General features: G+C 72.0%; 114 protein-coding genes and 1 pseudogene (1 of these 115 cut by a window edge). 64 read left to right on the top strand and 51 right to left on the bottom strand.

The genetic code is table 11. The features are described from left to right. Positions 1 to 355: 355 nt before the first annotated feature. Both NYE39_RS12190 and NYE39_RS12185 read right to left on the bottom strand, forming a co-directional pair. Complete coding sequence (locus tag NYE39_RS12190) at positions 356 to 895, bottom strand: DUF1697 domain-containing protein (RefSeq protein WP_341012845.1); 540 nt, start codon at positions 893 to 895, stop codon at positions 356 to 358. 150 nt (positions 896 to 1,045) lie between these two features. Further along, positions 1,046 to 2,599, bottom strand: a complete 1,554-nt coding sequence (locus tag NYE39_RS12185) for a fatty acyl-CoA synthetase (RefSeq protein WP_072623480.1) — start codon at positions 2,597 to 2,599, stop codon at positions 1,046 to 1,048. A 99-nt stretch (positions 2,600 to 2,698) separates the two neighbouring features. Between NYE39_RS12185 and NYE39_RS12180 the strand changes: the two genes are divergently transcribed. Next, on the top strand, positions 2,699 to 4,462 hold the full coding sequence (locus NYE39_RS12180; protein WP_341012844.1) for an alpha/beta hydrolase: 1,764 nt from the start codon (positions 2,699 to 2,701) through the stop codon (positions 4,460 to 4,462). 93 nt (positions 4,463 to 4,555) lie between these two features. Here NYE39_RS12180 and NYE39_RS12175 read toward each other — a convergent pair whose 3' ends face one another. The 4 genes and pseudogenes from NYE39_RS12175 to NYE39_RS12160 all read right to left on the bottom strand — a co-directional run. Then, complete coding sequence (locus NYE39_RS12175; protein ID WP_341012843.1) at positions 4,556 to 5,452, bottom strand: phosphoribosylaminoimidazolesuccinocarboxamide synthase; 897 nt, start codon at positions 5,450 to 5,452, stop codon at positions 4,556 to 4,558. 92 nt (positions 5,453 to 5,544) lie between these two features. Next, positions 5,545 to 6,039: a hypothetical protein gene (locus tag NYE39_RS12170; RefSeq protein ID WP_341012842.1), complete on the bottom strand. Its 495-nt coding sequence runs from the start codon at positions 6,037 to 6,039 to the stop codon at positions 5,545 to 5,547. A 38-nt stretch (positions 6,040 to 6,077) separates the two neighbouring features. After that, positions 6,078 to 6,332, bottom strand: coding sequence for a MerR family DNA-binding protein (locus tag NYE39_RS12165; RefSeq protein ID WP_341013420.1), 255 nt, complete (start codon positions 6,330 to 6,332; stop codon positions 6,078 to 6,080). A gap of 95 nt (positions 6,333 to 6,427) precedes the next feature. Further along, positions 6,428 to 6,532: pseudogene (locus tag NYE39_RS12160) on the bottom strand (MerR family DNA-binding transcriptional regulator); the annotation flags it as partial. Between the two features lie 54 nt (positions 6,533 to 6,586). On the opposite strand from NYE39_RS12160, the gene NYE39_RS12155 reads away from it, so the two are divergent. Further along, positions 6,587 to 6,829 carry a WhiB family transcriptional regulator gene (locus NYE39_RS12155; RefSeq protein WP_341012841.1) on the top strand — a complete coding sequence of 81 codons (243 nt, stop codon included), beginning with the start codon at positions 6,587 to 6,589 and terminating at the stop codon, positions 6,827 to 6,829. Here NYE39_RS12155 and purD read toward each other — a convergent pair whose 3' ends face one another. Continuing rightward, a complete protein-coding gene (gene purD / locus NYE39_RS12150) occupies positions 6,830 to 8,113 on the bottom strand; it encodes a phosphoribosylamine--glycine ligase (RefSeq protein WP_341012840.1) in 1,284 nt (427 codons plus the stop codon). Between the two features lie 349 nt (positions 8,114 to 8,462). Between purD and NYE39_RS12145 the strand changes: the two genes are divergently transcribed. After that, a complete protein-coding gene (locus NYE39_RS12145) occupies positions 8,463 to 10,670 on the top strand; it encodes a HelD family protein (RefSeq protein ID WP_341012839.1) in 2,208 nt (735 codons plus the stop codon). A gap of 89 nt (positions 10,671 to 10,759) precedes the next feature. On the opposite strand, the gene NYE39_RS12140 is transcribed toward NYE39_RS12145, so the two are convergent. From NYE39_RS12140 to fbaA, 5 genes are all read right to left on the bottom strand, one after another. After that, positions 10,760 to 10,939 carry a DUF5302 domain-containing protein gene (locus tag NYE39_RS12140; protein ID WP_072623472.1) on the bottom strand — a complete coding sequence of 60 codons (180 nt, stop codon included), beginning with the start codon at positions 10,937 to 10,939 and terminating at the stop codon, positions 10,760 to 10,762. 108 nt (positions 10,940 to 11,047) lie between these two features. After that, positions 11,048 to 12,337, bottom strand: a complete 1,290-nt coding sequence (locus tag NYE39_RS12135) for an adenylosuccinate synthase (protein ID WP_341012838.1) — start codon at positions 12,335 to 12,337, stop codon at positions 11,048 to 11,050. 87 nt (positions 12,338 to 12,424) lie between these two features. Then, a complete protein-coding gene (locus NYE39_RS12130; RefSeq protein WP_072623470.1) occupies positions 12,425 to 13,222 on the bottom strand; it encodes a helix-turn-helix transcriptional regulator in 798 nt (265 codons plus the stop codon). Positions 13,223 to 13,421: 199 nt separating this feature from the next. Next, a complete protein-coding gene (locus NYE39_RS12125; RefSeq protein ID WP_192911301.1) occupies positions 13,422 to 13,826 on the bottom strand; it encodes a DUF3151 domain-containing protein in 405 nt (134 codons plus the stop codon). Then, entirely contained in the window at positions 13,826 to 14,860 is a 1,035-nt protein-coding gene (gene fbaA / locus NYE39_RS12120) for a class II fructose-bisphosphate aldolase (protein WP_072623468.1), read from the bottom strand. The genes NYE39_RS12125 and fbaA overlap by 1 nt, the downstream gene beginning before the upstream one ends. Positions 14,861 to 15,006: 146 nt before the next feature. On the opposite strand from fbaA, the gene NYE39_RS12115 reads away from it, so the two are divergent. After that, a complete protein-coding gene (locus tag NYE39_RS12115) occupies positions 15,007 to 15,636 on the top strand; it encodes a hypothetical protein (RefSeq protein WP_341012837.1) in 630 nt (209 codons plus the stop codon). A 31-nt stretch (positions 15,637 to 15,667) separates the two neighbouring features. Here the strand turns inward: NYE39_RS12115 and NYE39_RS12110 are convergent, their stop codons facing one another. After that, on the bottom strand, positions 15,668 to 16,885 hold the full coding sequence (locus NYE39_RS12110) for a pyridoxal phosphate-dependent aminotransferase (protein WP_341012836.1): 1,218 nt from the start codon (positions 16,883 to 16,885) through the stop codon (positions 15,668 to 15,670). A 77-nt stretch (positions 16,886 to 16,962) separates the two neighbouring features. On the opposite strand from NYE39_RS12110, the gene putP reads away from it, so the two are divergent. After that, complete coding sequence (putP, locus tag NYE39_RS12105) at positions 16,963 to 18,489, top strand: sodium/proline symporter PutP (protein ID WP_341012835.1); 1,527 nt, start codon at positions 16,963 to 16,965, stop codon at positions 18,487 to 18,489. Positions 18,490 to 18,512: 23 nt separating this feature from the next. Here the strand turns inward: putP and NYE39_RS12100 are convergent, their stop codons facing one another. Next, a complete protein-coding gene (locus NYE39_RS12100; protein ID WP_083545925.1) occupies positions 18,513 to 19,136 on the bottom strand; it encodes a TrmH family RNA methyltransferase in 624 nt (207 codons plus the stop codon). 93 nt (positions 19,137 to 19,229) lie between these two features. Here NYE39_RS12100 and NYE39_RS12095 point away from each other — a divergent pair, with 93 nt between their 5' ends. The 3 genes from NYE39_RS12095 (at position 19,230) to NYE39_RS12085 (ending at position 21,793) form a co-directional block, all read left to right on the top strand. Continuing rightward, a complete protein-coding gene (locus tag NYE39_RS12095; RefSeq protein ID WP_072623463.1) occupies positions 19,230 to 19,880 on the top strand; it encodes a DedA family protein in 651 nt (216 codons plus the stop codon). 96 nt (positions 19,881 to 19,976) lie between these two features. Beyond that, the gene (locus NYE39_RS12090) at positions 19,977 to 20,942 is read left to right on the top strand and encodes an ATP-binding cassette domain-containing protein (RefSeq protein WP_072623462.1); all 966 of its coding nucleotides are present in this window, start codon (positions 19,977 to 19,979) and stop codon (positions 20,940 to 20,942) included. Further along, positions 20,939 to 21,793 (top strand): ABC transporter permease, encoded by an 855-nt coding sequence (locus NYE39_RS12085; RefSeq protein ID WP_072623461.1) that lies wholly within the window; start codon positions 20,939 to 20,941, stop codon positions 21,791 to 21,793. The genes NYE39_RS12090 and NYE39_RS12085 overlap by 4 nt, the downstream gene beginning before the upstream one ends. Before the next feature lie 97 nt (positions 21,794 to 21,890). Here the strand turns inward: NYE39_RS12085 and NYE39_RS12080 are convergent, their stop codons facing one another. After that, the gene (locus tag NYE39_RS12080) at positions 21,891 to 24,638 is read right to left on the bottom strand and encodes a helix-turn-helix transcriptional regulator (protein ID WP_164513546.1); all 2,748 of its coding nucleotides are present in this window, start codon (positions 24,636 to 24,638) and stop codon (positions 21,891 to 21,893) included. Positions 24,639 to 24,738: 100 nt separating this feature from the next. Continuing rightward, entirely contained in the window at positions 24,739 to 26,067 is a 1,329-nt protein-coding gene (gene serS / locus NYE39_RS12075; RefSeq protein ID WP_341012833.1) for a serine--tRNA ligase, read from the bottom strand. A gap of 92 nt (positions 26,068 to 26,159) precedes the next feature. Here serS and NYE39_RS12070 point away from each other — a divergent pair, with 92 nt between their 5' ends. Next, on the top strand, positions 26,160 to 27,290 hold the full coding sequence (locus tag NYE39_RS12070; RefSeq protein ID WP_341012832.1) for a diacylglycerol/lipid kinase family protein: 1,131 nt from the start codon (positions 26,160 to 26,162) through the stop codon (positions 27,288 to 27,290). Positions 27,291 to 27,420: 130 nt separating this feature from the next. Here the strand turns inward: NYE39_RS12070 and NYE39_RS12065 are convergent, their stop codons facing one another. Both NYE39_RS12065 and NYE39_RS12060 read right to left on the bottom strand, forming a co-directional pair. Beyond that, positions 27,421 to 27,945, bottom strand: a complete 525-nt coding sequence (locus tag NYE39_RS12065; RefSeq protein WP_185221351.1) for a gluconokinase — start codon at positions 27,943 to 27,945, stop codon at positions 27,421 to 27,423. Between the two features lies 1 nt (position 27,946). Further along, positions 27,947 to 29,350, bottom strand: a complete 1,404-nt coding sequence (locus NYE39_RS12060; protein WP_185222245.1) for a GntP family permease — start codon at positions 29,348 to 29,350, stop codon at positions 27,947 to 27,949. 128 nt (positions 29,351 to 29,478) lie between these two features. Between NYE39_RS12060 and NYE39_RS12055 the strand changes: the two genes are divergently transcribed. After that, positions 29,479 to 30,192: a FadR/GntR family transcriptional regulator gene (locus tag NYE39_RS12055; protein WP_341012831.1), complete on the top strand. Its 714-nt coding sequence runs from the start codon at positions 29,479 to 29,481 to the stop codon at positions 30,190 to 30,192. A 7-nt stretch (positions 30,193 to 30,199) separates the two neighbouring features. On the opposite strand, the gene NYE39_RS12050 is transcribed toward NYE39_RS12055, so the two are convergent. Continuing rightward, complete coding sequence (locus NYE39_RS12050) at positions 30,200 to 31,636, bottom strand: HAD-IB family hydrolase (protein ID WP_341012830.1); 1,437 nt, start codon at positions 31,634 to 31,636, stop codon at positions 30,200 to 30,202. Positions 31,637 to 31,698: 62 nt separating this feature from the next. On the opposite strand from NYE39_RS12050, the gene NYE39_RS12045 reads away from it, so the two are divergent. Then, positions 31,699 to 32,361, top strand: a complete 663-nt coding sequence (locus NYE39_RS12045) for a 4a-hydroxytetrahydrobiopterin dehydratase (RefSeq protein ID WP_341012829.1) — start codon at positions 31,699 to 31,701, stop codon at positions 32,359 to 32,361. 9 nt (positions 32,362 to 32,370) lie between these two features. Here NYE39_RS12045 and NYE39_RS12040 read toward each other — a convergent pair whose 3' ends face one another. Next, complete coding sequence (locus NYE39_RS12040; protein WP_341012828.1) at positions 32,371 to 33,195, bottom strand: hypothetical protein; 825 nt, start codon at positions 33,193 to 33,195, stop codon at positions 32,371 to 32,373. An 89-nt stretch (positions 33,196 to 33,284) separates the two neighbouring features. Here NYE39_RS12040 and NYE39_RS12035 point away from each other — a divergent pair, with 89 nt between their 5' ends. The 12 genes from NYE39_RS12035 (at position 33,285) to NYE39_RS11980 (ending at position 45,074) form a co-directional block, all read left to right on the top strand. Beyond that, on the top strand, positions 33,285 to 34,031 hold the full coding sequence (locus tag NYE39_RS12035) for a hypothetical protein (protein WP_341012827.1): 747 nt from the start codon (positions 33,285 to 33,287) through the stop codon (positions 34,029 to 34,031). Beyond that, positions 34,028 to 34,792, top strand: a complete 765-nt coding sequence (locus NYE39_RS12030) for a hypothetical protein (protein WP_341012826.1) — start codon at positions 34,028 to 34,030, stop codon at positions 34,790 to 34,792. Before NYE39_RS12035 ends, NYE39_RS12030 begins: the two co-directional genes overlap by 4 nt. After that, positions 34,789 to 35,523, top strand: a complete 735-nt coding sequence (locus tag NYE39_RS12025; RefSeq protein WP_341012825.1) for a hypothetical protein — start codon at positions 34,789 to 34,791, stop codon at positions 35,521 to 35,523. The genes NYE39_RS12030 and NYE39_RS12025 overlap by 4 nt, the downstream gene beginning before the upstream one ends. Beyond that, positions 35,520 to 36,236, top strand: coding sequence for a hypothetical protein (locus tag NYE39_RS12020; RefSeq protein ID WP_341012824.1), 717 nt, complete (start codon positions 35,520 to 35,522; stop codon positions 36,234 to 36,236). The genes NYE39_RS12025 and NYE39_RS12020 overlap by 4 nt, the downstream gene beginning before the upstream one ends. Further along, positions 36,233 to 37,012, top strand: a complete 780-nt coding sequence (locus NYE39_RS12015) for a hypothetical protein (protein WP_341012823.1) — start codon at positions 36,233 to 36,235, stop codon at positions 37,010 to 37,012. The genes NYE39_RS12020 and NYE39_RS12015 overlap by 4 nt, the downstream gene beginning before the upstream one ends. A 72-nt stretch (positions 37,013 to 37,084) precedes the next feature. After that, positions 37,085 to 40,726 carry a transglutaminase family protein gene (locus NYE39_RS12010; RefSeq protein ID WP_341012822.1) on the top strand — a complete coding sequence of 1,214 codons (3,642 nt, stop codon included), beginning with the start codon at positions 37,085 to 37,087 and terminating at the stop codon, positions 40,724 to 40,726. Positions 40,727 to 40,939: 213 nt separating this feature from the next. Then, on the top strand, positions 40,940 to 41,197 hold the full coding sequence (locus tag NYE39_RS12005; RefSeq protein WP_341012821.1) for a hypothetical protein: 258 nt from the start codon (positions 40,940 to 40,942) through the stop codon (positions 41,195 to 41,197). Continuing rightward, positions 41,194 to 41,775, top strand: a complete 582-nt coding sequence (locus NYE39_RS12000) for a hypothetical protein (protein WP_341012820.1) — start codon at positions 41,194 to 41,196, stop codon at positions 41,773 to 41,775. Before NYE39_RS12005 ends, NYE39_RS12000 begins: the two co-directional genes overlap by 4 nt. 58 nt (positions 41,776 to 41,833) lie before the next feature. Next, on the top strand, positions 41,834 to 42,283 hold the full coding sequence (locus NYE39_RS11995; RefSeq protein ID WP_341012819.1) for a MarR family winged helix-turn-helix transcriptional regulator: 450 nt from the start codon (positions 41,834 to 41,836) through the stop codon (positions 42,281 to 42,283). A 2-nt stretch (positions 42,284 to 42,285) separates the two neighbouring features. Beyond that, a complete protein-coding gene (locus NYE39_RS11990) occupies positions 42,286 to 42,708 on the top strand; it encodes an organic hydroperoxide resistance protein (RefSeq protein ID WP_072623446.1) in 423 nt (140 codons plus the stop codon). Positions 42,709 to 42,714: 6 nt separating this feature from the next. Continuing rightward, on the top strand, positions 42,715 to 43,725 hold the full coding sequence (locus NYE39_RS11985; protein ID WP_341012818.1) for an NADP-dependent oxidoreductase: 1,011 nt from the start codon (positions 42,715 to 42,717) through the stop codon (positions 43,723 to 43,725). Further along, positions 43,725 to 45,074 carry a cryptochrome/photolyase family protein gene (locus NYE39_RS11980; RefSeq protein WP_341012817.1) on the top strand — a complete coding sequence of 450 codons (1,350 nt, stop codon included), beginning with the start codon at positions 43,725 to 43,727 and terminating at the stop codon, positions 45,072 to 45,074. The genes NYE39_RS11985 and NYE39_RS11980 overlap by 1 nt, the downstream gene beginning before the upstream one ends. A gap of 48 nt (positions 45,075 to 45,122) precedes the next feature. Here NYE39_RS11980 and NYE39_RS11975 read toward each other — a convergent pair whose 3' ends face one another. From NYE39_RS11975 to NYE39_RS11960, 4 genes are all read right to left on the bottom strand, one after another. Continuing rightward, a complete protein-coding gene (locus NYE39_RS11975) occupies positions 45,123 to 45,746 on the bottom strand; it encodes a hypothetical protein (RefSeq protein WP_185221334.1) in 624 nt (207 codons plus the stop codon). Further along, the gene (gene egtD / locus NYE39_RS11970; RefSeq protein ID WP_185221333.1) at positions 45,743 to 46,699 is read right to left on the bottom strand and encodes an L-histidine N(alpha)-methyltransferase; all 957 of its coding nucleotides are present in this window, start codon (positions 46,697 to 46,699) and stop codon (positions 45,743 to 45,745) included. The genes NYE39_RS11975 and egtD overlap by 4 nt, the downstream gene beginning before the upstream one ends. Beyond that, a complete protein-coding gene (gene egtB / locus NYE39_RS11965; protein WP_255185016.1) occupies positions 46,696 to 47,946 on the bottom strand; it encodes an ergothioneine biosynthesis protein EgtB in 1,251 nt (416 codons plus the stop codon). The genes egtD and egtB overlap by 4 nt, the downstream gene beginning before the upstream one ends. Positions 47,947 to 48,096: 150 nt before the next feature. After that, positions 48,097 to 48,570, bottom strand: a complete 474-nt coding sequence (locus tag NYE39_RS11960) for a pyridoxamine 5'-phosphate oxidase family protein (protein ID WP_341012816.1) — start codon at positions 48,568 to 48,570, stop codon at positions 48,097 to 48,099. 245 nt (positions 48,571 to 48,815) lie between these two features. Between NYE39_RS11960 and NYE39_RS11955 the strand changes: the two genes are divergently transcribed. The 3 genes from NYE39_RS11955 (at position 48,816) to NYE39_RS11945 (ending at position 50,429) form a co-directional block, all read left to right on the top strand. Next, complete coding sequence (locus tag NYE39_RS11955) at positions 48,816 to 49,607, top strand: isocitrate lyase/PEP mutase family protein (RefSeq protein WP_072623440.1); 792 nt, start codon at positions 48,816 to 48,818, stop codon at positions 49,605 to 49,607. 20 nt (positions 49,608 to 49,627) lie between these two features. Further along, positions 49,628 to 49,813: a hypothetical protein gene (locus NYE39_RS11950; RefSeq protein WP_341012815.1), complete on the top strand. Its 186-nt coding sequence runs from the start codon at positions 49,628 to 49,630 to the stop codon at positions 49,811 to 49,813. 232 nt (positions 49,814 to 50,045) lie between these two features. Next, a complete protein-coding gene (locus NYE39_RS11945; RefSeq protein ID WP_072623438.1) occupies positions 50,046 to 50,429 on the top strand; it encodes a hypothetical protein in 384 nt (127 codons plus the stop codon). A gap of 64 nt (positions 50,430 to 50,493) precedes the next feature. Here the strand turns inward: NYE39_RS11945 and NYE39_RS11940 are convergent, their stop codons facing one another. Both NYE39_RS11940 and NYE39_RS11935 read right to left on the bottom strand, forming a co-directional pair. Beyond that, entirely contained in the window at positions 50,494 to 50,943 is a 450-nt protein-coding gene (locus tag NYE39_RS11940) for a methyltransferase family protein (protein WP_072623437.1), read from the bottom strand. A 167-nt stretch (positions 50,944 to 51,110) separates the two neighbouring features. Then, a complete protein-coding gene (locus NYE39_RS11935) occupies positions 51,111 to 51,923 on the bottom strand; it encodes an AraC family transcriptional regulator (RefSeq protein ID WP_341012814.1) in 813 nt (270 codons plus the stop codon). Positions 51,924 to 52,001: 78 nt separating this feature from the next. On the opposite strand from NYE39_RS11935, the gene NYE39_RS11930 reads away from it, so the two are divergent. Continuing rightward, positions 52,002 to 52,511: a VOC family protein gene (locus NYE39_RS11930; RefSeq protein WP_114204390.1), complete on the top strand. Its 510-nt coding sequence runs from the start codon at positions 52,002 to 52,004 to the stop codon at positions 52,509 to 52,511. Positions 52,512 to 52,529: 18 nt separating this feature from the next. Here the strand turns inward: NYE39_RS11930 and NYE39_RS11925 are convergent, their stop codons facing one another. Both NYE39_RS11925 and NYE39_RS11920 read right to left on the bottom strand, forming a co-directional pair. Next, positions 52,530 to 53,540 (bottom strand): aldo/keto reductase family protein, encoded by a 1,011-nt coding sequence (locus tag NYE39_RS11925; RefSeq protein WP_341012813.1) that lies wholly within the window; start codon positions 53,538 to 53,540, stop codon positions 52,530 to 52,532. 93 nt (positions 53,541 to 53,633) lie between these two features. Further along, positions 53,634 to 54,434: a maleylpyruvate isomerase family mycothiol-dependent enzyme gene (locus NYE39_RS11920; protein WP_341012812.1), complete on the bottom strand. Its 801-nt coding sequence runs from the start codon at positions 54,432 to 54,434 to the stop codon at positions 53,634 to 53,636. Positions 54,435 to 54,465: 31 nt separating this feature from the next. Between NYE39_RS11920 and NYE39_RS11915 the strand changes: the two genes are divergently transcribed. Further along, the gene (locus NYE39_RS11915) at positions 54,466 to 55,302 is read left to right on the top strand and encodes an SDR family NAD(P)-dependent oxidoreductase (RefSeq protein ID WP_341012811.1); all 837 of its coding nucleotides are present in this window, start codon (positions 54,466 to 54,468) and stop codon (positions 55,300 to 55,302) included. Positions 55,303 to 55,328: 26 nt separating this feature from the next. Here the strand turns inward: NYE39_RS11915 and NYE39_RS11910 are convergent, their stop codons facing one another. Next, complete coding sequence (locus NYE39_RS11910; RefSeq protein WP_341012810.1) at positions 55,329 to 56,375, bottom strand: WXG100 family type VII secretion target; 1,047 nt, start codon at positions 56,373 to 56,375, stop codon at positions 55,329 to 55,331. Positions 56,376 to 56,468: 93 nt separating this feature from the next. On the opposite strand from NYE39_RS11910, the gene NYE39_RS11905 reads away from it, so the two are divergent. Beyond that, positions 56,469 to 57,251 (top strand): acyl-CoA thioesterase, encoded by a 783-nt coding sequence (locus tag NYE39_RS11905; RefSeq protein ID WP_341012809.1) that lies wholly within the window; start codon positions 56,469 to 56,471, stop codon positions 57,249 to 57,251. Positions 57,252 to 57,368: 117 nt separating this feature from the next. Here the strand turns inward: NYE39_RS11905 and NYE39_RS11900 are convergent, their stop codons facing one another. Both NYE39_RS11900 and NYE39_RS11895 read right to left on the bottom strand, forming a co-directional pair. After that, positions 57,369 to 58,913: a DEAD/DEAH box helicase gene (locus NYE39_RS11900; protein WP_341012808.1), complete on the bottom strand. Its 1,545-nt coding sequence runs from the start codon at positions 58,911 to 58,913 to the stop codon at positions 57,369 to 57,371. A gap of 280 nt (positions 58,914 to 59,193) precedes the next feature. After that, positions 59,194 to 59,439, bottom strand: coding sequence for a hypothetical protein (locus NYE39_RS11895; protein ID WP_341012807.1), 246 nt, complete (start codon positions 59,437 to 59,439; stop codon positions 59,194 to 59,196). Positions 59,440 to 59,547: 108 nt separating this feature from the next. Here NYE39_RS11895 and NYE39_RS11890 point away from each other — a divergent pair, with 108 nt between their 5' ends. Beyond that, positions 59,548 to 59,808: a hypothetical protein gene (locus NYE39_RS11890; RefSeq protein WP_341012806.1), complete on the top strand. Its 261-nt coding sequence runs from the start codon at positions 59,548 to 59,550 to the stop codon at positions 59,806 to 59,808. 228 nt (positions 59,809 to 60,036) lie between these two features. On the opposite strand, the gene gdhA is transcribed toward NYE39_RS11890, so the two are convergent. Beyond that, a complete protein-coding gene (gdhA, locus tag NYE39_RS11885; RefSeq protein WP_341012805.1) occupies positions 60,037 to 61,392 on the bottom strand; it encodes an NADP-specific glutamate dehydrogenase in 1,356 nt (451 codons plus the stop codon). A 104-nt stretch (positions 61,393 to 61,496) separates the two neighbouring features. Here gdhA and NYE39_RS11880 point away from each other — a divergent pair, with 104 nt between their 5' ends. Genes NYE39_RS11880 through NYE39_RS11860 form a run of 5 tightly spaced genes read left to right on the top strand, consistent with a single transcriptional unit; the run spans position 61,497 to position 64,332 of the window. Then, complete coding sequence (locus NYE39_RS11880) at positions 61,497 to 61,811, top strand: GNAT family N-acetyltransferase (RefSeq protein ID WP_341012804.1); 315 nt, start codon at positions 61,497 to 61,499, stop codon at positions 61,809 to 61,811. Between the two features lie 2 nt (positions 61,812 to 61,813). Then, positions 61,814 to 62,725, top strand: a complete 912-nt coding sequence (locus NYE39_RS11875) for an exodeoxyribonuclease III (protein ID WP_341013417.1) — start codon at positions 61,814 to 61,816, stop codon at positions 62,723 to 62,725. 16 nt (positions 62,726 to 62,741) lie between these two features. After that, on the top strand, positions 62,742 to 63,620 hold the full coding sequence (locus NYE39_RS11870) for a bile acid:sodium symporter family protein (RefSeq protein WP_341012803.1): 879 nt from the start codon (positions 62,742 to 62,744) through the stop codon (positions 63,618 to 63,620). A 9-nt stretch (positions 63,621 to 63,629) separates the two neighbouring features. Continuing rightward, positions 63,630 to 63,986, top strand: coding sequence for an ArsC/Spx/MgsR family protein (locus NYE39_RS11865; protein WP_072623427.1), 357 nt, complete (start codon positions 63,630 to 63,632; stop codon positions 63,984 to 63,986). Between the two features lie 25 nt (positions 63,987 to 64,011). Continuing rightward, positions 64,012 to 64,332: a putative quinol monooxygenase gene (locus NYE39_RS11860; RefSeq protein WP_072623426.1), complete on the top strand. Its 321-nt coding sequence runs from the start codon at positions 64,012 to 64,014 to the stop codon at positions 64,330 to 64,332. 80 nt (positions 64,333 to 64,412) lie between these two features. Here the strand turns inward: NYE39_RS11860 and NYE39_RS11855 are convergent, their stop codons facing one another. Then, positions 64,413 to 65,657 carry a hypothetical protein gene (locus NYE39_RS11855; protein ID WP_125932752.1) on the bottom strand — a complete coding sequence of 415 codons (1,245 nt, stop codon included), beginning with the start codon at positions 65,655 to 65,657 and terminating at the stop codon, positions 64,413 to 64,415. An 89-nt stretch (positions 65,658 to 65,746) separates the two neighbouring features. Here NYE39_RS11855 and NYE39_RS11850 point away from each other — a divergent pair, with 89 nt between their 5' ends. Together NYE39_RS11850 and NYE39_RS11845 are read left to right on the top strand one after the other, a co-directional pair. Next, positions 65,747 to 66,814 (top strand): App1 family protein, encoded by a 1,068-nt coding sequence (locus NYE39_RS11850; RefSeq protein WP_072623424.1) that lies wholly within the window; start codon positions 65,747 to 65,749, stop codon positions 66,812 to 66,814. Beyond that, a complete protein-coding gene (locus NYE39_RS11845; protein ID WP_341012802.1) occupies positions 66,807 to 67,667 on the top strand; it encodes an Fpg/Nei family DNA glycosylase in 861 nt (286 codons plus the stop codon). The genes NYE39_RS11850 and NYE39_RS11845 overlap by 8 nt, the downstream gene beginning before the upstream one ends. Before the next feature lie 3 nt (positions 67,668 to 67,670). Here NYE39_RS11845 and NYE39_RS11840 read toward each other — a convergent pair whose 3' ends face one another. Continuing rightward, positions 67,671 to 68,399, bottom strand: a complete 729-nt coding sequence (locus NYE39_RS11840; RefSeq protein ID WP_341012801.1) for a FadR/GntR family transcriptional regulator — start codon at positions 68,397 to 68,399, stop codon at positions 67,671 to 67,673. A 173-nt stretch (positions 68,400 to 68,572) separates the two neighbouring features. Between NYE39_RS11840 and NYE39_RS11835 the strand changes: the two genes are divergently transcribed. The 5 genes from NYE39_RS11835 to NYE39_RS11815 all read left to right on the top strand — a co-directional run bounded on the left by NYE39_RS11835 (position 68,573) and on the right by NYE39_RS11815 (position 74,658). After that, positions 68,573 to 70,303: an L-lactate permease gene (locus NYE39_RS11835; RefSeq protein ID WP_341012800.1), complete on the top strand. Its 1,731-nt coding sequence runs from the start codon at positions 68,573 to 68,575 to the stop codon at positions 70,301 to 70,303. Then, positions 70,288 to 71,064, top strand: coding sequence for a (Fe-S)-binding protein (locus tag NYE39_RS11830; RefSeq protein WP_407656465.1), 777 nt, complete (start codon positions 70,288 to 70,290; stop codon positions 71,062 to 71,064). The genes NYE39_RS11835 and NYE39_RS11830 overlap by 16 nt, the downstream gene beginning before the upstream one ends. After that, complete coding sequence (locus tag NYE39_RS11825; protein WP_341012799.1) at positions 71,061 to 72,530, top strand: LutB/LldF family L-lactate oxidation iron-sulfur protein; 1,470 nt, start codon at positions 71,061 to 71,063, stop codon at positions 72,528 to 72,530. The genes NYE39_RS11830 and NYE39_RS11825 overlap by 4 nt, the downstream gene beginning before the upstream one ends. Next, positions 72,527 to 73,180: a LutC/YkgG family protein gene (locus tag NYE39_RS11820; protein ID WP_341012798.1), complete on the top strand. Its 654-nt coding sequence runs from the start codon at positions 72,527 to 72,529 to the stop codon at positions 73,178 to 73,180. The genes NYE39_RS11825 and NYE39_RS11820 overlap by 4 nt, the downstream gene beginning before the upstream one ends. A gap of 269 nt (positions 73,181 to 73,449) precedes the next feature. Continuing rightward, positions 73,450 to 74,658, top strand: coding sequence for an IS110 family transposase (locus NYE39_RS11815; RefSeq protein ID WP_341012797.1), 1,209 nt, complete (start codon positions 73,450 to 73,452; stop codon positions 74,656 to 74,658). Between the two features lie 51 nt (positions 74,659 to 74,709). Here the strand turns inward: NYE39_RS11815 and NYE39_RS11810 are convergent, their stop codons facing one another. From NYE39_RS11810 to NYE39_RS11785, 6 genes are all read right to left on the bottom strand, one after another. Then, entirely contained in the window at positions 74,710 to 75,558 is an 849-nt protein-coding gene (locus tag NYE39_RS11810) for a hypothetical protein (RefSeq protein ID WP_341012796.1), read from the bottom strand. A gap of 2 nt (positions 75,559 to 75,560) precedes the next feature. Further along, positions 75,561 to 76,253, bottom strand: a complete 693-nt coding sequence (locus NYE39_RS11805) for a response regulator (protein ID WP_084450788.1) — start codon at positions 76,251 to 76,253, stop codon at positions 75,561 to 75,563. Beyond that, the gene (locus NYE39_RS11800; RefSeq protein WP_341013414.1) at positions 76,250 to 76,828 is read right to left on the bottom strand and encodes a sensor histidine kinase; all 579 of its coding nucleotides are present in this window, start codon (positions 76,826 to 76,828) and stop codon (positions 76,250 to 76,252) included. The genes NYE39_RS11805 and NYE39_RS11800 overlap by 4 nt, the downstream gene beginning before the upstream one ends. Before the next feature lie 33 nt (positions 76,829 to 76,861). Beyond that, complete coding sequence (locus NYE39_RS11795) at positions 76,862 to 77,539, bottom strand: sensor domain-containing protein (protein ID WP_341012795.1); 678 nt, start codon at positions 77,537 to 77,539, stop codon at positions 76,862 to 76,864. An 84-nt stretch (positions 77,540 to 77,623) separates the two neighbouring features. Next, on the bottom strand, positions 77,624 to 78,403 hold the full coding sequence (locus NYE39_RS11790) for a fructosamine kinase family protein (RefSeq protein ID WP_341012794.1): 780 nt from the start codon (positions 78,401 to 78,403) through the stop codon (positions 77,624 to 77,626). 93 nt (positions 78,404 to 78,496) lie between these two features. Continuing rightward, complete coding sequence (locus NYE39_RS11785; RefSeq protein WP_341012793.1) at positions 78,497 to 79,972, bottom strand: NAD-dependent malic enzyme; 1,476 nt, start codon at positions 79,970 to 79,972, stop codon at positions 78,497 to 78,499. A 188-nt stretch (positions 79,973 to 80,160) separates the two neighbouring features. On the opposite strand from NYE39_RS11785, the gene NYE39_RS11780 reads away from it, so the two are divergent. The 7 genes from NYE39_RS11780 to NYE39_RS11750 all read left to right on the top strand — a co-directional run bounded on the left by NYE39_RS11780 (position 80,161) and on the right by NYE39_RS11750 (position 86,198). Further along, positions 80,161 to 81,204, top strand: coding sequence for a WXG100 family type VII secretion target (locus NYE39_RS11780; RefSeq protein WP_341012792.1), 1,044 nt, complete (start codon positions 80,161 to 80,163; stop codon positions 81,202 to 81,204). A 26-nt stretch (positions 81,205 to 81,230) separates the two neighbouring features. Continuing rightward, positions 81,231 to 81,884, top strand: a complete 654-nt coding sequence (locus NYE39_RS11775; protein ID WP_341012791.1) for a hypothetical protein — start codon at positions 81,231 to 81,233, stop codon at positions 81,882 to 81,884. Positions 81,885 to 81,957: 73 nt separating this feature from the next. After that, the gene (locus NYE39_RS11770; protein ID WP_341012790.1) at positions 81,958 to 83,172 is read left to right on the top strand and encodes an ATP-binding protein; all 1,215 of its coding nucleotides are present in this window, start codon (positions 81,958 to 81,960) and stop codon (positions 83,170 to 83,172) included. Beyond that, positions 83,169 to 83,798, top strand: a complete 630-nt coding sequence (locus NYE39_RS11765) for a hypothetical protein (RefSeq protein ID WP_341012789.1) — start codon at positions 83,169 to 83,171, stop codon at positions 83,796 to 83,798. The genes NYE39_RS11770 and NYE39_RS11765 overlap by 4 nt, the downstream gene beginning before the upstream one ends. Before the next feature lie 33 nt (positions 83,799 to 83,831). Continuing rightward, positions 83,832 to 84,434 carry a TetR/AcrR family transcriptional regulator gene (locus NYE39_RS11760; RefSeq protein ID WP_341013412.1) on the top strand — a complete coding sequence of 201 codons (603 nt, stop codon included), beginning with the start codon at positions 83,832 to 83,834 and terminating at the stop codon, positions 84,432 to 84,434. 12 nt (positions 84,435 to 84,446) lie between these two features. Beyond that, positions 84,447 to 85,544 carry an alcohol dehydrogenase catalytic domain-containing protein gene (locus NYE39_RS11755; protein WP_341012788.1) on the top strand — a complete coding sequence of 366 codons (1,098 nt, stop codon included), beginning with the start codon at positions 84,447 to 84,449 and terminating at the stop codon, positions 85,542 to 85,544. 69 nt (positions 85,545 to 85,613) lie between these two features. Continuing rightward, complete coding sequence (locus NYE39_RS11750) at positions 85,614 to 86,198, top strand: dihydrofolate reductase family protein (protein WP_341012787.1); 585 nt, start codon at positions 85,614 to 85,616, stop codon at positions 86,196 to 86,198. Positions 86,199 to 86,399: 201 nt separating this feature from the next. Here NYE39_RS11750 and NYE39_RS11745 read toward each other — a convergent pair whose 3' ends face one another. The 3 genes from NYE39_RS11745 to NYE39_RS11735 are packed head-to-tail and all read right to left on the bottom strand — an operon-like array spanning position 86,400 to position 88,867. Then, positions 86,400 to 87,995, bottom strand: coding sequence for an HNH endonuclease signature motif containing protein (locus tag NYE39_RS11745; RefSeq protein ID WP_341012786.1), 1,596 nt, complete (start codon positions 87,993 to 87,995; stop codon positions 86,400 to 86,402). Between the two features lie 54 nt (positions 87,996 to 88,049). Beyond that, the gene (locus tag NYE39_RS11740; protein ID WP_341012785.1) at positions 88,050 to 88,646 is read right to left on the bottom strand and encodes a hypothetical protein; all 597 of its coding nucleotides are present in this window, start codon (positions 88,644 to 88,646) and stop codon (positions 88,050 to 88,052) included. A 41-nt stretch (positions 88,647 to 88,687) separates the two neighbouring features. Further along, a complete protein-coding gene (locus tag NYE39_RS11735) occupies positions 88,688 to 88,867 on the bottom strand; it encodes a hypothetical protein (protein ID WP_341012784.1) in 180 nt (59 codons plus the stop codon). A gap of 96 nt (positions 88,868 to 88,963) precedes the next feature. Here NYE39_RS11735 and NYE39_RS11730 point away from each other — a divergent pair, with 96 nt between their 5' ends. Both NYE39_RS11730 and NYE39_RS11725 read left to right on the top strand, forming a co-directional pair. Further along, a complete protein-coding gene (locus NYE39_RS11730) occupies positions 88,964 to 89,797 on the top strand; it encodes a sigma-70 family RNA polymerase sigma factor (protein ID WP_341012783.1) in 834 nt (277 codons plus the stop codon). 64 nt (positions 89,798 to 89,861) lie between these two features. Beyond that, a complete protein-coding gene (locus NYE39_RS11725; RefSeq protein WP_341012782.1) occupies positions 89,862 to 90,098 on the top strand; it encodes a hypothetical protein in 237 nt (78 codons plus the stop codon). Between the two features lie 21 nt (positions 90,099 to 90,119). Here the strand turns inward: NYE39_RS11725 and NYE39_RS11720 are convergent, their stop codons facing one another. The 4 genes from NYE39_RS11720 to NYE39_RS11705 form a co-directional block, all read right to left on the bottom strand. After that, positions 90,120 to 90,485, bottom strand: a complete 366-nt coding sequence (locus NYE39_RS11720) for a DUF2809 domain-containing protein (protein WP_341012781.1) — start codon at positions 90,483 to 90,485, stop codon at positions 90,120 to 90,122. Positions 90,486 to 90,733: 248 nt separating this feature from the next. Next, positions 90,734 to 91,360, bottom strand: a complete 627-nt coding sequence (locus NYE39_RS11715; protein WP_341012780.1) for a maleylpyruvate isomerase family mycothiol-dependent enzyme — start codon at positions 91,358 to 91,360, stop codon at positions 90,734 to 90,736. A 94-nt stretch (positions 91,361 to 91,454) separates the two neighbouring features. Next, the gene (locus tag NYE39_RS11710) at positions 91,455 to 92,381 is read right to left on the bottom strand and encodes a hypothetical protein (RefSeq protein ID WP_341012779.1); all 927 of its coding nucleotides are present in this window, start codon (positions 92,379 to 92,381) and stop codon (positions 91,455 to 91,457) included. 96 nt (positions 92,382 to 92,477) lie between these two features. Next, on the bottom strand, positions 92,478 to 93,794 hold the full coding sequence (locus NYE39_RS11705; RefSeq protein WP_341012778.1) for an alpha-hydroxy-acid oxidizing protein: 1,317 nt from the start codon (positions 93,792 to 93,794) through the stop codon (positions 92,478 to 92,480). A gap of 185 nt (positions 93,795 to 93,979) precedes the next feature. Between NYE39_RS11705 and NYE39_RS11700 the strand changes: the two genes are divergently transcribed. The 4 genes from NYE39_RS11700 to NYE39_RS11685 are packed head-to-tail and all read left to right on the top strand — an operon-like array spanning position 93,980 to position 97,472. Continuing rightward, the gene (locus NYE39_RS11700; RefSeq protein WP_341012777.1) at positions 93,980 to 95,671 is read left to right on the top strand and encodes a sodium:solute symporter family protein; all 1,692 of its coding nucleotides are present in this window, start codon (positions 93,980 to 93,982) and stop codon (positions 95,669 to 95,671) included. Positions 95,672 to 95,686: 15 nt separating this feature from the next. Further along, positions 95,687 to 95,818, top strand: coding sequence for a putative transporter small subunit (locus NYE39_RS11695; protein WP_226282847.1), 132 nt, complete (start codon positions 95,687 to 95,689; stop codon positions 95,816 to 95,818). A gap of 33 nt (positions 95,819 to 95,851) precedes the next feature. After that, a complete protein-coding gene (locus NYE39_RS11690; RefSeq protein WP_341012775.1) occupies positions 95,852 to 96,319 on the top strand; it encodes a GNAT family N-acetyltransferase in 468 nt (155 codons plus the stop codon). A 4-nt stretch (positions 96,320 to 96,323) separates the two neighbouring features. Beyond that, positions 96,324 to 97,472 carry a hypothetical protein gene (locus NYE39_RS11685; RefSeq protein WP_341012773.1) on the top strand — a complete coding sequence of 383 codons (1,149 nt, stop codon included), beginning with the start codon at positions 96,324 to 96,326 and terminating at the stop codon, positions 97,470 to 97,472. 124 nt (positions 97,473 to 97,596) lie between these two features. On the opposite strand, the gene NYE39_RS11680 is transcribed toward NYE39_RS11685, so the two are convergent. Next, positions 97,597 to 98,835 (bottom strand): MFS transporter, encoded by a 1,239-nt coding sequence (locus tag NYE39_RS11680; protein ID WP_341012772.1) that lies wholly within the window; start codon positions 98,833 to 98,835, stop codon positions 97,597 to 97,599. Between the two features lie 164 nt (positions 98,836 to 98,999). On the opposite strand from NYE39_RS11680, the gene NYE39_RS11675 reads away from it, so the two are divergent. Genes NYE39_RS11675 through NYE39_RS11645 form a run of 7 tightly spaced genes read left to right on the top strand, consistent with a single transcriptional unit; the run spans position 99,000 to position 107,454 of the window. Further along, positions 99,000 to 100,508, top strand: coding sequence for a pyridoxal phosphate-dependent decarboxylase family protein (locus NYE39_RS11675; RefSeq protein ID WP_341012771.1), 1,509 nt, complete (start codon positions 99,000 to 99,002; stop codon positions 100,506 to 100,508). After that, positions 100,505 to 101,911 (top strand): lysine N(6)-hydroxylase/L-ornithine N(5)-oxygenase family protein, encoded by a 1,407-nt coding sequence (locus tag NYE39_RS11670; protein WP_341012770.1) that lies wholly within the window; start codon positions 100,505 to 100,507, stop codon positions 101,909 to 101,911. Before NYE39_RS11675 ends, NYE39_RS11670 begins: the two co-directional genes overlap by 4 nt. Then, entirely contained in the window at positions 101,908 to 104,313 is a 2,406-nt protein-coding gene (locus NYE39_RS11665) for a GNAT family N-acetyltransferase (protein ID WP_341012769.1), read from the top strand. Before NYE39_RS11670 ends, NYE39_RS11665 begins: the two co-directional genes overlap by 4 nt. Further along, on the top strand, positions 104,300 to 106,210 hold the full coding sequence (locus tag NYE39_RS11660) for a penicillin acylase family protein (RefSeq protein ID WP_341012768.1): 1,911 nt from the start codon (positions 104,300 to 104,302) through the stop codon (positions 106,208 to 106,210). Before NYE39_RS11665 ends, NYE39_RS11660 begins: the two co-directional genes overlap by 14 nt. Beyond that, positions 106,207 to 106,719 carry a GNAT family N-acetyltransferase gene (locus tag NYE39_RS11655; protein WP_341012767.1) on the top strand — a complete coding sequence of 171 codons (513 nt, stop codon included), beginning with the start codon at positions 106,207 to 106,209 and terminating at the stop codon, positions 106,717 to 106,719. Before NYE39_RS11660 ends, NYE39_RS11655 begins: the two co-directional genes overlap by 4 nt. A gap of 52 nt (positions 106,720 to 106,771) precedes the next feature. Continuing rightward, positions 106,772 to 106,948, top strand: a complete 177-nt coding sequence (locus NYE39_RS11650; RefSeq protein WP_341012766.1) for a hypothetical protein — start codon at positions 106,772 to 106,774, stop codon at positions 106,946 to 106,948. Further along, entirely contained in the window at positions 106,945 to 107,454 is a 510-nt protein-coding gene (locus NYE39_RS11645) for a GyrI-like domain-containing protein (protein WP_192911258.1), read from the top strand. The genes NYE39_RS11650 and NYE39_RS11645 overlap by 4 nt, the downstream gene beginning before the upstream one ends. Before the next feature lie 90 nt (positions 107,455 to 107,544). Here the strand turns inward: NYE39_RS11645 and NYE39_RS11640 are convergent, their stop codons facing one another. Together NYE39_RS11640 and NYE39_RS11635 are read right to left on the bottom strand one after the other, a co-directional pair. Continuing rightward, complete coding sequence (locus NYE39_RS11640; protein WP_341012765.1) at positions 107,545 to 108,396, bottom strand: SDR family oxidoreductase; 852 nt, start codon at positions 108,394 to 108,396, stop codon at positions 107,545 to 107,547. Positions 108,397 to 108,408: 12 nt separating this feature from the next. Beyond that, positions 108,409 to 108,723 (bottom strand): hypothetical protein, encoded by a 315-nt coding sequence (locus NYE39_RS11635; RefSeq protein ID WP_072623394.1) that lies wholly within the window; start codon positions 108,721 to 108,723, stop codon positions 108,409 to 108,411. 75 nt (positions 108,724 to 108,798) lie between these two features. Between NYE39_RS11635 and NYE39_RS11630 the strand changes: the two genes are divergently transcribed. Together NYE39_RS11630 and NYE39_RS11625 are read left to right on the top strand one after the other, a co-directional pair. Then, positions 108,799 to 109,977, top strand: coding sequence for a thiolase family protein (locus tag NYE39_RS11630; RefSeq protein ID WP_205703082.1), 1,179 nt, complete (start codon positions 108,799 to 108,801; stop codon positions 109,975 to 109,977). After that, positions 109,977 to 110,726 (top strand): enoyl-CoA hydratase/isomerase family protein, encoded by a 750-nt coding sequence (locus tag NYE39_RS11625; protein ID WP_341012764.1) that lies wholly within the window; start codon positions 109,977 to 109,979, stop codon positions 110,724 to 110,726. Before NYE39_RS11630 ends, NYE39_RS11625 begins: the two co-directional genes overlap by 1 nt. A 90-nt stretch (positions 110,727 to 110,816) precedes the next feature. Here NYE39_RS11625 and NYE39_RS11620 read toward each other — a convergent pair whose 3' ends face one another. Then, positions 110,817 to 111,244: the 3' portion of a DUF4395 domain-containing protein gene (locus tag NYE39_RS11620; protein WP_341012763.1), read on the bottom strand. It continues 79 nt past the right edge of the window; 428 of the gene's 507 nt are visible here — the last part of the coding sequence; its start codon lies off the right edge, out of view; its stop codon occupies positions 110,817 to 110,819.

Raw genomic sequence — 111,244 nt, 5'->3', positions numbered from 1 at the left:
TCCTCCGCTCCCTGAGGAGGAGGCCGCCCGCGGCCGACGTCTCGAAGGGACGAGCCCACCCCTCTCACACCCCGCTCCCTGAGGAGGTCGCGCAGCGACCGTCTCGAAGGGAGCGACATTACCGTTGTCACATGGCACCACACCCACCCTTGGATGAGGGCTCGGCCGAGACGTCGGAGATCGTGGCGGACACCCACCTCCTTCGCGAGATCACCGTGGCCCTGGACGATCTCCGCCGAGGAGACGTGCTGACAACCGAGGATGTCTTGCAGAGCCTGAGGGACGCGGGGCGAGGATGACCGCGTGCCGGTGCTGATCCTGACGCACCGCCGCGGCGCCTACCGCAGCTGACCCCTCACCCCCATCGCTCGGCCAGATCACGGACGACCGTGAGGTTGCGGTTGGTCCACACCCCCATCGCCCGGTCGTGCGCGGCGGGCAGCTTGACCTGGTGGTAGCGGTCCTTGCCGTCGAGCAGGAGGTGGACGGCGCGGCCGCGGACGGCGGTGGCCTCCCCTTCGCCGACGTGGGTGAGCAGCTCGACGGCCTCCGTCGACGGCACCTCCCGCATGAAGGTCACGTAGTGCGCCGCCACGTCGAAGGGCACCTGCCCCGCCACCTCGCCCGCATCCGCGACGACGGCCACCAGCTCGGCCGGCGTGAGCACCACCGTCGGCACCTCGAAGCCCCGGTCGGCGAGGAAGGCCGCCTCGAGCGTCGCCTCGACGGCAGCGGTCGAGCGCTGCCGGCTCGTCAGCCGCACGTTGCCGGTGTTGAGGTGCACCGCGACGTCGCTCGCACCGGTCTCCTCGACGACCCGCTGCAGGTCCGCCTTGGGGAACCTGCGCTTGGCGCCGAGGTTGATCGCGCGGAGGAAGGCGACGTAGGTGGCCATGCGACCATCATGGCGTGCACAAGAGGTCGTTCTGGTGCATCTCGCGGCAATGGATGGGCGTCAATCGCAGCAGGACTACCTGTTGTGCACGGGCGCGGCTTCGAGGCTCGGCCGCGGACGGCCTCACACCTCAGCCAGCGGGCTCGGCCATCAGCTGAAGCGCTCGCGCAGCTCCCGCTTGAGGATCTTGCCGCTCGGGTTCTTGGGCAGGGCGTCGAGGATCTCGATGCGCTTGGGCCGCTTGTAGCTCGCGAGCACCTGCGCGCAGTGCTCCTGGACCGACTCTGCGGTGAGCCCCGAGCCCTCCTTCGGCACGATCGTCGCGGTGACCGCCTCGACCCACGTCGGGTCGGGCAGGGCGAAGACCGCGACCTCGGCGACGTCGGGGTGGGCGTAGATCGCCTCCTCGACCTCGCGGGAGGCAACGTTCTCCCCACCGGTCTTGATCATGTCCTTCTTGCGGTCGACGATCGTGATCCGCCCGTCGTCGTCCGCGATGGCGAGGTCACCGGAGTGGAACCACCCTCCGGCGAACGCTTCGGCCGTCTTCTCCTCGTTGCGCCAGTAGCCGGCCGCGATGTGCGGGCTGCGGTGGACCACCTCGCCGACCTCGCCGACGGGCACCTCGTTGCCGTCGTCGTCGACGAGCCGGGTCTCGACCATGAGCACCGGCCGCCCCGCGGAGCCGGCGTGCGACAGCTGCTCGTGCGGCGGCAGGATCGTCGCGACGGGGGCAAGCTCGGTCTGGCCGTAGAAGTTCCACAGGTCGACATCGGGCAACCGCTCCTGGATCTCCCCCAGCACCTCGACGGGCATCGGCGAGGCCCCGTAGTACCCCTTGCGCAGGCTGCTCAGGTCGGTGCTGTCGAAGTCGGCGTGCCGCAGCAGCGAGATCCACACGGTCGGCGGCGCGAAGTACTTCGTCACCCCGTGCTCGGCGATCTTGGCCAGCACGGTGGCCGGGTCGGGCGCCGGCAGGATGATGCTCGTGGCGCCGAGCATGATGTCCGGCCCGAGGAAGCAGTCGAGCTGCGCGCAGTGGTAGAGCGGCAGCGTGTGCAGGTCGACGTCGTCACCGGTCATGCCGCCGTCGACGATCGCACTGAGGTACTCCGCCTGCAGCGCGCGGGAGGTGAGCAGCGCTCCCTTGGGTCGGGACTCGGTGCCGGAGGTGTACATGAGGCGGATCGGGTCGTCGTCGGCGACGATCGGCGGCTCCCAGCCCGTGGCGTCGGTGGCGACGAGGTCGGCGAAGGGGGTCCACCCGCCGCTCGCGTCGCCGGTCACCACGCGGGTCCCGATCTCGAGCCCGCTGGCGTCGATCGCCGCGTCAGCGGTGGCGACGAACTCCGGCTGGGTCAGCATGGCGACCGGCTCGCTGTTGCCGAGGATGAAGCCGACCTCGTCGGCGGTGAGCATGAAGTTGATCGGCACGAGGATCGCGCCGAGCCGTGCTGCACCCCAGGCGATCGCGGCGAAGTCGGCGCTGTTGCGGCTGAGCAGGGCGACGCGGTCCCCCTTCGTCACGCCGCGCTCGGCGAGGCCGGCGGCCACGGAGGTGACGATCGCGTCGAACTCACGGAAGGTCCAGCGGACGTCACCGTCGATGAACGCGACCTTGTCCCGGTGGCGAGCAGCACTGCGGCGCAACACCTCCCCGAGACCGTTGGCGCGGGCAATGGCCATCTCCGTCTGCGTCGACATGAGCCCGAGTCTGCCAGCGTGTCGAGTCGCGGAGTGATGCGAGTCACCCTAGGTTGTGAGCGGCCCGGTGCGCAGTGCACGGGGAAGACAGGGGAACACATGATGAAGAACGTCCGCACGCGCCTGCTCGCGCTGACCGCCACGGCCGGCCTGGCCCTCAGCCTCGGCTCGGTGACGGCGTCGGCCGCACCCACGCCGGCCGCACCGACGAAGGCCACCACCACGACCTCGACCGAGGACGCCAAGCTCGACAAGGTGGCCACCCCCAGGCTCGGGTGGTTCAGCTGTTACGGCGGCGCGGAGTGCGCCACCGTGAAGCTCCCGCTCGACTACGACAACCCGAAGGGCGCGAAGACCAACGTCGCCGTGCTGCGCCAGAAGGCGACCGGCAAGCGCATCGGCACGCTCTTCGTCAACCCCGGCGGCCCCGGCGGTTCCTCGACGGAGATGGCCTACGCCGCCGGCCAGTGGCTCTCGCCCGAGGTCCGCGAGAAGTTCGACGTCGTCGGCGTCGACCCGCGCGGCATCGGCTTCAGCGACCAGGTCCAGTGCCTGCCGGTCGAGCGCCAGGACGAGGTGATGAAGGACCTGCGCGTCGCCTTCCCGGTGGGGACCACCGAGCAGCGGCGCTTCATCACCGCGACCGAGAAGGTCACTCGCGCCTGCTCGAAGAACTCGCTCGCCACGTCGATGTCGACGGCCGAGGTGGCCCGTGACATGGAGATGGTCCGGCGCGCGCTCGGCAGCGACAAGCTGAGCTACATCGGCTTCTCCTACGGCAGCCACCTCGGGACGACCTACGCCAACATGTTCCCGAAGAACTTCCGCAGCCTGGTCATCGACGGCGTGCTCAGCCCGACCGCGTGGTCCGGCACCCGCAGCACCCAGTCGTCGCCCCTCGAGGAGCGCCTCAGGTCCGGCCGCGGCGCCTCCAAGGCTCTCGACAAGATCCTTCAGGAGTGCGGCAAGGTCGGCCCGTCGAGGTGCGGCTATGCCGAAGGGGGCGACCCCAAGGCGAAGTTCGCGGCCCTGACCGCCGAGCTGAAGAAGAAGCCCGTCGAGGTCACCGACCCCTTCGAGGGAGGGACCTTCACACTCACCTACGCCGACGTCATCGGCACCCTGCTGGGGACCCTCTACGACCCCGAGGCACCCTCGATGGTCGACTTCACCCTGACCGACATCGAGTCGATGATCGAGGTGTCCGAGGCGCCCCAGAGCCGCACCGCCACGTCCCAGCGCACAACGCTGCACCGGGAGGTCGTCGCCGAGCTGAAGAAGGACCGCACCTCCCCGCGGCGCGGGTTCGTCTACGACAACTCGCTCGACGCCTTCCTGTCGGTGACCTGCACCGACAGCCGCGAGACGACCAGGATCGATGACTTCCCCGCGTACGCCACCAAGAGCGACGCCGCCGCGCCGCACTTCGGTCCCGCGTGGCTGTGGAGCTCGGCCGGCTGCGCCGGTGACGCCTTCACCGGCCAGGACGAGGACGCCTACGTCGGGCCGTACAACCGGGTCACCCCCAAGGGTGTGCTCGTCGTCGGCAACTACTGGGACCCGGCGACCAACTACGACGGCGCGGTCCGCACCCGCTCGATCCTCGGACGCTCCCGCCTGATCTCGAGCGACTCGTGGGGCCACACCGCCTACGGCGTCTCGGCCTGCGTGACCCAGCGGGTCGACAGCTACCTGCTGCGCGGCATCTCGCCGCGCATCGACGCCACCTGCCCCGCCGAGACCGAGATGTTCCCCGACTGGGGCGCCCAGTCCGCCCCGGAGAGCGTCCCGCAGCTGCTCGAGCGCACCAGCCTGCCGAAGGGGAAGGGCAAGGGCTTCCCGGCACCGACGGTCGTGCGCTGACGCGTCACGCCGCCTGAGGCACGAGGGGCGAAGGGGGTCACCCCCTTCGCCCCTCGTGCTGCTCCCGGGTGGGGCAAGGGTGAACGCTCCCGATCAGGAGCGGAAGGTCTGCCCCGTCAGCCGCTCGTAGGCCTCGACGTACTTCGCGCGGGTCTGCGCGACGACGTCCTCCGGGAGCGAAGGGGGCGCCTCGCCCGAGGTCTTGTCCCAGCCGCTCGCCGGCGAGGTCAGCCAGTCGCGGACATATTGCTTGTCGAAGCTCGGCTGCTGCCGGCCGGGCTGCCACTGGTCAGCCGGCCAGAAGCGCGAGGAGTCGGGCGTGAGCACCTCGTCCGCCAGGACGATCTCGTCGCCGCGCATGCCGTACTCGACCTTGGTGTCGGCGAGGATGATGCCGCGCTCGGTGGCGATCTCGTTGCCGCGCTTCAGGATGCGCACCGTGAGGTCGCGCACGCGCGAGGCGAGGTCCTCGCCGATCTCGGCGACGACGCCGGCGTAGGGGATCGGCTCGTCGTGCTCGCCGACGGGTGCCTTGGTCGAGGGGGTGAAGATCGGCTCCGGCAGGGGCGAGCCGTCGACCAGGCCGGCCGGCAGCTCGATGCCGCTCACGGCGCCACTCGCCCGGTACTCCCCGAGCCCGCCACCGGTGAGGTAGGCGCGGGCGACGCACTCGACGGGCAGCATCTCGAGTCGCTCGACGAGCACCGCCCGGCCGGCGACGGCCGCGGGGACGTCGGTCGAGACGACGTGGTGCGGCACGAGGTCGGCGAGCTGGTCGAACCACCACAGCGACATCTGCGTGAGCACCGCGCCCTTGTCGGGGATCGGGGTGTCGAGCACGAAGTCATAGGCCGACATCCGGTCGCTCGCGACGAGCAGCAGCTGGTCCTCGCGCGGCTGCCCGTCGGTACCGACCGGCGCGTAGAGGTCGCGCACCTTGCCGGAGTAGACGTGGGCGTAGCCGGGCAGCTGCAGCGGGGTCTCGCTCATGGGCACATCCTCGCAGCAGGCCGACGGGAGCCGCCGCGCGCCTCAGCCTCCGGTCACCGCCGCGAGATGCGTCGAGCCCGGGATCGGTTGGGTCAGGCCCGGCGGCGCCCCAGTCGGCGGGCTCCGGCGGCACCGAGCCCGGTCGCGAGGAGCAGACTGCCGAAGAGCAGGAAGTTCATCGGGGTGAGGATGACGTAGGCGTCACGACCGACGCTCGCCGGCACGAGGTCGTAGATCGAGCGGGCGAGCTGGAGGTCGCCGAGGGCCACGCCGAGGGCCAGGGTGCACAGCCCTGCCACCGTCGTGCCGACGGACGACCACGCCGTGACCGCTGCCCAGAGGAGCGCCGCCAGGACGAGAACCGCGGCACCGGCGAACGTCGCGCCCCACTGGGGTTGGAACTGTTCTGCGTAGGAACGCCATCCCCGCGCGAGCACCCACAGCCCGCCGATCGTCACCCACCACGGCAGCACGGCGACCAGCGGGGTGAGGAGCCACGCGAGGAGGCGACTCGACCCCCCTTCGGTCCGGTCCTCGGCGCGCTGCGCGGCCGTCGTGGCGGTCGTGGTCTCGGGCTCCCCTGTCATGCGGCCATGCTCCCACCGACGGGAGGCCGAAGGGGGTTTCAGCCGTCCCGCAGACCGGCCGGCCAGCGCCGGGCACCGGGGCCTTCGGCACCCCGCTCGTCGCCGGGGTTGTAGATCGGGCAGCTCGACGTCGACAGGCAACCGCAGCCGATGCACCCACTCGTCGTGTCACGCAGCTCGACGAGCGCGTCGATGCGCTCCTGGAGGGCGTCGTGCCAGCGCCGGGAGAGCCGCGCCCAGTCCCGTGCGGTCGGGGGCCGCTGCGCCGGAAGGGAATCGAGCGCCTCGCGGATCTCGTCGAGGGACAGGCCGAAGCGCTGCGCCGCAGGACGAGGGCGAGCCGCCGCAGCGTGTGCCGCGGGTAGCGACGCTGGTTGCCCGCCGTCCGGGTCGCGTGGACGAGCCCCTTGGTCTCGTAGAAGCGCAGCGACGGGACGCTCACCCCGGCCCGGGCCGCCACCTCGCCGATGGTGAGCAGGTCCCGCGTGTCCATGCCCCAACCCTATCGGCTTGACCTCAAGTGAACTTGAGGTTGGAGGGTGGCCGCATGACACCGACGACCCCGCCGTGCCAGACCATGTCTCCCGAGCTGTGGTTCGCCGAGACGCCCGAGGTCCTGGAGTACGCGAAGTCGCTGTGCGCCGACTGCCCGCTGCGCCGCATGTGCCTCGAGGGCGCGCTCGAGCGCGGCGAGCCGTGGGGCGTGTGGGGCGGTGAGATCCTCCACGAGGGAGCGGTGATCCCCCACAAGGTCAAGCGCGGGCGCCCTCGCAAGGACGTCGCCGCCTGATCAGGCGCGGATCTCCCCGCGGGAGGCGCGCAGCGCGATGTCGGTGCGGTGGTGGCCACCGTCGAGCCCCACCTCGGCCACCGCGGCGTAGGCCCGCTCGCGCGCCTGTGCGAGGTCGTCGCCGAGGGCGACGACCGACAGGACCCGGCCGCCCGAGGAGACCAGTCGGCCGTCCTGCGTCGCGGTGCCCGCGTGGAGCACGTGGACGTGCTCGGCGAGGTCGCCGTCGGCGATCGCGTCGAGACCGTCGACCGGGACCCCGATGATCGGCTTCGCCGGGTAGCCCTCGGCCGCGACGACGACGGTCACCGCCGACTCCGGCCGCCAGCGCAGCGGGTCGTGCTCGGCCAGGCGACCCTCGGACGCCGCGGTGAGCAGCACCGCCAGCGGCGACTCGAGCCGGGCGAGCACGGACTGGGTCTCGGGGTCGCCGAAGCGCACGTTGAACTCGATGACCCGCGGACCGCGCGAGGTGAGCGCCAGACCGACGTAGAGCACCCCGACGAAGGGAGTGCCTCGCCGCGCCATCTCGTCGACGACCGGCTGCGCCACCCGGGCGACGACGTCGTCGACGAGGCCCTCCGGCGCCCAGTCCAGCGGGCTGTAGGCGCCCATGCCGCCGGTGTTGGGGCCCTCGTCGCCGTCGAAGACCCGCTTGAAGTCCTGGGCGAGGTCGAGGGGCACGACGGTCGAGCCGTCGCAGATGCAGAAGAGGCTCGCCTCGGGGCCGTCGAGGAACTCCTCGATGACGACGCGACCGTCGTCCCCCTTCGCCAGGCAGGCCAGGCCGTGCGCCATCGCGACCTCGCGGTCCTCGGTCACCACGACCCCCTTGCCGGCGGCCAGTCCGTCGTCCTTGACGACGAAGGGAGCGCCGAAGGCATCGAGGGCCTCGGCCAGCTGCTCCTCGGTCGTGCAGACGTGCGCGAGGGCGGTGGGCACCTCTGCCGCGGCCATGACCTCCTTGGCGTAGGCCTTGCTGCCCTCGAGGCGCGCGGCCTCGGCGCCGGGGCCGAAGCAGCGGATGCCGGCCTCGCGCACCGCGTCGGCGACGCCCGCGACGAGCGGGGCCTCCGGGCCGACGACGACGAGGTCGACCTCGTGGCCACGGGCCAGGTCGACGACCGCCTGCGGGTCCTCCGCGGCGACCGGCAGGTTGCGGGCCAGCGTGTCGGTGCCGGGGTTGCCGGGGGCGGCGATGACGGCCGAGACCGTGGGGTCGAGGGTGAGGGCGCGGACGAGGGCGTGCTCGCGGGCGCCTGAGCCGATGACGAGAACCTTCACGGGGGCGAGCCTACGAGACGCCGACGGGCGCGGACCCTCCCCTTCGGCCGACTGGCCACACAGGCCTCGAGACATAAGGGGGGGCGCAGCTCTCGGCAGGCAGGGGGTATCTGCCGTGAGCTGCGCCCCAAGGTCGCGGGTCCAGACATCAGGGGGGACACCGACCGCGCGACCGTCGACCGAAGCCGACCCCCCGATAGTGGCACTTCGTTGAGGGTGAAATCAAGATGGAACGGACCAGTTCCTCCGGAAGTCCTCTCGACAGGCCCGGCAACCCGTGTCATCGGGCGCGTGCACGGAGGAACTAGACTCAGTCCTTCCGCACAGCCGAAGGGGAGCACGAGGCCCTGTGACCGACACCCACGTCGACGCCGTCGCTGCCGAGATCGCCATCGAGCAGCAGCATCTGGACCGTGTCCACGCCGAGCTCGCCAAGGCCGGGAAGCGCGCCGATCTCGTGGCCGTGGACGGCATGTCGCGCGGCCGCACCGACCGCACCGGCGATGTGCGCGACGAGGAGATGTCCGGGCTCTTCGAGCGCGACGCGCTCGTCTTCAACGCCGCCCGACGCATGGCCACGCTCGAGCACCAGTACGAGGGTCTCGTCTTCGGCCGGCTCGACCTCGGCCACGCGCCGGAGGGAGCAGACCAGTCGGACCGCGAGGTGCGCTACATCGGCCGCCTCGGCGTGCGTGACGACGACTACGAGCCGCTCGTCATCGACTGGCGGGCGCCGGCCGCCTCCCCCTTCTACCGCGCGACGCCGGGCGACAACCAGGGCGTCATCCGCCGCCGCGTGCTGCGCAGCCGCGGTGAGCGGGTCATCGGCGTCGAGGACGACCTCATGGTCCCCGAGGCGCCTGACGACATGGTCGTCGTCGGCGACGGCGCCCTCCTGGCTGCGCTGACCCGCAGCCGCGGGCAGCAGATGCGCGACATCGTCGCGACGATCCAGGCCCACCAGGACGAGGCGATCCGCGCCAACGACCGCGGCATCACCGAGATCAGCGGCGGGCCGGGCACCGGCAAGACGGTCGTCGCCCTGCACCGCGCCGCCTACCTGCTCTACGCCAACCGGCGCCGCTACGAGTCCGGCGGCATCCTCGTCATCGGGCCCTCCGCGGCCTACACCGCCTACATCGAGCGGGTCCTCCCTTCGCTCGGCGAGGAGTCGGTGACCCTGCGCTCCCTCGGCGACGTCGTCGACGTCATCACCGCCGTGCGCCACGAGTCCCCCGAGGTCGCCGCGATCAAGGGATCGCTGCAGATGCGCACCGTGCTCAAGCGACTCGCCGCGCGGGCCGTGCCGGGCGCACCCACGAGCATGCGGGTCATGGTCGGCGGCCTGCCCGTCCACCTCGACGAGGGCCAGCTGGCCGACATCCGACGCCGCGCGCTGCGCGACCGCACGCGCAACCAGGCGACCAAGCACGTGCGCGAGCTGCTCGCCGAGTCCGCGTGGCGGCAGGTGCGCGAGGGCGACCGCGACGAGTTCCTCGACGCCTTCGACGAGTCCCTGGCCGTCGACGACTTCGTCGCCGCGTGGTGGCCGCAGGTCGACCCGCGCGAGGCCCTGCTGTGGCTCGCGGACACCGAGCTCGCCTACGAGGTGTGCCGCTCGGTCCTCAGCCAGGGCGATGCCGCCGCCCTGTCCCACGCAGCCCGCGAGACCCTCGAGCTCGGCTCGTGGACCGTCTCCGACGTCGCGCTCGTCGACGAGCTGTCGGTGCGGGTCGGGCAGGTCGAGGCGCCCGAGGTCGAGGAGCGCTCCTTCTACGAGATCGAGGAGCTCGACGGCGTCGAGGAGCTGCAGGCCATGGGCTCGGCGATCCGCGCCCCCGAGGTCGACCACTCGCTCACGCCGACGTCCGCCCGCGAGCGCCTGCTGCACGGCACCGTCGGCCGCTCCACCGACTACGCCCACGTCCTCGTCGACGAGGCCCAGGACCTCTCCCCCATGCAGTGGCGGATGATCGGCCGCCGTGGCCGCCGCGCCTCGTGGACGGTCGTCGGCGACGTCGCCCAGGCCTCCTGGCCCGACATCGCCGAGGCCGAGCAGGCTCGCGACGAGGCCTACGGCACGCAGCCGCGACAGGCCTTCCACATGACCACCAACTACCGCAACGCGCAGGAGATCTTCGACTACGCGCGCGAGGTGATCCTGCCCGTCGTCCCCGACGCCGACATCCCCGACGCGGTGCGGCAGACCGGGGTGCGGCCCGAGGACGTCACCTTCGGCGACCCGCTCGACGACTCCCGCCCCGACGTCAGCACCGTTGCGGCACAGGCGCTCACGCGCCTCGCCGACGAGGTCGACGGGTCCATCGCGGTCATCACCCCGCAGCGTCACGCCGAGGCGATGCTCGCCCTCGACGGCAGCCACGACGGGCGCGTCGTCGTCATCGACCCGCTGTCGACCAAGGGTCTGGAGTGGGACGCGACGCTCGTCGTCGACCCCGACGCGATCGTGCGCGAGGCCCCCGGTGGCGCCCGCGTCCTCTACGTCGTGCTCACCCGTGCGGCGCACCGGATGACGGTGCTGCGGCCCCTGGACTGAGGCGCCTGCCGTCCGGACGGAGCGGACGGCGGGGCATGCGGAACGGCCCCGGGGCAGGTGCCCCGAGGCCGTCCGTGTGGAGCGAGTGGTCAGCCGCTCTTGCGGCGGAACATCTGCTGGGTCGCACTGGTCTCGGCGCGGTGCGCGTCCTCGACCTTGCCGTGCGAGCCATCGGGCGAGACATTGGCCCCGCCGTGCGACTGCTTCTTCTCCAGCGCTTCCCGGAACTTCGCCTTCACGTCCTCAGGAGCGCTCTCGTGCTTGCTCATGGGACCTCCCTTCGTCGGCGGCCGGGACCGCGGCTGCGACCCCGTGTCACTCCACCCTCCAGCACGAAGGGGGTGAAGGCAACGGCTTTTCGCCGGCGACGGGGCCGCTCAGGCGTCGAGGAGCGGGTGCCGCTGGATGATCTCGTCGCGGCCGGGGCCGACGCCGATCGCCGAGACCCGGGCACCGATGAGCTCCTCGGCCCGCAGGACGTAGGCCTGGGCATTGGCCGGCAGCTCCTCGAAGGTGCGGCAGTGGGTGATGTCCTCCCACCAGCCGTCGAGGTACTCGTAGATCGGCGTCGCGTGGTGCACGTCCGACTGGTTGACCGGCATCTCCTCCACCCGCTCGCCGTCGATCTCGTAGGCGACGCAGATCGGGACCCGCTCCAGGCCGGTGAGGACGTCGAGCTTGGTGATGACGAAGTCGGTGACGCCGTTGATCCGGGTCGCGTAGCGGCCGACGACGGCGTCGAGCCAACCGGTGCGGCGCGGGCGACCGGTCGTCGTGCCGTACTCGTGGCCGGTCTTGCGCAGGAACTCTCCGTCGTCGTCGAAGAGCTCGGTCGGGAAGGGGCCCTCGCCGACACGCGTGGAGTAGGCCTTGAGGATCGCGATGACCCGGCTGACCCGGGTCGGCGGGATGCCCGAGCCGGTGCAGGCGCCACCAGCAGTCGCCGAGGACGAGGTGACGAAGGGGTAGGTGCCGTGGTCGACGTCGAGCAGGGTGGCCTGGCCGGCCTCGAGCAGGACGTTCTTGCCGGCGTCGAGCGCCCGCTCCAGCTCGAGACTGGTGTCGACGACCATCGGGCGCAGCCGGTCGGCGTAGGAGAGCAGCTCGGCGACGACGGCGTCGGCGTCGGCCGCCCGGGTGTTGTAGATCTTGGCCATGACCTGGTTCTTGAAGTCCAGGGCCGCCTCGACCTTCTGGCGCAGGATCCCCTCGTCGAAGATGTCCTGTACGCGGATGCCGATGCGGTTTATCTTGTCGGCGTAGGTCGGTCCGATGCCACGGCCGGTCGTGCCGATCTTGCGCTTGCCGAGGAAGCGCTCGGTGACCTTGTCGAGCGTGCGGTTGTAGGGCGCGATGAGGTGCGCGTTGGCGCTGATGAGCAGCTTGGAGGTGTCGACGCCACGCGCCTCGAGCCCGTCGAGCTCCTGGAAGAGGACCTCGAGGTCGATGACGACGCCGTTGCCGATGACGGGGACGACGCTCGGGGTGAGGATGCCCGACGGCAGCAGGTGGAGTGCGTACTTCTCCCCCTCGATGACGACGGTGTGACCGGCGTTGTTGCCCCCGTTGAACTTCACGACGTAGTCGACGTCGTTGCCCATCAGGTCGGTCGCCTTGCCCTTGCCCTCGTCGCCCCACTGGGCCCCGATCAGCACGATCGCCGGCATCGGTCCTCCTCGCCCACCCCGGTGACGGCAGCGGGTCTCGACAACACATCAGCCGCGGGCGGCCCCGCGGCTGCTGACCCCCACACCCTACCGGCGCGCCACCCCGAGCCGACCGTCGCGCTCGAGGGCGACCCCGAGCTGGAAGCGGGTGCCGACGCCGTACTGGTCCATCAGGGCGGCGACCCGCCGGCGCACGGTGCGCAGCCCGACGTGCAGGGTGCGCGCGATCATCTCGTCCTTGGCCCCGAGGGCGAGCATGCGGATCAGCGCGTCGTCGGCGCCGGTCTCCGACACCTCGACCTCCGGGGAGACCGTCCACATGAGCTCGAACCACGCGGCGAAGCACCGCACCAGCGCGGGGTTGCGGATGAAGACGTAGGGCGAGTGCGGGTCGCCCCACTCGGCGAGGGTCACGACCGCCTCGTCCCCGAGCACGAGGAACTCGGTGGCCACGAGGTCGGACAGGCGCTGCTGCTGGCCGGAGCGCCGCTTGGCCGCGAGCTCGGCCCACGACAGGTCGCCCTGCAGGACATCCGGGTGGATCAGGGCCCGCTGAAGCTGGCCCTCGACGGCCCGGTCCCGCTCGTGCCGCGAGTTGGCCTCCTGCTGCCCCGCACCGGTATCGGTGGTGAGGATGACGTTGTCCGTGCGATCGACGTGGCCGGCGACCCGGTCGATCATCGGCGCCGCCATCTCCTGGGTGAGGACCTGCACACCGGGGTCGTCACCGAGGTCGATGTTGTGCATGCGGGCCCGCAGCGTCATCAGGGCATGGCCGATGTCGACGAGCTTGTCGCGGGCCTCCTCGACCCGGATCGTGTCGGCGGCCAGGTACTGCTCGAGTCGACGAAGCGGGTCGTCGTCGACGTCATCGCTTCGCGCCATGATTGGCATGTTAGTGCCACTGGCCGTCCAGTGCCGTTCTTTCGGGTGTTCATGGGGCACAATGGGCCCTGCGGGGGCGCCGCGCTTGGGAATCAGGGGACTTCTGAGCGGCGCCCCCCGCCTTGTCTTCCGGGCACGGGACACCGGACCGACGACGAAGGGCGTCACGACCACTGGTCGTGACGCCCTTCTGGCCGTCTCAGCCCAGCAGTGCGCGGGCCGCCTCGAGCGAGGAGTCGGCGAGGAAGGTGCGGCAGCGCTGCTCCTCCTCGGTCTCGCCGATCTCGCCGGCGGCCTGGGAGAGCGCGGCGAGCGCCCGCAGGAAACCGCGGTTGGGCACGTGCGCCCACGGCACCGGACCCTGACCCTTCCACCCGGAGCGCCGCAGCGCGTCGAGGCCGCGGTGGTAGCCGGTGCGGGCGTAGGCATAGCCCTCGATGGAGCGGCCACCGTCGAGGGCGGCCTCGGCGAGCACCGCCCACGGCAGGGAGGACGAAGGGAGGTCCGCCGCCACCGCGGCCGCGTCCTCACCGGCCTCGATGCGCGCGGTCGCCGGGTCCTCGGGCAGCTTCGTCTCGGGGATGCCGAGCAGGTTGTCCACCATCAGGCCTTCACCGACGTCCCGGCCGAGCGGAGGTTCTCGCAGGCCTCGACGATGCGGGCGGCCATGGAGGCCTCGGCCTCCTTGCCCCACGCGCGGGGGTCGTACTTCTTCTTGTTGCCGACCTCGCCGTCGATCTTCAGCACGCCCGAGTAGTTCTCGAACATGAAGCCGGCGACCGGGCGGGTGAAGGCGTACTGGGTGTCGGTGTCGACGTTCATCTTCACGACGCCGAAGTCGACGGCATCGCTGATCTCCTGGGCGGTCGAGCCCGAGCCGCCGTGGAAGACGAGGTCGAGGGGGCGCTCGCCGGCGTCGGTGCCGTACTTCGCGACGATCGCGTCCTGGCACTGCTTGAGGATCTCGGGGCGCAGCTTGACGTTGCCCGGCTTGTAGACGCCGTGGACGTTGCCGAAGGTCAGGGCCGTCATGTAGCGGCCCTTCTCACCGAGGCCGAGCGCCTCGACGGTCGCGAGCGCGTCCTCGGGGGTCGTGTAGAGCTGGTCGTTGATCTCGTTGGCGACGCCGTCCTCCTCGCCGCCGACGACACCGATCTCGACCTCGAGGATGATGTCGGCCGCGGCGGAGAGCTCGAGCAGCTCCTGCGCGATCTGGAGGTTCTCCTCGAGCGGCACGGCCGAGCCGTCCCACATGTGCGACTGGAAGATCGGCAGGCCGGTGGCGTCCCGACGCTCCTTGCTCGCGGCGAGCAGCGGGCGGACGAAGCCGTCGAGCTTGTCCTTGGGGCAGTGGTCGGTGTGCAGGGCGATGTTGACGTCGTAGTTCTTCGCCACCTCCTGCGCGTAGGCGGCGAGCGCGAGCGAGCCGGTCACCATGTCCTTGATCGTCGGGCCGGAGAGGTACTCAGCGCCGCCGGTGGAGACCTGGACGATGCCGTCGCTGCCGGCCTCGGCGAACCCGCGGATCGCAGCGTTGAGCGTCTGGCTGGAGGTGACGTTGATCGCGGGGTAGGCGAAGGACCCTGCCTTCGCACGGTCAAGCATGTCGCGATAGACGTCGGGAGTGGCGATGGGCATGGCGTGGAGCCTCCTGGCGCGGTGATCGGTGGTCTTGCCGCCGATCCTCGCAGATCACCCCTCACCCGACCATGCGCCCTTTGCTAGGTTCGGTCGCGCGACCGGGGGGACGCGCCCCTCGCCACGTCACGACGAAGGGGAACCACGTGCACTTCCGTAGCCGACGCCACCTCGCGGCCGCTGCCGCCACCGCCGCCGTCCTCCTGACCGCCGCCTGCGGCTCCGACTCGTCCGGGCAGGAGTCGCCCTCGAGCAGCGAGGCTGCGCCCTCGAGCAGCGAGGCTGCGCCCTCGAGCAGCGGGGCTGCGTCCTCGTCCTCGTCCTCGAGCAGCGCGACCGGCTCCAACACGATCGTCGTGGACGGCACGACGATCGAGGCCACGTGGAAGCCCGCCTGTCAGCGCAGCGAGGACGGCACCAAGGGCGCGATCGACCTGCTCGACCTGCCGAGCCTGGAGGAGATCGAGGAGTCGGGCGAGCTCGACGGCACCATCGTGGGCGCCGACTTCGACCTCGACGGCGACGAGGCGACACTCACCGGCTTCCGGGTGACCAACGGCTTCCAGGAGGACCTCATCGGCGACCGCTTCGGGGACCTCGTCGGCAACCAGGACGACATGACGATCACCTACTCGGACAAAGCCGTTCGCGTCGAGGGCACCGCCAGTGGCGAGGTCGACGGCAAGAAGCGCGAGGACATCCCCTTCGTCATGGACGTCGGGTGCACCACCTGGATGGGCCTGACCAATGAGGGCGACGTCGCCCCGCCGAGCTGATCGCGGACGGGTCCTCAGGGCGCGAGCAGGCTCATCCGCGGGCGCCCGTGGAGCGTCGGGAGTCCTGCCAGGCGATGATCCGCTCGAGCGCCTCGGCGATGGCGTCGGGCCCGGCGGCGAGCGAGAGCCGCACGCAGTGCGACCCGTCGACCGGGTCGAAGTCACCGCCGGGCGTCACCGCGACCCCGGTCGCCTCGAGCAGCGCCGACGCGTACTCCCGCGCATCGGCGAAGCCCGCGAGCTGGTCGCCCAGGTCGGCCCAGTAGTAGAAGGCGCCATCGGCGGGCGCCGCTGCGCCCCAGCCGAGCTCGGGCACCCGGTCGAGCAGCACCTGCCGGGCCCGCCCGAAGTCGACGAGGGCCGCCTCGCCCTGCCGGTAGGACTCCTCGGAGAAGGCCGCGACCGCCGCCTCCTGCGCCGCCGCCGGCGGGCAGAGCGCGATGTTGCCCGCGAGCGCGTCGACCGCGGCCCGCAGGTCCTGCGGCACGAGGAGCCAGCCAAGACGCCACCCGGTCATGCCCCAGTACTTGCTGAAGGAGGAGACGACGATCGCGTGCTCGTCGACCTCCCGGGCGCAGACACCCTTCGCATCGGGGCCGGTGCCGTAGGTGACGCCGTGGTAGATCTCGTCGCTCACGAGCCGCACGCCGTGCGCCCTGCACCAGGCGGCGATCGCGGTGAGCTCACCACGGCCGACCATCGTGCCCGTGGGGTTGGCCGGCGAGGCGAGGACGAGCCCGGCCAGCGGGGCCTGCGCGTGCGCCGCCTCGAGCTGGGCGACGGTCGGCTGGTAGCGCTCCGCCGGACCGGTCTCGATGTCGACGACCTCGCAGCCCAGCCCGGCGAGGATGTTGCGGTAGGCCGGGTAGCCGGGCCGCGCCAGCGCGACCCGGTCGCCGTGGTCGAAGGCCGCGAGGAAGGCCAGGACGAAGCCGCCGGAGCTGCCCGTCGTCACCGCCACCTCGGTCGGGTCGACGTCGAGGCCGTACCACCGCCGGTAGTGGCCGGCGATGGCCGCGCGCAGTGCCGCAGTGCCGAGCGCGGGCGTGTACCCCAGGGCCCTCCCTTCGGCATGGATCGCCGCCGCGGTCTCGTGGACCGGACCGGGCGCGCCCTGGCTGGGCTCGCCGGCACAGAGCGAGATGACCTCACGGCCCTCCGCACGCATCCGGGCGACGGTGGCCAGGACATCCATGACCTCGAAGGGGGCGACCGCGGACCGGGAGGAAGGGGCGAAGGGAGACGTCATGCGGTCATGGTCGCACTGTGATGCAGGCCACGTCCGGGTGTACTGTCTCCCGGCCACACCATCCAGAGAGGACTCCCGTGTCGGAGACGACTTATCAGCTCATCGCGATCGGCGTGTACTTCGCGGCGATGCTCGCGATCGGCTACTACGCCTACACGCGCACCCGCAACATCGACGGCTACATGCTCGCCGAGCGCGGGCTGCACCCGGCCGTCGCGGCCCTGTCCGCCAATGCCGCCGACATGTCCGGCTGGCTGCTCATGGGCCTGCCCGGCGCCATCTACGCCTCCGGCCTCATCGAGTCCTGGATCGCCATCGGCCTGACGGTCGGCGCCTGGCTCAACTGGAAGTTCGTCGCCCCGAGGCTGCGGGCCTACACCGAGATCGCGGGTGACTCGATCACCATCCCGAGCTTCTTCGGGCGCCGGCTGCGTGACCGGACCAACCTGCTGCGCATCGTCGCCGCGCTGGTGATCCTCGCCTTCTTCACCTTCTACGTCTCCTCGGGCATGGTCGCCGCCGGCAAGTTCTTCGAGAGCTCCTTCGGCTGGGAGTACCTGCACGGGGTGCTGCTCGTCGCGGGCGTCACGCTCGTCTACACGCTCTTCGGCGGCTTCCTCGGCGCGACGCTCACCGATGTCGCGCAGGGCCTGCTGATGTTTGCCGCCCTCGTCGCCGTGCCGTTCGTGGCGATCTTCAAGGTCGGCTCGCCGGGCGAGATCGCCGACGGGGCCCGAGCGGTCAACCCCGACGTCTTCAACCTCTTCGCCGGCGACTCGGGCACCGGCCTGATCGTCCTCGGCATCATCTCGACGGCCGCGTGGGGCCTGGGCTACTTCGGCCAGCCGCACATCATCGTGCGCTTCATGGCGCTGCGCACCCCCGCCGACGCGCACTACGGCCGCATCGTCAGCACGACGTGGATGATCATCACCGCGCTCGGCGCGATCACCACCGCGCTCATCGGCGTGGCCTACTTCAACGGCCCCGACCCGGCCAAGCAGATCGACGACCCCGAGACCGTCTTCCTGCTCCTCTCGCAGATCTTCTTCCACCCGCTCGTCGCGGGCTTCGTCCTCGCGGCCGTGCTCGCCGCGATCATGTCGACGATGTCGAGCCAGCTCGTCGTGTGCTCCTCCGCCCTCGTCGAGGACCTCGTCAACCTCACCGGTCGCAAGGCGTCGGACAAGGCGCTGCTCGTCTACGGCCGCGTCGGCGTCCTCGTCGTCGCCCTCGTCGGCCTGGTCCTCGCGCTCGACCCGAGCTCGGCGATCCTCGAGCTCGTCGCCTTCGCGTGGGCCGGCTTCGGTGCCGCCTTCGGCCCGATCGTCCTGCTCGCGCTCTACTGGCGCCGCCTCACCGCGACCGGTGCCCTCGCCGGCATGGTCGTCGGTGCGGTCACCGTCTTCGTCTGGGGCAACATCGACAGCCTGAGCGACCGCCTCTACGAGATCGTCCCGGGCTTCGCGCTCAACCTGCTCGTCGCAATCGTCCTCTCGCTGGTCAAGCCGTCGACCGACCCGCAGATCCAGGCGGAGTTCGAGCGGATGGAGCACGAGCTCGCCGACGGACGCGGCGACATCGACCTCGCCCGTCAGGGCTGAGTCGACAGCGGCGCCTCACTGGTCTACGGCACCTGGCCGAAGGTGTGCCGCCGCACCCAGGCGTGCATCGCGATCGCCGCGGCCGCTCCGGCGTTGATCGAGCGGGTCGAGCCGTACTGAGTGATCTCGAGGACCGCGTCGCACACCGCGAGCATCTCCGGCGAGATCCCGGGGCCCTCCTGACCGAGGACGAGGACGCAGTCGCGGGGCAGGCCGAAGGTCTCGATCGGGACCGAGCCCGGGACGTTGTCGATGCCGATGATGCGAAGGGGGGTCCCCCCTTCGCCCGCCGTCGCCGCCCACTGCGCGAAGTCCGCGACAGACGGATGGTGGTGCTCCACCTGGTAGCGATCGGTGACCATGGCGCCGCGACGGTTCCACCGCCTCTTGCCGACGATGTGGAAGGCGGCGGCACCCATGGCATTGGCCGTGCGCACGACCGAGCCGATGTTGAAGTCGTGCTCCCAGTTCTCGATGGCGACGTGGAAGGCGTGCCGCCGGGTCGCCAGGTCCGCGGTGATCGCCTCGTGGGACCAGTAGCGGTAACGGTCCTCGACATTGCGCCGGTCGCCGTCGCGGAGCAGCTCGGGGTCGAGGTGCGGGTCGTCGGGCCACTCGCCCACCCACGGACCGACGCCGTGGCTCACAGGCGGCGCGGAGGGTCCGCCCCTAGCCTTGGCATGATCATCCGGGGTGCTCACGGGCCCCCACCGTAGACGTCACCGCCGCGGAAGGGCCGCATGAACACCATCGTCGAGTGGGTCCTCGACCTCATGGACCGGATCGGGGGCCCCGGCATCGCGCTGGGCATCTTCCTCGAGAACGTCTTCCCGCCGATCCCCAGCGAGGTGATCCTGCCGCTCGCCGGCTTCACCGCCGCGCAGGGCCGCTACTCGATCGTCGAGGCGGTGCTCTGGGCGACGCTAGGCTCGGTCACCGGCGCGCTGCTGCTCTACGGCATCGGCGCGGCGCTCGGGATCGACCGGCTCAAGGTCATCGCGCACCGGATGCCGCTCGTCGACGTCGCCGACATCGACAAGGCCGACGCGTGGTTCACCAAGCACGGGCCCAAGGCCGTCTTCCTCGGCCGCTTCGTCCCCGGGATCCGCAGCATCATCTCGATCCCCGCCGGCATCGACCGCATGCCGGTGGCGAAGTTCCTCGGCTACACGACCGCCGGTTCGCTCATCTGGAACTCCCTCTTCGTGTGGATCGGTTTCCAGCTCGGCGACCGCTACCACCTCGTCGAGCAGTACATGGACCCGATCAGCAAGGTCGTCTACGTCCTCATCGTCCTCGCCGCCCTCGGGGTCGTCGCGTGGATGTGGCGGCGCTCGGTGCGCCGCAGCCACGACCCCGACGACCACATCGACGTCGAGACCCTGGAGTAGCCACCCCCGGTCCCTGAGGTGCGAGGCCGTCCGCGGCCGAGCCTCGAAGGGAAATCCGGTGCGCGTTGTCGGTGCTGCCCCCTAGCGTGGACGGACATGACCGCACCCGTGATCGAGGCCTCCGGCCTGGTGAAGACCTTCGGTGACTTCGTGGCCGTCGACGACGTGAGCTTCGAGGTCCCCCAGGGCACCGTCTTCGGCCTCCTGGGGCCCAACGGCGCCGGCAAGACGACGACCGTGCGCATGATGACCACGCTCGCCACCCCGACGCGAGGCACCGCGCGGGTCGCCGGGCACGACGTCGTCGCCGAGCCCGAGGCGGTGCGCGCGAGCATGGGCCTGACCGCGCAGTCCGCGACCGTCGACGACCTGCTGACGGGGAGGGAAAATCTGCGGCTGATCGGCGACCTCTACGGCCTGCCCGGCCGCGAGGTCCGCCGCCGGGCCGACGACCTGCTCGAGCGATTTTCGCTCACCGAGGCGGGCAACAAGGTGGTCAAGGACTACTCCGGCGGCATGCGCCGACGGATCGACCTGGCCGTGAGCCTCATCGCCCACCCGTCCGTGCTCTTCCTCGACGAGCCGACGACCGGCCTCGACCCGCGCAGCCGGGTCGAGCTGTGGGAGGTGCTGCGTGACCTCGTGCGTGACGGCACCACGCTGCTGCTCACGACCCAGTACCTCGACGAGGCCGACCAGCTCGCCGACCGCATCTGCGTCATCGACCACGGGCGGATCATCGCCCAGGGCACCCCGCTCGAGCTCAAGGACCAGTCCGGTGCCACGAGCCTCGTCGTCACCGTCTCGCGCCACGACGAGGTGGCCCGCGCCGCCGAGCTCGTCCGCGAGGCCGTCGGCGAGGTCCACGTCGACGCCGACGCCCGTCGGCTGACCGCCCCCGGTGCCGGGGTCGCCGACCTCACCCGCATCGCCGGCGCCCTCGACGGCGCCGACATCGACGTCGACGACCTGGGCATGCAGCGTCCGAGCCTCGACGACGTCTTCCTCTCCCTCACCGGCCATGCCGCCGAGGAGTCCACCAACCAGGAGGCACCGGCATGACCGCCCAGAGCGACACCAGCTCCATCGCCGTCCCGCACGCGAGCCCGACACCGGTCGGCGCCGGTCGGGTCCGGCAGATCACCACCCTCGTGCGCCGCAACCTCACCCACATCAAGCGCCAGCCCGAGATGCTCACCGACGTGACGATCCAGCCGGTGATGTTCGTGCTGCTCTTCGCCTATGTCTTCGGGGGCTCGATCCAGATCCCCGGGGTCGACTACAAGCCGTGGCTGCTGCCCGGGATCATGGCGCAGACCATCGCCTTCAGCGCCTTCATCGTCGCCATCGGGCTCAACACCGACATCGGCAAGGGCATGGTCGACCGGCTGCGGTCGCTGCCCATCCGCCGCTCGTCGATCCTCATCTCGCGCAGCATCGCCGCGCTCATCCACTCGAGCATCGGCGTCGCCGTCATGTCGGTCACCGGGCTCTTCATCGGGTGGCGGCTGCACGACGGCGTGGTCAACGCCCTCATCGGCTACGGGCTGCTCCTGCTCTTCGGCTTCGCGATGATCTGGATCGGGATCCTCGTCGGGTCGGCGATGCGCTCGGTCGAAGCGGTCAACGGCCTGATGTTCACGACGATCTTCCCGATCACCTTCCTCTCCAATGCCTTCGCGCGGACCGACGTCATGCCGAGCTGGCTGCGCACCGTCGCCGAGTGGAACCCCATCTCAGCCCTCAGTCAGGCGATGCGTGACAACTGGGGCGTCGCGGGTCAGCCCTTGCGCGCCGACGCCCCGTGGCCGCTGCACCACCCCGAGCTGGCGACGATCATCTGGTCGGTGGGCATCACGCTCGTCATCGCGCCACTGGCCCTGCGGGCCTTCAACGCCCGCACGACCGACTGAGGGAGCCGAGCCCCAGGTCCGCCACCCGGATCGAGGTACCACCGACCAGATAGACGGTCGCGGATACCTCGACCCGCTCGCCCGGACGCGTGGGTGGTCAGCGAGGGCCGTGGCCGAGGACGAGCGCGGCGAGCTGGGTGCGCGAGCGCAGGCCCGACTTGCGGTAGACCCGCGTCAGGGTGCCCTCGACCGTCTTGACGCTCAGGTGCAGCCGCTGGGCGATCTCGCGGTTGCTCGCGCCGTCGGCGACGAGCCCGGCCACCTGCTGCTCGGTGAGGGTGAGCGAGGCCAGGAGGGCCTGGGGGTCGCAGGCATCGGGCTCCTCGGGCTCGAGCGTGTGCAGCGCGGCTCCCTCGGGGAAGCGCGCCAGCACCCACGCGGTCCACGGCTCGGCGTGCAGCGGGCGCAGCACCTCGCGCGCCCGGCCGGCGGCCTCGCGGCTGCGCCCGCTCCGGCGGGCGCGGCGCTCGACGTGGGCGAGTGTCACCAGCGAGCGCGCCTGCTCGATCGGCAGCCGACGCTCCCCCGCGACCGTCGCCGAGCGGGTGACGAGCTCACGCGCGCGGTCGAGGTCACCCCGAGCGGCGGCAATCTCCGCCTCGGCCCGGTCGGCAGCGACGACGACTCCCGGTGCCCCGCGGCCGGCGGCGATCTCGGCGCGCACCCCGGCGAGCAGCTCCGCCGCCTCGTCGGCCTCGCCGACGAGGGCCAGGGCGGTCACGGCGTCGGTGTGCCAGCGCAGGGAGGTCACGTCCCGGATCCCGCTCGCCGCGTCGATGGCGCGCAGCTCACGGAAGGCCTCGACCGCCTCGTCGAGCTCGTCGAGGTGCAATCGGGCCAGACCGAGATGGGCCAGGTGCCGACGCAGGTAGCGCTCGTCCTCCTGCTCGCGCGCGAGCGCCACCCCGCGGGCGCTGACGACGGCGGCTCGCTCGAAGGACCCCCCGGCGCACTCCGCGATCGCCTCGATGTACCACGTCGTCGCGACGGGGGTGTCGAAGTGCGTGGCCGCCCGGGTGGCCCGCCCGGCGAGCTCGAGCGCCTCCCGCCCACGCCCCTGCCTGGAGACGATCTCGACGAGGCTGCGCAGGACGTGGACGGTGTCGTAGCCGGCGTCCGGCCCGACGGAGGCGAGCATGTCGACGAACTCCGCCCGAGCCCGACGCAGGTCGTCGTCGTGGAGCGCGAAGCGCCCGGCGATGTAGCGGGCCGACGTGTGGACGTGACCCGGTCGCGGCGTCCCGGCCAGCGCGGCGGCCGAGTCGATGAGCTCACGCGACCCGCCCTCGCCGAGGGTGCGGGTCACCGACGCGGCGACGGTGAGGGCGTCGACCTCGATGTCGGGCCGCCCGGCCCGCTCGGCGAGCTCGACGGACCGGCGGGCCAGCTCGAGCGCCGTGCGCAGCTCGTGCGTCCCCAGGAGCAGGCGGGCGCGCTGCAGCAGGACCCGCGCCTGGAGGTCGGGGTGCTCCCGGGCCGCCTGCAGCGCGGTGACGAGCACCTCGTCGGGCGAGACGTCGCCGAGCTCGACGAGCGCGAGATCGGCCCGGACCCGGTGCCCCGGGTCGGTGAGCCGCGCCGCGCCCTGGACGGCTCGGTGCAGCACCCGGGTCTCCTTGCCGATGACGGCATTTTCGAGGCAGCAGGTGATCCACTCGGCCCATTCGTCGGTGCGCGCGTCGGCCGCGAGGAGGTAGAGCTGGGCAGCGAGGTCGTGCTCGCCCCGTGCCGCGGTCTCCGCGGCCGAGGCGGCCAGGTCGGCCGGCGTGGTCGACGGGTCTCCGGCGAGGGCGCGGTGGTAGCGGGCCAGGGCCTCGGTGTCGGCTGCGGCAGCGAGCTCGGTGTGCAGCTGCACGAGCTCGTCGCTGTCGATCGACTCGAGCAGCACGTCGCCGAGCGCTGTCGGGGTGAGCCGGACGTAGTCGTCCTCGCTCACCAGGAGCGCGAGGGCCCGTGCCGTGCGGATGCTGTCGACGGCGTCGGCGCCGCCGAGACGGGTGAGGACCGCGGTCGTCGGCTGGTGCATCGCCGCGACCCGGCGCAGCGTGGCGCGCACGGGCGGCGAGAGCGCCAGGGCGCGTTGCCGCACGAGCGAGCGGACCGCCCGGGTCGCGTCGGCGGGCGACATGGCATCGACGGCCGCGGCGACGTCATGGGCCAGGCCGGGGTTGCCGCCGGACTCGCGGTGCGCCCACAGCGCGGTGTCGGTCGGCACGTCAGCCGTGGTGAGCATCTCGACGGTGTCGGCCCCCGCCAGCGGCTGGAGGTCGAGGTGGAGCAGCTGCAGCTCGCGCGCGGCGACCAGCCCCGGGACGAAGCCGGTCTCCGAGGAGACCTCCGGCGGACCGACCCCCAAGAGGATGCCCAGCGCGCCGGGGCCGAGCGAGCGCGACGCCGCAGTGCGCAGGGCGGCGAGCGTCAGCGGGTCGAGGTGCTGGGCGTCATCGACCACGAGGACGAAGGGGGCCCGCCCCGCCTCGGTCGTCAGCAGCTCCGTCAGGGCGTCCCCGAGGAAGACCGCCGGGTCACCGACGGTCACGGACCGCGGGTCGAGCAGTCCGGCGCGCATCCGCTCGGGCAGCTCGTCGAGCGTCTCGGCCGGGAAGGCGGACGCGATGAGCGCGGCCCCGTGACCGGGGGTGCCCAGACGCTGCACCCGGACGCTGATCGCGTGCGGGAGCCCTGCGGCGACGAGGTCGAGGACGGTGGTGCGGCCCATGCCCCGCGGGCCGTGCAGCGCGACAGCCTGACCGTCGAGCACCCGGGCGGTGATCGACGCGGCGAGCCGGGCGCGGCCCACCGGGGCAGCAGCGCCCGCGGCCTCGTGCCGAGCAGGCTGGATCACTCGCGCTCCTCCGTCGTCGGGGGGACGAGTCCAACGTAGCCCGCCGACCTGAACGCCGTGGGTCGGGCCCCCTTCGTCGGGGAGAACACGGTGCTCACGGTCAGCGCGGTCGGATGACCTCGGCACCGAGGAAGGGCTGCAGCGCCGCGGGGACGCGGACCGAGCCGTCGGCCTGCTGGTGGTTCTCGAGGATGGCCACGATGGGGCGGGTGCTCGTGATGGCGGTGCCGTTGAGCGTGGCGACCGTGCGGGTGCCGCCACCCTCGGCGTTGCGCTCACGGATGTTCAGGCGCCGCGCCTGGAAGGTCGTGCAGTTGCTCGTCGACGTCAGCTCGCGGTACTTGCCCTGCGTGGGCACCCACGCCTCGCAGTCGTACTTGCGGCTCGCCGGCCCGCCGAGGTCACCGGCGGCGACGTCGATGACCCGGTAGGGCAGCTCGAGGGCCTCGAGGATCCGCCGCTCGATCCGCAGCAGCTCCTCGTGCTGGGCCTGGGCGTCCTCGGGGCGGCAGAAGACGAACATCTCGGTCTTCTGGAACTGGTGGACGCGGAAGATGCCCCGGGTGTCCTTGCCGTAGCTGCCCGCCTCGCGCCGGTAGCAGGTCGACGTCGACACGTAGCGGATCGGACCCTGCGACAGGTCGAGGATCTCGTCGGCGTGGTAGCCGGCGAGCGCGACCTCGGACGTGCCGGTGAGGTACAGCTCGTCGGCGGGCAGGTGGTAGACGTCGTCGTGGGCGTCGAGGTAGCCGGTGCCGGCCATCGTCTCAGGGCGCACGAGCGTCGGGACGACGAGCGGGGTGAAGCCCTCCTCGGCGGCGACCTGCTGGGCGAGGGCCATGAGGGCGATCTCGAGCCGGGCGCCGGCGCCGCGCAGGTAGTAGAAGCGGCTGCCGCTCACCTTGGCCCCGCGCTCCATGTCGATGGCGCCGAGCAGCTCGCCGAGCTCGAGGTGGTCCTTGGGCTCGAAGCCCTCGGCGGCGAAGTCGCGCGGGGTCCCGACCTCCTCGATCAGGTCGAAGTCGTCCTCGCCGCCGGCCGGGACGCCCTCCTGGATGACATTGCCGATCCGACGGATCGAGGCGTCGAGCTCTCCCTTCGCCTCGTCGGCGGCGGCCTCGAGCTCCTTGACGCGGGCCGACATCGCGGCACCCTTGTCGCGCAGCGCGGCGGCCTCGACCTCGAGCTCGGCCACGAGCGCGGCGTCGTCACCTTGCTTCTTCGCCGTGTTGAGCCGACCCATGACCGGACCGAGCTCCTTGCTCGCCGCCTTCTGCTCGGCCCGGGCGGACTCGAAGGCGCCGATGGTCTCGCGGCGGCGCGCGTCGGCCGCGAGGACCGCGTCGACGAGGGACTCGTCCTCACCGCGGGCACGCTGGCTGGCTCGGACGGCTTCGGGCTGGTCGCGCAGGAACTTGAGGTCGATCACGACACGCAGGATATCCGCGATGACCGGTCACCCCTGCCGCCCGGGCTCGGGGAAGGGGGCCGGCGGGCCACCGCTGGGGTAGCGTCACGGCCGTGCCTGACTGGACCATGCTGGCGATCGCGATCGCCCTCTGCCTCGTGCTCGTCGTCGTCGTCATCGCCCTCGTCCTGCGTGGACCGGGTGCCGCGGGGGCTCGGCACGCCGCGTCCCGGCCGGAGCGTCACCGCTTCCGCAAGGACGAAGGGAGCAAGCCCGCCCCTCGTCGTGCGGCCATCATCATCAACCCGACGAAGTTCGACAGCGTCCCGGCGACCCGCGCCGAGCTGACCGCGGCCAGCCGCGAGCTGGGCTGGGACGAGCCGCTCTTCATCGAGACGACGATCGACGACCCGGGCACCGGTCAGGCCCGTGAGGCGGTCGAGGCGGGCGTCGACGTCGTCTGCCCGCTCGGCGGCGACGGCACGATCCGCGCGGTCGCGGTCGCCCTTGCCGGAACCCGCACGCCGATGGGCCTGCTCCCGCGCGGCACCGGCAACCTGCTCGCCCGCAACCTGGACATCCCCTTCGGCGCCGACCTCACCGAGGCGCTCCGGGTGGCCTGCAGCGGCCGCAACAAGGCGATCGACGTCGCCTGGCTCGAGCTCGACCCGGCCGAGGAGGTCGCGACGGACGACTCCGGTCAGGCCGAGGACCCCGTCGAGGGCCCGCCGGTCGAGCGCCACCCCTTCCTCGTCATGGCGGGCATGGGCTTCGACGCGGCGATCATGGGCAACACGAGCGAGGAGCTCAAGGCGCGCGTGGGCTGGACGGCCTACTTCGTCACCGGCTTCCGCAGCATCTTCATCAAGCGCTTCCGCGTGCGGTGGACCATCGACGGGCAGGCGCAGGAGCCGGTCCGGGCGCGCACGATCCTCTTCGGCAACTGCGGCACCCTCACCGGAGGGATCCTGCTGATCCCGAGCGCCCGCATCGACGACGGGCGACTCGACGGCGTCGTCGTCGCCCCCAAGACGATCATCGGCTGGGGCTCGGTCGCCGTGCGCGTGCTCGGCCGCTCCGAGAAGGACGGCACCGAGCTGATCCGCACCTCCGGCTCGACCTACACCGCCAGCGTCGACGAGCCGCACCCCGTGCAGGTCGACGGCGACGTCATCGGCGAGGCCTCCCGCCTGCGGGTGACCGTCGACCAGCAGGCGCTCATCGTGCGGGTCGCGAGCACCTGAGCGAGGTCTCGACCGGGGCCTGCCCCACACGTACCTCGATTTCCGGGTGACCCGAGAAACACCCCCTTCGCAAGGGTTTGAAACCCTTGCGAAGGGGGTGTTTCTCTTGTCGAACGGCGACGAAGGGGGGTCAGCGCCCCGGCGCCACGCTCGCCATGACCTGGTCGACGAGCACCTCGGGTGCTGCGGTGAGGTCGAGCACGACCCCGTCCTCGTCGGGCTCGAGGTCCTCGAGGGTGTCGATCTGGGACTGCAGGAGCGAGGCGGGCATGAAGTGGCCCTGCCGCCCTTCGAGCCGCTCAGCGATGACCTCGGCCGACCCGTCGAGATGGGCGAAGACCACCCGGTGCCCCGCCCCGAGGGCAGCGACGTCGGCGCGCAGCACGTCGCGGTAGGTCCGCTTGAGCGCCGAGCAGGTGATGACCGTGTCCTCGCCGCGTGCGGCGTGCTCGGCCATCCACGCCGCGAGGTCGTGCAGCCAGGGCCACCGGTCCTCGTCGGTCAGCGGGATGCCCTGCGACATCTTGTCGATGTTGGCCTGCGGGTGGAAGGCGTCGGCCTCGGCGAAGACCCATCCGGTGCGATCGACGACGCCCTCCGCGACGGTGCTCTTGCCGCTGCCGGAGACGCCCATCGCGACGACGTGGACACTCATGTCACAGCACCAGGCTCAGCGCGAAGGCGAAGAGGAAGCCGATGCCTCCGATGAGCGTCTCCATGACCGTCCACGTCTTGAGCGTGGTCTTCTCGTCCATGCCGAGGAAGCGCCCGACGAGCCAGAAGCCGGAGTCGTTGACGTGCGACAGGACGGTGGCGCCACCGGCGATGGCGATGACGACGAGCACGAGGTCGATCGAGCTCAGGCCCGACGACGCCTCGATCGTCGGCGCCATGAGGCCGGCGGCCGTGGTCAGGGCGACGGTGGCGCTGCCCTGGGCGACGCGCAGCGCCGCAGAGACGACGAAGGCGGCCACGATGACCGGCAGCCCGGTCGACTCGAGGGTGTTGGCGAGCGCCTGACCGATGCCGCTGGCGCGCAGCACCCCACCGAACATGCCACCGGCACCGGTGATGAGGATGATCGCGCAGACCGGGGCGAGCGCGTCGTTCATGAGCGTCTCGACGTCGGCCTTGGTCCGGCGGCGCCAGCCGAGCGCGACCATGGCGAAGAGCGTGGTGATGAGCAGCGCGATCGGGGTCTTGCCGATGATCCGCAGGGCGTTGACCCACACCGCGTCACCGTCGACGGTGCCCTGCGTGGCCAGCGTGTTGAGGCCGGTGTCGACGAAGATCAGCACCATCGGCAGGAGGAGCACCGCGAGGACCAGGCCGAAGGACGGCAGGCGATGCTCGTCCCCCTTCGTCTCCGGGACGGGGCCACCGGACAGCAGGTCGGGCACGTCGACCATGTAGCGGCTGCCGGCCCACAGGCCGTAGAGGTAGGACGCGAGGTACCAGGTCGGCAGCCCGATGAGCAGGCCGAAGATCAGCAGCAGGCCGATGTCGGCGCTCACGAGGTCGGCCGCGGCGACCGGGCCGGGGTGCGGCGGGACGAAGGCATGCATGACGGCGAAGGCACCGGCCGCCGGGAAGGCGTAGCGCAGGACCGAGCCGCCGAAGCGGCGGGCGACGCTGAAGATGATCGGCAGCATGACGACCAGGCCGGCGTCGAAGAAGATCGGGAAGCCGAAGAGCAACGACGCGATGCCCAGGGCGAAGGGAGCCCGGTCCTCGCCGAAGCGCGCGATGAGGGTGTCCGCGAGGACCTGGGCGCCACCGGTCACCTCGAGCAGACGGCCGATCATGGCTCCGAGACCGACGAGCAGCGCCACCGAGGCGAGCGTCGCGCCGAAGCCGTCGGTCATGACCGTGACGACGTCGGCGGGGGCGATCTTCGTCGCGAGGGCGGTGAGGAAGCTGACGAGCACGAGGGCCACGAAGGCGTGGACCTTGAAGCGGATGATCAGCAGGAGCAGCAGCGCGACGGCGGCCGCGGCGATGGCGAGCAGGGGCCCGGAGCCGAAGGCGGGCTCGGGCACGGCGTCCTCGACGAGAAACATCATTGTCCTCCGGTGGGTGGTGTCGGGCGGTTGCCCGCCGGATACGGTCCCAAAAGTATGCTTATTGTGCAAGCAATCGTCATCCTTTTCTTTGGAGGTGCGCCATGGGGTCTGAGACAATCCGGCGCATGACGAGTGCGCAGGGCGGGGGCCTGCACCACAGCGTCCTCACGCGCATCGGGGCCGACCTGACGACCGGGCGCCTGGCCGCGGGTGACGTGTTCTCCATGGAGCAGATCGAGGCGCGATACGGCGTCTCTCGGACCGTCGTGCGCGAGGTGGTCAAGGTCCTCGAGTCGATCGGCGTCGCCAGCTCACGCCGCCGTGTGGGCGTGACGATCCAGCCGGAGTCCTCGTGGGAGGCACTCAGCCCGGTGATCATCCACTGGCGCCTCGAGGGCCCCCAGCGCCTGGCCCAGCTGCGCGAGGTGAGCGAGCTGCGCCGCGGCGTCGAGCCGCAGGCCGCACGGCTCGCGGCCGAGCGCGCCACGCCCGAGCAGTCGCGCCGGCTCCAGGAGGCGGCGGCCGGCATGGCCGAGTCCGGGCCGAAGGGCGCCCTGCTCACCTACCTGCAGCACGACATCGACTTCCACCGCGCTCTCCTCGAGGCCTCGGGCAATGCGCTGCTCGCGGGCTTCGCCCCCTTCGTCGCCGAGGCCCTCACCGGCCGCACCGAGCACGACCTCATGCCGGAGATCCCCGAGCAGGGGGCCATCGACTGGCACGTCGAGGTGGCCGCCGCCATCGCCGAGGGCTACCCCGACCGCGCCGAGGAGGCGATGCGCCGCATCGTCACCGAGGCGCAGGCGGCGATGGACGAGATCGGGGCGGCCGGCGGCTGAGCCGGCGTCAGACCTGTTCGTCCCCGTCGACCGCGAACCAGCGGTCCTCCGCCGGCACGACGCCGTCGGGATAGGTCAGGGCCAGCTCGGCGAGGGTCGGCCGGGCCGGCTCACGGACCTCGTCGGGCAGCATCTCGGTGATCGCGTCGAAGATCCGCTCCATGTCGCGCGGCACCGACCGGTACTTCAGGTCCACCGGCTCGCCGAAGGTCACCGTGACCTCGGGCCGGCCCAGGAGGTTGGTCACCCGCGGGATCTTCGCGCTGCGGGGCCAGACCTTCTCCGTCCCGGTGATGGCGAAGGGGATGACCGGCACCTTGGTGAGGTGGGCCAGGCGGGCGGCCCCCGGGAAGCCGCGCATGCCCGGCTCGAAGAAGTGGATGCCGCGCGGGATCGTGCCCTCCGGCATCATCGCGACGAGCTCGCCGCCGTGGATGGCCCGCACCGCCGCCGCGAAGGCGTCCGGGCTGTCGGGGTCCTCGGCCCGACGGTCGACGCTGATGCCGCCACCGGCGCGGAAGATCGACCCCAGGCCCGGCACGTCGAAGAGCTCCTTCTTGCCGAGGAAACGCGCCGAGCGCGGGGTGCGGCGGAAGGCGACGGCCATGGCGACGAGGTCGAAGTAGGACCGGTGGTTGCCGACGAGGATCGCCGGCCCGTCGGTCGGGATGTTGTCGACGCCCCCCACGGTGAACTTCGCGTAGGGGAAGACCTCGGGCCGGGCGAGCAGGGCGATCGCCCGCTGCAGCTCCATGCCGATGACCGGCAGCTTCAGCACCCCGGGCGAGGTGTCGAAGTGGAGCACCGGCCAGCGGGCCGCGACGGCGAGCGCCTGCAGCCGCGGGTCGGGGTTGACCGCACCGGGGTTGCCGACGGCCCGCAGGAGCGGGGCGTCGTAGATCGAGTCCGAGTAGGCGAAGGACGCGTCGAGGTGGACGCCCTCGGCCTCGGCCCACTCGCGCACGGCCGCGACCTTGCCCATCGACCACACGAAGTGCCCGTCGTTGCGCCCGGTGAAGCACCCGTCGTCGCCGACCTCGTAGCGGGTGGCGATGACGTGGTCGATGCCCAGCCGCGCGGCGAGGGGCCGCACGAGGTGCTCGGGCGTCGTCGTCGCGAGCACGACCGGGCGGCCGGCGGCGTGGTGCTCGTCGATGAGCATCCGGGCGAAGGGGCCGACCATCGGCTCGAGGACGTCGGCGGCGAGCTCGGCGGCCGCGTCGAAGGCGTCGCGGGTCTTGCCCCGCGCCACGAGCACCGCCTGGCGGGCCAGCGCGATCGAGCCGAGCGACTCGCCGAGGAGGTTGAAGTAGCCGAAGAGCAGGGCCTCCCCCGGCATGCGCGCCGAGACCACCCCCGTCTCGCGCATGGCAGCGGACAGCGCCGGACCCGAGGCCTTGGGCAGCAGGGTGCGGTCGAGATCGAAGAAGGCGGCGCCGGTCATGCTCGCGAGGCTATCGACGCGCGGGCCCGCGGTGAACACCTCGAAGGCCTAACGTGGGTCACATGAGCGACGACGCCCAGCAGACCCTGACCAGCGAGCAGGTCGCCGACCAGATCCCCCAGGGGTGGCGAGAGGTCGACGGCATGCTGCGCACCCGCCTGCGCACGCAGGGCTTCGAGGAGTCGCTCGCGCTGGTCAATGCGATCGCCAAGGCGGCCGAGGAGGCCGACCACCACCCCGACATCGACCTGCGGTGGGGCTGGGTCGGGCTGCGTCTGGTCAGCCATGACGTGGGCGGCCTCTCGCCCCGTGACATCGCGCTGGCCGGCGAGATCAGCCGGATCGCCGACGACCTGGGCGCGAGCGCCCAGCCCGAGGTGGGCGCCTCGATGACCATCGGGATCGACACCGCCGACGCCGACCGGATCCGCCCCTTCTGGATGGCCCTCACCGGTCACGAGCCGGCGAAGGGGGACCCCGACAGCCTCCCTTCGCCCGACGGTCAGCTGCCCGAGATCTGGTTCCAGGACAGCGAGGAGCGGTCGGGCCGCGGCCGGGTGCACCTCGACGTCTACGTCCCGCACGACGAAGCGCAGGCGCGGGTCGACGCCTGCGTCGCCGCCGGCGGCGAGCTGGTCACCGACGAGTTCGCCCCCGCGTGGTGGGTGCTGTCGGACGCCGACGGCAACCTCGCCTGCGTGTGCACCTGGCAGGCGCGCGGCTGACCCTCGGGGTCAGTGCTTGCCCTTGCCCTCGTAGGCCTTCGCGGCGGTCAGCGCACCCTTGACCCGGGCGGACTGGATGCCCGGGCCCAGCTTCTTCAGCTGGGCCGCGGTCAGCTGGGTGCCGGCGCGCATGGCGGCATCGGCCGCCGCCTTGGCCGAGCCGGTGTAGCTGCCCTCGGCCTTGCTGCCCCACATGACGAGCTGCTCGCCGCAGGCCTGCTGCGACTTGGGGTAGAAGGGCAGGGCGTCGAAGTTGCTCACCGACGGGGCCAGGCCCTGCCAGGTCTTGCCGTCCCAGCCGAGGACGAACCCGATCCGGGCGGTGTCCGGCAGCGCCGTGTCGAGCGCCCCCCACCACTTCGGGGCACCGGCGACGAGGGCCTTGCGGATCTTCTTCTCCTGGGTGAGGTCGCGCACGATGTCGGCATTGGCCTGACCGGCGAGCAGCGCCTTGCCGTCCTTGAAGCGCACGAGCATCGCCCAGGGGCCGAGCTCGTGCTGGAAGATCCAGTCGCCGTCCTCGGCGCGGGAGGACTCGGAGTTGTCGCTCGCGGCGAGCACCACGGCCGTGTAGGCCGCCCAGCGGCCGCGCATCGCGTCGGGAGAGTCGAGCTGCACCTGCCGCATGCCACCCTCCGACGACGCATCGCCCGAGCCCTCGGAGCCTGTGGACGACGAACCGCTCGCGGACGAGCCGGACCCGCCGTCGCCCTCGACGACGTGCGTCGACGACGGGTCGAGCTGGCTGGGCTCGCCGTCGGCGCAGCCGGCGACGGTCATGGTGCCGAGCGCGCCCATCGCGGTGAGCACGGTGCGTCGGGAGATCTGCTTCACTGGTTCCCCTCCTGAGGTCTCGCCACGACGATACGGGCCCGGGTCGCCGCCGGGCACGTTTGGCGGCGGCCGTGGGATGCTTGGCGACGATGGATGCGACGACCCGCCGATGCCTGGCCGCCCTCAGTCTGACGACCCTGCTCGCGGTCTCCGCCTGCGGCGACCAGGGCTCGACCCCTCCCGACGAGGCGAGCGACCCGGGCACCATCACCGTCACCAAGGACGCCGAGGCCGAGGCCCTTGACCGGCCCGAGCAGCAGCAGATCGACAAGGCCACCGCCCGCAAGGCGCTGCCGACCCGGGCCGACATGCCCAGCAAGGACTGGCTCGTCGACATCTCGCCGGCCAGCACCTACGAGCCGACCTACGACCCGGCGGAGTGCGCCGACGTCGAGCTCGCCGGGTCGGATGCGGAGAAGTTTCGCGACGAGCACCGCAAGGTCAACGAGAAGGCGCGCTTCAGCCGCGAGAAGGTCAACGGTGGCGGCATCATCGCGACCTACGTCGAGTCCTACGACGAGCCCTACCCCCACAGCATCTTCGACGACGCCGGCGCGGCGATCGCCTCGTGCGACGACTACACCGAGAGCAACAACGCCGGCCCCGACAGCAGCTACTCGGCCAAGGCGATCTCCACGCCCCAGATCGGGGACCAGACCCTCGCCGTGCGCATCACCAGCCGCGACCACGACTTCTACGTCGACCGCATGTACGTGCGCAGCGGCCACAACCTCATCACCGTGATGACCCTGGGCTACGACAAGGACTACGACGGCAAGCTCATGCAGGACTACGCCCAGGGCATCCTCGACGACCTCGAGAAGGCCACGTCGTGATCACCCGGGCGGCCCCCTTCGGCATGCTCGTCGTGACGGCCGCCGTGGCACTGGGCGCCTGCGGGGGGCCGGACCCCGCGCCCACCGACAGCTCCACCTCGACCTCGCCGACCAGCGAGTCCTCCCCGACGTCGACCGTGACGGCGACGAGCACGCCCGAGCCCGAGACCCTCGACGCCCCGGAGCAGCAGGAGCTGACCCGCGCGCAGATCATCGCGGCCCTGCCCGCCGACGGCGAGGGCCCCGAGGGCTTCGAGCTGACCCGCAAGGACGTGGACGTCGCGGCCGACGGCACGAGCGACACGGATCCGCCGGCCTGCCTCGCCGCCATCTTCGGCACCCCGAAAGTCCGCTCCTGGACCACCAAGCACCGCACCGAGGGCTTGGGGGTGCGGCACGAGCACGGCGGCGGTGGCAACCCGACACCGAGCCTCGTCGTGTCCGTGTGGACCCACGACCGGCCCTACCCGACCCGCTTCCTCGACGACGCCGGTGCCGCGATGGCCCAGTGCGCCAGCTACGAGGACAACGGCACCGAGTGGCGCACCCACCACATCGCCAACCCCGTGATCGGCGACCGCTCCTTCGCCGTGCGACGCAGCAGCACCGACATCAACCTGACCATCGACGACCTGTGGGTCCGCAGCGGTCACAACCTGATCAACGTGCGACTGGTGTCCGGCCCCGGGCCGGACAGCTCCGACACCCTCGAGGAGCACGCGCAGGGCGTGCTCGACGACCTCACGAAGGCCACTTCATGACCCGACGCCTCGCCCCCTTCGCCACGCTGGCCGTCACGGCTGCCCTCGCCCTCTCCGCCTGCGGTGACGACGCACCGGCGGAGCCGACCGAGCCCACGACCGTGACCGTGACCAACACGCCGGAGGCCGAGGTCGCCGACGCCCCCGAGCAGCAGGAGCTCACCGCCAAGAAGCTCAAGGCGGCGCTGCCGACCCTCGAGGAGGCGCCCGCAGGCTTCGTCAAGCACCCCGACGGCTTCGACGCGGCGCTCAAGAGCAAGCGCACCACCGACCCCGAGACCTGCCTCGCCGCCTACTTCGACACCCCGGAGATCCGCGAGTGGCGCGACAAGCACGTCAGCGAGGGCGAGGGCGTGCGCTACGCGCAGAAGAACGGCGGCACGCCCACGCCGCAGCTGTCGGTGGCCATCTGGACCTTCGACGAGCCCTACCCCCAGCGCTTCTTCGACGAGGCCGGGGCATCGCTGGCCGAGTGCACGAAGTTCACCTCCCGCACCGCCCCCGACGCCAACGACATCGAGCAGACCGCGCAGCACATCGGCAGCCCGGTCATCGGTGACCAGACCTTCGCCGTGCGGATCGGCAACGAGGAGACCGACATCGCCGTCGACTACATCTGGGTGCGCAGCGGCCACAACCTCATCAGCGCCCGGATGATCACCGGCTTCCGCGCCAACAACGAGGAGCGGCTCGGCAAGTTCGTCACCGAGGCGCTCGAGGACCTGAAGTGACCCGGCGAGCGGTGACCCGGGCGACCGCACGCGCGGCCGTCGGCACCGCCGCACTGGCCCTCGTCGCCGGGTGCGTCCCCTCGATCGGTGGTTCCGACGACCCGTCGACGACGCAGCAGGTCGGGCGGACCCAGCTGGGCGAGGAGCAGCTGCGCTCGGCGCTGCCGACCGACGAGGAGACCCCCGAGGGGTTCACCGTCGACACGGCGACCGAGTCCGAGCCACCGGACCCGGAGTCGACGACCTACCCGGCCGTCTGCGAGGACGTGCGCCTGAGCGGCAAGGTCGCCGACGAGCTCAAGGAGCACTCCACCGGCTCCGCCAAGAAGGACTACGTGGGCCCCGGCGGCCTCGGGGTGCTCAGCGTCGAGATCACCACCTACGACGAGGAGGTGCCCTCGACGCTCTTCGACAAGGCGGGCGAGGCGCTGGGTCAGTGCGACACCTTCCAGATCATCGACAAGTACGGCCCGAGCGACTGGAAGCTCAGCCCCGTCTCGCTCCAGCCGGTCGGTGACCGCACCTACGGCGTGAGGGTGGAGAACACCACCGAGGGCGACACCTTCCAGGGCGGCGTCGTGCAGGTCGCGACCGCGTCGTTGGGTCACAACCGCGTCCACGTCGTGCACAGCGCCGGTCCGGCGTCGAAGTACCACTCGGCTGCGGTCGAGACCCTGCTGAAGACGACGGTCGACAACCTCGAGTCGCTGTGAGGTCGCTGCGGGCGGCCGTGGTCGGCGGCGGGTGCGCCGTCGCCCTCGCCGCCTGCTCCCTGATCCCGGGCTCCGGGGGTGACGACACCGGATCGCCGACGGGCAGCGGCACGACGGCGACGTCCTCCGCCGACCCCTCGAGCGGGTCCGGCGACGACGTCGGCACGGTCACCGGCCCCGGCCGACCCATGGACGAAGGGGGTCTGCGCGCCGCCCTCCCTTCGGCCGGTGACGTCGGTGAGGGGTGGGTCGACGACGAGCGGCCGACCGTCAGCGAGGCCCAGGCGGGCGACGTCACCCCGAGCTCTTGCGCGCCGCTGCTGCAGAAGGGCCCCGGGTGGGACAAGGTGCAGCGCACCGAGCGCGCCCGCGTGCAGGCCAACTTCGCCCGCGCCGACAACCCGCCGCCTCCGGGCAGCGAGCGCCATCACCTGGGCATGTGGGTCTACTCCTTCGACGACCCCTACCCCTCGCGGCTCTTCGACGAGGCGGGCGAGCTCGTCGCCGAATGCCCGAGCTTCGACTTCCGGCAGGCCGACACCGGCAACACGAGCAGCTACGAGGTGGAGCCGCTCACCTTCCCGGCGCTCGGCGACCGCACCGTCGCCTTCCGGCTGAAGATCCAGCAAACCCTCGAGACGATGACGATGGACTTCGTCGTCGTCAAGGTCGGACACAACACCGTGAGCGTCGCCAACGGCGCCTACAACGGCACCCCCGACACCGGGGTGACCGAGCGGGCCGCGCGGTCGGTGCTGTCGGGCCTGGAGGAGTAGCCAGCCGGTCCGGGGCGAGCCGGCCCGGTCATCCCCGGGTCACGGCAGGCGCTGGGTGCCTAGAGTGGTCGCGTGACCATCCGAGTGGCCCTCGAGCACCGCACGTCCTACGAGTTCGCCGAACCCGTGCACGTCTACCCGCACACGATCCGCCTGCGGCCGGCGCCTCACTCCCGCACGCCGATCCCGAGCTACGCGCTGCGCATCGATCCGCCCGAGCACTTCCTCAACTGGCAGCAGGACCCCTTCGGCAACTGGCTGGCGCGGGTGGTCTTCCCCGACAAGGTCTCCCGGCTCGAGATCACCGTCGACCTGACGGCGGACATGACGGTCATCAACCCCTTCGACTTCTTCGTCGAGGACTGGGCGGCGACCTTCCCCTTCGCCTACCCGGAGCAGCTGCGCGAGGATCTCGCGCCCTACCTGCGGCCCGTCGACGACGGTGCGGAGGGCAGCGGCCCGGCCCCCGAGGTCAGCGCCTGGCTCGAGCAGGTGCTGCCCGGCCTGCTCACCGGGCCACGTGACGCGGAGGTCGGCGCCGGCACGCGGATCGTCGACTTCATCGTCGGGCTCAACCGCGCCGTGCGCGAGAGCGTCGACTACACGGTGCGTCTCGAGGCAGGCGTGCAGACCCCGCAGCACACCCTCGAGCGGGGCATCGGCTCCTGCCGCGACTCCGCCTGGCTGCTCGTCTCGGCGCTGCGGCAGCTCGGGCTGGCCGCGCGCTTCGTCTCCGGCTACCTCGTGCAGCTGACCTCCGACCTGAGCGCCGTCGGCGACGACAGCCTCAACGGACCGGCCGAGGACTTCACCGACCTGCACGCCTGGGCCGAGGTCTACGTCCCCGGCGCCGGGTGGATCGGGCTCGACGCCACCTCCGGCCTGCTCTGCGGCGAGGGGCACATCCCCCTGTCGTGCACCCCGCACCCCGCGTCGGCCGCGCCGATCAGCGGCGCGACCGCCCCGACGCAGGTGACCTTCGACTTCAGCAACACGGTGACCCGGTTTGCCGAGGACCCGCGCGTCACCCGCCCGGTCACCGACGAGCAGTGGGCGCGGATCACCGAGCTCGGCACTGCCGTCGACGACCTGCTGACCCGGGGCGACGTTCGCCTGACGATGGGTGGCGAGCCGACCTTCGTCGCGGCCGGCGGCACGAAGGACCCCCAGTGGCACACCGCGGCCGACGGGGAGGAGAAGCGCGAGCTCGCCATGGCGCTCGCCCGGCGCCTCTCGGGCCCCGGCACCCTGCGCCACCACGGCCAAGGCAAGTGGTACCCGGGCGAGCCGCTCCCCCGCTGGCAGATCGGCTTGAGCGAGCGCACCGACGGCGAACCGCTGTGGCGCGCCCAGGAGCTGCTCGACGACCCCTGGGGAGAGCCACGCGCGGACTCCGGCTCGCCGGAGGCGGCGAGCGCGGCCCGCGACCTCGCGCTCGGCATCGCCCGACGCCTGGGCATCCCGCCCGAGCAGCTCGTCGCCGCCGTCGAGGACCCCTTGCAGCAGGTCGTCACCGAGGCCCGACTGCCCCACGGCGACGGCCCCTCCGCGGGCGACGTCGCCCCCGACAGCGAGGACGCCTCCGACGCCGAGCACCGAGCGGCCGTCGTCGCGCGGGTCGACGAGCAGGTCGACCTCGACACCCCGGCCGCCTGGGTGCTGCCGGTCTTCCCCGCCCCCGATGGCGAGGGCTGGGCGACGACGACGTGGCGCACCCGCCGCGGCTTCCTCGCCCTCGTGCCCGGCGACTCGCCCGCCGGTCTGCGGCTGCCGTTGTCCTCGATCGCCTGGACGGAAGGCCCCGACCAGCCCGAGCGATCCCCCTTCGACCCGCGCGGAGCGCTGCCCGCCCTCGACCCGGCGACGCTGCCGGCCGGCGATGTCGCACCCGCCCGGGTGCTGCCGATCGACGAGTCGCCGCGCACTGCCCTGGCCGTGCAGCACCGCGACGGGCACCTCTTCGTCTTCCTGCCGCCGATGTCGCACCTCGAGGACGCCCTCGAGCTCGTCGGCGCCGTCGAGGGCGCCGCCGCCGAGACCGGCCACGCGGTCGTCCTCGAGGGCTACCCCCTTCCCGGCGACGACCGGGTCCGCACGATGTCGGTGACGCCCGACCCCGGCGTCATCGAGGTCAACGTCGCGCCGACGGCCTCGTGGGGCGAGCTCGTCGAGCAGACGGAGTCGCTCCACGAGCACGCCCGACAGATCCACCTCGCGACGGAAAAGTTCGACCTCGACGGCTCGCACACCGGCACCGGCGGCGGCAACCACCTCACCCTCGGCGGGCCCACCGCCGCCGACAGCCCGATGCTGCGTCGCCCCGACCTGCTGCGCTCGCTCGTCACCTACTGGCAGCACCACCCGGCGCTGAGCTACCTCTTCTCCGGGCGCTTCATCGGTCCGACGTCGCAGGCGCCGCGCGTCGACGAAGGGCGCGCCGACACGCTCTACGAGCTCGAGATCGCCTTCGCCCAGCTCGAGCACGTGATCGCGATGGAACACGACGCCTCCGCGATCACCGACCCGCTCGACGACGACCACCGGCCCAAGCGGGACACCCGCCCGTGGCTCGCGGACCGGCTGCTGCGCCACCTGCTCACCGACATCACGGGCAACACGCACCGGTCGGAGTTCTGCATCGACAAGCTCTTCGCGCCCGGCTCCGAGCGCGGGCGGCTCGGACTGCTCGAGATGCGCGGCTTCGAGATGCCGCCGCATCCGCGCATGGCGCTGCTGCAGGCGCTGCTCGTCCGGGCCCTCGTCGCCCGCTTCTGGGACGAGCCCTACACCGGTCCGCTCGTACAGTGGGGCACCCGGCTGCACGACCGCTACCTGCTGCCCGCCTTCGTCGCCACCGACCTGCGCGACGTCATCGACGACGTCAACCGCTACCTGGAGCGGGCCGGGGCCGGGCGCATCGACCCGGCGTGGTTCGACGCCTTCCTCGAGTTCCGCTTCCCGCGGCTGGGGGACACGACGATCGCCGGCGTCGAGCTCGAGCTGCGCACCGCGATCGAGCCGTGGCACGTCCTCGGCGAGGAGGTCAGCCAGTTCGGCACCGCCCGCTACGTCGACTCCTCGGTCGAAAAGGTCCAGGTCCGCGCCGTCGGCCTCGTCGAGGGACGGCACGTCGTGACGTGCAACGGCGTGCCCGTGCCCATGGTCCCCGTCGCCGAGCAGGGCTGGGGCGGTCCCGTCGGGGCGAAGGGGAGCTCCGGCGCCTTCGTCGGTGGCGTCCGCTACCGGGCATGGGCGCCGCCGTCGGCGCTGCACCCGACGATCGGTGTGCACGGGCCGCTCGTCTTCGACCTCGTCGACCGGTGGACCGGCCGCTCCCTCGGTGGCTTCACGTACCACGTGACCCACCCGGGCGGCGTCGCCTACGACACCTTCCCGGTCAACGCCGCGTCCGCGGAGTCGCGCCGGGCGGCGCGCTTCGTCACCGACGGCCACACCCCCGGGCCGGTCGACCTGTCGGCCCTGCCCGACCCGATGTCGGGCTTCGGTCCGGCCGTCACCGACTTCCCGGTGACGCTCGACCTCCGCCGCTTCCCCGGCACGGACCGTCAGCCGGGCACCGAGGACGAGTTCGCCACCCCGCCGACCGAGGCGGTCGACCCGGGCATGCCACCGGTCGACGGCGAGCCGGTCGTCGAGATCACGGCGGAGGGCCCGGTGCAGGAGACCGTGGGCGCTCCCGACGACCAGGCCTGAGCCCCGGGGAGCCCGCCGGCAGCCGGCGCCGATCTCCCCTTCGAACTCTGCAAAACCCTAGGGTCCTGCGGAGTGGGCCGGGGGGAACTTCGCAAGACCCTAGGGTTTTGCGAAGTTCGGGGGCCGGACGGCGTGGGGAGCGCTCCCCCTGCCGTCAGCGCGGCGGATTCCCTAGGCTCCGACCATGAGTCCGGTGACGGCGAGGTCGAGGCGATGACCCAGGAGGCCTACTACTACCAGGCGGCCGACGGCGAGAGCTCGCTGTCGACCGACGAGCAGCACATCACCAACTATCTCGTGGCCCACGACGAGGCCGTCGCCGCCGGCGCGACCCCCGAGGAGGCCGACGCCGCCGGGCGCGCCGCGATCCGCGAGCTCTTCAAGAGCGGCTACTACTCCCCGTCGACGGGCGACGGCGACGAGACCTACATGGACTACTACGGCGAGCAGTGGGACGAGGACAACTCATGACCGACATCGCGACCATCTCGACGACGACGGACGAGCCGATGCTGGCGTTGGTCGTCACCGACGCCAGGACCCGTCTGCGTCCCGTGCCCGTGGCGGCGCTGCGCGGGTGGCGCCTGCTCGACGTCGTCTGGCGCGGCGCATCGCACCCGGCCCGGTGGTTCGTCGCCGTCGCCGACGACGGCCGCGTCGTCGTGCTGAGCGGCCATCCCGAGCGCTGGGCGCAGATCGACGGCACCCGGGTGGGCTCCGCCGACGAGGCGCTCGAGCTGGCGACCGCGCGGGCCGATGCCACCCGTGACATGGCGAAGGGGTGGCGGCTCCTGACCTCTGCCGATGACCTGCGCCTCCGCCCCGCCACCGGGGCGGACGCCCGGCGGCGGGTCGACGAGGCGAAGGAGCAGGTGCGCGCGCTCGTCGAGCCGCCTCGGGTCAGTGGTGAGGGGCCGTGGCAGGTGCGGCTGTGGTCGGTCACCGACGGCGACCTCGTGCTCCACGAGGTGGCCGTGGCGCCGGACGGCGCGGTGACCGAGCGGACCGGCGTCGAGCTCGCCGGCCTGCCGGTGCCGATCGCGCGCTGAACACCTCGATCCGCACGAATAGATTGCGCACAAATCAATTGCGTGCGATGCTTCAGAGGTGCAGACGGACCACCAGCTCGACCAGCAGATCTGCTTCGCCCTCTACTCGGCGTCGCGCTCGGCGACCGCGGCCTACCGCGAAGGCCTCGCCGAGATCGGGCTGACGTACACCCAATACGTCACCCTCCTCGCCCTGTGGGAGCGCGACGGCCGCACCGTCACCGAGCTCGGCGAGGCGCTGCACCTCGACAGCGGGACGCTCTCCCCCCTTCTCAAGCGCATGTCGGCGAGCGGTCTCGTCGAGCGCCGTCGCGAAGGGGAGGACGCCCGCCGCGTGACGATCCACCTAACCACCGCCGGTCGGGACCTCGAGACGCAGGTCGCGGCGATCCAGCGGCGCCTGTACGACGCCGTCGACATGGAGCCCGAGGAGCTGGCGACCCTGCGTCGCCTGGCCCAGAGGTTCTGCGCATCCGTCGGCGACCCCACCCCCACCCAAGGAGCATGACGATGAAGACTCTCTACACCGCAGAGGCCCTCGCCACCGGCGCCGGCCGCGACGGGCACGGCCGGACCAGTGACGGCCGCCTCGACCTCGACCTCGCGATCCCCCAGGAGATGGGCGGGTCGGGTGAGGGGACCAACCCCGAGCAGCTCTTCGCCGTCGGCTACGCCGCGTGCTTCCACTCGGCGCTGCAGGCCGTGGCCCGCGCCGGCAAGGTCGACGTCGCCGACTCCGCCGTCGGCTCGCGCGTGCACATCGGCCCCAAGGAGGGCGGCGGCTACCAGCTGGCCGTCGAGCTCGAGGTCACCCTGCCCCACCTCGACGCCGAGGCAGCCCAGCAGCTCGCCGACCAGGCCCACGAGGTCTGCCCCTACTCCAACGCGACGCGCGGCAACATCGACGTCACCGTCACGGTCACGCAGGACTGATCGCCGATGACCCAGATCCCCACGACCACCCGCCAGATCGTCCTCGCCTCGCGCCCGCAGGGCGCGCCGACGGCCGACAACTTCCGCCTCGAGACCGTTGAGTTGCCGCAGCTCGCCGACGGCCAGGTGCTCGTGCGCAATGTCGTCATGTCGGTCGACCCCTACATGCGCGGTCGGATGAACGACGTGAAGTCCTACGTCGCCCCCTTCGAGATCGACGCCCCGCTCGACGGCGGCGCGGTCGGCGAAGTCATCGCCTCCCGCTCCGACGACGTCGCCGTGGGCCAGCACGTGCTGCACGGCCTCGGCTGGCGCGAGCACGCTGTGCTCCCGGCGAAGGCGGTCCGGGTCGTCGACACCGATGCCGCGCCCGCCTCGACCTATCTCGGCGTCCTCGGCCTCACCGGCCTGACGGCCTACGTCGGGCTGACCGCCGTGGCCGGCATGCGCGAGGGAGACACCGTCTTCGTCTCCGGCGCCGCAGGTGCCGTCGGCCAGGCCGCCGGTCAGATCGCCAAGGCGCTCGGCGCCGGCCGGGTCGTCGGCTCGGCGGGCTCCGCCGACAAGGTCGCCCGCGTGGTCGAGCTGGGTTACGACGCGGCCTTCAGCTACCGCGACGGTCCCGTCGCCGAGGGGCTGGCCTCGGTCGCGCCCGACGGCATCGACGTCTACTTCGACAACGTCGGCGGCGAGCACCTCGAGGCCGCGATCGGCACGCTGTCGACCTTCGGTCGGGTCGCGATGTGCGGGGCGATCTCGCAGTACAACTCGACCGAGCCGCCCGCCGCACCCCGCAACCTGGCCCTCGCCATCGGCAAGGGGCTGACCCTGCGCGGCTTCATCGTCGGTCAGTACCCCGAGCTCGTCGCCGAGTACCACTCCCGGGCGCCCCAGTGGCTCGCCGAGGGTCGACTGGTCGCCGACGAGACCTTCCGCGACGGTCTCGACGCCGCGCCGCAGGCCTTCATGGACCTGCTCGACGGTGCCAACACGGGCAAGATGCTTCTCCGCCTGTGATGGGCACCGCGATCATGTGGTTTCGCCGGGACCTGCGTCTGCGCGACCACCCCGCCCTGCGGGAGTCCGCCTCGCGGGGAGCTGTGCTCCCCCTCTTCGTCATCGACCCGACGATGTGGGGGCCGGCCGGTGCGGCGAAGACCGCGTGGCTGGCCGCCACCCTGCGAGCACTTGACGCCTCCCTCGACGGTCGCCTTGTGATCCGGCTCGGCGACCCCGCCGAGGTCGTGCCGCGCGTCGCCCGCGAGGTCGGGGCCACGTCGGTCCACGTCAGCCGGGAGAACGAGCCCGGGGGCGTCGAGCGCGATCGTCGTGTCGTCGCCGCGCTGCGCGAGATCGGCGTCGAGGGTGTGGCCACCGGCTCGCCCTTTGCCGTCGACCCCGGCACGGTGCGGACGAAGGGAGGCACCCCCTTCAAGGTCTTCACCCCATTCGCCACCGCGTGGCGCGAGCACGGCTGGGACGAGCCGACGAGTGCGCCGCGTGGGGTCGAGTGGATCGAGGCCGACACCGACGGCCGGGTCGAGGCGATGCTCGACAAGGCGGCCCGCGAGTGCCCGATCGACCTGCCGACCGCGGGCGAGGACGCCGCCCGGCGGCGCTGGGTGCGCTTCCGCGACGAGGCGCTGGCCGACTACGACCACGATCGCGACCTCCCGGCGGTCGAGGGGACCTCGCGCATGTCCGCCGACCTGCACCTCGGGGTCGTCCACCCCCGCCAGCTCCTCCACGACCTGCGCGGCGAGCGCGGCGACGGGGCGCAGACCTACCGCACGGAGCTCGCCTGGCGGGAGTTCTACGCCGACGTGCTCTGGGCCAACCCGGACTCCGCGTGGCAGGACCTGCGGCCACTCCCCCTTCGCTACGACGAACCGCAAGACGCCATCGAGGCGTGGCGCGAGGGGCGCACCGGTTACCCGATCGTCGATGCCGGCATGCGCCAGCTGCTCGGCGAGGGATGGATGCACAACCGGGTGCGGATGGCCACGGCGAGCTTCCTCACCAAGGACCTGCACGTGTGGTGGCCCGTCGGCGCGCGGCACTTCCTCGAGCACCTCGTCGACGGGGACCTCGCGTCCAACAACCACGGCTGGCAGTGGGTCGCCGGCACCGGCACGGACGCGTCCCCGTACTTCCGTGTCTTCAACCCCGTCACGCAGGGCAAGCGCTTCGACCCCGACGGTGCGTACGTGCGCCGGTGGGTGCCGGAGCTGGCCCATCTCGAGGGCGCCGCAGCGCACGAGCCGTGGAAGCACGACGACGGGTACGCGCACGACTACCCGGAGCGGATCGTCGACCACGCGGAGGAGCGGCTCGAGGCCCTGGCGCGCTACGACGAGGCGACCTGAGGCGAGCTGCTCGCCGGGTCGGGCATCACGCTGCCCCGACTGCGCTCGTCAGTCCGCGTCGACGCCTCGCTCGACGGTCGTCGTCACCCGCGTCAGGCTGGGTGACGCGGGCGTGGAGCTGAAGCCGAATCGTGGCGGAGGCGTGACCGGGGTGAGGCCGCCGATGGACTGGCCCGACCATGTGCCGGACAGCGACGTCACCTGCCGCTGGTCGTGCGCCCCGTAGTACTCGCGCCGCCCACCGCCGGCGCTGCCGACGGTGCGCACCCCCGGAAGCAGCCGCCGCGCGATGGGGTCGGCGAGATGCGCGAAGGCGCGGCTGCGCCCCACCCGCTCGGGCACGGTTCGCAGGACCAGGCCGAGGGCCGTGCGCCCTCCCAGACCGATCGTGCACCGCAACGGGCCTGCGTCGAGGCGCCACACGTCATCGTCGACCTGCAGGGCAACCGGGCCGACCCGGACCTCGTCGAAGGAGTACGTGGCGGCGACGTACTGAGCGACCTCGTCGTCCGGCGCCAGCAGGACCCGACGGTCGTCAGGCGTCGCGACCATGACATCGGTGAAGGCCCCGAGGGGCGAGTCCCACCAGTCGCCGACCACCAGCCGCAGCCCGCTGCTGCTACCCGCCCCGAGGATGCGCCCGTGGAAGCGCTCGAGGAGGGTGCGGGTCACGGCGTGCCGTCGTCACGGCCGGCGACCCGGGCGAGGGTCAGCGAGAAGTCGTCCGCCGCGTCGGTCCAGCTCGTCACCGGCTCGAAGCCGTGCTCGGTCAGCTCGTCACGGAGCAGGCCGAGGTCGAACTTGCGCGAGATCTCGGTCCGCAGGTGCTCCCCCTTCGCCAGGCGCCACGTGCGACCGATCCCGGTGAAGTCGGCCGTGATGTCACGCACCGCACGCAGCCGCATCTCGATGCGCGAGGCGCGGTCGTCCCACGCGGCCTCGTGGACGAGGTCGTCGCGGGACAGACCCGTGACCGGCGTGGTGCGGGTGATGACGTCGACGAGGTTGAGGTTGAAGCGCGCGGTCACGCCTGCCCCGTCGTCGTAGGCCGCGACGAGCCGGTCCGGGTCCTTGACGAGGTCGGCTCCGAGGAGCAGGTGGTCACCGGGGGCGAGGGCCGCGTGCACCATGTCGAGGAACCCGGAGCGCTCGTCCTCCTCGAAGTTGCCGATCGTGCCGCCGAGGAAGACGAGCAGACGTTCACCGGGCTCCCCCGACAGCGGTGGCAGGTGGTGGAAGTCGGCGACCGCCGGCTCGACGTTCAGGGCCGGGTAGTCCGTGCGCAGACGGTCGGCGGCCTCGAGCAGGACCTCCTTGCTGATGTCGAGCGGCGCGTAGAGCGCCGGCCGCCCCTGCGCGGTGAGGGCGTCGAGCAGTTCACGGGTCTTGGTCGCCGTGCCCGCCCCCAGCTCGTGCAGGCTCCGCGCGGCGCTCAGCGCGATGATCTCGCCGCTGCGGTGGGTGAGGATCTCCTGCTCGGCACGCGTCGGGTAGTACTCGGGCAGGGTGGTGATCTCGTCGAAGAGGCGGGAGCCCCGCTCGTCGTAGAACCAGCGTGGCGGCAGGGTCGCCGGCTGCGACCAGAGGCCGGAGCGGAGGTCGGCCTCGAGCTCGGCGCGGCTCACCGGGCGAGTCGCAGTCCGGAGAAGGCCCACCGGGACGCGGCCGGGAAGAAGTTGCGGTAGGTCGTGCGCGGGTGGTCCGGCGGGGTCACCGCGGAGGCTCCCCGCAGGACGTGCTGGTCGTTCATGAACTTGCCGTTGTACTCGCCCACGGCGCCCGGGGCCGTCTCGAATCCCGGGTACGGCAGGTACGCGCTCGCCGTCCACTCCCAGACGTCGCCGAAGGTGACCTCGGCCGCCGGCCCGGGGTGGCAGCGCTCGGGGTCGAGCAGACCGCCGTGCGTCTGGTGACCGCTCACAGCGCGGGCCTCCCACTCCTGCTCGGTGGGCAGGCGGTGGCCCGCCCACCGGGCGAAGGCATCGGCCTCGAAGAAGGAGATGTGGCACACCGGCTCGGCGGCCACCACCGGACGGCGTCCCGACAGGGTGAAGGTCGTCCAGCCGTGGTCGTCGTCCCGGCGCCAGTAGCCGGGCGCGTCCCACCCCGTGGCCTGCAGGGTCGCCCACCCGTCGGAGAGCCACAGGTCGGGGCGGGCGTAGCCGCCGTCGTCGATGAACCGGACCCACTCGGCGTTGGTCACCTGGCGGGTGCCGACCTCGACGTCGTCGAGCCACACCCGGTGACGCGGGCGCTCGTTGTCGAAGGCGAAGCCGCTGCCGTCGTCTCCGATGTGCGTGACCCCACCGGGCACGTGCGTCCAGCGCTGCGGGAGGGGGTCGGCCGCGGGGTCGGGGTCGGGCGCCCGCTCGACGTAGACCGGCTGGAGGACATTGCCCGAGAGGAGGTGCTTGACGTCCATGAGGAGCAGCTCCTGGTGCTGCTCCTCGTGGTGGCAGCCGAGCTCGACGAGGTCGAGCAGCGCCTCGTCGAGGGTCCCGTCCTCGAGCCGGGCGACGAGCTGCTCCTCGACGTCCTGGCGGTAGGCCGCGACCTCGGCGACGCCCGGGCGGGTCACGTGTCCGCGCGCGGCGCGGGGGTGACGCTCCCCCACGGCCTCGTAGTAGCTGTTGAAGAGATAGCGGAAGGCGGGGTCGCGCGGTCGGTAGGCAGGGTCGGCACCGAGGACGAACTCCTCGAAGAACCACGTGGTGTGGGCTCGGTGCCACTTCGTCGGGCTGGCCTCGGTCATCGACTGCGGCGTCTGGTCCTCGGGACCGAGGTCCCGGGTGAGCCGGTCGGTCCGTGCCCTGACGGCGAGGAACCGCTCGGTCAATGCGGCGAGGTCTGATCGGGGAGAGGTCGTGGTCATGCTGTCCTCCATGCGACGGAGGTTGACGACCACCGTCGGGCACCGGGGAAGTGGAGCTTCGGACGGGTTCGACGCTACACGCATCCCCCGACGAGCGCGCGTCGCGGCCCCGCGTGGGGGCGGCGCGACACGCCGGGGACGCGGCGTCGCTCAGAGGCTGACGGTGCCGGTGTCGCCGAGGTCGGGCCGCCCGTCGCTGACGAGTCCCTTGGCCATCTGGACGACCGTCGCCACGGTGCCGGGCGAGGTCCAGTAGCGCGCGGTGTCGGCCGTGACCGTGATCAGGGTGCTGTTCGGGTCATCAGGGCCGCCCTCCATGAAGGCACCGGCCGACGCGTCCCACAGCCGCCCGAGCAACTCCCGGTCGTCGTTGCGACGGGCCGTGCCGCTGACGCTCACCCAGCCGTCGTCCGTGGCATACGCGATGTTGACCTCGGGGTGGGCCGCGATCGCCCGCACCTTGTCGGTGTCGGCCTCAGTGATGAAGTGGATGGTGCCCGGGTCGTCGAGGGCCTGGGTGCCCATCGGCACCGACACCAGACGTCCGTCCTCGACGTGGGTGAGGACGGCGATCCTCGTCTCCCGCATGATCGTGGCGACGGTCTCGATCTCGGTCTCGCTCATCGTGCGCTCCTTGTGCTCTCGGGGCGGTCTTCGTCGGCTGACTACCCGCTCCACTCGTGTCGACACACGGGACCCGCGGATCTGAGGCACCCTACAGCGCACCTGACCGATGTCGGGGCCCACCTCGGGTGCTCCGTGCCGAGCCGGGCGCCGCGACGCGCGGCGAGGCCGTCTCGCTCGCCCGCGACGCCGGCCTGATCGGCTGAGGCCTTGTCGCCCCCTTCGCCAGTTGGGAGGGTGGAGCCATGAGCGATCTCAAGAGCCTGGCCAGCGACCTCCTCCGCCTGCACCACACCGACGAGACCCTCGTCCTGCCCACGGTCTGGGACGTGTGGTCCGCGCGTGCGGTCGTCGACGCGGGCTTCCCCGCCCTGACCATCGGCAGCCACCCACTCGCCGACTCGCGCGGGCAGCAGGACGGCGAGGGCATGACCCTGGACGACGCGCTCGACGGCATCCGTCGGATCTGCTCGGCCGTGCGCGTGCCGGTGAGCGCCGACGTCGAGTCCGGTTACGACACCCCCGCCGCCGAGCTCGTCGAGCGGGTCCTCGACGCCGGCGCAGTGGGCATCAACGTCGAGGACACCGTGCACTCGCAGGACCGGGTGCGCGAGGTTGCCGAGCACGCCGACTACATCGGGGCGCTGCGCCAGGCCGCCGACGAGGCCGACATCGAGCTCGTCATCAACGCGCGCACCGACGCGCTGCTCCACGGCACCGACCGTTTCCCCGACCCGGTCGCCGAGGCGATCACCCGCATCCGGGCGTGCGAGGAGGCCGGGGCCCGCTGCGTCTACCCGGTGAAGATCCCCGACGCGGCCACCCTCGCCACCCTCATGGAGGCGACCTCGCTGCCGCTCAACGTCACCGCCCACCCCGTCGACGGCGCCCCCTCGGGGTCCCTGCAGGAGCTGCGCGACGCGGGGGTGCGCCGGGTGACCTTCGGCCCGCTGCTGCAAAAGGCGCTCACCCCGTCGGTCGCCGAGCTCACCGGCCCGTGGCTCGGCCGGGCCGGCTTGGCCGACCAGTCGGACTGACCTCCGGCAGACTCGGGCGCATGCGACCCCGCCCCCAGCACTGGCAGTTCGCGAGCGCCGAGGTCGAGCACGAGGGGCGGCGCTTCCCCCTTCGCATCTGGGGGTGGTCGGCGGAGTCGGCCGCCGACGCGGCCATGCGCGCGCAGCACCGGCTCGCCGCGGCCGTCGACCAGCTGACCCGCGGGCGGGCCGGCTTCGACTACTAGCCCCGCACGCCCGTGCGCGAGGAGGTCCTCCACGAGGTACGCGGCGCCGACGGTGCACTGATCGGGGCCGTGACGCGTAACCGGATGGGTGTCGAGGTGCTCAACACCGACGTCCTGCTCGTGGCCGACGTCGACCTGCCGCCTCAGCGCAAGCTGTTTCGCACCGGGCAGCCCGACCCCCGCCCTGCGCTCGAGCGCATCGCCCGGTGGGCGGCCGCGCACCGACCTCGGTGTGCGCACCTATCGCACCGCAGCCGGCCTGCGCGTCATCATCACCGGGCTGGCGAGCGGGCCTCCCGACCTGACGGCCCCCGTCGACCTCGGCTCGGACGATCTCTACGTGCGGCTGTGCGGACTGCACGAGACCTCGCGGGCCCGGCTGACGCCGAAGCCCCACCGGGTCGGCATGCCGAGGATCCGTGCGAGCTGGCCCTACCTCGGTGACGCCCAGCGGATCGCGGAGAAGTGGCTCAGGGACTACGAGCGGGGTTGCGCCCACCGTGCCGTCTGCGAGCTGCTGTCGGTGACCGGTCACGCCCCGGACGGAGACGCCGCCGTGCTCGTCGACCTGCACGACCGGGCCACGCAGGCGACCTCGGGCCAGCAGTTGGCGTGAGCCGGCCCGGGCTCGGGCCGGCTCACGGGCGCGGGCAGACGCGGGCGCGGGCCGGCGCCCAAGGTCACAACCAGCGCCGCACGCTCGCCACGTAGTCGCCGTAGGTCGAGCCGAATCGGTCGCGCAGCGCCTCCTCCTCGGCCGAGACCTGGAAGGTGTCGATGACCCCGACGAACCCGGCCACCGGCAGGATGGCGAGCAGGTCGCGGCGGTGGATCGCGTAGCCGGCGAGCAGCAGGGCGTCACCGAGGTAGATCGGGTTGCGGGAGTAGCGATAGATGCCCTGGCGCACGACCTTGCTCGCGTCGGCCGGGCGGGTCGGGTCGAGGGTCGTGCCCGCGGCGCGGATCTCGCGGATGCCGGCGGCGGCGACCCCCAGGCCGGCCACCGCGACCGCCGCCCCGAGGAGCGACGTGGCAGGTGACGTGGACGACCCCCGGCTCAGCAGGCGTTGCGCCGCGAGCGAGGCCAGCCCGACGACGGGTGGCGAGCGCAGGATCGAGAGGGGCTCCATGCACCAACGGTAGTCGCGTCGGCCCTCCCTGGACAGGCCCCGATGATGACGAGGACCTCACCCCCTCCGCGAGTCGAAGAAGATCCGCGACCTGGATGTCGCGCTCCTTCTTCGACTGGCCATTCCCGGGCCGGGCTGTGCCGCGACCCAGCGGTCCGGACACTGAGTCAGTGTGACTCAGTGCCCCCGGCGCGGTACCCGGTCGGGGTGAAGCCGAGCATCCTGCCGAACTCGCGTGTGAGGTGGGCGTGGTCGGCGTAGCCGAGGTCCGCGGCGATCGTCGACAGGTCGGCTCCCGGCTCCTCACGGACGCGCTCGGCCGCCTCCTGCAGCCGGCGGCGACGGATGATCTCCCCCGGGCTCATCCCGACGTGCGTGCTCGCCAAGCGCTGCAGGGTGCGCACGGACGCACCCAGTCGCGCGGCGAGGTCGTCGACCCGCAGCAGGGAGGGGTCGCTGTCGGCCAGCTCGACGAGACGCCGGGCCGGGACCGCGTCGGGATCCGCGGCCACCGCCGCCCCCACCTGCGTGGCGAGCCAGACCTCGAGCAGCCGCGCTGCGGCGGTGTGCCGTTCGTCCGCGTCGCCCGGGCCGTCCATGACCCGGGTGACGTCCGCGTGGAGGCGGGTCGCCCCCTTCGTCTCGGTGTCGCGGTCCCGCAGCGTGCCCACGTCGCCGACGAGCGCATGGGCCGCCCCCGGACGCAGCAGGGCGCCCACGGCCCAGCCGCGCCCGGTGAGGTCGCGCCGCCAGGCCCGGGAGACCGGGCCGTACACCCGCACCGCATCGGCCTCGACGACGAGCTGGCCCGCAGGGAAGGGCAGCGTCAGCGCCTCGTGCACCGCCCCCTCCGGCAGGTCCCACTCCGGCACCCAGAACCACCGCGCGAGGGGCTCTCCCTCCGCCGTCGGGAGGATCCGGGAGACCGGCGCCCGGGCATCCGGGCGCAGCTGGCCCTTGCGCGGGATCGCCTCGCTCACGGGCCGAGCGTAGGGGCACCCACGAGGTTGGCGCAGATCTTCAAGCGTCCCGCCCTCGGGTTGCCTAGCGTCGTGCCCATGGACACCACCACCGCAGCGACCGGCCAGCACACCGACCACGGCGTGCCGCACGGGTTCACCAGCTTGACCCCTTTCCACACCGTGCAGGACGCGCAGGGCGCGATCGCGTGGTACGAGCGGGTCTTCGGCGCGCGCACGGTCGACGTGACGCACATGCCGGACGGGAAGGGAGGGACGCTCGTCGCGCACGCGACGCTCGACTTCGGGCGGGGCCGGCTGCAGATCTCCGACCCGATGCCGGACTTCGGTCTCGTCGCACCCCACGAGGACGACGTCGTCTGCTCCTCGATCGCGCTCTACGTGCCCGACGTCGACGCCGTGGTCGCCGAGGCGCAGGCCGCGGGCGCGACGATCCGGGAGCCGCTCGCCGACTTCGTCTCCGGCGACCGCTTCGCCTCGATCCGCGACCCGCACGGGCTGCGCTGGGCCGTCATGACCCGCGTCGAGGACCTGTCCGACGAGGAGTCGGCGGCGCGGGTGCGGGAGTGGGCGGCCGGGCAGGGGTGAGCCCGGCCGCCCCCGCGGTCAGCTCGGGCGACGCTTGGGCGCGTTGGCCTCGGTCAGGCCGGCGTCGCGCTGGACGTGCTCGCCGAGGACCGTGTCGATCTTCGCCATGACCTGCGGCTCGAGCGTGACGCCCGAGGCCTTGACGTTCTCCTCCACCTGCTCCGGTCGCGAGGCGCCGATGATCGCGGCGGCGACGTTGGGGTTCTGCAGCACCCAGGCGACGGCGAGCTGGGCCATCGACAGGCCGACCTCGTCGGCGATCGGCCGCAGGCCCTGCACCGCGGTGAGCAGCGCGTCGTCCTGGACCCGGCCGGCGATCGACCCGCCGACCTCCTCGTGGGCGGCGCGGCTCCCTTCGGGCAGGGGCTGACCGGGCTGGTACTTGCCGGTGAGGACGCCCTGGGCGATCGGGCTCCACACGATCTGCGAGAGGCCGAGCTCCTCGCAGGTCGGGACGACCTCGTTCTCGATGACCCGCCAGATCATCGAGTACTGCGGTTGGCTCGAGATGAGCCGGATGCCGAGGTCGGAGGCGAGCTGGTGCCCCTCGCGGATCTGCTCGGCGGTCCACTCGCTGACGCCGATGTAGAGCGCCTTGCCCTGCCGCACGACGTCGGCGAAGGCCTGCATCGTCTCCTCGAGCGGCGTCTCGGTGTCGAAGCGGTGCGCCTGGTAGAGGTCGACGTAGTCCGTCTGCAGCCGCCGCAGCGACCCGTCGATCGACTCACGGATGTGCTTGGCGGACAGGCCGGAGTCGTTGTGCCCACCGGGCCCGGTCGGCCAGTAGACCTTGGTGAGGATCTCGAGCGACTCGCGCCGCTGCCCCTTGAGGGCCTCGCCGAGGACGCTCTCCGCCGCGGTGTTGGCGTAGACGTCGGCGGTGTCGAAGGTCGAGATGCCGTGGTCGAGCGCCGCTCGCACGCAGGCGGTCGCGGCGTCGGCCTCGACCTGCGAGCCGTGGGTGAGCCAGTTGCCGTAGGCGATCTCGCTGATCTTCAGACCGCTGTTGCCGAGGTATCGGTACTCCATGAGGCTCACGCTACGCCTCGCGATCCGGGGGAGGTCACGACCCTTCGAGACGCTCGGCCGCGGGCGACCTCGCTCCCCAGGGACCGTGGCGGATCAAGGGGTGACGTTGAGCCGCCCGAGCACGACGGCCGCCGTCCCCTCGTCGCCGGTGACCGTGACGTCGGCGTCGACCGGGTCGACCCGACCGCCGGTGAGCCGCAGCCACGTGACGTCGTCCATCTCGAGGGTGACGTCACTCCCTTCGCTCGGGTCGAAGGGGGCAGCCCTCCCGTCGTCGCCCACCCGGGCTGCGAGCACCCGGCCCTGCGGGCCGGAGATGTCGGCGACGACAGCCGTGCCGGCCGGCAGCCGGCGCAGGGTCATCGGGAAGATCTTCGTCATGAGGCCGGCAACGTGCGCGGCCCCGACACCGGTGGTCGTCAGGGGACGACCGGTGGCGGAGCGGATGTCCTGCTCATGGACCCAGAGGTCGATGGGACGGTTGCGCAGCAGGGTCGCCAGGTCCCACCCGAGCGCACCGACGATGCCGGGCGCCGGCTGCGACGGATCGGTGAGGTCGAGCCCCGCGAAGACCTCACGGCGGCGAGCGCACGCCGTCTCGAACTCGTCGAGCAGCTCTGCGGCAGAACGCCCCCGGCGCGCCTCGACCCCGATGTCCGTGAGGTCCGTCGGCATCGGCTGGTTGGCCTTGGACTCGACGTCGATCGCACCCCCGTCGGGCTGCGGCAGGCCGGCCGCCTCGGACTCGAGGTGCGCCAGGTGGGCGAGGACGTCCTGAACGGTCCAGCCGGGCAGCGCCGGGCGCTCCCAGTCGTCGTCGCCGAGGTCCCGCAGGACGGCGAGGAGGTCCTGGGATGCCTGCTCCCACAGGTCGAGCGGCTCGAGTCGCGTCATGGGCTCACCCTAGGGGTGGGAGGATCGGGCGGTGACCACGGACCGACTGGACAGCTCCCCCCTTCGCGCCGTGCTGCTGGGGTGCGGTGACCTCGGCACCCGGGTCGGCACCGCCCTCCACGCGAAGGGGGTGGACGTCACCGGAGTGCGTCGCGCGGTCACGGCCCTGCCGCCGCACATCCGGGGGGTGTCCGCGGACCTGGCGGCCGGCCCCGTGCCCGACCTGCCCGCCGACCTGCTCGTCATCACGATGACCCCGGACCGGCGCGACCCCGGCGGCTACCGCACGACCTATGTCGACGCGGTGCGGCACGGGCTCGAGGCGGTGCTGCGTGCGGGCACTCCCCGGCGGGCGGTGCTCGTGTCGTCGACGAGCGTCTACGAAGGGCTGGAGGGCGACCTCGACGAGACCACCGACGTTGCGCCGCAGTCGGATCGGCCGCGGATCCTGCTGGAGTCGGAGGCGCTCTTCCACGAGGCACTGCCCCACGGCACGGTGCTGCGGCTCAGCGGGCTCTACGGCCGGCCGGGCGGGCGACTCGTCCAGCGGGTGCACGACGGGGAAAACCACGACCCCGGGCGCTGGACCAACCGAATCCACCGCGAGGACGCCGCCACCGCGATCACCCACCTGCTGACGATGCCCGAGATGCCGGCCGAGCTCTACGTGGGCACCGATGACGAGCCGGCGTCTGCGGGCGACGTGCGGGGCTTCGTCGCCGACGAGCTGGGCATCGCGCGACCGGCGCCGACCGGCGTGCAGACGCCGACGGGACGGCGGATGCGCAATGCCCGCCTGCGGGCCGCGGGGGTCGAGCTGCGCTACCCGACCTATCGCGAGGGATACGCCGCGATCCTGCGCGGCTGACCCGGCGGGCTGCGCATCCCCGTGGCCTAGCCGTTGGCCGCGGCCCACTGGTCGGCGTAGTACTCCTCGTAGCCCTCGCTGGTGGTGGAGGTCTCGACCTCGACGAACCCGTCCTCGCCCTCGACAAACATCTCACGCACCCGCTCGCGCCCCGCGGCGTCCGCCTCCTCCGGCGTCTTGCCGGCCTCGATCGCCTCGTTGTAGGCCCCGTCGTAGTTGACCTCGGCGGCGCTCTGCTCGACCGGGTAGCCGCGCATCCGCATCTCCTTGTCGTAGTAGATGCCCTCCGTCGTGGCCTCGGTCTCGTTGTCGATCGAGGTCTGGACGTACTCCTCCTGGGAGACCGTCGTCGGGTCGACCGACTGCCCCTCGACGTCCCACTGGGCGTGGCTCGCCTCGTGGATGACCGAGCCCGCGTCCCCGGAATCGCTGACGTACATGGTGTTTTCGGCGGGGCTGTACTCGGCGCCCGGCCCCTTCGGGTCGCCCATCTTCACGCCGTTTTCCGCCATCCAGTTGAGGGTCTCGCGCCCTCGCGGTGAGGCCATGAGCTCCTTGACCACCGCCGAGTGGGGGTCGGCGCCCTCGGGGAGGATGACCCCGTCGACGCCGGGGTCGACAGGTCGGTGCTCCTCGGGCACGGAGGCCACCGGCTCGTCACCCCACAGCCCCACGCTCGCGAGGCCGCCGAGCATGCGGTCGATGAGGCCGGTCCGCATGTACGGGGCCGCGTCGTCCTCCGGCTCGGGGTTGCTGGTCCCCGACGCGCGCGCCGGCCCGCCGCCGCCGGCAGGTCCGGTGCCGGCACTCCCTTCGTCCTGGTCGTCGGCCTGGCGCTGCAGCTCTTGCTCGAGCCGGCTCAGCAGGTCCGCGGCCGCGTCGACCTGCGGCCGCATCGACGACCACTGAGCCTGGAACTGCTCCATGTCCGGCCCCATCCACGACTCCGCGAGGACGGTCAGGAGCTGGCTGCCGGTGAGCCCGACGGTGCGGGTCTCGTCCGCGGACTGCCGCAGCTGACCGGCGATCTGGCCGAGTCGCGTGGTGTCGGCGCCTTCGCTGACCGGTGCCATGCCTCCCCTTCGTCCGTGGTGTCTGCGACGACCCTACGGAGTGGCCGGCGGCCGGGCGATGGGGAGGCCTCCCCCCGGCATATCGTGACGCTCATGGATCTGCAGGAGATGCTCGACCAGGCCGCGACCGGTGACGTCCACGTCGAAGCGGGGTGGGGGCAGGGCCGGGCCACCTTCGGCGGTCTCGTCGGCGGGCTGCTCGTCTCGGCGATGCTGCCGCACGTGCCCGAGGCGGCGTCGCTGCGGAGCCTGACGGTCAACTTCGTCGCGCCGGTGGTGCCCGGTGCCGCGCAGGCTGAGGTCGAGGTGCTGCGCTCGGGCAAGAGCGCCACCCAGGTGCTCGGGACCCTGCGGCAGGAGGGCGCGCCGGTGGCGGTCGCGCTCGGGGCCTTCGGTGCGCCGCGCGAGTCGGCGATCAGCGTGGCTGCGACCGCCGAGGCGCCGCAGATGGCGGCCCCGGAGACGATCGAGCCCTTCCCCTACATCGCCGGGATGACGCCCGACTTCTTCCAGCACCTCGAGATGCGGCTGGCCGACGGCGGCTTCCCCTACTCCGGGGCGTCGACGTCGCACATGGACGGGTGGATGCGCTTCCGGCAGGCGCCGCCGACCTTCGACATCCGGCACTTCGTCACGCTCGTCGACTGCTGGCCGCCGGCGGTGGTGCAGATGCTCTCCGAGCTCAAGCCGGGCAGCAGCATGACGTGGACGCTCGAGATCGTCGACGACGTCACCGCCGAGCCCGACGCGCACTGGCCCTACTCGGTGCGCACCGATGTCGCCGGTGGTGGCTACGGGCACACCGACGCCCGCGTGTGGCACCCGGACGGGCGCCTCGTCGCGATCAGCCGGCAGACGGTCGCGGTCTTCGGCTAGGCCGGGTGGTCGGCGAGCAGCCCGGCGACGAGCTGCCCCCTCTGTCGGCACCTCAGCGGATGAAATACGACCCGCGCGTCCAGACGCGCGGGTCGTATTTCATTCAGTGGGGGTGGATCAGCGGCGACCGCTGCGACCGGTGCTGCTCGAGGAGAAGGCGACGACGCTGCCGCCGCGCGAGGCGCCCTGGCGGTTGCCGCCCTGGCCGCCGCGACGCTGACCACCGCCGCTGCCCTGGCTGCCGCCTCGGGACTGACCGCCTTGGCCGCCGCCGTTACGACCGCGGCCGGAGCCGCCGCCCTGGCCGCCACCGTTGCGGTTGCGACCGGCGCCGCCGCGCTCACCGCGCCCGGAGCCCTGACCGCCCGAGCCGCTGCGGCCCTGGGAGCTGCGGCCGCCCTGACCCTGGCCACCTCGGCCACCGCCGCGGTTACCTCCCTTCGCCCGGCCGTTGCCCTGCTGGGCAGGAGCCTCGACGACGAAGGGACCGGGGTAGGTGCGCTCGCCCGGGGCGAGCTCGGTGAGCAGCTCGTGGCCGACGCCCACGCGGGTTGTCGTCGGCTTGATGCCGGCCTTGCGAGTCAGGTCGCGGACGTCGCGGACCTGCTCGTCGGTCATGAGCGTGACAACCGTGCCCTCGGCGCCGGCGCGCGCGGTGCGACCGGAGCGGTGGAGGTAGGCCTTGTGCTCGACCGGCGGGTCGGCGTGGATGACGAGCGAGACGTCGTCGACGTGGATGCCGCGGGCGGCGATGTCCGTGGCGACGAGGGTCTGCGCGGTGCCGGAGTGGAAGGCCTCCATGGTCCGGGTGCGCGCGTTCTGGCTGAGGTTGCCGTGCAGCTCGACCGCGGGGACGCCGGCGGCGTTGAGCTGGCGGGCCATCTTCTTGGCGCGGTGCTTGGTGCGGGTGAAGACGACCTTGCGGCCAGGGGCCGCGACGAGGTCGGTGAGGACCGGCAGGTGGTCCCTGCTGCTGATGTGCAGGACGTGGTGGGTCATCTTGGCGACCGGCGACTGGGCCGAGTCGGCCTCGTGGGTCACGGGCTGCTCGAGGTAGCGCTTGACGATCTGATTGATCGCGCCGTCGAGGGTCGCGGAGAAGAGCATCCGCTGGCTGCCACGCGGGGTCTTGTCGAGGATCCGCTTGACACCGGGCAGGAAGCCGAGGTCGGCCATGTGGTCGGCCTCGTCGAGGATCGTCACCTCGATGGCCGACAGGTCGACGTGCCCCTGGCCCATGAGGTCCTCGAGGCGGCCCGGGCAGGCGACGACGACGTCGACGCCGGCGGCGATGGCCTTGACCTGGGGGTTCTGGCCGACGCCGCCGAAGACGGTGCGGCTGCGCAGGCCGACGGCCTGCGCGAGCGGGGTGAGGGAGTCCTCGATCTGGGTGGCGAGCTCGCGGGTCGGAGCGAGGATCAGCGCGCGGGGGCGCTTGGCCTGGCGGCGCGTGCCCGACTCGACGAGGCGGGCGACGAGCGGGAGGAGGAAGGCGTAGGTCTTGCCCGAGCCCGTGCGCCCGCGGCCGAGCACGTCACGGCCGGCGAGGGAGTCCGGCAACGTCGCCGCCTGGATCGGGGTCGGGGTGGTGATGCCCTGCTGCTCCAGGACGGAGGTCAGGGCGGAGGGCACGCCGAGGTCGGCGAAGGTCGTGGTCGTCACGAAAAGAGGTGCTCCAGACGGAGTCATGATGCTTCGGTTCTGCCCGGCACGGGTCATGCCTGCTGCTTTGCAGGGGACGCTCGCGGCGCGATGGCATCGTTGCAAAAGGAGAAGCAGCTCGCTGCAGAACTGAACGGCTGCTGCGTCGAGTGTAGCGGCGAAGGGGGTGGCGCCTGACCGCGGGTGTCGGCTATGGGCGAAGGGTGCGGCCCTCCACGCTGGTCGAGGAGCGAAGGCCCCCGGGCCTGAGCCTCGAGACCCGGCGGCGGTGATCTCGGACTCAGACGAGCTCCCAGCCGCCGGACCTCTTGCCGTCCTTGGCCTTGAGCTCACCCTCGTTACGGAGGGCCTGTGCCGCCCAGCGCAGGTCGTACTGCCAGCTGAAGAAGAGGTCCCCCGCATCGCGCAGCTGCTGCTCGTGGTGCTCCCACACGAATTTCGCGACCTCGAGGATGGACATCTCCCGGCCCTCGGACTGCAAAGCCTCGACGATCCACGGCTTCAGAACTTCGGTGTTGTTCGCCATGCCGGGCAGCTTGGCAGGCCGCGCCGACAGGGAACAGGTCAGCTGCGGTTGAGCTGCGACCCGACGACGGGAGCTGACGCCCCCTTCGCCGCAGCTCAGGGTGGTGGCATGACCCGACACACCCAGCGCCCCGACCACACCGCCGAGCTGACGAAGCTGCGCGCCCGTCTCTACTCACCCGAGCTCAGCCCGCTCGAGGCGAGCGCCATGCTCACCGCGACGGAACTGCTGCGGCTCCATGAGGCCGGCGATTTCGAGATCTGCATGAGGCCGCACAGCGCCGCGATGGTCCGGCTCTGCCTCGGGACCCCCTTCGAGCTGGTGCATCTCGAGGACCACAAGTGCTGCGACTGCTGCGGGTGCTCGTGAGGACCGAGAACAACAACGTGACCACGCGACGACGACCCTTCGAGACGGTCGCTGAGCGACCTCCTCAGGGAGCGGTCTCGAGGCTCGTCGCAGACCTCCTCACACCTCGACCAACGAGGTGGGAGCGGTCTCGAGGCTCGTCGCAGAGCTCCTCACACCTCGACCAACGAGGTGGGAGCGGTCTCGAGGCTCGTCGCAGAGCACCTCACACCTCGACCAACGTTGGGATCAGATGACGCCCTGGGCCACCATCGCGTCGGCGACCTTGATGTAGCCGGCGAGGTTGGCGCCGGCGACGTAGTCACCCGGGACGTCGAACTCCTCGGCCGTCTCGAGGCAGTTGGCGTGGATGTCGCGCATGATCTCCTCGAGGCGCAGCTCGGTCTCCTCGAAGCCCCACGAGTCGCGGCTCGCGTTCTGCTGCATCTCCAGCGCAGAAGTGGCGACGCCACCGGCGTTGGAGGCCTTGCCGGGCGCGTAGAGGGTGCCGGCCTCGCGGAAGACCTCGATCGCCTCCGGCACGCACGGCATGTTGGCGCCCTCGGCGACGAGCCGGACACCGTTCTTCACCAAGGCGCGGGCGTGCTCCTGCGAGAGCTCGTTCTGCGTGGCGCACGGCAGGGCGACGTCGCACGGCACGTCCCAGATGGAGCCGTCGGCGACGTGGCGGGCGGAACCCCCCTTCGCCTCGGCGTAGTCGGTCAGGCGCCCGCGCTGGACCTCCTTGACCTCCTGCAGGAGGGCGAGGTCGATGCCGGACTCGTCGACGACGTAGCCGCCGGAGTCCGAGACGGCGACGACGGTGCCGCCGAGCTGGTGGACCTTTTCGACGGCGTAGATCGCGACATTGCCGGAGCCGGAGACGACGACCCGCTTGCCGTCGAAGGACTCGTCTCGGGCCTTGAGCATCTCCTGGGCGAAGTAGACCGTGCCGTAGCCGGTCGCCTCGGTGCGCACCTGCGAGCCGCCCCACGACAGGCCCTTGCCGGTGAGGACGCCGGCCTCCCAGCTGTTGGTGATCCGCTTGTACTGGCCGAAGAGGTAGCCCAGCTCGCGGCCGCCGACGCCGATGTCACCGGCCGGGACGTCGGTGTACTCGCCGATGTGCCGGTAGAGCTCGGTCATGAAGGACTGGCAGAAGCGCATGATCTCGGCGTCCGACCGACCCTTGGGGTCGAAGTCGGAGCCGCCCTTGCCGCCACCGATCGGCATGCCGGTCAGCGAGTTCTTGAAGACCTGCTCGAAGCCGAGGAACTTGATGATCGACAGGTTGACGCTCGGGTGGAAGCGCAGGCCGCCCTTGTAGGGACCGAGCGCGGAGTTGAACTCCACGCGGAAGCCGCGGTTGATCTCGACGTCCCCGGAGTCCGTGGTCCACGGCACGCGGAAGATGATCTGCCGCTCCGGCTCGCACATCCGCTTGAGGATCGACCACTGCGCGTACTCGTCGACGCGGCCGGCGATCGGCGACAACGACTGCATGACCTCGTAGACGGCCTGGTGGAACTCGCGCTCCCCGGGGTTGCGCGCGATCACCTCGTCGAAGTGCCCCTGGAAGTTGGGGTGCAGGGCCTGGGTGGTCACAGCCGATCTCCTTCGAAGGGGGTGGGTCGCCTCACGCTAACCGGCGGGGCCGGGTGCAGGCGAGCTGTCTCAGCGTTGTCCCCGTCCCGTGCGACGCTGGTGTCATGAGCGCTTCCGTGAGCAGAGAGACCGGACCCGACCGATTCGAGGTGAGCGCCGACGGCGTCGTCGCCGGCTTCGCCCAGTTCGTCGACCACGACGGCCGCCGGGTTTTCTTCCACACCGAGGTCGGCGAGGAGTTCAGCGGGCAGGGCCTGGCCGGCATCGTCGTCGAGGAGGCCGTGCGGGCCACCCGCGCGGAGGGCCTGACTGTCGTGCCGGTCTGCCCCTACGTCAAGAAGTGGCTGACCAAGCACACCGACCACGGCGCCACCATCGCGCAGCCGACCCCCGACGACCTGGCCGCGATCCCGCAGTGACCCTGCGCGTCGCCACCTTCAACGTCAACGGCATCCGGGCGGCGCAGCGCCGAGGCTTCGAGGCATGGCTCGCCGAGCGCGAGCCCGATGTCGTCGCGCTCCAGGAGGTCCGCTGCCCGCCCGCGCAGCTTCCCTCCGGCGTCTTCGGTGACCACCACCTGACCTACGAGCCGGGCCAGATCGCCGGCCGCAACGGCGTCGCCGTGCTCACCCGAACCCGCCCCGCGGCGGTGCGGACCTGGGACGGCGAGGTCCTCATGCGGGCACCCGGCGAGGAGCACCTGCACACCGAGCCGTCGCCGCCGGGCACGATGGCGCGCGGGTTGTCCCCCTTCGCCGCCGAGGGGAGGTACGTCGAGGTGGACCTCGCAGACCAGCCGCTCACCGTGGCCTCGTTGTACCTGCCGAAGGGAGGGCTGCCGGCCCACCTGCAGAAGCCCGGCGGGCGCGAGGCGCCCGACGGTGGGGCGAAGTACGAGCGCAAGATGGGCTTCCTCGCCTCCTTCGCCCGCCAGCTCGACCGCTCCCGCAAGTCGGCACGGGCGGCGGGGCGCGAGTTCCTCCTGCTCGGCGACCTCAACGTCGCGCACACGCAGCTCGACGTCACCAACTGGCGGTCCAACCAGAAGTCCGAGGGCTTCCTGCCCGAGGAGCGCGAGTGGTTCGACTCGATCGTCTCGCCGCGCACCCTCGTCGACGTCGTGCGGCGCATGCACCCCGACACGACCGGCCCGATGTCCTGGTGGTCGTGGATGGGCGGCGCCTTCGACCGCGACACCGGCTGGCGGATCGACTACCACCTCGCCACCCCCGGCCTGGCGAAGCGCGCGGTCACCGCCGGCACCGACCGTCCGGCCAGCGGTCCGGAGCGGGTGAGTGATCACGCGGCCGTGGTGGTGGACTACGACTACTGACGGGTAACCTCTCGTCATGGACCAGTCTCCGGCCCTGACCATCGGGCTCCCCATCGCCATCGGCATCGTCATGCTCGGACTCGGCCTGTCGCTCACCAGGGCCGACTTCACCCGGGTGCGCGAGGCCCCGCGCGCGGTGATCGTCGCCCTGGGGCTGCAGATGCTCTTCCTGCCGCTGCTCGCCTACGGGCTGATCCGGCTCTTCGACCTCGCGCCGCTCCTCGCGGTCGGCGTCATGCTCCTCGCCGCCTCGCCCGGTGGGACGACGGCGGGGATGTTCAGCTACCTCTTCCGCGGTGACGTCGCGCTCAACGTCACGCTCACGGCGGTCAACTCGGTGCTGACGATCGTCACCCTGCCCCTCATCACCGGCTGGGCGGTGAGCCACTTCAATGCGGAGAGCGAGGGGGTCGGCGTGCAGCTCGGGAAGTTCGGCGGGGTCGTCGTGCTCGTGCTGCTGCCCGTCGCCATCGGCATGTGGCTGCGCTCGGTCCGCCCGCAGATCGCCGAGCGCGCGGAGCGTCCGATCAAGGCCTTCGCCATCGTCTTCCTCGTCGTCGTCGCCATCGGGGCGATCGTCGCCGAGCGAGACAACATCGTCGAGTACACCCGCTCGGCCGGACTGCTCGTCACCATCCTGTGCGCGCTGGCCCTGAGCGTCGGCTACGCCGTCGCCCGCGGTCTGCGCCTCGACCGCGCCCAGGGCGTGGCGGCCGCCTACGAGGTGGGCATCCAGAACACGACCCTGGCCATGACCCTCGCGCTCAGCGTCATGGGCAGCACCGAGATCGCCATCCCCGCCGCCGTCTACTCGATCGTCATGAACATCTTCGGCTTCGCCTTCGGCATCGCGCTGGGCCGGATGCCCGAGCGGGCCGTGGCCCCGGCCGTCTAGGTTGGCCCCATGAGCGATGTCACCGTGCTGCACAACCCGAAGTGCTCGACCTCCCGCGCCGCCGTCGAGACGATCGAGGGCGCCGGGGTCGCGGCCGAGGTGCACCAGTACCTCAAACAGCCCCTTGACGAGGCCGCGCTGCGCGAGCTCATCGGCAAGCTCGAGGACGAGCCGACCGATCTCGTGCGCCGCGACTCCTTCTTCAAGGACCAGGGCCTGACCGACGCCGACGTCGCGACGGTCGACCAGGTCGTCGCCGTCCTCGTCGAGCACCCGCGCCTCATGCAGCGCCCGGTGGTCGTCAAGGGCGACCGGGCGATCATCGGCCGGCCCAAGGACCGGGTTGCTCCCTTCGTCCGGGGCTGACGCGCCCGAGGACTAGAGTGGAGTCATGATCCTCATCGTCGTGAAGTTCCGTACCAAGCCCGAGTACACCGAGCGGTGGCCGGAGATCGTGGACGAGTTCACCCGGGCCACGCGCGCCGAGCCGGGCAACATCTTCTTCGAGTGGTCGAGGAGCCTGGAGAACAAGGACGAGTGGGTGCTCGTCGAGGCCTTCCAGGACGACGCCGCCGAGGCCCACGTCGGCAGCGACCACTTCGCGGCGGCCATGGAGTCGATGCGCCCGGCGATCACCGAGACCCCGCGCGTCATCAGCCGCACCGTCGAGGGCAGCGGCTGGGACGAGATGGGCGAGCTGAAGATCGACTGACCACTCAGCAGGACCTTCCCCGGCCTCGCAGGAGCTTCATCCTCGTGCGAGGCCGGGGATTTTTTTGCGTGACCCGGACGTCACGGGGCGGGTGAGGCGACCCGCCGCAGTGCCCCGTGGTCGATCAGGTCGGCGACCGCCGCGCCCACGATCCGGTCTGCCTCGGGGTGCTCCCCGAGTTCCGCGACGACGGTCGTGGTGAGGTCGGCGACGGTGACCGGTTCGCGCGCAGCCCGCCACAGCACCGCACCCGGACCGGCCAGGCGAAGAGGGCGCGACCCGGCGAGCACCAAGACCTCGCCGTCGCAGGCGATCGCGTCCGACCACGACGCCCGGACCACCCGGGGCGGGGCCTGATCCGTGCGCATTCCCCCGGGGGAATGCGGAGTCCGGGGGGTGGGCTCGGGTGCGGAGCCCTCGTCGTCGCGGGGCAGGCGCTCGTGCGCGGCCGGGGGCAGGTGCTCCCAGGTGGGCGCGGCGGGCGCGGCCTGCGCGAGGTGCTCCGCGACGAGCTCGTGGCAGGTGGCGACCTCGGCGTAGACGAGGCGGGCGGGGGCGCCGCCGGCCGTCACGGCGCGGGCGAGCCGGTCGAGGCCGTCGGCAAGCCACCACGTCGACGAGGTCTCCGGGAGCACGGCGAGCAGCTGGTCGAGCAGGCCGACCGGCTCGATCCGCGGGTGCGCCTCGTCGGGGTCTCGGGCGAGGGTGAGCAGGGCGGCGATGCGCGGGGCGGCGGGCGTCGGCCCCAGCCCCACCTCGTCGGGCGCCGGCTCGGCCTTGTGCCACCGGTCGGCCGGGTCGATGACGAGCGAAGGGGGCTTGGGGTGCGGCGCGATCCGCCCGTCGGCGAGCAGCACGACCGACTCGTCGGTGACATAGCCCAGCCGTTCCCCGAGGACCCGCGTGGCCGTCGACTTGCCCCCTCCGGAGGGGGCGACGAGGACGACCGCACGCCCGTCGGCGTCGGCGAGCGCCGCGGCGTGCAGCAGGCTCGCGCGACCGCGCAGCCGGGTCAGGCCGAGCCGGGTGATCTCACGGGAGAGGACATAGGGCAGGCGCTCCGGGTCGCTCGCGGAGACGACCGACCCCACGACGCCCGACCCGGCCGCCGCGGTCGCGGGCAGGTCGCCGAGGCCGACGCGCAGGGTCGTCGGCTCCTCGTCGAGGCGGATCGTGCCGGGGTCGATCGCGAGGTCGACGCAGCGCCTCCAGCGGGCGCGCATCTCGGCGGCGGCAGCCGCGGGCAGCGCCGACAGGTCGAGGGTCCACGTGCACCCCATCGTCACGAGGTCCACCACCTCGTCCCCCGCCTCCTGCACAGCCACCGCGTGCACTCCCTTCGCCGGGCGTCACTCTGCCAGAGAGGCCCCGGTGCGGCGACGATCGCCGCCGACCGACCACTAGGCTCGGGCCCATGCCGCGACCGCACGCAGCCGCGATCTTCGAGGACGCCTGGAACCGCCAGGTGGCCGGCGCCATGCGCCGCCGGGGTTGGGGCACCCGCGTGCTCGCCCACACCGGCTACGGCAGCACCGACCGCATCCGCGTCCTCGGCCGGGTCCTCATGACCCGGCGCCCCTATGCCCCCGCCGCCGCCGACGCCCGCGCCACGTGGCTTGAGCTGCGCACCGCCGACAACGAGCGAAGGGGGTGGCGCGTCTTCTTCACCACCGCGGCGCCGGGTGAGCCGGTCACCGTGACGATCGGCGAGCGCGAGTTCCGCACCCGCGTGGACCGCTCCGGTCTGCTCGACCTGACGATCACCGGTCACGGGCTCGAGCCGGGCTGGCACGACCTGCAGATCTCCTCGCCACGCGCTGCCGACACGACCGCCGCGGTCTTCATCGTCGCGCCGGACCAGACCTTCGGCATCGTCTCCGACATCGACGACACGATCATCACGACGACGATGCCGCGACCGATGATCGCCGCGTGGAACACCTTCTTCCGCCACGAGGGCACCCGCCGCGCCGTGCCCGGCATGGCGACGATGTACCGCGAGCTGCTCGCCGAGCACCCGGGCGCGCCGATCGTCTACGTCTCGACCGGCGCGTGGAACCTCGTGCCCGCCCTCACCCGCTTCCTGCGCCGCGCCGGCTACCCGCTCGGGCCGATGCTCATGACCGACTGGGGGCCGACCAACACCGGGTGGTTCCGCTCCGGGCAGGACCACAAGCGCGCCGCGCTGCACCGGCTCGCGCGGGAGCTGCCCGAGGTGCGCTGGGTGCTCATCGGCGACGACGGGCAGCACGACCCGAGCCTCTACGGCGAGTTCGCCGAGCAGCTGCCCGAGCGGGTGCGCGCCATCGGGATCCGCGTGCTGTCGGCGACGGAGCAGCTGCTCAGCCACTTCACCCCGATCTCGACCGACGACTTCGAGCAGCACGTCGGCGTCGAGCTGCCGATCTGCCGGGCCAACGACGGCTGGACGATGCTCGAGCAGATGCGCGAGGCACTCGGGACGGACCGGGCCCGTGCCTGAGCTGCCCGAGGTCCAGGGACTCGTCGACTTCCTCGGCGAGCGGATGGCCGGGCTGGCGGTCGAGTCGCTGGAGCTCGCGTCCTTCTCCGTGCTCAAGACCTTCGACCCGCCACCGCAGGCCCTCGCCGGCGCGCCCGTCGACGGGGTGACCCGCCACGGCAAGTGGATCGACATCGATTGCGACGGCATCCACCTCGTGCTGCACCTCGCCCGCGCCGGCTGGATCCGCTGGTCCGAGGAGCTGCCGCGCACCGTGCTGCGGCCCGGCAAGTCACCCATCGCGCTGCGGGTGCGGCTCGTCGACGGCTCGGGCTTCGACGTCACCGAGGCCGGCACGAAGAAGAGCCTCGCCGCCTACCTCGTGCGCGACGTGCAGGCCGTGCCGGGCATCGCGAGCTTGGGACCCGACCCGCTCGCCGACGACTTCACCCGCGAGGCCTTCGGCGAGCTGCTCGCCGGCCGCTCCGCCCAGATCAAGGGCGTGCTGCGCGACCAGTCGGTCATCGCGGGGGTGGGCAATGCCTACTCCGACGAGGTCCTGCACGTGGCAAAGCTGTCTCCCTTCGCCAAGGCGTCGACCCTGACCGACGAGCAGGTGGACACGCTCTACCAGGCCCTGCGCTCGACCCTGACCGACGCCGTCGCGGCCGCCTCGGGCAAGCCGGCGAAGGAGCTCAAGGACGCCAAGCGGGCCGGTATGCGGGTCCACGGACGCACTGGCGAGGCCTGCCCCGTGTGCGGTGACGTCGTGCGTGAGGTGAGCTTCGCCGACCGGTCGCTGCAGTACTGCGCCACCTGCCAGACCGGCGGCAAGCCCCTCGCCGACCGGCGGACGAGCAAGTTCCTCAAGTAACCGTCAGTCGGCGGTGATCAGCCGCCATGCCGAGCGGATGTGCTCCTCCGTGGCCGCTGCCGCGAGATCACCGTCGCCGGCCGCGATCGCCGCGTGGATCCGCCGGTGGTCCGCCCGCAGCTTGTCGGCGACCTCGTCCCAGTCGCCGACGGTGCGGAAGGCGTCGAGGATCGGCAGCCGCATCGACTCACGGATGGCTGCGGTGACGTCGCGAGCCAGCTGGTTGCCCGCGGCCTCGGCGAGCGCGACGTGGAAGGCGGTGTCGTGGTCGTTGAACCGCTCCCGGTCGATCCCCGGGGTCTCCATGAGGTCGAGCAGCCGGGTCATCTCGGCCAGCTGCTCCGGTGTCGCGTGCGCCGCGGCGAGGCGCACGCTCACCGTCTCGAGAGCCACCCGCACCTCGAGCACGTCGGGCAGCGGGAAGTTGGCGAGCGCCACGTGCAGGCGCAGCAGACGGGCGAGGGCGCCGCTGGGCACCGCGGTGATCATCGTCCCGCCGGCGCCACCGGCCCCGACCGACGAACGCACGACCCCCTGGGCCTCGAGCGTGCGCACCGCCTCGCGCACCGCAGCACGACCCACCTCGAGCATCCGGGCCAGCTCGCGCTCCGCCGGCAGGGTGTCGCCGACCCGCAGCCGCCCGTCGAGGATGCGTTCGTCGACCCACGCGAGCACGACCTCGTAAGCCTTGAGGCCCCCGCCGGGCCTCGCGGGGCTGGGATCTTCGCTCACGAGCACAGGATGGCACGGCCTCGCAGCGGCCGGGAGAAGTGGTCGGACCATTGCCGGTTCTTTTGGTCCGACCATTGACGGAATGGCCTCACCGGGTCTACGGTCGATCCTCGACGCAATGGTCCGACCATTACGTCGATCCTCCCGCCCGACGACGTGCACCCGGAGCCCCGATGACCCCCACCGCCGTACCGATGGACTTCACACCGGAGATCGCTCCGGTGCTCGACAGCCTCACCGTCTCAGCCCTCGTGGCCCTCGTGCCGCTGGTGACGATCTTCGTCACCCTCGGCCTGCTGAAGTGGAAGGCGCACTGGGCCGGCCTGACCGCCGTGGCGGTCGCGATCCTCGTGGCGGTCCTCTTCTTCGGGATGCCAGCCCACCTCGCCGCGCTCGCGGCGACCGAGGGCGCCGTCTTCGGCCTCTTCCCCATCATGTGGATCGTCTTCACCGCGATCGTCCTCTACGAGGTCACGGTGCGCTCGGGTCACTTCGAGGACCTGCGCGCGACCTTCCGGCTCATCTCCGACGACCCGCGGATCCAGGCGATCATCATCGCCTTCTGCTTCGGCGCGCTCCTCGAGGCCCTCGCCGGCTTCGGCGCCCCCGTCGCCATCACCGGCGTCATGCTCATGGCGGTGGGCTTCGCCCCCCTTCGCGCCGCCACGGTCGTGCTGCTGGCCAACACCGCCCCCGTCGCCTTCGGGGCCATCGCCATCCCGATCCTCACCGCCGGCAACCTCACCGGCATCCCCTACGAGGAGATCGGTGCCTACGTCGGCCACCAGGCACCGATCATCGCCATCTTCGTCCCGCTGCTCCTCGTCTTCATGGTCGACGGGCGAAGGGGGGTCCGCCAGACCTGGCCGGCCGCCGTCGTCATCGGCCTCGCCTTCGCCATCACCCAGTGGGTCTCGGCGACGTGGATCTCGGTCGAGATGACCGACATCATCGCCTCCCTCGTCTCGCTCGCCGTCGCCGTCGCCTTCCTGCGGACCTGGCAGCCGACCGGCGGTGACGAGGCCACCGAGTCGCTCCAGGTCGAGCGGGAGCAGCAGTTCGCGCTCGCCGGGGCCGACGGCCCTACGACCGGCGGCGGGTCGGCCGACGCCTACCAGATCACGCCCGAGGAGCTCGACTCCCAGGCCCGCGCCCTCACGCCGCGCCGCATCGCCTGGGCGATGTTCCCCTACGTCCTCGTCGTCGCCGTCTTCTCGATCGCCAAGCTCGTGCCGGCCGTCGACACCTGGCTCACGGGGACCAACGTCAAGATCCCCTGGCCCGGTCTGGCCGGTGAGGTGCTCACCCACGACGGCAGCGTCAACGCCTCGGCGACCTACTCCTTCTCCTGGCTCTCCTCCCCCGGCACCATGCTCCTCGCCTGCGCCGTCGTCGTGGCCCTGGCCTACGGGATCGGCTTCTCCGGCCTGGCCGCCGAGATGAAGGAGACCGCGGTGAAGATGCGCTGGGCCTTCGTCACCGTCGCCTCGGTCCTCGCCCTCGCCTACGTCATGAACCTCTCCGGGCAGACGATCACCATCGGCGCCTGGATCGCCGGGACCGGAACCGCCTTCGCCTTCCTCAGCCCCTTGCTCGGGTGGCTCGGCACGGCGGTCACCGGCTCGGACACGAGCGCCAACGCGCTCTTCGCCACCCTGCAGCAGAGCGCCGCCGAGCGGGCGGGGATCGACCCGACCCTGCTCGTCGCGGCCAACACCTCCGGAGGAGTCGTCGGCAAGATGATCAGCCCGCAGAACCTCACGATCGCGGCCACGGCCGTCGGTCTCGTCGGCCAGGAGTCCGCCATCCTGCGCAAGGTGCTCCCCTGGAGCATCGGACTCATCGTCGTCATGTGCCTCATCGTCGGCCTGCAGTCGACGGTCCTGTCGTGGATGCTCCCGTGACCGCGCCGGCCCGCACCGACCTCAAGGTCGCCCTCTTCGCCACGTGCTTCAACGACACGATGTGGCCGGAGACGCTCAAGGCGACCGTCCGGCTGCTCGACCGGCTCGGCTGCCGGGTCGACTTCCCGATGCAGCAGGCGTGCTGCGGCCAGGCCCTCACCAACACCGGCTACGGGCGCGACGCCGTCCCGATGGTGCGCCGCTTCGTCGACGTCTTCGAGGGCTACGACGCCGTCGTCGCCCCCTCGGGGTCGTGCGTCGGGTCGGTCCGCGAGCAGCACGCGACGATCGCCCGGCAGGCCGGTGAGGACCGGCTCCTCGGCCAGGTCCAGCAGGTGGCGCCCCGGGTCCACGAGCTGTCCGAGTTCCTCGTCGACGTGCTCGGCGTGACCGACGTCGGCGCCTGGTTCCCGCACCGCGTCACCTACCACCCGACCTGCCACTCCCTGCGCATGCTGCGTGTCGGCGACAAGCCGCTGCAGCTGCTGCGTGCGGTGCGGGGGATCGAGCTCGTCGACCTGCCGGGGGCGACGGAGTGCTGCGGCTTCGGCGGCACCTTCGCGATGAAGAACTCCGACGTGTCCGTCGCCATGGGGGCCGACAAGTGCCGCAGCGTGCGAGCCACCGAGGCGGAGGTGCTCGTCGCGAGCGACAACTCCTGCCTGGCTCACATCGGCGGGATGCTCGGGCGGCAGCGCTCCGGAGTGCGCCAGATGCACCTCGCCGAGATCCTGGCGTCGACCGAGGAGGACCCGTCATGAGCACACGCACCCCCGGTGGCCCCGTGCAGGCGACCTCGCCGACCTTCGTCGGCATGCCCGCCTTCCCGGAGGCCGCACGCGGCGCGCTCGCCAACACCCAGCAGCGCAAGAACCTGCGCCACGCGACGCACACGATCCGCGACAAGCGCGCCGCAGCCGTCGCCGAGGTCCCGCAGTGGGAGGCCCTGCGGGTGGCCGGTGCCGAGGCCAAGGACGAGGCCCTCACCCACCTCGGCGACTACCTCGAGCAGCTCGAGGCATCGCTGACGGCCAGGGGCGCGACCGTCCACTGGGCCCGTGACGCCGCCGAGGCCAACCGGATCGCCCTCGAGGTGGTGCGGGCCAAGGAGGCCGACGAGGTCGTCAAGGTCAAGTCCATGGCGACCCAGGAGATCGAGCTCAATGAAGCACTCGAGGAGGCCGGGGTCCACGCGTGGGAGACCGACCTCGCCGAGCTCATCGTCCAGCTCGGCCACGATCGCCCCAGTCACATCCTCGTCCCGGCGATCCACCGCAACCGCAGCGAGATCCGTGAGATCTTCCTCCGCGAGATGGCTGCGGTCGGCCGCCCCGCGCCGGAGGAGCTCACCGACGACCCGGCGGCTCTCGCCGAGGCCGCCCGACTGCACCTGCGCGAGAAGTTCCTGCGCGCCCGCGTGGGGATCTCGGGGGCGAACTTCGCGATCGCCGACACGGGCACCCTCGTCGTCGTCGAGTCCGAGGGCAACGGCCGCATGTGCCTGACCCTCCCCGAGACGCTCATCACCGTCGTTGGGATCGAAAAGGTGCTGCCCACCTGGGACGACCTCGGCCCGATGATGCAGCTGCTGCCCCGATCGAGCACCGCCGAGCGGATGAACCCCTACACGACGATGTGGACCGGAGCCCACGAGGGCGACGGCCCCCAGGACGTGCACGTCATCCTGCTCGACAACGGACGCAGCCACGTGCTCGCGGACACCGTCGGCCGAGAGGCGCTGCGCTGCATCCGCTGCTCGGCCTGCCTCAACGTCTGCCCGGTCTACGAGCGCACCGGTGGCCATGCCTACGGCTCGGTCTACCCCGGCCCCATCGGCGCGGTGCTCAACCCACAGCTGCGCGGCACGACCAGCGAGGTCGACCAGTCGCTGCCCTACGCCTCGAGCCTGTGCGGTGCGTGCTTCGACGCCTGCCCGGTGCGGATCAACATCCCAGAGCTGCTCGTGGAGCTGCGGGGCCGGGTGACCGAGCAGGAGGGACACGCCGCCGAGTCCGCCGCCATGCGCGCCGCCGCGTGGGTGCTGTCCGACCCGCGCCGCCTCGCCGGGGCGCAGCGAGCCGCCGGGCTCGCCGGTCGCCTCATCGGCGACCGCACGGTCCGATCGGTCCCGGGGCTCGGCGCGTGGACCGACGCCCGCGACCTGCCGACACCGCCCACCGAGTCCTTCCGGCACTGGTGGGCCCGCGAGAGGAAGGACGAGCGATGAGCGCACGCGAGGAGATCCTCGCCCGCGTCCGCGGGGCCACCGCCGACGTGACGACTGCGGCGGCATTCACGCCCCGCGAGCCGATGCGCGACCGGGGGCCCGTCGACGCCCACGGCCTGACGCAGTTCGCCGAGACGGTCGCCGACTACCGCGCCGAGGTCGTGCACGCGACCCCGGCGGGCGCAGCCGAGGCGATCACGACGGCCCTGACCCGGCACGGCTGCAACAGCGTCGTCGTCCCGACCGGCCTCGAGGCCGAGTGGGTCGACGCGATCGCCACGGTGGCGCAGGTGCACCGAGAGGCCGAGACCCCGACCCATGCCTCCCTCGACACGATCGACGGCGTCGTCACGGGCGCCGCGCTCGGGATCGCCGAGACGGGGACCATCGTGCTCGACCACGGGCCGGCCCAGGGCCGGCGCGCGATCACCCTGGTGCCCGACACCCACGTGTGCGTCGTGCGGGCCGACCAGGTCGTCGCCGACGTGCCCGATGCCGTCGCGCGTTTGCGCCCCGGCGCCGAAGGCGCCCGACCGCTCACGTGGATCAGTGGCCCGAGCGCCACGAGCGACATCGAGCTGCAACGGGTCGAGGGTGTGCACGGCCCCCGCACGCTCGTCATGGTCCTCGTCGCCGACGCGCCAGGCTGAGCGGGCCGGGGCGCCACACCCGCGTGGCCCCGTTACCTTCTTCGTGCCCTCGATGATGGGGGTGTTGGTCGCTGGGTCCGGCATGACTTACTGCCCCTGTCGCATGGATGATCCGGGGGGTGTTGTCACCGGGCCTGGTGGCGTCGGTCTGACCGCTGATAGGGACACGGCCCCCGCTTGGGTGGTCTCTTCGTAACGTGGCTGCCGGCTGCTGACGCCTTGACCGCGGCCAGCGCGACCAACTGTCTGCGTGGGCAAGGAGGCCCGTCATGCAAGAGCCATCAGCAGATCGCGGGTACGCGGTGTTCCTCGGGTTGGACGTCGGCAAGGGCGAGCACCACGCCACCGCAATCGACCCCGATGGGCATCGGTTGCACGACCGACCATTGCCTCAGGACGAGCACGCCTTGCGGGCCCTGTTCGAGCAGCTGAGCGGCCACGGGCCGGTGCTCGTCGTGGTCGACCAGCCCGCCTCGATCGGCGCGCTGCCCGTGGCTGTCGCACGCGATGTGGGTGTGGACGTGGCATACCTGCCCGGGTTGGCCATGCGCCGCATCGCCGACCTGCACCCGGGCAACGCCAAGACCGACGCCCGCGATGCGTATGTCATCGCTGAAGCAGCACGGACCTTGCCGCACGCACTGCGCCGCGTCGACACCGGCGACGAAGCGCTGGCCGACCTGGACGTCATCGTCGGCTTCGACGACGACCTGGCCGCCGAGGTCACCCGGGTGACCAACCGCATCCACGGGCTGCTCACCCAGATCCACCCGGCCTTGGAACGGGCCATCGGCGGCAAGCTGCACCACAAGGCGATCCTGGAACTGCTCCACCGCTACGGCGGCCCCACCGGGCTACGTACAGCCGGCAAGAAGCGCATCGCCAACGTCGTCAGGCCCCGGGCACCGCGCAGCCACCACGCCATCGTCGAAGCCGTCATGGTCGCCCTGGACGAGCAGAGCGTGACCGTTCCCGGCACCCGGGCCGCCGAGCTGGTCCTGCCCCAACTGGCCGACCAGCTGACCTCGCTACTGGCTCAACGCGAGCAGGCCGCGACCCAGGTCGAGGAGATGCTCGATGCACACCCTCTTGCCGCGGTCCTGACCTCGATGCCCGGCATCGGGGTCAGGACCGGAGCACGGATCCTGCTCGAAGTCGGCGACGGGACCACCTTCCCCACACCCGGGCACCTGGCCGCCTACGCCGGACTGGCCCCAGTCACCCGACGCTCCGGATCCTCCATCCGCGGCGAACACCCCTCACGAGGTGGCAACAAGAACCTCAAACGCGCGATGTTCCTGTCCGCCTTCGCTGCGCTGTCAGACCCGACCTCACGCGCCTACTACGACCGCAAGCGAGCCCAAGGCAAGAAACACAACGCCGCCCTGATCTGCCTAGCCCGACGCCGCTGCGACGTCATCTACGCCATGCTCCGCGACGGCACTCCCTACCAACCCCGCCCAGCCTCAGCCGCTTGACGAGACCCATAGGGACACCCCCCCGGCCCCGCCGTGCTCGGGCAGACCCGCTCAGCTCGGGTCGACGCGCACCGCACCGAGCCCGGGCTCGAGGATGATCCGGCGGCTCGCACCCGGGTCGCTGCCGAGGGAGTTGGCCACCTCTGCGGCGCCGTTGCCGGTGTCGACGCGGTAGCGCACCGTGTCGGGCACCCGCACCACGAGATCGCCGACCCCGACCCGGGCCTCGACGACCCGCGGCGGCTCGACGGCCTCGTACTCGAGTGCGCCGACCCCAACCTCGGCCTCGAAGCGCTCCCCCGTCGCCTCGGTGACGGTCACGTCACCGACGCCGACCTGCACGTCGAGGTCACCCGAGGCGCCCTCGACGGTGACCTGCCCGACGCCGTGCTCGATGTCGAGCTCGGTGTCGGCGGGCACGACGATGAGCCAGTCGACCTCGCACACAGTCCCGAGACCGGGGCTCGGGCAGTGCGACGTCACCCGAGTCGCTCCGCCGGAGGTGCGCACGGAGTTGCGCGGTTCGCGCAGCCCCCAGGTGCTCGTGGCGACGGCCCGGGGCGCCTCCCCCGGCTCGGCGGCGCGCACGCGCACGTCGCCGACGGACCCTTGGAAGTCGAGCTCACCCGCTGCGGTGAGCCGGTGCTCGGTCGTCTCCGACTGCTTGAGCATCGGGCCGAGCAGGCTCAGCCCGGCCCCGGCGACGAGGACGGTGGTGACGAGGAGGGCGATGACCCGGATCGCACCGACGGGCGTGCGCGAGGGCGCCGGCTCCGCCGCGAGCCGGACGGACTCGACGCGGCGCTCCTCGCGCTCCCGGGCGGCGTCGGTCAGGTAGCGCTCGCGCAGCTCGGGGTCGGTCGGCTCGCCCGGACGGGGCGGCAGCGGGGTGGTGGTCATGGTCAGTCCTCCTGGTCGAGCCAGCGGAGGACGGCGAGCACCCGACGGTGGTCACCCTCGGCCGGCGGCAGGTCGAGCTTGGTGAAGATCGACGTGACGTGCTTTTCGACCGCCCCGTCGGAGACGTAGAGCTGCTTGCCGATCGCGGAGTTGGTCCGCCCCTGGGCCATGAGGTCGAGCACGTCGCGCTCCCGCGGCGTGAGCGCGGCGAGCGGGTCGGCGTGCCGGGCTCGGGTGAGCAGCTGGGTGACGACCTCCGGGTCGAGGACGGTGCCGCCGCCGGCGACGTCGCGCAGGGCGGCGATGAAGTCGCTCGTGTCGGCGACACGGTCCTTGAGGAGGTACCCGACCCCCTTCGACCTCGCCGCGACGAGCTCGGTGGCGTACTGCTCCTCGACGTACTGCGACAGGACCATGACGGCCGTCTCGGGGTGCTTGTCGCGCACCGCGAGCGCCGCGACGATCCCCTCGGAGGTGAAGGTCGGGGGCATCCGCACGTCGACGACGACGAGGTCGGGCCGGTGCTCGTCGACGGCCTCGATGAAGCTGTCGGCGTCGGGGCAGGCGGCCGCGACGTCGAAGCCGGCGGACGTCAGCAGGCGCACGATCCCGTCGCGCAGCAGGACCGAGTCCTCGGCGAGCACGACCCTGGTCGCGGGCTGGGTGGTCTCGAGCTGGACCGTCTCGTCGGTCATGACAGGCTCCGTCCGGTGCGAAGGGGGAGGGTCGCGGTGAGCGTCGTCGGCCCGCCGCTCGGGGAGGTCACCTCGAGGGTGCCGTCGACGGCGGTCACCCGCTGGCGCAACCCGGTCAGCCCGGTGCCGCGGGTCGGGTCGGCGCCGCCGCGACCGTCGTCGGTGACGGTGGCCGTGAGGCGCTCGTCGTCGGTGGCCACGACGACCTGGGCGTGCTCGGCACCGGAGTGCTTGGCGACATTGGTCAGGGCCTCGCTGACGACGAAGTAGGCGATCGCCTCGGTCGTCGGGTCGAGGCGGCCGACGTCGTGGACCTCGACCGAGGCGGGCACGGCCGAGCGGGCGGCCAGGGCCGGCAGCGCCGCCTCGAGGCCGCGGTCGGCGAGGATCGGCGGGACGATGCCGCGGGCGACGTGGCGCATCTCGACGATGGCCTCCTTCGCCGAGCGGTGGGCCTCGTCGACGAGCTCGGCGGCGCCCTGCGGGTCACGGTGGATCGCCTCCTTGGCCATGCCGAGGGTCATCGCGATCGAGACCATCCGCTGCTGCGGCCCGTCGTGCAGGTCGCGCTCGATGCGGCGCCGCTCGGCCTCGACGGAGTCGACGGCCTACCGACGCGACTCGCTGAGGGTGTCGACGCGGGCGGTGAGGTGCTCGACGACCTTGCGCTCGTCACGGCCGAGGAGCCAGCGGGCGAGCATGACGTCGACCGAGGTCAGGCCGTGGGCGACCAGGGGCATGAGCAGGAGGGTGACGAGCGCGATGGTCCACGCGGTGGCCATGGCGATGACCCCGTCAACGGGGATCCAGCCGAAGAGCGAGATCCCGCTGTCGGGCAGGCGGTTGCCGAGCAGCGGCACGAGGAGCATGAGCAGCGCCTGGGCGAGCACGAGCAGCGTCAGCCACCCCATGAAGGTGCCCCACAGCCCGTGCAGCGCGAGGTAGGCGGTGCTGCGCCAGGAGTGGACGTCGAGGAAGAGCCGGCGCCACCACGGCTGCACCCGCCGCGCCGGCGGCTCGACGCGACGCCCGGTGAGGGCGACGATCCGGTGCCGCTCGACGTGACCGAAGACCCCGCACAGCCACACGAGCGGCACGAGCAGGACGAGGCCGATGCCGCCCGCCGTCACCAGGACGAGGGCGGTCAGGACGAGGCTGAGGAGGACGATGGCGCCGATCGAGGTCAGCGTGCTCGTCACGAGGAGCAGCACGCTGCCCCAGCCGGCGAGCCACCGCCGCGGGAGGCTGATCCGCTTCAGGGGCGGGGAGATGGTCTGGGTGGTCACCTGACCAACCTAAGGATCCGCGGCCTTGCGGTCTGCCCAGTCCTCCCCCGAGACGAAGGGGGGACATCCCCCCTTCGCCCTGGATCAGGCGTAGGAGCGGGCGATCTTGACGCTCTGGCTCACGTAGTCGCCGCCGAAGACGATCGCGTGGACCATGACGGGGAAGAGCTGGTGCAGGCCGACGCGCTCCTGCCAGCCGTCGGCGAGCGGCGCGGCTTCGTCGTAGGCGGCGATGATCCGGGCGATGTGCGGCGCGGTGAAGAGGAGCAGCATCGCCAGGTCGGTCTCGGCGTGGCCGCCGTGCGCGGCCGGGTCGATGAGGACGGGGCCCTCGCGGGTCCAGATGATGTTGCCCGCCCACAGATCGCCGTGGAGACGGGCCGGCGGCCGACCGTCGTCGAACTCACCGGCCACGAGACGGTCGGCAACCCGCTCGAAGAGGGCGCCGTCGTCCTCCCACAGGCCCTTGGAGCGCCCGAGCTGCAGCAGGTGACGGATGCGCTGCTCGCCGAAGAACTCACCCCAGCGCTCGGTCGGCTCCAGCGGCATCGGCAGCGGGGAATCGGCCGGGCCGATGAACCCGTGGCTCGTCCACCGCGCCGGCGGCGCGCCGAAGGCCGGTGCCCCCGCCGCGTGCGTCGCCGCGAGCGCCACCCCGAGCCCGTCGGCATGGATGTTGGTCGACGGCCCGGCGTCGTACTGCAGCAGGTCGATGTGGTCGAGGTCGACGTCCTGCAGCTGCGCGATGCGGGCCCCGCCCTGCTCCTGCGCCTCGGCGAGCCAGAGCAGCCCGGCCGCCTCCCACGAGGAGTAGCCGCGTGGGGCTGCCGAGGTGTCCTTGCGATAGGTGCGGGGAGGCTTCACGGGTCAAGGGTGCCACCTCGCCCCCCGGCTCAGGACTGCGCTCCGGACGAAGGGGGATGTCGGCGCACATCCCCCTTCGTCCTGCGCCGGTGCTCAGCGCAGGCGCGGCAGGGCCCCGGTCTCGTCGACGGGTGCGGCCGTCGAGCGGGAGCCGACCTTGATCGGGCCGGTGGCGCCGGCGGAGGTCTTGCCCTCGCCGGCGATGGCGACGGCCACGGCGTCGGCGACATCGGGGTGGAAGACGCTCGGGATGATGTAGGAGGGGTTGATCTCCTCGTCCTTGACCACCGCGGCGATCGCATCGGCGGCGCGGATGAGCATCTCGATCGTCACGTCCTCGGCGTGGGCGTCGAGCAGCCCGCGGAAGACGCCGGGGAAGGCGAGGACGTTGTTGATCTGGTTGGGGTAGTCGCTGCGACCGGAGGCGACGACCTTGGCGAACTGCGCCGCCTCGGCCGGGTCGATCTCGGGGTCGGGGTTGGCCAGCGCGAAGACGATCGGGGCCTCCGCCATGTTGTCGCGGATCCACTCGGCCTTGAGCAGGTTGGGCGCCGAGACCCCGATGAAGACGTCGGCACCCTGCAGGCCGTCGGCGAGGTCGCCGCGGACCTGGCGCGGGTTGGTCCGCTCGGCGAGCTCGCGCTTGGCGCCGGTCAGGGACTCGTCGTCGGAGGAGAGCAGCCCCTCGCGGTCGTAGACGACGACGTCCTTGGCCCCGGCGGCGAGCAGCAGCGTGACGATCGCCGAGCCGGCGGCGCCGCCACCGGAGACGACGATGCGCACCTGCTCGAGCCACTTGTCGACGACGCGCAGCGCATTGCGCAGGGCGGCGAGCACGACGATCGCGGTGCCGTGCTGGTCGTCGTGGAAGACCGGGATGTCGAGGCTCTCGCGCAGCCGGCGCTCGATCTCGAAGCACCGCGGGGCCGCGATGTCCTCGAGGTTGATGCCACCGAAGCCGGGCGCGATCATCTCGACCGCGCGGATGATCTCCTCGGTGTCCTGCGAGGCGAGGCAGATCGGCCAGGCGTCGATGTCGGCGAACTGCTTGAACAGCGCCGCCTTGCCCTCCATGACCGGCATCGCGGCCTCGGGCCCGATGTTGCCCAGGCCGAGGACCGCCGAGCCGTCGGTGACGACGGCGACGCTGTTGCCCTTGACCGTCAGGCGGCGGGCGTCCTCGGGGTGCTTGGCGATCGCCGACGAGACCCGGCCGACGCCGGGGGTGTAGGCCATCGACAGGTCGTCACGGGTCTTGAGCGCGACCTTGGAGCTGACGGCGATCTTGCCGCCGAGGTGGAGCAGGAAGGTGCGGTCGGAGACCTTGTGCACCTTGACCCCGTCGATCGCCTCGACGGCCTCGACGAGGTCGTCGGTGTGGTTGACGTCGAAGCCCGAGCACGTGGCGTCGATGACGAGCCGGTCGTGGCGCGAGTCGGCGATGTCGACGGCGGTGACGATGCCGCCCTGCTCGGCGATCGCGGTGGCGATGCGACCGACGACGGCGTAGTCGGGCGAGGTGTGCAGGCGGATGGTGATGGAGTACGACGAAGGGGTTGCTGCGGGCATGTGAGCAGTGTCTCACCGCCACGACGATGCTCGTCGATCGGTCCATATCGTCGGCGGTCTAGACATCCGTAGACGTCACGATCGGAGCGAAGGGGGCGGCCCTTCCGTGGTGGTGACCGGGGAGTCCTCCCCATCGCCACCCCGACGAGCGGCCCCTAGCGTGGGACCAGATCCGGGGAGGGAGACACATGACACTCACGCACGGCGCCGACGTCGACGTCCTGCGATCGGTTGCGGCGCAGCTCGACGAGTCCTCGCATCGCATCACGTCCGTCGAGTCGACGGGAGCGGCTCTCTCGTCGACCTTGCAGGGGTCCTGGGCGGGCGACGACCTCGAGCGCTTAGTCGCTGGCTGGGACTCGTCCCGGCAGCAGCTCCACGGGTGCGCGGAGCGGCTCACGCGCTTTGCCCGCCTCTTGGGCGAGCAGGCGGACCAGCAGGACGACGGGAGCAACGGCGGGGGGTCCGCGCCCGCCGGGGCCGGGCCGGGCTCGCGCGCGCCCGAGGGCGCCGATGCCGACAACAACGACTCCCGAGACCGTCCGCGCAAGCACTTCTTCGACATACCGAAGCCGCCGGAGTACTACGAGAACCACGAGGACCCAGGGCCGGGCAACGTCGAGATGCCCGAGGGCGCCGACCCGGACGACCCGGCGATCCAGGAGATGCTCAAGACCGCCAATGGTCGCGCGGCTCTGGACTGGATGGCCCGCAACGACATCACGATCACGTACGACGAGGACTACGACGGCGCCTACTACACGGCGAGCAACAACTCGATGACTCTCGGCAAGGGTGGCTACCGGGATGCGTCCACGATCATCCACGAGGCCAACCACGCGCGCTGGGATGCCGAGGACCGCCAGGTCGACGTGGAGGAGACCACGCGGGAGGAGTACATCAACGGCAAGTACGACGAGGAGACCGACTGCGTCACCAACGAGGTCTATTACGCGAAGCAGGCTCGCGAGGCCGGGGTCGACGCGGAGTACTCCGTCGGCGAGCAGAAGTACGACGAGGGGTATGCCCGCGCCTACAACTCCGCCCTCGAGGACGGCAAGACCCCGGCCCAGGCCCACCAGGCCGGCGATGCCGCCGGGCGCAAGGAGATCCGTCACCTCTTCTCCAGCGGGTACTTCAAGGCCTCCGGCTCCGGCGGCAAGACCTATGGCGACCTCAAGGGTGACTACTGGGACAAGCAGAACGACTGGAACCCCTTCAACGGGATCTGACGCGACGCATGGGACACCATCGACACATGAGGATGAGGCACGCGGCCGTCGGGGTCGCCCTGGTGGTGGCCGTGACGGGTTGCTCGAGCAAGGAGGACGCGATGGAAGACCGGATCCGGGAGGGCCTGCCGGACGACTCCGTCGTGGCGACGGTCATGGACGACCAGCCCACCGAGAGCACAGAGCTCGACCTGCCCCAGCTGCCGGAATGGCGACTCGCCGAGGTGCGGGCCACCGGCGAGCGGCCCTTCACCACCGTGGTGGCCTATCCGCCAGAGGGTGATCCGCGCACCATCGTCCTGACCGGCAACCCCGACCAGTGGGAGCAGGTCACCACCGAGGGCCACGTCGAGGACGCCGCCGGCGCGCTCGCCGTGGCCCGCACCTGGTACGACTCCATCCGTCGGACCGACCAGCTGTGGTACCGCGCAGAGTCCGTCGACGACATCGACTGGCAGCCGGTGGTTGACGAGGACGAGGTCACCCGACTGAAGAAGGCCTACCGCGATCGGATCACCGCACCCGAGGCGACCCGGTCGGGGGATGCGTGGTCCGTCACGCTGTGGACCGTCGAGCAGGGCGATCTCCTGCGTCACGAGCTCACCGTCGGCGCGGACGCAACCGTCGACGACTCCGCCGAGACCCTCGAGACGCGGATGCCGGTGAGCGTGGCCGTCTGACCGTCGCGACGCGCCGATCTACGAATCTGGCGAGGTATCCCCCTTCGCCTAGACAGCCGGATACGGTCGCATCGTGGACCCGATCACCAACCCCTACGCCCCCGGCGCCGGCCAGCGCCCGCCCGAGCTCGCCGGCCGCGACGAGCAGCTGACGCGCTTCGACGTCGTGCTCAAGCGAATCGTCGCAGGCAAGCCGGAGCGCTCGCTCGTGCTCACCGGCCTGCGCGGGGTCGGCAAGACCGTGCTGCTCAACCAGCTGCGCTCCGCCGCCGTCCGCGCGAAGTGGGGCACCGGCAAGCTCGAGGCCCGGCCTGACCAGGGACTGCGCCGGCCGCTCGCCAGCGCGCTGCACCAGGCGGTCCGCGAGCTCGGCCACACCCAGGCAGAGGAGGTCGAGCACGTCCTGGGCGTCATCAAGTCCTTCGCCCAGCGCGACGCCAAGCCCGGCACCAAGTTGCGCGAGGTGTGGAACCCCGGCATCGACGCCCCCGCGATCAAGGGACGCGCCGACTCGGGCGACATCGAGATCGACCTCGTCGAACTCTTCACCGACGTCGGCGGGCTGGCGGCCGACCTCGGGCGCGGCGTCGCGGTCTTCATCGACGAGATGCAGGACCTCGGGCCCGAGGACATCTCGGCGATCTGCGCGGCCTGCCACGAGATGAGCCAGACGGGTCTGCCGCTCATCGTCGTCGGCGCCGGCCTGCCGCACCTGCCGTCGGTGCTGTCGGCGAGCAAGTCCTACAGCGAGCGGCTCTTCCGCTACCAGCGCATCGACCGGCTCGCCCGCGAGGAGGCCGACCGGGCGCTCACCGCGCCCGCGGCCGACGAACTCGCGGAGTACGAGCAGGCCGCGCTCGACGCGCTCTACTACGCGACCGGCGGCTACCCCTACTTCATCCAGGCCTACGGCAAGGCGGTGTGGGACCAGGCGCCCGAGTCACCGATCCGCGCCGAGGACGTGCGCGTCGCCTCCCCCGAGGCCGAGTCCGAGCTGGCCGTCGGCTTCTTCGGCTCGCGCTACGAGCGCGCCACGCCCGGTGAGCGCGAGTACCTCAAGGCGATGGCCGACGTCGCGGCCGAGATCGCGGCGACGGGGGAGGAGAGCCTCGACGACATCGAGTCCGTCCTCACCTCGGCCGTGGCCACCTCGCTCGGCAAGAAGCCGCAGTCCCTCTCCCCCGCCCGCGACGCGCTGCTGAAGAAGGGGCTGATCTACTCGGCCGAGCGCGGCCGGATCGCCTTCACCGTCCCGCACTTCGGGCGCTACCTGCGCGAGCAGACGTGACCGGGCGTGGGCGCGGCACCGAGCCGGAGACCGTCTTCGAGGCGGACCCGCGGCTGCGGGACTTCGCTCGTCTCGGAGGGTGCGCCATCGGGCCAATCGGGTTCATCGTCGGGGCTTTCTTCATCGTCCTCGGGCTGACGGGCGTCATCCCCTACGACCCCCTGAGCGACTGGTGGTGGACCCTCCTCATCCTGGCGGGCGCGGTGGTGATGGCGACCGTGATCCCGAGGTCCTTCATGCAGACGGCGGAGCTCAAGCTGCGCCAGCCCTTCGTCGAGATCCACCCGGACGCGATCTCCTACGTCGGCAGCCGGATCCCGGACTCCGCCATACGCGCCGTGCTCCGAGCGGAACTGAACGAGTACCTGGGCGAGCACTCGCGCTGGCAGCGAGGCGACACCTTCTACGTGCTCGTCCGTCGCGAGCAGCTGGGGTTCACCCGCGACGACGGCATCATGCGAACCAGGAGGGGTCAGATCGACATCGCCATCGACGAGGCGCTCGACCCGGTCCGCATGTCCCGGGCGGTCATCGCCCACCTCGAGGCGACGGGCACCCCCTTCGTCGACTGCGGCACCGACCTCGGCCAGCTCGTCGACGCAGCCAAGCGCTACGACCGGTCCTGACCCACCGTCGACGAAGGGATCGCCGTGCCCAACATGCCTGCCGCCGAGCGCCGGGTGAAGCTGCTCGAGGCCGCCTACCGCGTGATGTCCGAGGGCGGGGTGGCCGCGGGGACGACGCGGGCCATCGTGCAGGAGGCGGGGATGTCGCTGGCGGCCTTCCACTACTGCTTCGACAGCCGCGAGGAGATGCTGCGCGCGCTCATCGTCGACCTGTCCGAGCGTGAGCGCGGCTCGGCCCGGCTGGCCCTGGCGGCTGCGGAGGCAGGCACCGTCACCGACCTCGCCGGCACGGTGCGGATGGCGCTGCTCGGCTACCTCGACCACCTCGAGCAGCGCTCCGGCGAGGAGCTGCTCCTGCTCGAGCTCAACCACCACGCGCTGCGTACGCCGGCCCTGCGGGAGCTCGCGACGGAGCAGTACCGCGGTTACTACGCCGGGATACAGCAGCTGCTCGTCGGCATGGCCGAGCAGACCGGCGTCCGGTGGCGGGTGGGCCCCGAGCAGGTGGCCCGCCTGGCCGTCACCCTCACCGACGGCCTGACGACGACCTGGCTGGCCGACCGCGACTCTGCGGCCGCGCGGCAGACCATCGAGACGATCGCCGAGATGGTCGCGGGGCTGGCGGCGCCGGCCTGACACGATGGCGTCGTGCGCGCCGTGGTCATCGAAAACGTCCGAGCCCAGCCCGAGGTCAGGGAGGTGTCGGCCCCCTTCGCCCCTGACGGTGGGGTGGTCGTCGACGTGCGGGCCACCGGCCTGTGCCGCAGCGACTGGCACGCCTGGGCCGGCCACGACGACGCAATCACCTGGCCGCACGTGCCGGGCCACGAGCTCGCCGGCGTCCTGAGCGCGGTGGGTGCCGGTGTGCAGCGGTGGCGGGTCGGCGACCGGGTGACCGTGCCCTTCGTCTGCGGCTGCGGACGGTGCTCGTGGTGCGCCGACGGCGACGCGCAGGTCTGCCCCGACCAGGAGCAGCCCGGATTCACCCACTGGGGGTCCTTCGCCGAGCAGGTCGCGCTGCACGCGGCCGACACCAACCTCGTCGCGCTGCCGGAAGGGGTGGACTTCGCGACCGCGGCGAGCCTCGGCTGCCGCTTCGCCACCGCCTACCGGGCCCTCGTCGCCCGCGCCCGCCTGACGAAGGGGGAATGGGTCACCGTCGTCGGGGCCGGCGGCGTCGGTCTGAGTGCGGTGATGATCGCCCGGGCGCTCGGTGCGCGGGTCGTCGCGGTCGACCGCAACCCGGCGGCGCTGGCCGTGGCGGCCGAGCTCGGGGCGGAGCACACGGTGCTCGCCGACGGTGACGACGTCGCGGCCGGGGTCCGGGGCGGTGACGCGCGTGAGGCCGGCGCAGACGGCACGGACGTCGCGTCCACGGTCATGGAGCTGACCGGCGGCGGGGCACACGTCGCCGTCGACGCCGTCGGCAGCGAGCAGACCTGTGCCACAGCGCTGCTCAGCCTGCGGCGGCGCGGTCGGCACGTCCAGGTCGGGCTGCTGCCGCCGGTCGACGGTCACCCGCGGGTGCCGATGGCGCGGGTCATCGGGTGGGAGATCGACGTGCTCGGCAGCCACGGCATGGCGGCCGTCGACTACCCCGGGATGCTTGCGCTCATCGAGTCGGGCGCCCTGGCGCCGCAGCGCCTCGTCGAACGGGTCGTCGGGCTCGAGGAAGCTGCGGCGCTGCTGCCCGGCTTCGACACCGCGAGCGTCGCGGGGATGACGATCATTGACCCGTCACGCTGAGGCGCGGACGAAAATCGCTGCGACACAGCCCCCTTCGGCCCGTAGCGTGCGCCCAACGGAAGGGGCACCATGCGCACACTCACCTACTACGTCGCGGCGACGCTCGACGGCTTCATCGCGGGACCGGACGGCGGTGACCCGAGCACCGAGGACTTCATGGCGGTCACGCCGGACCTCGTCGAGTTCATCGCGACCCACTACCCGGAGACGCTGCCGGGGCCGGCCCGCGACGCGATGGGCCTGACCGAGCCCGGCCGGGTCTTCGACACCGTGGTCGAGGGGCGACGCTCCTACGAGATCGGGCTCGCCGCCGGCATCGACGACGCCTACCCCCACCTGCGGCACCTCGTCGTGTCGACGACGCTCGGTGAGGCGCCCGCGGCGGCGGTCGAGGTCGTCGCGGGTGACCCGCTCGCCCGGGTGCGCGAGCTCAAGGCCGAGGAGGGCCTGGGCATCTGGCTCGTCGGCGGCGGCCGGCTCGCGCACGCCCTCCTGCCGGAGATCGACCGGCTCGTCATCAAGCTCAACCCCTCGGTGGTCGGCTCGGGGGTCCCGCTCTTCGACGGGGGCTTCACGCCCACGGTCTTCGAGCCGGTCGACGTCACCTCGCTGCCCGGTGGGGTGCAGGTGATCACCTGCGAGCGCCGGGGCTAGCCCACCCCGCAACCTGCATTGCCCTACGGGAATGCAGGAACCCGGGCCCCAAAGCTGCCTTGCCGTAGGGCAATGCAGGAACCCGGGCCCCAAAGCTGCATTGCCGTAGGGCAATGCGACGTCACCGGCCCCCACCTCAGGGCCGCAGGGGGCATGCCGCGGCGCCCGACCCGGACGAGGGTCGGGCGCGGGGCGCGACCGCTACAGGTGCCAGGTCACCCCGTCGTCGCGGACCGTGCACGACAGCTCCTGCGCGTGCACCCGCGTGTGGTGCCGCTCGCACAACAACGCCGCATTACCGATGTCGGTGCGGCCACCCAACGACCAGTACTCCACGTGATGGGCATCGGTCCAGTGCGCGGGCATCGTGCACCCCGGGAAGGTGCAGCCCCCGTCACGCAGCCACAGCAACCGCTTCTGCCCCGGGGTGAAGAAGCGCGTGGCGCGGCCGAGCTCCAGCGGCTCACCATCGCTGCCGAGCATCACGGGGATCACCCCCGCCTCGCAGGCCAGCTTGCGCACGCTCGCCGGCGAGAGCACCGCGCCCGAGGCCGTGACCCCACCGGCGTGACCGCCACCGGCCACACCACCAGCACCCAGACCCACCGCGGCCGGGCCACCCGCACCGTCACGGTCGGGAGCGGGGTCCGTCGAGCGGTACCCGAAGGGATGCGCGTCGCTGAGGGGCACGCCCGTCGGCCCGAACGCACCGCCCGGGCGTCGTGAGCCGCACACGCCACACGTGCCATCGGTGGCGGTCAGCAGCGAGGACATCGAGATGGTCACCATCACCTGCGCCTTGTCACTCGTGCCCACCTCGCCCGGGCTGGACACCCCACGACCCACGATCGACACCAGGGCATCGGCCCGACGCCGCGCCGGCGGCCTCGGGTCACGCTCGCCGTCAGGACCCTTGACCGGCTTCGACAACCCCGCCACCGCCGCATCGACGATCGCCGCGCCCTCCGCATCGAGCACCAGCTTGTAGCGCGTCAATCCACTCGCATCGGTGTGACTCGTCAACGACCGAGCCGACCGCGCCCGCTCGTCATCCGCCGCCAGATCCTTGGCCGGACGCAACATCCGCGTCGTCTGCGTGATCGCCGTCGCCAGCTTGCGCTCGTCGAGCCCCGGGACCCGGCTCGAGATCCGCCCACCCGGCCCGGTGCGCACGATCTCGTCACGCGCCGCACCGAGCAGGACCCCCAGGTCCGCCTCGAGCAGCTCCGGATCCGCAACCCGCCGCACGCCCTCGTGGAAACGCACCAACTGATCGGCCTTGCCCACCGAGAGCTCCCCGCCCTCGACGCACGCGAGCACCCCAGCCAGACCGGCCGGCGGCGGCCGCTCAGCCCACTCCCCCGCGGCTGGCTGCGTCTCCCCGGCCACCTGCTCAGGCGCGTCCGGGCGAAGGGGGGCGCCCCCTTCGTCATCGTGCGTGGTGTCGACGAGCGCGGACCCGGCCCGCAGACCCGCCCTGGCCACCCGGACCACGGCAGCGACGTCACGCACCGACGGCCGCGGGGCACCACGCCCCTCGCTCACTCCGACCCAATCAGCCTCCGACCACGACTCGCGCCCCGGCACACCCCGCGAGATGCCCTCGCGCACGAGGGCCACCTCGGCCGCCTCGAGCACCGCCCTCGCCCGACCGATCGCGGCCAGACCCTCTGCCAGCTCTTCGTCCGGCGCCTGCCACAGTCGCGGCGTCTCCAGGGCCGCCATCGTCAGGGCGCGCACCGAGTCCCGCAGGCCCGACACGAGCCCCAGGCCCTCCCACTGCGTCGCCACTGACATGCTTCGATCATACGTTCGATCAGTGCTCTGGGGAACCCCCAAAGCCCTGTGAAATCAAGGAATCTCGGCCCGGGGGTCCTCGCGCTGCCAGACCCGGGGCAGGTGGAGGACCACGCCGTCCTCGTCCGCAAGGCGACCGAGGACGCCCATCGTGACGTCCAGGTCATCGCCCGCGTAGGGCAGTGCGCGCAGCGGTCGGTCGAGCGGACGGAAGAAGTCGTCCCAGTGGGTCAGCACCACCCTGCGGGCCCCCACGGCGCGGACCGTGTGCTCCCAGTAGGCCTCGATGTAGTCCCGGGGCTGCACCCCGAGCTGACCGACCCCCAGATAGGCGACCTCGGCGTCGAGACCGGCGAGCGCGCCCGGCACGTACCCGGCGCTGCCCTGCAGCAGGGCGGTCCGGCCGCTGCAGTGGGTGAGCAGGTTCGACCACGCCTCACCGCAGCGGTAGGCACCGACCTTGGCCGGTGGGGTCACCGGAGCGTCGATGTCACCCGGGTACCGCTCCGGCGGGCAGTGGCTCGCCGCGACGAAGGTCAGGGAGAAGGCACCGCACTCCACGGAGTCGCCAGAGGCGATGACCCGGATGCGCTCCCGGTCGAGACCGCCGCCGACGCCCAGGTTGGCCGTCGACTCGCCACCGACGAGCACGGCGCCCGTGCGCTCGACGGACGGCGCGACCTTGCCCAGCCCTACCTGGAGCAGCCCCGGTCGGGAGAAGAACCGTCCGTCATCACGGCGGACTCACCGTCCTGGACGAGCAGCGTCGAGACGCCCAAGAAGGTCACCGCCAGTGCGCCATCCCCAGCGATCGGGACGTCGAGGCGTGAGTCGTAGCTGGTGATGCCCGGTCGGCCGGGCTTCAGACGCATCCGGTCAGGCTGTACTGGCCCGGCGAAGGGGGGCGGTCACACCCGTGGTGCCCGCGTCGTCAGATCGGTGACAGCATCGACCCGAGAGGAGCGGTCATGGACCCGTCACAGCAGACAGAGGACTTCGAGGCGGAGCGGCTACGGCTCATCGGCCTGGCCACGCGCATCCTCGGCGCTCACGGCGAGGCCGAGGACGTCGTGCAGCAGGCCTGGCTGCGGCTCCACGGCACGGACACCGACATCGAGTCCCTGCCCGCGTGGCTCACGACGGTGACGACCCGCCTGTGTCTCGACCGGCTCAAGTCACGAACTCCGGTGCCGCACAGCGACATCGAGCCGAGTGAGGTCACGCCCGACATCGCCGACGATGTGGCTCTCGCGGACACCGTCGGCGTGGCGCTGCAGGCCGTGATCGACCGCCTGACCCCCGGCGAGCGGGTGGCCTTCGTGCTGCACGACAGCTTCGGCTTCGACTTCGCGACGATCGCCGCGATCCTCGACACGACGCCGGCCGCGGCTCGCAAGCTCGCCTCGCGGGCCCGGGGCAAGGTGCGGGGGGCAGGGGCGGAGAGGGCCGACTGGGCGGTCGTCGACGCCTTCATGGCAGCCGCCCGCGAGGGCGACTTCGACTCCCTGCTGCGGCTGCTCGCGCCAGACGCGAGGATCACCGCCGACGCAGCCGCCGTCGCCAGCGGCACGCCCGAGCGGGTCGACGGGCGACGGGAGATCGCCGAGTTCTTCAACGGCAGCGCCCACGCCGCCCTCGCCGTGCTCGTCGACGAGCGCCCCGGCTCCGCCTGGTTCCACCGCGGCGAGGCCAAGGTGCTCTTCGACTTCGACGTCGTGGACGGCGTCGTGCAGGGCATCACCTTCCGCGCCGAGCCCGAGGTGCTCGAGCGCGTCACCCGGCGCGAGGACACCCGGCGCTGACCGGTCACATCCGCATTTCCCCGATCGTCATCACCACGAGAGACCACCACGAGAGGATCACCCGATGAAGACCTTGACCTGCCAGCAGCTCGGCGGCCCCTGCGACCTCGCCCACCGCGGCGAGACGCACGACGATGTCATCAACGCCCAGGACCAGCACCTCAAGGCGATGGAGAAGGCCGGCGACGCCGCGCACCAGCCCGCCCGAGACGAGATGAAGAAGCGCTGGCGCCGCCCCCGCAAGGCCCTGGGTTGGTACAACGAGATGAAGCAGACCTTCGCGGCCCTGCCGGTGGACTGAGCCAGCCGGCCAAGCGTCGGCTCAGGGACGCAGACGCCCCACGAGCACCATCGCCCCGGCACCGCCCAGTGCGCCCACCGCGTACCAGAGGAGGTCGACCGGGGCGAAGGTCGTCCCGAGCACCCAGCGCAGCTGCGGCACCCGCGCCGGCAGACCGGTCAGCTGGGCCAGCTCCACGACCACGCACAGCGCCAGGGCCACCCCGGCCACGACGAGCGGGCGCGGCGTCTCACGACTCGGCCACAGCACGCGAAGGGAGAAGACCGCCGCCATCGCGTAGAGGACGCTGCCGGCTGCGTCGGTCCACGCCAGGTCACGAAACCCTTGCAGGGCAAGCCCACTCGCCACGACGACGGCCAGCAGGACGAGGGTGGGGAGGCGGCGCACGGGGTCACCTCAGCACGCCGTGCTGGCACCCCGCTGTGAGGCCTCCCGCTGCACGATCCGCTACCCGCGAGTAGGTTCGCGCCATCGGAACACCAATGGCGGTGCGCCCCCGGGGGGTGGCACTCCGTCGAGGAGGAGCCCCATGTCCGCACAGCCCACCCGCCGCGCCGTGATCGCCGGGGCAGGAGCCGCCAGCGAACTCACCGCGCTGCCGACCGCGACCGCCGACGCCAACCCTCGCGGGTCGGTCACGCCTCGAGCAGAGCGACCCCCGGGCCGTCGAGGTCGGCCCTCGCCACGTCACGCCCCGAGATCGCGAGCAGCAGCGCGAGGGCCGGCCCGGCGACCTCCGGTCCGTCGCCGAGGGTGAGGTCGAGGTCGGTGGCCCGCAGCGTCACCCGCTCGGCGGTCTCGCGCGAGCCGCCGACCGAGGCCGGGGTCCGCGCCTGGTAGCGCAGCGCGCCCTCGATCGCCTCGGCGGAGTAGTCGTGCCAGATGCCGAGCGGGCGCCGGATGTCCTCGCCGTGGACGACCTCCTCGACGAGCCGGCTGTCGACGTGAGCCAGCCGGGTGGGCGGCCCGGTGCGGCGCGCAGCGACCTCGCGCAGGCTGCTCAAGGTCTCGCGCGGCGTCGCCCCGCGGTGCCGGTCGACGCCCTGCTGGGTCATCCGCTCGAAGTCACCCCGGGCCCGCACCATCCCCCTCACGAGGCCGAAGGGCGTGGCGAGCGCGTTGGCGACGAGGTGCGCCGCGACGTCGTGGACGCTCCACCCCTCGCACAGCGACGCCGTGCGCCACTGCTCGTCGTCGAGCCGCTCGAGGTCGTCGGCGAGCGCCGCGCGCTCCCCGTGGACGAGGTCCCACACATCGGTCATGGCCTCACCCTGACACGGCGGTCCGACACCCCGCACGAGGAAGGGAGGCGCCCCGACCATGTCGCCGGGGCACCTCCCTTCGGGAGCGATGGGATCAGACCGGGTGGATCGGCCGCCCCTGAAGGGCCCGCCAGGTGTAGGCGGCGGCGATGGTCATCAGGGGCCCGAGGACGATCCCGCCGAGGTAGCAGGTGCAGATCGTGGCCACGACGGCCCCGACCCCGATGAGGCACAGCAGGGCGTTGTCGGCGAGGTTGTCGCGGACGAAGGCGAAGCTGGCCTTGAGGGAATCGACCGGGTCGGCGCCGTCGAGCACCGCGACGTTGACGTACCAGAGGAAGAAGGTCACGACCAACATGCCCACGCACAGGACGAAGAACCCGAGGAAGGCGGCGAACCACATGAGCAGCCCCGCCACGAACGCCTGGCCCCACGGGATCCGGGTCCACATCTCCCCGAGACTCGTCCGCCCCGTGTCGACCACGTCCAGCGCGCCCCGCAGGACGGCCAGCCCGATCAGCCACCCGAGGAAGCTCGAGAGCATGCCACCCGTCATCTGGAGCAGGGCGGAACCGAGCGAGGCTCCCGGGCTCGTCTCGCCGGGCTCAGGGTCGAGCGTGCCGCTGGACCAGAACTCGAGCCCGCCGCCAGCAACGTTGAAGATCATCTGGACACCGACGGTGACGACGACCAGGAGCACACCCATGACGGCAAAGGGGCCGGCATTGGCGGCGAAGGCTCGCCACCCGTAGCTGACGGCGTCCAGGGGGCTGTAGGGCCCACTGATCGGCGCCGGTCCGCCACCACCCGGCGGCACGGGCGGCATCCCGCCACCCGAGTACCCGCCGCCGTACGCCGGCTGACCGCCGGCACCGGGGGGCGGTGGAGCGCCGTAGGGCTGGTTGCCACCGGGCTGGGCGCCGCCGTAAGGCTGGGCGCCGCCGTAGGGCTGCCCGCCTCTCGGCGAGTCACCGGACCCGGGAGGCGGCGGCTGCTGTGGCGGGTAGGGAGGTTGGCTCATGCCCACACCCCATCGCAGATCCCCTGCCGCGGCAAGCGTTTCGGGCCAACCGGCCCGGCGTGGCGCGGGTCGCGACAGCCGGTGCCGGGGGCCGGCTCACCCCTCGACGAGCAGCTCCCGGGTGACGTCGGCGATCGTCGCCGCGCCCACCAGACCCATCGTCAGGTCGAGCTCGGCGAGCACGTTGTCGACCACCGCGCTGACCCCGGCCGCACCGTCGAGCGCCAGGCCGTAGACGTGCGGCCGACCGAGCAGACAGGCGTCGGCACCGAGGGCGAGCGCGACGAAGAGGTCCGCCCCGGAGCGCACCCCGCTGTCCATGAGCAAGGTCGGCTCGGGCCCGACCGCCTCGCGCACGCGGACCAGCGCGTCGAGCGCCGCGATCGACCGGTCCACCTGCCGCCCACCGTGGTTCGACACGACGACGGCGTCGACACCGCAGTCGAAGGCCCTCCGGGCATCGTCCTCGTGAAGGATGCCCTTGAGCACCACGGGCAGGCGGGTGCGCTCCCTCAGGGTCGCGATGTGCTCCCACGACAGCGCCGGGTTGGAGTAGATGTCGAGGAAGGTCTCGACCGCCGCCCGCGGCTCCGGCGAGCGCAGGTTGTCGCGGACCCCGCCGGGGTGCTCGCGGCTCATCGAGAGCGGGGTGGCGACTCCCCCCTTCGCCGCACGGGCCGCCTGCAGGGGCTTGCGCGGGTCGATCCCGAGGGACTGCGCGGCGCGCGCCCCGGCCGAGAGCCGCTCGCGGACCAGCTCCATGAAGCGGGGGTCGGACGTGTACTGGGCGATGCCCTGGCCACGGGCGAAGGGGAGCGACCCCAGGTCGAGGTCCTGCGTGCGCCACCCGAGCATCGTCGTGTCGAGGGTGACGACGAGCGCCTGCGCACCGGCGGCCTCGGCCCGGCGGATCATCGAGTCGACGAGCGCCTCGTCGGTGGACCAGTAGAGCTGGTACCAGAAGGGGGTCCCGGCCATCGCGCGTGCCGTCTCCTCCATCGGTGAGCAGCCCTGGCAGGAGAAGACGTAGGGCACGCCGCTGGCGTGTGCCCCCTGAGCGATGAGCAGGTCGGCGTCGTCGGTGACCAGACCGGCCGCACCGACCGGGGCGAGGAGGAGCGGGGCGGTCAGCTCGGTGCCGAGGAGCGTGGTCGACAGGTCACGCGTCGTCGTCGCGTGGAGCATCCGCGGCACGACCCGCCACCGGTCGAAGGCCTCGCGGTTGGACCGCATCGTCGCGCCGCCGCCGGCGCCACCGGCGATGTAGGCACCGGCACGGCGACTCATCGTCGCCAACGCCCGGGCCTCGAGCTCCTCGGCCCGGGTCGGGACGGTGGGCGCGATGCCCAGGGCACCGGGTCGGTAGAGGGCGTCCTGACGGCGGCGACCGGGGCCGGACTGGAGAGTGCTCATGGGCGCAGACTAGGGGCGATTCCGGTGAGATCGGCCACAGCGAGGGTCCCTGCTCGACCTCGACCTTCCCTTGATCTCATGGGCTTCTGGGGTGGTTTGGCAGTGCTTGGCGTCATGAGCCCTTCGTTGGCCTGCGCGTGACCTTCCGCTCAGCGCCACACACAACACCACACCGGAAGGACCGCATGCCGACGCCACCCCTGGGGATCGCCACCATCGTGCTGCTGCTCGTCCTCTTCTACGGCCTGACCATGGTCATGTCGATGAGGATCAGCCGCGGCGAAGAAAATGCCGACGAGTACATGACGGCCGGGCACAACATCGGCTTCGGCATCTCCGCGGCCTCGATGACCGCGACGTGGATCTGGGCGTCGTCGATGTACGCCTCGGTGACCTCGGGCTACACCTACGGCATCTCCGGGCCGATCCACTACGGGCTCTGGGGCGCGCTGATGATCCTCTTCATCTACCCCTTCGGTCGGCGGATCCGGGCGGTCGCCCCCAACGCGCACACCCTCGCCGAGGTCATGCGCGCCCGGCACGGTCGCTCGAGCCAGCTGATGCTCGCGATCTCCAACGTCCTCGGCAGCGTCATCTCGCTGATGTCGAACTTCATCGCCGGCGGTGCACTCATCGCGATGCTCTCGCCGATGAGCTTCATCCAGGGCGTGCTGATGATCGCCGCCGGTGTGCTCATGTACACGATCTGGTCCGGCTTCCGCGCCTCGGTGCTCACCGACTTCGCCCAGGTCGTCGCGATGCTGCTCGCCGTCGTCGTCCTCGTCCCTGCCTTCTTCTTCGTCCTCGGGGGCCCCGACCTGCTGCGCGAGGGCGCCGGCAACCTCACCGCCCACCAGTCGAGCTTCTTCTCCTCCGAGGCCTTCCTCGGCCAGGGCGCGCCCTACATCGCCGCCGTCCTCGCCTACGCCATCGGCAACCAGACGATCGCCCAGCGCCTCTTCGCCGTGCGCGAGGACCTCATCAAGCCGACCTTCGTCACCGCGACGATCGGCTACGGCGCGACGATCATCGGCGTCGGCATGATGGGCGTCCTCGCCCTCTACGCCGGCATCGACCCGGCGGGCGGCGACCCCAACAACCTGCTCCCGCAGATGGCCGCAAGCCACCTCGCGACCCCGCTCATCGTCATCTTCTTCGTCATGATCATCGGGTCGCTGTCCCCGACGGCCGACTCCGACCTGGCCGCGCTCTCGTCGATCGTCATGACCGACATCTACGGTGACCGCGCGCGTCGTCAGGGGACGATCAACCCGGCGACGATGCTGCTCATCGGGCGCCTGACGATGGTCGTCGCCACGGTCGCGGCGGTGCTCTTCGCCGCGCTCGAGCTCAACATCCTCGACTTGCTCGTCTTCGTCGGTGCGATGTGGGGCTGCCTCGTCTTCCCCGTCATCGTCTCCTTCTACTGGTCGAAGGTCACCAACTCCGCCTTCACCACCTCGGTCCTCGTCGCCTTCGCGGTCTTCCTCCCGGTGCGCTTCGGCTGGCTCCCGCAGTCCGGGGCACTCGACCTCGCCGTCGACATCGTCGGCATCATCGGCGCCGGCATCGTCATCGGTCTGATGGCCTTCGGCTTCTTCGGTGCCCGGGTGGGCATCGCCCTCGGCGCGGTCTTCGCGGTGGGGGTCGCCCCCTTCGCCATCGGGGTCATCTCGCAGTACCCGGCCCTGTCCGGCTCGCTCGCCGCCTACGCCGTCTCGACGATCGTCTGCGTCGTCATGTCGCTGGCCTCGCGCGAGCAGCCCTTCGACTTCGCCCTCATCTCCCGGCGGACCGGTGACTTCACCGACGACGAGGCGGCCGACGCCCAACCCGCCGGCGACGACGACCCCGACCTCGAGCCCGCTCGCGCCTGACCCGGAAGGATCCACATGTCGATCTCTGCACTGACCCTCTACATCCTCATCTGGCCCGCGATCGTGGCCGTGGTCCTCGCCGTCATCTGCGTGGCCTTCTACAAGGAGTGGCGCGCCGCCAAGGACGAGGGGCGCCGGATCATCTGACCGGTGGGGTGCTCGACGCGCCACACTGGTGGCATGGCAGCGACGACGCGCCCCGCCGGACCGGCCGACGCCCACCTCGTCGGGCGGCTGCTCCACGACTTCAACGTCGAGTTCGACGAGGAGACGACACCGAGCGCCGCAGACTTCGCCGGGCGCTTCGAGCACCTGCTGGCCCGCGACGACGTGCTCGTGCTGCTGGCCGAGGAGGGCGCTGCGCCAACGGGTTTCGCCTACCTGACGCTGCGCCCGACGCCCTACTACGACGGGCTGCTCGGCCAGCTCGAGGAGCTCTACGTGGTGCCGGAGCTGCGCGACCAGGGCATCGGCACGGTCCTGCTCACCACCGCAGTCGAGCGCATCGTGGCGAAGGGGGCCGCTGAGCTGCACATCAACGTCGACGAGGTCGACGTGGACACGCGCCGCTTCTACGAGCGGCACGGCTTCGTCAACGTCCACCCGGGCGCCGACTACCGCATGCTCTGCTACCTGCGCGAGCTGTGACCCCGTGCGCTCGTCGGTCGCAGGCCCCGTCGCGGCGATCGCGCTGACCCTGACCGCGTGCACCAGCCCCACGCCGAAGGCCGACCGGTGGCAGCCGGTCGACCTCCCCGGGGCGGGGCGGGTGGTCACCCTGACCGGGGCGGATGACGGGCTGCTCGTCGGCCGCTACGACGACAGCGCGCAAGAGCGGGCGTCGCTCACGGTCGTCCGGCCGGACGGCAGCAGCCGCCCGGTCGCGATGGACACCCGCTGGGAGTGGGCCGGGCGGGAGGCGGAGCTGCTGTCCGTCAGCGAGCGCCAAGGGGAGGTCGTCGCCGTCGGCGGTCACCGCGCCGGCGCGCACGGCAACGTGCGCTGGACCGTGTGGAGCGGCGACCTCGACGAGGTCGTCGAGCAGCCGCAGCGGTTCGAGGTCTTCGGCGGCTGGGACGCTGGCGGGCTCACGGGCACGGCTCTCTCGCAAGCCGGTCCGGTGATCCTCGGCAGCTGGGCGGCGCGGAGCCGGCAGGGCCTCGACGTGGCCGTCTGGACCCGCGACGGCGACCGGTGGGCCCGACCGACGCGTCCGGGGACTCCTCTGGCGGCGACCGCCACCCGCCAGCCCTCCCCCGGTGCGGTCACCGACCTACCCGGCGGCGGCCTGCTGGCCGTGGGCTGGGTGACGGTGCTCGGCGACCGCATCCGTGACGAGGCGGTCCTGTGGACCGCCGCCGAGCCGGCCGGACCCTGGCGTGAGGTCTCGCTCCCTTCGACCGGGGCTGGGACCCAACGACCGATGGCGGTGGACTGCGCCGCCGACCACTGCGTCGTCGCCGGCAGCAGCGACGAGGACGTCGTCCTGTGGCGGGTCGCCCTCACCGACGACGGGCTGGCCCCGGCGCGGCCGCGGACGGTCCTGCCCGATGCCGTGCACTCGCCGGCGCCGACGATCCGGACGGCGGCCGGTGCGGTCGACACGGTCGCGCACAGCGAACCGGCGCGAGGCGAGCAACCCCGGACCACGCGGGTCGTGCGGGTGGAGGCAGGCGCCGAGGAGCTGCCGGCCACGCAGCTCCCGGGCCGGCTGGCCGCGATGGCCACCGACCCGCGCGGCGCCGTGGTCGTCGCGACGACGACCGCCGACCGCACCCGCACCTGGCGCCGCGCCCCCTGACCTCTGCATTGCCCTACGGCAATGCGGTCATGGGAGGACAGGAGGCTGCATTGCCCTACGGCAATGCGGCCTGAGGGGTCGGGAGACTGCATTGCCGTAGGGCAATGCAGAGGTTGGGCCGGGGTCAGGCGGTGGCGCCGTGGCGGCGCTGGTGGCGCAGGCCGAGGGCGGTGCCGAGCAGGACGAGAACGATGGACGCGACGAGCACGCCCTCGTAGCCGATCCACGCGGCGGCGGTGAGCGCGATGGCGGCCGCGACGAAGGAGATCGCGAGCGCGAAGGAGGTCAGCGTCGTGAAGTCGGTGCCCGCCGAGTCGGGCCGGGCGAAGTCCATGTTGATCGTGTAGACGACGACATTGGCCACGGCGTAGGCCGCCATGAAGGCGCACAGCGCGACGGTCGTCCACACGGTCGAGGTCTCGCCGAGGGCCAGCGGGAGCAGGCCGAGGGTCGCGACCGCGAGCAGCGCACCCCCGAGGACGAGCACCCGACGACGACCCCAGCGGGTGATGAGCGCACCGGCACCGAGGGCGGCGAGCACCGCCGGGGCCGAGGCGATCGCGCCCGAGACGATGCCGATCTTGGTCAGGGACCAGCCGGCGTCGACGAGCGCGGGCGAGACGATCGCGTAGCCCACGGCGGCACCGATGTAGTACAGCGGCACGACGACGAGCACCCAGCTGCGGCAACCGGGCTGGCCGAAGACGGTGAGCAGCTCGCGCAGCCCGGCCCGACGCACGAGCACCTCGCGCTCCGGCTCGCGGAAGGCGATGACGACCCCGAGGGCCGTGGCGGTGAGCAGGGCGAGCAGCAGGATCGCCGGGACCCAGCCCCACTGGTCGTACACGACGACGGCCAGACCGCCCCCGACGACGCTGCCGAGGTAGTTGCCGCCGACCTGAATGCCGTTGCCGAGCCCCCGGTCGCCGTCGCCGAGCAGGCGCACGGTGAGCGCGTCTGCGGCGATGTCCTGGGTGGCGGAGAAGACGACGAAGAGGGAGCAGATCGCGATGACCGGGCCGAGGTGGTCGGCCGGCGTGACGAAGGGGGTGAGCGCCAGGAGCGTGAGGACCAGCCCCAGCTGGAGCGGGACGAGCCACGAGCGGTAGTGGCCGAAGCGGCGGCTGCCGAAGCGGTCGACGAGCGGGGCCCAGAGGAACTTCAGCGGCCAGATGAGCCCGATCGTCTGGATCAGGCCGAGCGTGGCGAGCGAGGTGCCGCCGTCGCGGAGGATCGCGACGAGCCCGATCGTGAGGAAGCCCACACCGAGGTACTGGGTGAAGTAGAGCGCGGTGATGAGCCGAAACCGCTCTGCGCCAAGGGGTTCGGCGCCTCGGGTGACGGTCGGGGCAGTGGTGGTCACGGGGATCTTCCTCGCGCTCGTGGGCAGGCGCCCGGGTAGGGGTCATCGCGCATCGGCGGTGATGCGCAGCGCCGCGGAACTCGACGAGCGAGGGCGACGCACGGCAGTTATGTTAGGCCAGCACTACCTAAGTTAGGTATCCCTTACTTCTAGGAGCATGCTCGGTGAACCCCCACCTCCTGACGCACGAGACCGCCGACGACTACGTCCGCGGCATGGCGCGCGTGACGCAGCTCGTCGCGCAGCACCTCGCCGCGGACGCCCCTTCGACCGGGGCGACCGTCGCCGACCTCACCCCCGCCGTCGAGGGTGTCGACCTCGACCGGCCCGCCGCCGACCTCGACGCGGCGCTGGCCGAGGTGACCGACATCTACCTGCGCGACGCGATCTGGTTCCACCACCCCTCCTACGTCGCCCACCTCAACTGCCCCGTCGCCCTCCCCGCGGTGCTCGCCGAGGGCATCATCGCGGCGGTCAACACCTCGGTCGACACCTGGGACCAGAGCGCCGGCGGCACACTCGTCGAGCAGCGCCTCATCCGCTGGACCGCCGGGCGCATCGGCTTCGGCGAGGGCGCGGACGGCGTCTTCACGAGCGGCGGCACGCAGTCCAATCTCCAGGGCCTGCTCCTCGCGCGCGGCGAGGCGGTCCGTCGGGCCGGGAGCGACGCCACCCTGCGGGTGCTCGCGACCGAGCACAGCCACTTCAGCGTCATCAAGGCCGCCCGGATCATGGGCCTGCACCCGAGCGCCGTCATCGCCGTGCCGACGGACGAGACCGGCGGCATGAGCACGGCCGCCCTCGCGGCCGAGCTCGACGGCATCCGGGAGCGCGGCGAGACGGCGATGGCCGTCGTCGCGACCGCGGGGACGACCGACCTCGGGGTCATCGACCCGATCTCGACGATCGCCGACCTGGCCGCAGCGCACGGCACCTGGCTCCACGTCGACGCTGCCTACGGCGGGGGGCTGCTCACCTCCCTTCGTCGTCGTCACCTGCTCGACGGCATCGAGCACGCCGACTCGGTGACCGTCGACTTCCACAAGACCTTCTTCCAGCCGGTGAGCTCGAGCGCGATCGTCGTGCGCGACGGCGCCACGCTCGGCCACGTCACCCACCACGCCGACTACCTCAACCCGCGGACCGCGGTGACGCCCAACCAGGTCGACAAGTCGCTCCAGACCACGCGGCGCTTCGACGCGCTCAAGCTGTGGCTCACGCTGCGAGTCACCGGCGCCGATGCCGTCGGCGAGATGTTCGACGAGGTCATCGACCGCGCCCACCAGGTCTGGGACGTGCTGCGCGACGACGAGCGCTTCGAGGTCGCCGTCGAGCCCGTGCTCAGCACGGTCCTCATGCGCTACCGGCCGAAGGGAGTCGGCGTCACCGAGGCCGACTCGCTCAACCCCCGCATCCGGCACGCCCTCCTCGACGACGGCTCGGTCATGGTCGCCGGCACGACGATCGACGGTCGGGCGTGGCTGAAGTTCACCCTGCTCAACCCGCAGACCTCGCTAGCGCACCTGCGCGGGATCATCGAAACGATCGCCACCACCGGTGAGGCGCTGCGCGCTGAGGACGAACTCGACGAGCTGCGCGTCGCCGCGGGGTCTCGAGGCTCGGGCGCGGACGCCCTCGCACCTCGACCCACGATGGCGGGGGTGACGCGATGAGCGAGCACACCTACGACTTCGTCGGCATCGGCCTGGGGCCCTTCAACCTCGGCCTGGCCGCGCTGACCCACGACCTGCCCGACGTCGACGGGGTCTTCCTCGAGGCGCGGGACGAGTTCTCGTGGCACCCGGGGATGATGCTCGAGGGCGCGACGATCCAGGTGCCCTTCATGGCCGACCTGGTGACCATGGCCGACCCGACGAGCCGCTTCGGCTTCCTCAACCACCTCAAGCAGATCGGGCGGCTGTACCCCTTCTACATCCGGGAGAGCTTCTACCCCCTGCGCGCGGAGTACGACCAGTACTGCCGGTGGGTCGCCGACCAGCTCGACACGATCCGCTGGGGCCACGAGGTGACCGCCGTCGAGCGCGAGGCCGACGGCACCTACCTCGTCACGGCCCGCCTCGGCGACGGGACGGTGGCCTCCCTTCGCGCTCGTCATGTCGTGCTCGGCATCGGGACCGAGCCGACCGTGCCACCGGTCGCGGAAAGACTCGAGGGGCCGGTGACCCACTCCGGCTACTACCTCGAGCACCGAGCGGCCTTGCAGGACAAGGAGTCCGTGACGGTCATCGGCAGTGGGCAGTCCGCCGCCGAGATCTACCTCGACCTGCTCGAGGGGCTCCCCGAGCACGGCTACCACCTGACGTGGATCACCCGCTCGCCGCGCTTCTTCCCTATGGAGTACACGAAGCTCACGCTCGAGATGACCTCGCCGGAGTACGCCCGCTACTTCCGCGAGCTGCCGATGGAGCGGCGCGACGTGCTGCTGCGCGAGCAGCGCAACCTCTACAAGGGGATCAGCGGCGACCTCGTCGACCAGATCTACGACACCCTCTACCGGATCCGCGTCGAGACCGGCACGCCCGTCCCCACCACCCTGCTGACGAACAGCGAGGTGCGAGAGGCGAGCTGGGATGCGACCACGGGTCGCTACCGGCTGGGTGTGCACCACGAGGAGCAGGACGCCGCCGTCGAGGTGAGCAGCGAGGGCCTCGTCCTCGCCACCGGCTACCGCCCCCGCACCCCGCACTTCCTCGCGCCCGTCGCCGACCGGATCCGGCGCGACGCCCGCGACCGCTACGACACCGGGGCCGACTACAGCGTCGACCTCGACGGAAGGATCTTCGTGCAGAACGCCGAGGAGCACACCCACTCCGTCCTCGCCCCCGACCTGGGCATGGGCGCCTACCGCAACTCCGTGATCATCAACGCGATCACGGGGCGCGAGGTCTACCCGGTGGAGGAGCGCATCGCCTTCCAGCACTTCGGTGTCGGGGAGGTCGAGTCGCCGGTGGTGCGTGGCTTCGAGGCTTCCTTCGAGGCTCCTTCGTCGCACCTCAGGACACCGCCTTCGTCGCACCTCGACGACCGGGGGACGGCGGAGGCGGTGGCCCGATGAGCGTCTTCGCGATGATCACGCCCGTCGGGCGGGTGACGATCGAGCCGGTCGTGCCCGCCGAGCACGCCGAGCTGCTGCACGCATGGGTGACGCACCCGCGGTCCGCCTTCTGGGGGATGCAGGGGTTGACCCCCGAGCAGTCACGCGCGGCCTTCGACGAGATCGATGCCGACCCGCACCACGACGCGTGGCTCGGGCGGGTCGACGGCGTCCCGACCTTCCTCACCGAGACCTACGACCCCGGCCACTCGGTGCTCGCGACGCACTACCGCGTCGAGCCGGGACAGCTCGGCATGCACGTGCTCGTCGCTCCGACGGACACCCCGGTGCACGGGATGACCTCGCAGGTCTTCCGCGCGGTGATGCACTTCTGCTTCCGCGACCCGGCCGTCACCGAGGTCGTCGTCGAGCCGGACGTGCGCAACCACGCGATCCACACCAAGAACGCTGCGGCCGGCTTCGTCGTGGACCGCCGAATCACGTTGTCCGACAAGGAGGCCCTGCTGAGCTTCTGCACGCTCGCGGACTTCGCGAGCAGCGAGCTCGAGGGACGAAGGGAGGTGCACCCCTCCCCCGACGTCGCGCACCTCGAGCCCGAGGTCATGGCGCGGGCCCACCGGCACGTCGCCGCCAAAGCGATCGGCGAGCTGACCCACGAGCGGGTGCTCGCGCCCGAGCCGACCGCCGACGGGCGGTGGACGATCGCGGCGGGGGCGGCGACCTACACCTTCGCCGTGACCCGGCACGCGCTCGAGCACTGGCGGGTCGACCCGGCGAGCATCGAGCGCACCGTCGCGGGGCAGGCCACCGAGGTCGACGCGCTCGGCGTCGTCTCCGACCTGCACGAGGTGCTCGGCATCCCCGACCACCTGCGCTCGACCTATCTCGAGGAGCTGAGCGGCACGTTGGCGAGCCTGGCGCACAAGTGGCACCACGCGCGGCACACGAGCCGCGACCTCGTCGACGCCGACTTCCAGACGATCGAGTCCGCGATGACCGAGGGCCACCCCGCCTTCATCGCCAACAACGGTCGGATCGGCTTCTCCGCCACCGACCACGCGGCCTACTCACCCGAGGCCGGCGCCGACGTCCGCTTGGAGTGGATCGCGGTGCGGCGCAACGTCGCCCACCTCTCCTTGACCGAGGGCATGACGGAGGAGGACCTCTACGCGGGCGAGCTCGACCCTGCGGACCGGGAGCGGTTCTCCCTTCGTCTCCAGGCGAAGGGGGTCGACCCGGCGGACTACCTGCTCATGCCGGTCCACCCGTGGCAGTGGGACCACAAGCTCGCGGTGACCTTCGCCGCGGACATTGCCCGGCGCGATGTCGTGCACCTCGGGCCGACGCGGGACCGCTACCGCGCGCAGCAGTCGATCCGGACCTTCTTCAACACCGACCGTCCCGAGCGGCACTACGTCAAGACGGCGCTGGCGATCCAGAACATGGGCTTCCTGCGCGGGCTCTCGCCGAAGTACATGGAGGCGACGCCGGCGATCAACGACTGGGTGGCCGACGTCGTCGCCGGCGACCCGGAGCTCGCCGGCTGCGGCTTCCGCGTGCTGCGCGAGGTCGCGGCGATCGGCTACACCGGCGACGCCTACCACCGTCTCGGGGTGCCCAACCCGCACACCAAGATGGTGGCCGCGCTCTGGCGCGAGTCGCCCGTGCCGAAGCTCGCTGCGGGACAACGGCTCCAGTCCCTCACCGGGCTGCTGCACCGCGACGCCGAGGGCGCCGCGCTCATCACCGAGCTCATCGCGGCGAGCCCCATCGGCGCGCGCGAGTGGGTGCGGCGGATGCTGCGCGCCTACCTGCGGCCCGTCGTCCACTGCCTCGGCGTGCACGACCTGGCCTTCATGCCCCACGGCGAAAACCTCATCCTCGTGCTCGAGGACCACGTGCCCACCGGCGTCTTCATGAAGGACATCGGCGAGGAGGTCGTCGTCATGTCCGACCGTGAGCTGCCGCCCGAGGTCGAGCGCATCCGGCACGTCCTTGACCCGCAGGTGCAGTCGCTGTCGGTGCTCACCGACGTGCTCGACGGGGTGCTGCGCTTCGTCGCCGAGATCCTCGCCGACGACGAGGTGCTCACCGGTGAGGACTTCTGGGCGCTTGTCGCCGAGTGCATCGCCGAGCACGCGGCCGACCACCCTCGGGCCGCGCGGCTGGACCTGCTGCGGGAGAGCTTCGAGCACTCCTGCCTCAACCGGCTGCAGCTGCGCAACACCCTGCAGATGGTCGACCTGACCGACCCCGAGGGCTCGCTCATCCGGGTCGGCGACCTCGCCAACCCACTCCACGCACATTGCCCTACGGCAATGCACAGTCTTGACGTCGAAGGACTGCATTGCCGTAGGGCAATGCAGAGTTCTGGGGCCGGCGAAGGGGGTGTGGTCGGGTGAGCCGACGCTGGCGGGTGGAGCGGGCTGCCCGCGGCATCCCGCTCTGCTGGGGGAGACGCTCGACGACCTCGCCTACGCCCAGGGGCGCTCGGCGGCGATCGACCGGGCCTGGCAGATCGAGGTCGAGCGGCGGCGGTCCGAGGCGACCTCGGCGACGCTGCTCGGACCGTCCGACTGGGACGACTTCGCCGAGCGGGCCGACCTCGCCGGCATCGCCCGGGCCGCGGTCGCGGGTCTCGACGACGAGACGAGGGCGTGGCTGGACGCCTACGTCGCCGGGGTCAACGACGGTCTGGACGAAGGGAGCGCCCGCGCACCGGAGTTCGCCGCCACCGGCACGCAGGCGGAGCGGTGGGAGCGCTGGTCGCCGGCCGGTGTCTTCCTCGTCCAGCACGTGCTCATGGGCAACTTCGGGCACCTGCTGTGGCGCCGGCACGTCCGCCAGCAGCTCGGCGAGGACGCGCTCGACCTGCTGAGCCACGAGGGTGTGCCGCTCGGCGGCAGCAATGCCTGGGCGCTCACCGGGTCGCGCACCGCCACGGGCGCGCCGATGATCGCCGCCGACCCGCACCGCGTGCTCGAGGCCCCCGGGATCTACCAGCAGGTGCGTCTGACCACGCCCGACATCGACGTCTCCGGGCTTGCCTTCGCGGGTGTGCCGGGCCTGCCCCACTTCGGTCACGCCGGCTCGGTCGCGTGGGCAGTGACCCACGCGATGGCCGACTACCAGCACATCGCGCCTGACGCGGACCCCGTTGTCCCCCACCCGATCTCGCCCGCGCGCGTCGACGGCGACATCGGGCTGGCCACGATGCGCCGGCTGCTCCTGGCGCGGACGGTCGACGACGTCGACACCGCCCTCGACGGCTGGGTGGAGCCGGTCAACGCCGTCGTCATTGCCGGCGCCGACGGCCGGGTCCGCGAGCGCGTCGCCGGCCGCCTCGTCACCATCGAGAGTTCGCATTCCCCCGGGGGAATGCAGATTCAGGTGGGGACGCCGAGTTCGCATTCCCCCGGGGGAATGCAGATTCAGGTGGGCACGGTGGCGGCGCAGGCGGCTCGTCGGGACCTGGCGGACGGCGAGGTCGTCGTGCACGCCAACGATCGGCGCGCCTCGGTCGCGGCGCTCGGCGAGGAGTTTGCCGCGCCGCACCGAGCGCACCGGATCACCGAGCTCCTCGGCGGGCGCCCGACCTGGGACGTCGCGGGGCTCGCGGCGATCCAGACCGACACCCGGCTCGGCTCCTGGCCGACCTTCCAGACTCTCCTCGGCGGGGTCGCGGCCACCGGCCCCGCCGAGGAGCTTCGCCGACGGCTGCTCGCGTGGGACGGCCACATGGACGCGGGCAGCCACGACGCGGCCCTCTTCGCGGCCTGGCGCACCGAGCTCGTCCTCGCCGTCGCGGCCCACCCGCGGCTCGCCCCGATCCACGAACCCGCTGGTCTCGCAGCGCTCTTCGCGCCCTGGGTCGACCCGGTGGCCCGGGTCGGCGCCGGCATCGAGCGGATCGTGCACGTCGGGCCCGACTGGGGGCTGCCGCTCGACGAGCTCGCCGTACAGGCCCTCGTGCGCGTCGCGCAGGCCCCGGCCGACGACCGGACGTGGGGGGAGCGGCACCTCGCCCCCTTCGTCCGGGCGGAGCACACCGGCACTCCGCCCAGCGGGCCGCTCGGTGGCGACGGCGACTGCGTGCTGGCCACGGCCGCCGCGCCCGGCCTGAGCGACCTGTGCTGGCGCGGGCCGGCCGCCCGACTCGTGTGGTCGCTCGAGGGCCCGAGCTCGTGGGTCGTGCCGCTCGGCGCCGACGGGCCCGACGACTCACCGCACGCTCACGACCAGCACGACACCTGGCGCGCGGGCGACCTGCACACCCTGACCGACGAGGAGACGACATGACCGACCTGACCTTCCGCCCTCTTCGCCCGGAGGAGGACGCGCCCCTGGTCCACGCGTGGGTGACGCAGCCACGGGGACGCTTCTGGGGCATGGGCGACAAGAGCGTCGAGGAGGTGCGCGACATCTACGCCTTCGTCGACTCCCTCGAGGCGCACTGGGCGTGGATCGGCGAGAGCGAAGGGCGGCCGGTGGCGCTGGTGCAGACCTACGAGCCCGAGCACGACCCGGTCGCCGATGCCTACGACGTGCAACCGGGAGACGTGGGCGCGCACGCCTTCGTCGCGCCCGGCGAGGACGCGGCGACGGTCGGCGTGGGGATCTACCGGTGGCTCTTCGCCGACCCCGCGGTGCAGCGGCTCGTCGGCGAGCCCGACGCCTCCAACCGCGCGGTCCTCCACCGCGCGCAGCAGATCGGCTTCGAGCTCGGCGAGCGGGTGCGCGTGGGAGACAAGGACGCTCGCATGGTCTACCTGACCCGTGAGCGCTTCGAGTCGCTGGTGGGGGTCTGACCCGACCCCTCCGGTCGTGGACAGCGCCCGCGGCCCCCGGCAGACTCACCACATGGGGACACGCACACCCGCGATCATCGCGGTCATCATCACCATGGCCTTCGGCCTCGGCTTCGCCTTCTTCGACGAGGTGCCGCGCTGGTACCCGGTCGGCGGCGGCGTGCTCGTCGCGGCCGCGTGGGTGGCCGCGGGCATGATCAGCAACCGCAGCCCGAGGAGGGACCCATGAGCCAGCCGAGCTACTTCGCCCCGCCCCACACCGACGTCACCTACCTCTCGAGCCCGCACGTGCCGACCGTCGTGCGCCTCGCCAAGGACGTCGCGCCCGACGGGATGCCGGCGATCTTCGACGAGACCTTCACCGCCCTCGTGCCGGCCCTGGCCGAGCAGGGCATCGAGATCGCCGGCCCGGCCTTTTCGCTGCACCACCGCATGCCGGGGGCGACGATGACCTTCGAGGTCGGCATGCCCGTGGCCGCGCCGCTCGACGGGGAGCTCGAGGCGGGCGGCATCACCTTCGTCCCGTCACAGCTGCCGGCGGCCGAGGTCGCGACGATCTCGCACCTCGGCGGCTACGACGGGCTCGGCGGGGCATGGGGTGACCTCATGCAGCGAGTCGCCTCCGACGGGCGTCAGCCGGGGCTGCCCTTCTGGGAGGTCTACGTCACCGAGCCCTCCCCCGACATGGACCCGAGCACGCTGCGCACCGACTTGGTGGTTCCCTACGGCGCCTGAGCCTGGGCTTCGAGGCTTCGAGGCTCCTGCGTCGCACCTCAGCCAGCGGGGAGGCCGTCGCACCTCAGCCAGCGGGGAGGCCGTCGCACCTCAGCCAGCGGGGGCGAGCACCTCGCGCAGCGGCGTCGCCGGGTGCCCCGTGAGCGCCTCGACGTCGCCCGTCACCTCCGCGTGCTCGCCGGCCGCGACCGCGGTGTAGGTCGAGATCCAGCCGGCGACCTCCCAGTCGGGAGCGCCATAGCGGGCACGTGAGGCCCGAGCCTCGTCGAGCGTCTCGTCGACATAGCGCACCTCGCGCCCGCTCGCCTCGCCGACGATCGCCGCGATCTCGTTGAAGGACAAGGCTGCCGGTCCGGTCAGCGTGTAGGTGCGCCCTGCATGTGCTGCCGGGTCGAGGAGCACTGCGGCAGCCGCGTCGGCGATGTCGTCCTGGGCGACGACGGCGACCCGACCGTCACCTCCCGGGCCGCGGATGATCCCGTCGTCACCGACCAGCCCGGGCATGCAGTCGGCGTAGAAGCTGTCCCGCAGGAAGGTCCAGGACATGCCCGAGGCGCGGATCGCCTCCTCGGTCACCGCGTGGTCGCGGGCGAAGGTGAAGGTCGACTCCGGGCTCGCCCCCTGGAAGGACAGGTAGACCAGGTGTCGCACCCCGGCGTCCGCTGCCGCCTCGACGAAGGTCACGTGCTGCTGGGCCCGGTCGGCCGCCTCCGAGGCCGAGACCATGAAGGCCGTCTCGACACCCGCGAGGGCCGCGCGGACCGCATCACCATCGGCGAAGGGGGCCACGACCGGCGTCGCCCCCGGCAGGTCCGGTGCCCGGTCAGGGTCGCGGACGAGGAGGCGAAGGGGGACCCCCTTCGTCGCGAGGCGTGCGGCCACGCGGCCGCCGATACGGCCGGTGGCGCCGGTGAGGGCGGTTTCGAGGCTCCTTCGTCGCACCTCAACCACCGGCTAGCGGCGGTCGGACAGGGCGTAGGACGCGGCGGCCGAGGCGGCAGCGACGCCGAGGACGGCCGGCCAGGCACCGACCTTCTTGGCCAGCGGGTGGGAGGCGCCGAAGCCGCCGAGGTAGATCGCCGAGAGAACGGCGGTCGTCGCCGGGTCGGTCTTGGCCAGCCAGCTGCGGCCGGCGAAGAGGCCCGCGACGCCGAGGACGACCCCGCCGAGCGGACGGATGCCGCTCTCGCGGGCGGTGAGGTAGCCGCCGATCAGCCCGAGGGCGGCGACGGGGGCGGTCTGGACGCTCTCTGCGCTGCGAAGTGCCATGCGGACAGGCTACGACCGCCCTCGCCGGGGGTGGGATGCTGACCCCGAACGCACCCACCGACCACGGAGCAGCTGATGAGCACCGAGAAGATCGTCGTCGTCGACGGCGCCCGTACCCCGACCGGAAGCTTCGGCGGGATGTTCAAGGACACCCCGGGCTTCGAGCTCGGCGCCGAGGCCAGCCGGGTGGCGCTGCAGCGTGCCGGCGTCGCCGGTGAGGACATCTCCGAGGTCGTCATGGGCTGCATCGGCCAGGTCGGCCCCGACGCCTACAACGCGCGTCGCGTCGCCGTGACCGCCGGCCTGCCGACCAATGTCCCGGCCTACACGGTCAACCGCCTGTGCGGCTCGGGCCTGCAGGCGATCTGGTCCGCCGCGATGGAGATGCGGTGGAACGACCTCGACTTCACCCTCGCCGGCGGCGACGAGTCGATGACCCGGATGCCCTTCTACGACTTCGGTGCCCGCAGTGGCTACAAGCTCGGCAACCGCCAGCTGCAGGACGGCACCGTCCTCATGCTCACCGACCCCTTCCACGACATCCACATGGGCGTCACGGCGGAGAACGTGGCGAAGAAGTACGGCGTCTCCCGCGAGGAGCAGGACGAGTTCGCCCTCGAGTCGCAGCGCCGCGCCGCCACCCCCGAGGCGCAGGCGGCCTTCGCCGAGGAGATCACCCCCTTCGAGGTCGGTGGCCGCAAGCCCTTCACCGCCGACAAGGACGAGCACCCCAAGCCCGACACCACGCTCGAGACCCTGACCAAGCTGCGCCCGGCCTTCGCCAAGGACGGCACGGTCACCGCCGGCAATGCCTCCGGCATCAACGACGGCGCCGCCTCGGTCGTCCTCGGCCGGGAGTCCGCCGTCGCCGAGCGCGGCCTCACCGGTCTCGTCAGCCTCGAGGCCGTCGCCACCGCGGCGATGGAGCCGGAGCTCATGGGCTATGCGCCGACGCACGCGCTGCGGGCCCTCTTCGACAAGACGGGGACCTCCCCTTCGGACATCGGCTCCATCGAGCTCAACGAGGCCTTCGCCTCGCAGGCCGTGGCGGTCATCCGCGACACCGAGCTCGACCCCGCTCGGGTCAACCCCTACGGCGGCGCCATCGCCCTGGGGCACCCCGTCGGCGCGACCGGCGCGATCCTCACCCTGCGCCTGGCCAAGGACATGGTCCGCCGTGACCTCGAGCTCGGCATCGTCACGATGTGCATCGGTGGCGGTCAGGCTCTCGCCGCGATGTTCCGGCGGATCTGATGGCGGCCGTCGAGTACACCGTCGCCGACGGGGTCGCCCACATCGAGCTCAACCGACCGGAGTCGGCCAATTCCCTCGACCTGGCGCTCGGCATCGGCCTGCGCGAGGCCGCCGAGCGGGCTGCCGAGGACGAAGGGGTGCGCGCCGTCGTCCTCAGCGGTGCCGGCAAGCGCTTCTGCGGGGGCGGCGACATCGCCTCCTTCGCCGACTCGCAGGACACCGCCGCGGACCTCTACGATCTCGCCGTCGCGGGGGACGCGGCCGTGGCCGCGCTCGAGGCGCTCGCCAAGCCGGTGGCCGTCGCCGTCCACGGTGCCGTCGCCGGCGCCGGGCTGGGCATCATGCTCTCCGGGGACGTCGTCATCGCGGCCGAGGGCACGAAGTTCGTCGTCGCCTACCCCAAGATCGGGCTCAACCCCGACTGCGGCACCTCGACCCTGCTGCCGCTGGCGATGGGGCGGCAGCGGGCGCTCGCCTTCGCGCTGCGTGACCAGCCGCTGTCGGCCGACGAGGCCCGTGAGCAGGGCCTGGTCGCCGAGATCGCGGCCGACCCGCTCGCCCGGGCCCACGAGCTCGCGGCCGTCTGGGCCGCCGGACCGGCCGGTGCCTACGGCCAGACCCGACGACTGCTGCGCGCCGGCTCCCTTCGCCCTCGTGAGGACAGCGGTCGGGACGAGGCGGAGACGATCCGCGCGCGAGCCTCTCTGCCCGAGACGCAGGCGCTCTTCGACGCCTTCCTCGGGCGCTGAGGGCCGAAGGGGGCATCACGCCCCCTGAATCGAAGAAGAAGCGCCCGGATCGCCGGGCGCTTCTTCTTCGAATGTGGTGAAGACGGCGGCTCAGGCCGTGGTCGCCGGCTCCTCGACGGCCGGGCGACGGCGGGTGAGGTCGGCGCACGCCTCGCAGGTCTCCTCGGGGATGACGCCCAGGCGCATGAGGTGACCGAAGGCCCAGCAGCCGGCGCAGAAGCCGAGCGCGGCCTCGAGGGTCGCGAAGACGACGAGCACGCCGAGCACGACCCCCGCTGCGGTGTGCAGGCCGAGGCCGAGGGCGAGGACCGCTGCGGTCGTCGAGAAGGCCAGGCCGATGCCCTGGGCGAAGCGCTTCGGCGGCCCCGGGGTGAGCACCGGCTCGCCGAGGCGAGGCGCCACGACCCGCATCGCCAGCCAGCCGAGCGGGCTGAGCCGGGGCCCGGCGAGCACCCGACCGAGGAACCCCAGCGCGAGCGGCACGAGCAGCCACCACCAGCCGGTCACGAGCGTCAGCA

This window comes from Janibacter sp. FSL W8-0316 (genome assembly GCF_038004165.1).
GTDB classification, from domain to species: Bacteria; Actinomycetota; Actinomycetes; order Actinomycetales; family Dermatophilaceae; genus Janibacter; species Janibacter indicus.
Note: the sequence above shows the minus strand (reverse complement) of the source record. Positions and strands in the feature narration are given on the sequence as shown.

Excerpts from the sequence above, each read along its gene's own strand:
- NYE39_RS12190 (WP_341012845.1), bottom strand. The coding sequence starts at position 895 with ATGGCCACCTACGTCGCCTTCCTCCGCGCGATCAACCTCGGCGCCAAG.
- NYE39_RS12185 (WP_072623480.1), bottom strand. The coding sequence starts at position 2,599 with ATGTCGACGCAGACGGAGATGGCCATTGCCCGCGCCAACGGTCTCGGG.
- NYE39_RS12180 (WP_341012844.1), top strand. The coding sequence starts at position 2,699 with ATGATGAAGAACGTCCGCACGCGCCTGCTCGCGCTGACCGCCACGGCC.
- NYE39_RS12175 (WP_341012843.1), bottom strand. The coding sequence starts at position 5,452 with ATGAGCGAGACCCCGCTGCAGCTGCCCGGCTACGCCCACGTCTACTCC.
- NYE39_RS12170 (WP_341012842.1), bottom strand. The coding sequence starts at position 6,039 with ATGACAGGGGAGCCCGAGACCACGACCGCCACGACGGCCGCGCAGCGC.
- NYE39_RS12155 (WP_341012841.1), top strand. The coding sequence starts at position 6,587 with ATGACACCGACGACCCCGCCGTGCCAGACCATGTCTCCCGAGCTGTGG.
- NYE39_RS12140 (WP_072623472.1), bottom strand. The coding sequence starts at position 10,939 with ATGAGCAAGCACGAGAGCGCTCCTGAGGACGTGAAGGCGAAGTTCCGG.
- NYE39_RS12135 (WP_341012838.1), bottom strand. The coding sequence starts at position 12,337 with ATGCCGGCGATCGTGCTGATCGGGGCCCAGTGGGGCGACGAGGGCAAG.
- NYE39_RS12130 (WP_072623470.1), bottom strand. The coding sequence starts at position 13,222 with ATGGCGCGAAGCGATGACGTCGACGACGACCCGCTTCGTCGACTCGAG.
- NYE39_RS12125 (WP_192911301.1), bottom strand. The coding sequence starts at position 13,826 with ATGGTGGACAACCTGCTCGGCATCCCCGAGACGAAGCTGCCCGAGGAC.
- fbaA (WP_072623468.1), bottom strand. The coding sequence starts at position 14,860 with ATGCCCATCGCCACTCCCGACGTCTATCGCGACATGCTTGACCGTGCG.
- NYE39_RS12110 (WP_341012836.1), bottom strand. The coding sequence starts at position 16,885 with ATGACGTCTCCCTTCGCCCCTTCCTCCCGGTCCGCGGTCGCCCCCTTC.
- NYE39_RS12095 (WP_072623463.1), top strand. The coding sequence starts at position 19,230 with ATGAACACCATCGTCGAGTGGGTCCTCGACCTCATGGACCGGATCGGG.
- NYE39_RS12090 (WP_072623462.1), top strand. The coding sequence starts at position 19,977 with ATGACCGCACCCGTGATCGAGGCCTCCGGCCTGGTGAAGACCTTCGGT.
- NYE39_RS12085 (WP_072623461.1), top strand. The coding sequence starts at position 20,939 with ATGACCGCCCAGAGCGACACCAGCTCCATCGCCGTCCCGCACGCGAGC.
- NYE39_RS12065 (WP_185221351.1), bottom strand. The coding sequence starts at position 27,945 with ATGAGTGTCCACGTCGTCGCGATGGGCGTCTCCGGCAGCGGCAAGAGC.
- NYE39_RS12060 (WP_185222245.1), bottom strand. The coding sequence starts at position 29,350 with ATGTTTCTCGTCGAGGACGCCGTGCCCGAGCCCGCCTTCGGCTCCGGG.
- NYE39_RS12055 (WP_341012831.1), top strand. The coding sequence starts at position 29,479 with ATGACGAGTGCGCAGGGCGGGGGCCTGCACCACAGCGTCCTCACGCGC.
- NYE39_RS12050 (WP_341012830.1), bottom strand. The coding sequence starts at position 31,636 with ATGACCGGCGCCGCCTTCTTCGATCTCGACCGCACCCTGCTGCCCAAG.
- NYE39_RS12045 (WP_341012829.1), top strand. The coding sequence starts at position 31,699 with ATGAGCGACGACGCCCAGCAGACCCTGACCAGCGAGCAGGTCGCCGAC.
- NYE39_RS12035 (WP_341012827.1), top strand. The coding sequence starts at position 33,285 with ATGGATGCGACGACCCGCCGATGCCTGGCCGCCCTCAGTCTGACGACC.
- NYE39_RS12025 (WP_341012825.1), top strand. The coding sequence starts at position 34,789 with ATGACCCGACGCCTCGCCCCCTTCGCCACGCTGGCCGTCACGGCTGCC.
- NYE39_RS12005 (WP_341012821.1), top strand. The coding sequence starts at position 40,940 with ATGACCCAGGAGGCCTACTACTACCAGGCGGCCGACGGCGAGAGCTCG.
- NYE39_RS12000 (WP_341012820.1), top strand. The coding sequence starts at position 41,194 with ATGACCGACATCGCGACCATCTCGACGACGACGGACGAGCCGATGCTG.
- NYE39_RS11990 (WP_072623446.1), top strand. The coding sequence starts at position 42,286 with ATGAAGACTCTCTACACCGCAGAGGCCCTCGCCACCGGCGCCGGCCGC.
- NYE39_RS11985 (WP_341012818.1), top strand. The coding sequence starts at position 42,715 with ATGACCCAGATCCCCACGACCACCCGCCAGATCGTCCTCGCCTCGCGC.
- NYE39_RS11980 (WP_341012817.1), top strand. The coding sequence starts at position 43,725 with ATGGGCACCGCGATCATGTGGTTTCGCCGGGACCTGCGTCTGCGCGAC.
- egtB (WP_255185016.1), bottom strand. The coding sequence starts at position 47,946 with ATGACCACGACCTCTCCCCGATCAGACCTCGCCGCATTGACCGAGCGG.
- NYE39_RS11960 (WP_341012816.1), bottom strand. The coding sequence starts at position 48,570 with ATGAGCGAGACCGAGATCGAGACCGTCGCCACGATCATGCGGGAGACG.
- NYE39_RS11955 (WP_072623440.1), top strand. The coding sequence starts at position 48,816 with ATGAGCGATCTCAAGAGCCTGGCCAGCGACCTCCTCCGCCTGCACCAC.
- NYE39_RS11950 (WP_341012815.1), top strand. The coding sequence starts at position 49,628 with ATGCGACCCCGCCCCCAGCACTGGCAGTTCGCGAGCGCCGAGGTCGAG.
- NYE39_RS11940 (WP_072623437.1), bottom strand. The coding sequence starts at position 50,943 with ATGGAGCCCCTCTCGATCCTGCGCTCGCCACCCGTCGTCGGGCTGGCC.
- NYE39_RS11930 (WP_114204390.1), top strand. The coding sequence starts at position 52,002 with ATGGACACCACCACCGCAGCGACCGGCCAGCACACCGACCACGGCGTG.
- NYE39_RS11925 (WP_341012813.1), bottom strand. The coding sequence starts at position 53,540 with ATGGAGTACCGATACCTCGGCAACAGCGGTCTGAAGATCAGCGAGATC.
- NYE39_RS11920 (WP_341012812.1), bottom strand. The coding sequence starts at position 54,434 with ATGACGCGACTCGAGCCGCTCGACCTGTGGGAGCAGGCATCCCAGGAC.
- NYE39_RS11910 (WP_341012810.1), bottom strand. The coding sequence starts at position 56,375 with ATGGCACCGGTCAGCGAAGGCGCCGACACCACGCGACTCGGCCAGATC.
- NYE39_RS11905 (WP_341012809.1), top strand. The coding sequence starts at position 56,469 with ATGGATCTGCAGGAGATGCTCGACCAGGCCGCGACCGGTGACGTCCAC.
- NYE39_RS11895 (WP_341012807.1), bottom strand. The coding sequence starts at position 59,439 with ATGGCGAACAACACCGAAGTTCTGAAGCCGTGGATCGTCGAGGCTTTG.
- NYE39_RS11890 (WP_341012806.1), top strand. The coding sequence starts at position 59,548 with ATGACCCGACACACCCAGCGCCCCGACCACACCGCCGAGCTGACGAAG.
- NYE39_RS11880 (WP_341012804.1), top strand. The coding sequence starts at position 61,497 with ATGAGCGCTTCCGTGAGCAGAGAGACCGGACCCGACCGATTCGAGGTG.
- NYE39_RS11870 (WP_341012803.1), top strand. The coding sequence starts at position 62,742 with ATGGACCAGTCTCCGGCCCTGACCATCGGGCTCCCCATCGCCATCGGC.
- NYE39_RS11865 (WP_072623427.1), top strand. The coding sequence starts at position 63,630 with ATGAGCGATGTCACCGTGCTGCACAACCCGAAGTGCTCGACCTCCCGC.
- NYE39_RS11860 (WP_072623426.1), top strand. The coding sequence starts at position 64,012 with ATGATCCTCATCGTCGTGAAGTTCCGTACCAAGCCCGAGTACACCGAG.
- NYE39_RS11850 (WP_072623424.1), top strand. The coding sequence starts at position 65,747 with ATGCCGCGACCGCACGCAGCCGCGATCTTCGAGGACGCCTGGAACCGC.
- NYE39_RS11835 (WP_341012800.1), top strand. The coding sequence starts at position 68,573 with ATGACCCCCACCGCCGTACCGATGGACTTCACACCGGAGATCGCTCCG.
- NYE39_RS11825 (WP_341012799.1), top strand. The coding sequence starts at position 71,061 with ATGAGCACACGCACCCCCGGTGGCCCCGTGCAGGCGACCTCGCCGACC.
- NYE39_RS11820 (WP_341012798.1), top strand. The coding sequence starts at position 72,527 with ATGAGCGCACGCGAGGAGATCCTCGCCCGCGTCCGCGGGGCCACCGCC.
- NYE39_RS11815 (WP_341012797.1), top strand. The coding sequence starts at position 73,450 with ATGCAAGAGCCATCAGCAGATCGCGGGTACGCGGTGTTCCTCGGGTTG.
- NYE39_RS11810 (WP_341012796.1), bottom strand. The coding sequence starts at position 75,558 with ATGACCACCACCCCGCTGCCGCCCCGTCCGGGCGAGCCGACCGACCCC.
- NYE39_RS11805 (WP_084450788.1), bottom strand. The coding sequence starts at position 76,253 with ATGACCGACGAGACGGTCCAGCTCGAGACCACCCAGCCCGCGACCAGG.
- NYE39_RS11785 (WP_341012793.1), bottom strand. The coding sequence starts at position 79,972 with ATGCCCGCAGCAACCCCTTCGTCGTACTCCATCACCATCCGCCTGCAC.
- NYE39_RS11780 (WP_341012792.1), top strand. The coding sequence starts at position 80,161 with ATGACACTCACGCACGGCGCCGACGTCGACGTCCTGCGATCGGTTGCG.
- NYE39_RS11775 (WP_341012791.1), top strand. The coding sequence starts at position 81,231 with ATGAGGATGAGGCACGCGGCCGTCGGGGTCGCCCTGGTGGTGGCCGTG.
- NYE39_RS11760 (WP_341013412.1), top strand. The coding sequence starts at position 83,832 with ATGCCTGCCGCCGAGCGCCGGGTGAAGCTGCTCGAGGCCGCCTACCGC.
- NYE39_RS11750 (WP_341012787.1), top strand. The coding sequence starts at position 85,614 with ATGCGCACACTCACCTACTACGTCGCGGCGACGCTCGACGGCTTCATC.
- NYE39_RS11745 (WP_341012786.1), bottom strand. The coding sequence starts at position 87,995 with ATGTCAGTGGCGACGCAGTGGGAGGGCCTGGGGCTCGTGTCGGGCCTG.
- NYE39_RS11735 (WP_341012784.1), bottom strand. The coding sequence starts at position 88,867 with ATGCGTCTGAAGCCCGGCCGACCGGGCATCACCAGCTACGACTCACGC.
- NYE39_RS11730 (WP_341012783.1), top strand. The coding sequence starts at position 88,964 with ATGGACCCGTCACAGCAGACAGAGGACTTCGAGGCGGAGCGGCTACGG.
- NYE39_RS11725 (WP_341012782.1), top strand. The coding sequence starts at position 89,862 with ATGAAGACCTTGACCTGCCAGCAGCTCGGCGGCCCCTGCGACCTCGCC.
- NYE39_RS11715 (WP_341012780.1), bottom strand. The coding sequence starts at position 91,360 with ATGACCGATGTGTGGGACCTCGTCCACGGGGAGCGCGCGGCGCTCGCC.
- NYE39_RS11710 (WP_341012779.1), bottom strand. The coding sequence starts at position 92,381 with ATGAGCCAACCTCCCTACCCGCCACAGCAGCCGCCGCCTCCCGGGTCC.
- NYE39_RS11705 (WP_341012778.1), bottom strand. The coding sequence starts at position 93,794 with ATGAGCACTCTCCAGTCCGGCCCCGGTCGCCGCCGTCAGGACGCCCTC.
- NYE39_RS11700 (WP_341012777.1), top strand. The coding sequence starts at position 93,980 with ATGCCGACGCCACCCCTGGGGATCGCCACCATCGTGCTGCTGCTCGTC.
- NYE39_RS11695 (WP_226282847.1), top strand. The coding sequence starts at position 95,687 with ATGTCGATCTCTGCACTGACCCTCTACATCCTCATCTGGCCCGCGATC.
- NYE39_RS11690 (WP_341012775.1), top strand. The coding sequence starts at position 95,852 with ATGGCAGCGACGACGCGCCCCGCCGGACCGGCCGACGCCCACCTCGTC.
- NYE39_RS11670 (WP_341012770.1), top strand. The coding sequence starts at position 100,505 with ATGAGCGAGCACACCTACGACTTCGTCGGCATCGGCCTGGGGCCCTTC.
- NYE39_RS11665 (WP_341012769.1), top strand. The coding sequence starts at position 101,908 with ATGAGCGTCTTCGCGATGATCACGCCCGTCGGGCGGGTGACGATCGAG.
- NYE39_RS11655 (WP_341012767.1), top strand. The coding sequence starts at position 106,207 with ATGACCGACCTGACCTTCCGCCCTCTTCGCCCGGAGGAGGACGCGCCC.
- NYE39_RS11650 (WP_341012766.1), top strand. The coding sequence starts at position 106,772 with ATGGGGACACGCACACCCGCGATCATCGCGGTCATCATCACCATGGCC.
- NYE39_RS11645 (WP_192911258.1), top strand. The coding sequence starts at position 106,945 with ATGAGCCAGCCGAGCTACTTCGCCCCGCCCCACACCGACGTCACCTAC.
- NYE39_RS11635 (WP_072623394.1), bottom strand. The coding sequence starts at position 108,723 with ATGGCACTTCGCAGCGCAGAGAGCGTCCAGACCGCCCCCGTCGCCGCC.
- NYE39_RS11630 (WP_205703082.1), top strand. The coding sequence starts at position 108,799 with ATGAGCACCGAGAAGATCGTCGTCGTCGACGGCGCCCGTACCCCGACC.
- NYE39_RS11625 (WP_341012764.1), top strand. The coding sequence starts at position 109,977 with ATGGCGGCCGTCGAGTACACCGTCGCCGACGGGGTCGCCCACATCGAG.